Origin of the sequence: Chromobacterium haemolyticum (assembly GCF_002081825.1) — a bacterium.
GTDB lineage: Bacteria > Pseudomonadota > Gammaproteobacteria > Burkholderiales > Chromobacteriaceae > Chromobacterium > Chromobacterium fluminis.
Genome location: NZ_MUKU01000004.1, coordinates 57672 through 168708 on the forward strand (window position 1 = coordinate 57672; position 111037 = coordinate 168708).

Consider the following 111037-nt stretch of genomic DNA (forward strand, 5'->3'; position numbering starts at 1 on the left):
CAGCGGCACGGCGTGGCCGCCGAAACCTACCGCTACCCCGGCGGCGAACCGGACAGCGACACGGTGGAGGCGGCGGCGCGCCAGCTGGCCGCCGCGGCTTGCGACGCCATCATCGCCTTCGGCGGCGGCTCGGTGCTGGACACCGCCAAGGCCATCGCCGCGCTGGCCGCCCACCCCGGCATGCGGGTGGCTGATCTGGCCGCCGCCGCCGCGCTGCCCAATGGCCGGATGCCGCTGCTGCTGGCGCCCACCACCGCCGGCACCGGCTCGGAAGCCACCAACATCACGGTGATCACCGACAGCGCCAGCGGCGTCAAACAGGCCATCGCGCAAGCGGCGCTGCTCCCGGACCTGGCGGTGCTGGACGCCTGCCTGACCCTGGCCGTGCCCGCGCCGTTGACCGCGGCCACCGGCATAGACGCGCTGACCCACGCCATCGAGGCCTATCTGGCGCGCGGCGCCAACCCGCTGACCCAGGCGCTGGCGCACCGCGCCATCACCCTGATAGGCCGCGCGCTGCCCATCGCCGTCGGCCAGGGACACCAGCTCGCCGCCCGCCAGGACATGATGCTGGGCTCCTACCTCGCCGGCATGGCCTTTTCCAACGCCGGCCTGGGGCTGGTGCACGCGATGGCCCACCAGATAGGCGCGCGCTACCACATTCCGCACGGCGTCGCCAACGCGGTGCTGCTGCCCTCGGTGCTGCGCTTCAACCGCCTGGTGTGCGCGCCCCGCTACCGCGAACTGGCCCACGCGCTCTGCGGCGAAACCCTGGACGCCGACGGGCTGATCGCGGCGGTGGCGCGGCTGATCGTCGACATCGGCCTGCCCGGCAGCCTGCGCTTGCCGGGCGTCGAACCCGAACACTTCGCCGCGCTGGCCGACGCCGCGCTCGACGACGCCTGCCTCGCCGGCAATCCGCGCGACGCCGGCCGCGAGCAAATCATCGACATTTACCGCCACGCCTGGCAACGCCAGGCGCCGGCCTGCTGAATCCGCAATCGGGCACCGCCCACCGTCACAGGAGCAAGAGCAATGGGTATCAATGAAATCATCATGTGGATCATGATGACCTTCATGGTCGTCGCGGCGCTGGACAGAATGCTGGCGCAATTCGGCGGTTCGGAGGCCGTGCTGGCCAAAGTGGGACTGAGCCGCGTCGGCCGCCAGATCGAGGGTTCCGGCGCCCAGTTCGAAGAAGGCTTTCTGGCCATGGGCGCGCTGGGCCTGGCCATGGTCGGCGTGATCGCGCTGGCGCCGGTGCTGGCCCACTGGCTGGGGCCGGTGGTGATTCCGCTGTACGAGGCGGTGGGCGCCAATCCGGCGATGTTCGCCACCACCCTGCTGGCCAACGATATGGGCGGTTTCTTCCTCGCCAAGCAGCTGTCCGGCGGCGACACCGCCGCCTGGCTGTACGCCGGCCTGATCCTGGGCGCGATGATGGGCCCCACCATCGTGTTCAACATCCCGGTGGCGCTGGGCATCATCGCCAAGGAAGACCGCCGCTTCCTGGCGCTGGGGGTGATGGCCGGCATGGTCACCATCCCGCTGGGCTGCATCGCCGGCGGCGCGGTGGCCATGGTCAGCGGCGTCACCGTGGACGGCCAGCCGGTGGACTTCAGCCTGAGCATGATCCTGATCAATATGATTCCGGTGATCGCCGTGGCGGTGCTGCTGGCCATCGGCCTCAAGCTGTGCCCGGAGAAGATGATTTCCGGCTTCCAGATCTTCGCCAAGTGCCTGGTGGTGCTGATCACCGCCGGTCTGGCGCTGGCGGTGCTGCAAGCCACGCTGGGCCTCAGCCTGGTGCCGGGCATGGACCCCATCTTCATGGTCAAGGGCGACGTGCCGGGCGCGACGATGCGCGCCATCGAAGTGATAGGCTTCATCGCCTGCGTGCTGCTGGGCGCCTATCCGATGGTGTTCATGCTGACGCGCTGGTTTGAACGGCCGCTGATGAAGGTGGGCGGACTGCTGGGCATGAACAACAGCGCCGCCGCCGGCATGGTGGCCACGCTGGCCAACTCCATCCCGATGTTCGGCCTGATGAGCAAGATGGACGACCGCGGCAAGGTGATCAACGTGGCCTTCGCCGTGTCCGCCGCCTTCACCTTCGGCGACCACCTCGGCTTCACCGCCGCCAACGTCTCCAGCATGATTTTCCCGATGATAGTCGGCAAGCTGGTGGGCGGCTTCAGCGCGGTGCTGCTGGCGATGAAACTGGCGCCCAAGCCGGCCGACGCCCCCCTCCGCGCCGCGCTGTCGGCGCAGCAAGGCTGAGGCGCGCGATGAACCGCCGCCAGATACACAGCGTGGGCATAGACATCGGCACCACCACCACCCAGGTGATCTTCTCGCTGCTGGAGCTGGTCAACCGCGCCGGGGTGTCGCAAGTACCGCGCTATGAATTCTCGCGCCGCGACATCGTCTACCAGAGCCCGGTGGCCTTCACGCCGCTGGACGACGACGGCCGCGTGCGCGAAGACGAGCTGATGGCCTTCATCCGCGCGCAATACCAGGCGGCCGGACTCGCCCCGGCAGAGGTGGAGTCCGGGGCCATCATCGTCACCGGCGAAACCTCCAAGGCGCGCAACGCCCGCGACACGGTGCTGCGCCTGTCCGAATCCCTGGGCGACTTCGTGGTGGCCACCGCCGGCCCGCATCTGGAGTCGGCCATCGCCGGCTACGGCTCGGGCGCAGCCGAACTGTCCGAGCGCGAAACCAGCCGCGTCGCCAATATCGACATCGGCGGCGGCACCGCCAACTACGCGGTGTTCGAAGCCGGCCGGCTGCTGGACAGCGCCTGCCTGAACGTGGGCGGCCGCTTGCTGGAGGCCGGCGCCGACGGCCAGACCCGCCGCCTGCACGCGCCGGCCCGCGCCATCTGCGCCGAGCTGTTCGGCGCCGGCTTCGACGCCGCCGCGCTGGGCCCGGCCGAACACGCGCGCGTGGCCGAACGCATGGCCGAACTGCTGTGGGAGGTGCTGCTGGGCCGCCCTTCGGCGCTGGCGCGCCAATTGTTGATGACCGACGCGCTGCAAGCCGGCCGGCCGTTCGACGCGGTGCTGCTGTCCGGCGGCGTCGGCGAGTGCTACCGCAGCCCGCCGGCTGACCCCTACGCCTTCGGCGACATCGGCCCCCTGCTGGCGCGCGCCATCGCCGCCCACCCCGGCCTCGGCGCGCAGCCGCTGCGCGCCGCGGCGCAAACCGTGCGCGCCACGGTGATAGGCGCCGGCGCGTACACGCTGTCGCTGTCCGGCAGCACCATCTGGCTGCGCGGCCTGCGCCTGCCGCTGCGCAACATCCCGGTGGCTCATCCCGATCTCGGCTGGGCCGATTTCAGTCCCGGCGGCCTGACGGACAGCCTGGAGCGCGCGGTGCGCCGGCTGGACCTGGACCCGGCGCAAGACCTGTACGCGCTGGCGCTGCCGGACGACCTGCCGATCGCCTACCGGGCGATAGACGCCTGCGCCGGCGAACTGGCCGAATTCTCCCGCCGTTTTCCGCAACAGCGCCCCTTGCTGGCCTTGTCCCGCAGTGATCTGGGCAAGGCGCTGGGCATGCTGCTGCAGCCGGCGCTGGCCGGCCGCGAGCTGGCGGTCATCGACGAAGTGGCCACCCGCGCCGGCGACTACATCGACATCGGCGCGCCGCTGTTCGGCGGCGACATCGTGCCCGTCACCGTCAAATCGCTGGCCTTCCCAACATCCAAAGGGGTTTGATCATGAAACTGAAGACGCATTTATTCGGCAAGACCTATCAGTTCCGCGACGTCAAGGACGTGCTGGCCAAGGCCAACGAGCCGCGCTCCGGCGACATGCTGGCCGGCGTGGCCGCGCAAAGCGCGCAAGAGCGCGTGGCCGCCAAACAGGTGTTGTCCGAGCTGACGCTGGCCGACCTGCGCGAGAACCCGGTCATTCCCTACGAGGAGGACTGCGTCACCCGGGTGATCCAGGACGACCTCAACGAAGCCGCCTACGCCCGCATCCGCAACTGGAGCGTGGGCGAGCTGCGCGAGGCGGTGCTGGGCGACGACGCCGACGCCGAGGCGCTGGACTTCCTTCGCAAGGGCATGACCTCGGAAATGGTGGCGGCGGTGGCCAAGCTCTGCTCCAACGCCGACCTGATCTACGGCGCCAAGAAAATGCCGGTGATCAAGCGCGCCAACACCACCATAGGCCTGCCCGGCCGCTTCAGCGCGCGCCTGCAACCCAACGACACCCGCGACGACGTGAAAAGCATCGCCGCCCAGATGTTCGAAGGGCTGTCCTTCGGCATGGGCGACGCGGTGATAGGCGTCAACCCGGTGACCGACAACGTGGAAAACGTGCGTCGCATCCTGGACACCATCTACGACGCCATCGACAAATACCGGATTCCCACCCAGGGCTGCGTGCTGGCGCACATGTCCACCCAGATCGAGGCCATCCGCCAGGGCGCGCCCGGCGGGCTGATCTTCCAGAGCATCTGCGGCAGCGAGAAAGGGCTGAAGGAATTCGGCGTGACGCTGGAGCTGCTGGACGAGGCGCGCGAGGTGGGCCGCCAGCACAACCGCATCGCCGGCGACAATTATCTGTACTTCGAAACCGGCCAGGGCTCGGCGCTGTCCGCCGGCGCCCACAACGGCGCGGACCAGGTGACGATGGAGGCGCGCAACTACGGCCTGGCCCGCCACTACGACCCCTTCATCGTCAACACCGTGGTCGGCTTCATCGGCCCGGAATACCTGTACAACGACCGCCAGATCATCCGCGCCGGCCTGGAAGACCACTTCATGGGCAAGCTCTCCGGCATCTCGATGGGCTGCGACTGCTGCTACACCAATCACGCCGACGCCAATCAGAACTCCAACGAGAACCTGGCCATCCTGCTGGCCACGGCGGGCTGCAACTTCATCATCGCCATGCCGCTGGGCGACGACATCATGCTGAATTACCAGACCACGGCCTTCCATGACACCGCCACCATCCGCCAGCTGCTGGGCCTGCGCCCGGCGCCGGAATTCGAGGCCTGGCTGGAAAGCATGGGACTGATGGAAAACGGCAGGCTGACGCGCCGCGCGGGCGATGCGTCCTTCTTCTTCTGACTTGGAGCCCACAATCATGGACAAGCAGCAAATCGACGAAATCGTACGCGCGGTGATGACCCAGCTGGCGCAGCCCGCGCCGGCCACCGTCCCCGACGCCGCCAAAGCGGCCCCGGCCAGCGCCGAGGAAGCCCTGCCCGACCTGGGCGGCGAAGCCTTCCGGCTGTGGATGGGCGTGGCGGCGCCCCAGCGCGCCGAAGTGCTGGCCGAATTCCGCGCCAACACCGCCGCCCGCGTCTGCACCGGCCGCGCCGGCCCGCGCCCGCGCACCACCGCGCTGCTGCGCTTCCTGGCCGACCACTCGCGCTCCAAGGACACCGTGCTTAAGGAGGTGCCGCAGCCATGGGTGGAGGAAAAAGGCCTGCTGGAGCTGCAAAGCGAGATCGACAACAAAGACCAGTACCTGACCCGCCCCGACATGGGCCGCCGCCTGAACGAGGCCTCGCTGCAGCTGTTGAAAACGCGCTGCAAGCAACGGCCGCAAGTGCAGGTGGTGGTCTCCGACGGCCTGTCCACCGACGCCGTCACCGCCAACTTCGACGAAATCCTGCCGCCGCTGCTCAAGGGGCTGGAAAGCGCCGGCCTCGACGTCGGCACGCCCTTCTTCGTCCGCTACGGCCGGGTCAAGGTGGAAGACCAGGTGGGCGAAACGCTGGGCGCGCAGGTGGTGATCCTGCTGGTGGGCGAACGCCCTGGCCTCGGCCAGTCGGAAAGCCTGTCCTGCTACATGGTGTACGCGCCCAACGCCGCCACGGTGGAGGCGGACCGCACCTGCCTCTCCAATATCCACCGCGGCGGCACGCCGCCGGTGGAAGCCGCCGCCGTCATCGTGGACCTCGCCAAACGCATGCTGGAGAAGAAGGCTTCCGGCATGGCGCTGAACCGTTAAAGGAGACCGTCATGGCAGTTCTGGATCTGATCAAACCCAGCGTCAAGGCCGTGCGCCTGATCGCCTCGGCCCAATCCGACTTCAAGGCCGCGCTCAAGCTGCCCGCCCACATCAACAGCCTGGGCCTGCTGACCGCCGATTCCGACGACGTCGCCTACATCGCCGCCGACGAGGCCACCAAGCAGGCGCAGGTGGAGGTGGTGTTCGGCCGCTCGCTGTACGCCGGCGCGGCGCACAGCTCCTCGCCCACCGCCGGCGAAGTGCTGATCATCCTCGGCGGCGGCTCGCCGGCCGAAGTACGCGCCGGACTGGACTCGATGATGGCCACCATCGCGGACGGCCCCGCCTTCCGCTGGGCCAACGACGCCGAGGACACCGCCTTTCTCGCCCACGTGGTCTCGCGCAGCGGCTCCTATCTGTCGGCGCAGACCGGCGTGCGGCTGGGCGAGCCGCTGGCTTATCTGATCGCGCCGCCGCTGGAAGCCACCTTCGGCATCGACGCCGCGCTCAAGGCCGCCGACGTGCAACTGGCCAGCTATGTGCCGCCGCCGTCGGAAACCAACTACTCCGGCGCCTTCCTCACCGGCAGCCAGGCCGCCTGCAGCGCCGCCTGCCAGGCCTTCACCCAGGCGGTGCTGGACGTGGGCCGCCAGCCCGTCACCCTGATGTGAGCGGAGGCCGCAGATGATCAACGCCTTGGGCTTGCTGGAAGTCAGAGGGCTGGCCACCGCCATCGAGGCGGCGGACGCCATGCTCAAGTCCGCGAACGTGCGCCTGTTGCGGCAATGGCGCACCGACCCGGGCATGATTTCGCTGGTGGTGGAGGGCGACCTCGCCGCCTGCCGCGCGGCGCTGGACGCCGGCGCCGCCGCGGCGCTGCGGCTGGGCGAAGTGGTCAGCCGCTGCGAGATCGGCCGCCCCGATCCGGACACCGAAACGCTGGTGGACGCGATGCTGCGGCCGCCGGAGACGGCGGTCGCGCCGGCGGCCGGCCTGGACGAGGCGGCGGTGCTGGCCCGCATCGCCGCGGAGCCGGGCGGCATGAGCCTGGTCGACCTGCAAACCGTCTTCCCCTTTGTCGGCCTGAATCGCGGCTGGCTGCAGGCGCAATGCCGCGCCGGCACGCTGCTGCGCCGCCGCGGCCGTTATTTCCGCGCCGGAGGCAAGCCATGACGACCGCCGACCTGATCCGTCAGCGGGTGGCCGCCGCCGGCGTCGTCGGCGCCGGCGGCGCGGGCTTTCCCGCCGCGGTCAAGCTGGCGGCGCGGGCCGACACCTATCTCGTCAACGGCGCCGAGTGCGAACCGCTGCTCAAGGTGGACCAGCAACTGGCGGCGCGCGAGGCGGCGGCCCTGCTGCGCGGCCTGCGCCACGGCATGACCGCCACCGGCGCGACCCAGGGCGTGATCGCGCTCAAGGCCAAATATCGCGAGGCCATCGCCGCGCTGACGCCGCTGCTGCCCGCCGACGTGCGCCTGCACATTCTGGAAGACATCTATCCTGCCGGCGATGAAGTGATCACCATCTGGCTCGCCACCGGGCGGCGCGTGCCGCCGGCCGGCTTGCCGCTGGACGTGGGCGTGGTGGTCAGCAATGTGCAGACCCTGCTCAATGTGGCGGCGGCGGTGGACCAGGAACGGCCGGTCACGCACCGCACCCTGACCGTCAACGGCCTGGTCAAGCGGCCGCTGACGCTGACCCTGCCGCTGGGCACGCCCTTGCGCGAGGCGCTGGCGCTGGCCGGCGGCCCCAGCCGCGACGATGTCGCCTTCATCGACGGCGGGCCGATGATGGGCAAGCTGCTGCCCTCGCTGGACCTGCCGGTGACCAAGACCACCGGCGGCCTGCTGGCCTTGCCGCGCGACCACCTGCTGATCCGCCGCCGTCAACGCGGCGACGCGGCGCAACTGGCGATGGCGCGCACGGTGTGCGAGCAGTGCTGCCTGTGCACCGAGCTGTGTCCGCGCCACCTGATCGGCCACGAACTGCCGCCGCACCTGATCGTGCGCGCGGTCAACTACCGCCACGCCGGCCCGCGCCCGGACACCGTGCTGGCGGCGCTGACCTGCTCGGAATGCGGCGTCTGCGAGGCCTACGCCTGTCCGGTGGAGATCTCGCCGCTGCGCGTCAACCTTCTGCTCAAGGCCGAGTTGCGCGCCCAGGGATTGCGCTACCAGGGCGAACTGAGGCCGGCCGATCCGATGGCGCGCCATCGCCTGGTGCCGGTGTCCCGCCTGATTACCCGTCTCGACCTGGATTTGCTCAACCACAAGGCGCCATTCCAGGCCTTGGCGTACCGTCCCGAGAAGGTGGTGCTACCGCTGCGCCAGCACATCGGCGCGTCGGCGCAGCCCTGCGTCGCGATGGGAGAGCGGGTGCGCGAGGGCCAGTTGATCGCCGCCATGCCCCAGGGCGCACTGGGCGCGGCCTTGCATGCCAGCGTGGACGGCGTCGTCGTCGCGCTGAACGCGGAAACCATCGTCATCCAAACCTCGGAGCCCACATGCCCCATGCCATCGCCCTGATAGAACTGAGCAGCATCGCCAGGGGCATTGAAGCTGCCGACGCGATGCTCAAATCCGCCCATGTGGAGCTGCTGGCGGCCAAGACCATCTGCCCCGGCAAATTCATCGTGCTGGTGGGAGGCGACGCCGCCTCGGTCGAACAGGCCGCGGCGCAGGGCCGGCAAGCCGCCGGCCATCTGCTGGTCGATCATTTCTCCATCGCCAGGCTGCATCCGGACGTGCTGCCCGCCATCAGCGGCGTGACCCGGCTGGAACACGCGGCGGCGGTTGGGGTGGTGGAAAGCTATAGCGTCGCCGCCTGCATCGCGGCGGCGGATCTGGCCGCCAAAACCGCGGAGGTGACGCTGATCCGCATCCACCTGGCCTTCGGCATCGGCGGCAAATGCTATTTCGTCCTCAGCGGCGATGTGGCCGCGGTGAGCAGCGCCATCGACGTCGCCGCGCAGAGCGCCGGCGAGAAAGGATTGCTGGTGCAGCAGACCGTCATTCCCCGCCCCGCCCCCGCGCTATTGGCCAGCTTGCTGTAGGTGGCACGGGAGAGACCGCCACCAGCCACCGCATACGAAAGGGAAACACCATGTCAGACCCCAGTCCAGGATCAGGGCCCTTGCATCAACTGCGCGCGGCCAGCCCTCCGCCTCGGGAGCCGCTGGCGCCGCTGGGCGCCGAGGTCGGCGTCAAGCACCGCGAAACCAGCAACAGCTTTGAACAGGCATGCGCGATCACGGCCTGGCAGCAACTTTACGATCAGTTGCTACCAGGCCTTTTCTTCGGCCATGTGAAGGAGTTGTGGCTGGATCAGCTGCAATGCTTCGAGGAGTTCACCAGCCGTTCGCTGCGCCAGTCCTGCGTGGTCTGGCCGGACGCCTACTGGTTCGGCCTGCCCTGCCCCGACCAGCCCGGCGCGGCTCGCGACGGCGGCCAGATGGGCAATGGCGCCATCGCCATCAGCACCGGCGGCGAGGACTTTGAACTGACCACGCCGGACAATTTCCGCATCATGGGGCTGGTGTTGCCGCAAGAGGAACTGGACGAACACGCCAGGCTGACCCTGGACGGCGGATTGCCCTTGTCGCTGAAAGACCGGCCGCTGCTGCAGCTGGACCCGGAGCGCAAGCGCGACTTCATCCTGCGCCAGCGCCAGCTGTTGATCGAAGCCGAGCGCAGCCGGCTGGGGCCGGCCGACATCACCGCCTACCGCTTCATGCGCCACGAATTGCTGGACGGACTGACCGAGCTGCTGGCCAGCGCCTTGCCGGTGCCCGCGCAGCAACGCAGCCTGCGCAGCCACTGGCGCTTGGTGCGCAAGGCGCGTGATTTCGTGATGAGTCAGCCGGACGAGGCGCTGGTGGTGGCGGATCTGTGCCGGCACCTCAACCTCAGCCGGCGCACCTTGCAGAACATCTTTCAGAACACGCTGGGGCTGTGTCCGCTGGCCTATCTCAAGAGCATGCGCCTGAACGCGGTGCAACGCGAACTGCTCAGTCCGGACTCCCGCCACCACACCGTGCAAGACATCGCCGCAGCCTGGGGTTTCTGGCATATGAGCCAGTTCGCCACCGACTACAAGCGCTTATTTGGAGAAAGGCCGTCCGCCACGCTGTTGCGACGCGCCGGCGGCCCTGAAGAGCGGCTCAGCTCTTTTTCTGCGGACGCTTCCAGCCCGGCACCGTGACCTGACGCGCGCGCGCCACTGTCAGCTCGCCGGCCGGCGCGGTTCGGCTGATCACCGAGCCGGCGCCTATGGTGCTGTAGGATTCCAGCGTCACCGGCGCCACCATCAGGGTGCCGGAGCCGACGAAGACGTTGTCGCCGATCACGGTCTTGAACTTGTTGACGCCATCGTAATTGCAGGTCACCGAGCCGGCGCCCACATTCACCTTGCTGCCGATCTCGGCGTCGCCGACATAGCTCAGGTGGTTGACCTTGGAGCCTTCGCCGATCACGCTCTTCTTCACTTCGACGAAGTTGCCGATGTGCACATGGCCGGCCAGTTGCGCGCCGGGGCGTAAACGGGCGTAAGGCCCGATCCGACACGCTTCGCCCACCACCGCGTCTTCCAGATGCGAGAACGGCGCGATCTTGGTGCCGGCGGCCACTTTGACATTCTTCAACACGCAATGCGCGCCAATTTCCACCTGCTCGCCCAGTTCCACCTTGCCCTCAAACACGCAGCCAACGTCTATGCTGACGTCCATGCCATGGCTGAGTTCGCCGCGGATGTCGATGCGCGCCGGGTCCGCCAGTGTGACGCCGGCTTCCAACAAGGCCTGCGCCTGGTTTCGCTGCAGGATGCGCTCCAGCTCGGCCAGCTGCACCTTGTTGTTGACGCCGGCGGCCTCCCAGCTGGCGTCGACGCTGGCGCTGTCCACGCTCACGCCGTCCGCCACCGCCAGGGCCAGCACGTCGGTCAGATAGTATTCGCCCTGTGCGTTGCCGTTGTTGAGCGCGGCGAGCCAACCGGCCAGCCGCGCATTGGGCAGGGCCATCATGCCGGTGTTGATTTCACGGATCGCCAGTTGCGCCGGCGTACAGTCCTTGTGCTCGACGATGGCCTGGAGCTTGCCGTCCGCACCGCGCACCATGCGGCCGTAGCCGCTGGCGTCGTCCAGCACATCGGTCAGCACCGCCATGCCCGCGCCGGCGGCATCGGACAAACGGCGCAGCGTGTCCGCCTTGGTCAGCGGCACATCGCCGTACAGCACCATGGTCTTGCCATCCTTCGGAAGGTGCGGCAAAGCCATCTTCAGCGCGTGGCCGGTGCCCAGCTGCTCGGCCTGCTCCGCCCAGATCAGATCCGCGTCCGGTATCGCCGCCCGCACCTGTTCGCCGCCGTGGCCGTACACCACGATCAGGCGCGCCGGCTTCAGCGCGCGCGCGGTGCGGATCACCCGCGCCAGCATCGGCTCACCGCCTATCGGGTGCAATACCTTGGGTTTGGAGGAGTACATGCGCTTGCCTTTGCCGGCAGCGAGAATGACGATGCTGAGACTATCCATGGTTTTTCACGAGTCGAAAACGGAAAAAGGCTGCCACTTGCGTGGCAGCCTACTATACACGATTACATCTCTTATCAGTGGGCGCGCTTCTTGAGGAAATCCAGCGCCTTCAACTCCGCGATGGCCACTGCCAGAGCAGCGTGCGCCTTCGCGGTGGAGAGGTCGTCGGTGGCGCGCTTGAGGGAATCCTCCGCAGCGCGTTTTGCCTCATTGGCGCGGGCCTCGTCGAGATCCTCGCCGCGAATCGCCGTATCCGCCAGCACGGTGATCAGGCTGGGCTGCACTTCCATCATGCCGCCAGACACTGCCACCAGAACTTCTTCGCTGCTGCCCGGCACTTTCAGACGCAGCACGCCGGGCTTGATACGGGTCAGGAGCGGCACGTGTTGGGGATACACACCGATCTCGCCTTCGGTAGCCGGCGCAACCACGAATTCAGCTTCGCCGGAGAAGATCATTTGCTCGGTGCTGACCACTTCCACACGCATCTTGGACATCAGCCCTCTCCTTAGTTAAGGGTCTTGGCTTTCTCGGCAGCTTCTTCAATGGAGCCAACCATGTAGAACGCTTGTTCCGGCAGATGGTCGTACTCGCCAGCGAGAATGGCCTTGAAACCCTTGATGGTTTCGCGCAGCGGCACGTATTTGCCCGGCGAGCCGGTAAATACTTCAGCCACGTGGAACGGCTGGGACAGGAAGCGCTGGATCTTACGGGCGCGAGCCACGACCAGTTTGTCTTCCTCGGACAATTCGTCCATACCCAGAATCGCGATGATGTCGCGCAGTTCCTTGTAACGCTGCAGCGTGGACTGCACGCCACGGGCTACCGTGTAGTGCTCGTCGCCCACCACCAGCGGATCCAGCTGGCGCGAAGTGGAGTCGAGCGGATCCACCGCCGGGTAGATACCCAGCGAAGCGATGTCGCGCGACAGAACCACGGTGGCGTCCAAGTGGGCGAAGGTGGTCGCCGGAGACGGGTCGGTCAAGTCATCCGCAGGTACGTATACGGCCTGGATGGACGTAATCGAGCCATCGCGGGTAGAAGTAATACGCTCTTGCAGACGGCCCATTTCTTCCGCCAGCGTCGGCTGATAGCCCACCGCGGAAGGCATACGGCCCAGCAGCGCGGATACTTCGGTACCGGCCAGGGTGTAGCGGTAGATGTTGTCCACGAAGAACAGCACGTCGCGGCCTTTGCCGCTTTCGTCCTTCTCGTCGCGGAAGTGCTCGGCCATGGTCAGACCGGTCAGGGCCACGCGCAGACGGTTGCCCGGCGGCTCGTTCATCTGGCCGTACACCATCGCCACTTTGTCCAGTACGTTGGAGTCCTTCATCTCGTGATAGAAGTCGTTACCTTCACGAGTGCGCTCACCAACGCCGGCAAACACGGACAAACCGGAGTGTGCCTTGGCGATGTTGTTGATCAGTTCCATCATGTTGACGGTCTTGCCCACGCCGGCGCCGCCGAACAGGCCCACTTTGCCGCCCTTGGCGAACGGGCACAGCAGGTCAATCACCTTGATGCCGGTTTCCAGCAGGTCGGTGGCGGGGGACAGTTCGTCAAACTTCGGAGCGGGCTGGTGGATGGCGCGGCGAACATCGGTCGCTACCGCGCCGGCTTCGTCCACCGGGTTGCCCAAGACATCCATGATGCGGCCCAGGGTGGCGCTGCCCACCGGCACCGAAATCGGTGCGCCGGTGTTGACTACGCTCATGCCACGCTTCAGGCCGTCAGAGCTACCCATGGCGATGGTGCGCGCCACGCCGTCGCCCAGCTGCTGCTGGACTTCGAGCGTCAGGTCGGCATCAACCAGCTTCAGGGCATCATAAACCTTTGGCATGGCGTCGCGCGGGAATTCCACGTCGATCACCGCGCCAATGATTTGTACGATTTTACCTTGGCTCATTATCGGTTCCTAAACATTAAACTTTTTCAGTCTGCGACGGCTTACACCGCTGCGGCGCCTGCCACGATTTCAGACAACTCGGTAGTGATCGCAGCCTGACGAGCCTTGTTGTACACCAGGCGCAGTTGCTTGATCGTGTTACCGGCGTTATCCGTGGCGGATTTCATCGCCACCATGCGGGCAGCTTGCTCGGAGGCCATGTTCTCGGCCATCGCCTCGAACACCACGGACTCGATGTAGCGTTTGACCAGGAACTCCATCACGGAAAGCGCATTCGGCTCGTACAGGTAATCCCACGAGTGCGAGTGCTCCACCACCATGTGTTCCGAAGTCAGCGGCAGCAGCTGTTCAGTCGCCGGCTCCTGCTTCATCGTATTGATGAAACGGGAGTAAACGATGTAGAGCGCGTCCAGTTCGCCTTCGGCGTACTGCTTGAACAGCACCGTAAGCGGGCCAATCAGTTTTTCCATCTTCGGCACATCGCCGAGCTGGGTTGCGCTGGCCACGACGTTGAGGCGCGCGCGCTGGCATGCCGCCAGGCCTTTCTGGCCCAGGCAGCAGACATCGACTTCGATGCCCTGATCCTGCAGACCCTTGACTTGGGCGAAGAAGCGCTTGAGCGTATTCACGTTCAAGCCGCCGCACAGGCCCTTGTCGGAGGTCATCAGGATGATGCCGGCGCGTTTGACTACGTCGCGGCTTTGCAACAGCGGGTGCTCAAGATCCGTGTTCGCCTGAGCAAGGTGCGCCATGACTGTGCGCACCTTCTCGGCGTAAGGACGGGCAGCGCGCATACGCTCTTGCGTTTTGCGCATCTTGGAGGTCGCCACCATTTGCATTGCGCGAGTGATCTTCTGCGTGTTTTGCACGCTTCGGATCTTGGTGAGAATCTCTTTGCCGACTGCCATATCCTGAACCTTTCCTAGTAACTGTTTGCGTTAACCGAAAAGACTCAGTTGTAGCTGAAGCCAGCCTTGAACGATTCCATCGCCTTGGCCAGGATTTTCTCGTTGTCGCCGGACAAGTCGCCGGAAGCGTTCACCGCGGCCAACACATCGTGATGGTTCGCGCGCACATAGGCGAGGAACGCCGCTTCGAAAGCCAGGGCCTTCTTCACCGGAACGTCTTCGTAGCTGCCCTTGTTCACCGCCCACAGGGTCAACGCCATTTCGGCGGTGGCCAGCGGCAGGAACTGCTTCTGCTTCATCAGCTCGGTAACCACTTCGCCGTGTTGCAGTTGCTTGCGGGTAGCCTCGTCCAGGTCGGAAGCGAACTGCGAGAACGCAGCCAGTTCACGATACTGGGCCAGGGCCAGACGGATACCGCCGCCCAGCTTCTTGATCACCTTGGTCTGCGCGGCGCCGCCAACGCGGGATACCGAAATACCGGCGTTGATGGCCGGGCGGATGCCTGCGTTGAAGAGGTCGGTTTCCAGGAAGATCTGACCGTCGGTGATCGAGATCACGTTGGTCGGCACGAAGGCGGAAACGTCGCCGGCCTGGGTTTCGATGATGGGCAGCGCGGTCAGGGAACCGGTCTTGCCTTTCACTTCGCCATTGGTCAGCTTGGCCACTTCGTCTTCATTGATGCGGGAAGCGCGTTCCAGCAGACGGGAGTGCAGATAGAACACGTCGCCGGGGTAGGCTTCGCGGCCCGGCGGACGGCGCAGCAGCAGCGAAATCTGACGGTAGGCGACAGCCTGTTTGGACAGGTCGTCGTATACGATCAGCGCGTCTTCGCCGATGTCGCGGAAGTATTCGCCCATCGCGCAACCGGAGTACGGGGCGATGAACTGCAGCGCGGCGGCTTCGGAAGCGGTCGCGGCCACCACGATGGTGTGACCCAGCGCGCCGTGCTCTTCCAGCTTGCGCACCACGTTGGCGATGGAGGAGGCCTTTTGGCCGATCGCCACGTAGATGCACACCACGCCGGTGTCTTTTTGGTTGATGATCGCATCCAGCGCCACCGCGGTCTTGCCGGTCTGACGGTCGCCGATGATCAGCTCGCGCTGACCACGGCCAACCGGAACCATCGAGTCGATGGCTTTCAGGCCGGTTTGCATCGGCTGGGATACCGATTGACGCGCAATCACGCCCGGCGCGATCTTTTCGATCGGGCTGGACAGCTTGGCGTTAACCGGGCCCTTGCCGTCGATAGGCTGACCCAGGGCGTTGACCACGCGGCCAATCAGTTCCGGACCCACCGGAACTTCCAGAATGCGACCGGTACAAGTGACTTCGTCGCCTTCCGAGATGTGCTCGTACTCGCCCAGAACCACGGCGCCGACAGAGTCGCGCTCCAGGTTCATCGCGAGGCCGAAGGTGTTGCCCGGGAATTCGAGCATTTCACCCTGCATCACGTCTGCCAGGCCATGGATACGAACGATGCCGTCGGTCACGGAAATCACGGTACCTTTGGTACGGGTTTCTGCGCCTTCGGCCAGGTTCTGAATCTTCGCCTTGATCAGATCGCTGATTTCAGAGGGGTTCAACTGCATGATCTCTCCTAATTCTTGAGGCTTACTGCCATGGCTTGCAGTTTGCCGCGCACGGAAGCGTCGATGACATCGTCGCCCACCAACACACGAACCCCGCCGATCAGGTCAGGGTTGTCACGCACATCAATCCGTACGGATTTGCCGTACTTCTTGGAAAGCGTGTCGGTCAGTTCGGCTTGCTGTGCATCGTTCATTGCAAACGCCGTTTCCACCACGGCGTCCACTACGCCTTCCGCTTGCGCCTTGAACACTTCAAACTGCTCGGCGATTTGCGGCAGCAGCGTCAGACGGCTGTTCTCGATCAGCACGGCCAGAAGACGTTTGACGTCCTCGTTGCCGCGCGTGCCCAGAACGTCCAGCATCAGCGCCTCAAGCTCTTGTGCGGTATGTTTCGGATTGGTGATGACGGCTTCCAGATCCGGGTTCTTCACCATGGCAGCCAGCCACGACAGCGATTCCGACCATTGCTGGGTGGCTTGCTGCTCGGTGGCGAGGCTGTATACCGCTTCGGCATAGGGCCTAGCTACGGTAATGAGTTCTGCCATGAGTTAATTAAAACTCCGCTTTGATGGAGGCAAGCAGATCAGCGTGCTTGGCCGAGTCGATCTCTTTGCGCAGGATCTTCTCTGCACCCGCAACCGCCAGGTCGGCCACTTGCGCGCGCAGGGTTTCCTTGGCGCGCAGGACTTCCTGATCGATCTCAGACTTGGCGTCGGCCACAATGCGCGCGCCTTCAACGCGAGCAACATCCTTGGCCTCGTCCACGATCTGGCTGGCGCGCTTTTCAGCGGCCATCACGATTTCGGTCGCTTGCTGTTTAGCCTTGCGGAGTTCATCCGCAACGCGCTTCTCAGCGGCTTCCAGATCTTGCTTGCCACGCTCGCCGGCGGCCAGGCCGTCTGCGATGCGCTTGGCGCGCTCATCCATCATGTTGGTAAGCGGAGGCCAAACAAACTTCATGGTGAACCATACCAGGATGGCGAACGTGATCGCCTGACCCAGTAGTGTTACGTTAAATTCCACGCTTGTTTTCCTCCAGTAGTATTACTGCAACAACCAATTCCGCTTAAAAATTAAGCGCCGGCTTTCAGAGCGGCCAGGGCGGCGGACAGGAACGGGTTATTGAAGGTGTACAGCATGGCGATACCAACACCGATCATGGAGATGGCGTCCAGCAGACCGGCCAGAATGAACAGTTTGGTTTGCAGAACCGGAATCATTTCCGGTTGACGGGCGGAGGACTCGAGGAATTTGCCACCCAGGATGGCAAAACCCAGAGCAGTACCGATGGCGCCCAGGCCAATGATCAGGGCAGCGGCCAGTACGGTCATGGACTGGATCTGAGAAACGAGTGCTTCCATTGTGTATCTCCTAAGACTTAATCAAGGATGGTTGGTAAAAAAGCTAAAGAAACAAAGGTAAAACAAAGAAACCGGTATTAGTGCGCTTCCACCGCCAGGCTCAGGTACACGATGGTCAGCATCATGAACACGAAGGCCTGCAGGGTGATGATCAGGATGTGGAAGATCGCCCACGGCGCGCCCAACAGCCACTGCAGGCCCCAAGGCAGCAGCGCGATCAGGATGAAGATCATTTCGCCGGCGTACATATTGCCGAACAAACGCAGGGACAGCGAAATCGGCTTGGCCAGGAGTTCCACCATCTGCAGCAGGAAGTTGGCCGGAGCCAGCAGAATCTTGCCCACGGTGCCTTCCGCATGGAAGGGCGCGGTGAACAATTCCTTGGTGTAGCCGCCAACGCCCTTGGCGCTGATGGAGAAGCCGATGATGCAGAACATCACGGACAAGGACATCGCAAAAGTGGCGTTCACGTCGGCGGACGGCACGACGCGGAAGTAAACATGATGCGGCTCGGCGCCGAAGAAGGTGTAACCCACCCACTGGGCCAGCGACGGCAGCAGATCCACCGGCAGCAGGTCCATGAAGTTCATCAGGAAGATCCAGCAGAAAATGGTCAGCGCCAGCGGAGCGATCACCTTGCTCTGGCCGTGGAATACGTCGCGCACCTGCTTGTCCACCATCTCGACGATGCTTTCCACGCACAACTGCAGCCGGCCCGGATTCTCCAGCTTGGCCTTGCGCGCCACGACGGCGAACACGCCGGCGAAGATGAAGGCGAGAACCAGCGAAATGGAGAAGGTATCAAGGTGCAGGCTCCAGAAGCCGGCGGAAGGATCCGAATTCCAGAAGGTGAGGTGGTGCTTGATGTAGTCAGTTGCGTTGCTTGCCATCGCTCATTTTCTCAATTTTTGATTAAAAGCCCGAACCAGTAGCCGGATACGGCGGCAAAAAACCCGCCAAAAAGACCGACTATCGATAAATCCTTGAAAAATACCAAAGTCGCGCCAAATAACAGGATGGTGAGGACGTATTTGACCGCCTCGGCCCTGAAATGCGCTTTCATCAGTTCCGCGGGGGCGACATGGCGCTTGGCGTAGGCGATCCTGGCGTACACCAGGGCCGGCACCAAGGCCGACAATCCGCCAAGCAAGACAGAAACCGGAATGGCCAGGTTTCCTCCCCCTGTAACCACTCCAATCAACAGTGCGACACCCACCAGAGTGCACTGCAGGCGCAGTATACGCTTAACTTCCCGGTTAACCATGTTGACCCAGCAAAAAAACCGCCGAATTATAGGCTTCCTGCTTGATTTGAGTCAACTTGCGTGTCATTGGGATGCTGCGGTGCAACACACTCATTTTCCTGAACTTTTCTGCAGCTTTTCCAGCAAGCCTTCCAGCTCGTCCAGCGTCGCATACTCTATAACCAGCCTGCCATTGCCGCGGTTTGCATGACGAATGCTAACCCGGGCGCCTATGCGTTCCGACACCTGTTCAGCCAGCCTGTCCACATCCGGGTCTGTACGTTTTTGCTGCGGTGCGACTGTGGTTTTTTCCACAGCTTTCTGCTGTACCCTGCGCTCCACCTCGCGCACGGACAGGCCTTTGTCGCCCACCTCTTGCGCCAGGCCCAGCTGCTCCACCACCGGCAACCCCAGCAAAGCGCGAGCATGGCCCATCTCCAGCCGCCCCTGATGCAACAGGGTCTGCACCGGTTCCGGCAGGGCCAGCAGGCGCAATAGATTGCTGACCGCGCTGCGCGATCGGCCCACCGCGTCGGCCGCGGCCTCGTGGGTCAGGCCGAACTCGTCGATCAGGCGCTTGATGCCCTGGGCCTCTTCTATCGGGTCCAATTCCTGACGCTGGATATTCTCGATCAGCGCCATCGCCAGCGCCGCTTCGTCGGGCACGCTCTTGATTACCGCCGGCACTTCGGTCAAACCGGCTTTGCGCGAAGCGCGCCAGCGCCGTTCGCCGGCGATCAATTCGTAATCGCCGAAGCCGACTTCACGCACCACCAGCGGCTGAATCACGCCCTGGGCTCGAATCGACGCGGCCAGTTCGTCCAGTGCGGCTTCGTCCATGAAGCTGCGCGGCTGGTATTTGCCGGGACGGATGCTGTCTATGGGCAGGGAGGTGAGTCTGTCGTCCACTGTCTCGGCAGTGGACAAGAGCGCGTCCAAGCCGCGCCCCAATCCTTTTAATTTGGCCATATTGCTTAGACGGAGGGAGTTGTGGTTGCGGGCTCGAGCCGGTCCGCCAGCTCTTGCGCCAGCGCGAGATAAGCCTGAGCGCCGCGCGAGGCCCGATCGTAGACCAGGCCGGGCAGGCCGTGGCTGGGCGCTTCCGCCAGCCGCACATTGCGCGGAATCACGGTATCGAACACCTTGGCGCCGAAATGGCGGGCTAGTTGCTCGGACACCTGCTGCGACAAATTATTGCGCGCATCGAACATGGTTCGCAGCAGGCCCATGATCTCGATCTTGGGATTCACCGCCACCCTCACCTTGCGCAAGGTCGCCACCAGATCGGACAAACCTTCCAGCGCATAGTATTCGCACACCATCGGGATCAGCACGCTGTGCGCCGCCACCAGTCCGTTCAATGTCAGCAGGTTCAGCGAGGGCGGGCAGTCTATTAGCACATAGTCGTACGGCTCCTCCACCGCCTGCAGCGCGTTTTTCAGCCGCGCTTCGCGCGCCAGTTCATTGACCAATTCCAGTTCCGCGCCGCCCAGATCGCGGTTGGCGGGCAGCACGTCGTAGCCGCCCTCCTTCGCCGGCTGGCGCGCCTCTTCAACCGAGGCCTCGCCCAGCAGCACGTCGTAGCCGGACAGTTTCAGGGATTGCTTGGCGATGCCGCTACCCATGGTGGCATTGCCCTGCGGGTCGAGATCGACAATCAGCACGCGCCGGCCCAAGTCGGCCAGGCCCGCCGCCAGATTCACCACAGTCGTGGTCTTACCGACCCCGCCCTTCTGGTTGGCGACCGCGATCACCCTTGAATTCATTGCGCACCCACCCCTTCCAGGCGCATTCTCACCAGGTGCCGTTCGGCATCCAGGCCCGGCACTGTCACCGGCAATACTTCGGAAACCACCGTACCCTGCGGCAACAAGGCGATTTCCTCGTAAGGATAGACACCCTTCATTGCTACATATTGACCGTGATCCGCCAGCAGATGGCGGGTCAGCTTGACGAACTCGGCCAGCTCGGAAAACGCCCGGCTGGTGATGCGGTCGAACTTCTGCTCCGGCTGGTAAGCCTCCACTCGCTCGGTCATCACCTGCACATTGGGCAAGCCCAGCTCCACCACCACCTGACGCAGAAAGGTGGTTTTCTTATGGTTGGAATCCAACAGCACCACCTGCAAGTCCGGGCGGGCGATCGCCGCCGGAATGCCGGGCATGCCGCCGCCGGAGCCCACATCCAGTAGACGGCTGCCGCCGTCCAGATGCGGTACCAGGCTCAGGCTGTCCAGCAGATGGTAGCTGACCATGCGCTTTTCCTCGCGCACAGCGGTCAGGTTGTAAGTCTGGTTCCACTTGGCCAGCAGCGCCAGATAGCGGTCCAGCAAATCGGTTTGCGCGTCGCTCAGTTCCAGTTTCAGCTGCGACAGGCCTTGTTGTAGTTCTGTGGTATGTGTCATGCGGTTTTCGTTGCGTCGGCAAAGCCGCGTTTCAAGTGGACCATCAAAAGAGCAACCGCCGCCGGGGTAATGCCCTGGATGCGCGAAGCCTGCCCCAAGGTCTCCGGGCGTTGCTGGTTCAGTTTCTGCTGCACTTCCTTGGACAGACCCTTGACCAGACCATAGTCGATATCGACCGGCAGGCGCACGTCCTCAAGGTTGTCGCGGCGCGCCAGTTCTTCGTTCTGGCGGTTGATATAGCCTTGGTATTTGACCTGAATTTCCACCTGCTCGGCAACCGCCTCGTCAGCCACCGCGCCGCCGGCCTCCGGCAAGGCCATCAAATCGGCATAGGCGACGTTGGGGCGTTTCAGCAAATCGTACAGGCTGTACTCGCGCTCAATCGCCTTGCCCAGCAGCGCTTGCAGCGCGGCGGCGTCGCTCAGCCTCGCCGGGTGCAGCCAGGTGGCTTTCAACCGCGCCTTCTCCGCCTCCACCGCGTCGCGCTTGCGGCAGAAGCTGTCCCATTGGGCGTCGCCGATCAGGCCGTGTTGGCGAGCGATCTCGGTCAGGCGCAGGTCGGCGTTGTCTTCGCGCAACTGCAGGCGGAATTCGGCGCGGCTGGTGAACATGCGGTAGGGCTCGGCCACGCCCTTGGTGATCAGGTCGTCCACCAGCACGCCCAGATAGGCCTCGTCGCGGCGCGGGCACCAGCTAGCCTGGTCCCGGGCGAACAAGGCGGCGTTCATGCCGGCCAGCAGGCCCTGAGCGGCAGCCTCTTCATAGCCGGTGGTGCCGTTGATCTGACCGGCGAAGAACAGGCCCTGGATCGCCTTGGTTTCCAGCGAAGCCTTCAGACCACGCGGATCGAAATAATCGTATTCGATCGCATAGCCAGGCCGCAGGATGTGGGCATTTTCCATGCCGCGGATCGAACGCACCGCCGCCAGCTGGATGTCGAAGGGCAGGCTGGTGGAAATCCCGTTGGGGTAGAACTCGTGCGTGGTCAGGCCTTCCGGCTCCAGGAAGACCTGGTGACTGTCCTTGTCGGCGAAGCGGTTGATCTTGTCTTCAATAGACGGGCAGTAACGCGGGCCCACGCCTTCTATCACCCCGGTGAACATCGGGCTGCGGTCGAAACCGGAGCGGATGATCTCGTGGGTGCGTTCATTGGTGTGGGTGATCCAGCACGGCAGCTGCTTGGGGTGCAGCGCGCGGCTGCCGCGGTAGGAGAACACCGGCTCCGGCGTGTCGCCCGGCTGCTCTTCCATTACGGAGAAGTCGACGCTGCGGCCGTCGATGCGCGGCGGCGTGCCGGTTTTCAGCCGTCCCACCGGCAGGGCCAGTTCGCGCAAGCGCGCGCCCAGCGTGGACGCTGCCTGATCGCCGGCGCGGCCGCCGGTGTAGTTTTCCATGCCCACATGGATCTTGCCGGACAGGAAGGTGCCGGCGGTCAACACCACGGTTTTGGCGCGGAAGGTGATGCCGATGGCGGTGATGGCCCCGGCGACGCGGTCGCCCTCTATCAGCAGATCGTCCACCGGCTGCTGGAACAAGGTCAGATTGGGCTGGTTCTCCAGCATCTCGCGGATCGCCGCCTTGTACAGGATGCGGTCGGCCTGCGCGCGGGTGGCGCGCACCGCCGGGCCCTTGGAGGCGTTCAGCGTGCGGAACTGGATGCCGCCGATATCGGTGGCCAGCGCCATCGCGCCGCCCAGGGCATCCACTTCCTTGACCAGATGGCCCTTGCCGATGCCGCCGATCGACGGATTGCACGACATCTGACCCAGCGTCTCGATGTTGTGCGTCAAAAGAAGGGTGTTGCAGCCCATGCGCGCGGCCGCCAAAGCGGCCTCGGTGCCGGCATGGCCGCCGCCCACCACTATCACGTCGAAGTTTGTCGGATAAATCATGGCTTTGTCGGAAAGAGCAAATCGAACGGAAAAACGGCCTATTCTACGCCAAATCCTGAACCAGCGTAAGTCGTTGATTTCAATAAATCCAGCTGGTAACCGCGACGTCAAGCGCCGGTCACCCGATAGTCATATTAAAGACATCGCCGCGTCAAACAAGCTGCCTAGCATGGGGCTCACCACAAAAGGGAGCAAAACATGCTGCTAAATGAACAGCTTGCCGTGAGCGCCAAACCGCGCCTGAGCGTGCGCGTGGCCAGTGAAGCGCAGGATATCCGCCGCGCGCAGAAGCTGCGCTTCGATGTGTTTGCCGGAGAAATGGGCGCGGAGCTCGCCTCGCACGATCTAGGCATCGATTGCGACGAGTACGACGAGTTGTGCGACCACCTGATCGTGGAAGACGCCGCCAGCGGCCTGGTGGTGGGCACTTACCGCATGCTGTCCCCGGCCATGGCGCGCCGCGCGCCCAGCCTGTATTCCGAGCACGAGTTCGACCTGACCCGGCTGGCCCACCTGCGCGCCGGCCTGATCGAAGTGGGCCGCTCCTGCGTGCACCGCGATTTCCGCTCCGGAGCGGTGATCGCCCTGCTCTGGTCCGGCCTGGCCGACTACGTTCAACTGCACGGCGGTCAATACCTGGCCGGCTGCGCCAGCGTGTCGCTGAGCGACGGCGGCCACCAGGCGGTCAGTCTGTACCGTCAACTGGAAGCCAAGCACCTGTCGCCGGCGGAATGGCGGGTGTTCCCCCACCTGCCGCTGCCTCTGGACCGAGTCTGCGACGACGCTCCCTCCGCGCCGCTGCCGGCGCTGATCAAGGGCTATCTGCGCGCCGGCGCCTATATCTGCGGCGAGCCGGCCTGGGACCCGGACTTCAACTGCGCGGACTTCTTCATGCTGCTGCCCATGGGCCGGCTGAGCAGTCGCTACAACAAGCACTTCGTCGGCTGATCTGTACCAAGCTGCCAATAATGTAGATGCGCCGTCAGGCGCATCTTTCATTTTGCAGCCACAAGCCGCATGATGGACGAATTCACTGTCCGCCCAGCACCATCATGCCCAGGCCTCCCTCGGTCACCCGCGCCATTGCACCCATCCTGCTCTTGCTCCTAATCCTCGCCAGCCTGCTCCAGAGCGCTTACCCGATGCTACGCGGCTGCGCCCTCATCGCCTTGCTGCTTTTTCTTGCTTGTGCCTCCCTGAGCCATACCCGCACAGCCATCCATACCGGTGTATTCCATGATTACAGATCACGGACAAACATCTTGAGACAAGACCGGTCCTTCCGTTTCTGGCTCCACGTTTCGATCTCTCTGATATTGGGCATAGGCGCATTGGCGGCTGCCGTTGCTTTACTTGCGCGGCTGTTCTCTTCGGCATAGCAGGAATAAAGCTGTGGGGCAGCAATGCTACAATCCGGCCATGAGCCACACCTTTGAAACGGTAGGCGTGATCCATTCGCCCTACCGCGAAAAATTTGGCATCCCCCGCCAGCCCTCGCTGGTCAACGCCGCCCGCATCACGCTGGAACTGCTGCCGCCCTACGACCACCCCGACATGGTGCGCGGTCTGGACGCGTTTTCCCACGTCTGGATCAGCTTCGTGTTCCATCAAACCGCCGAGCGCGGTTGGCAGCCGCTGGTGCGCCCGCCGCGGCTGGGCGGCAACGCCAAGGTCGGCGTATTCGCCAGCCGCGCCACCCATCGCCCCAACCCGCTGGGGCTGTCGCTGGTGCGCCTGCTGCGGATCGACACCCAGCCCAAGGTGGTGCTGACGCTGGAGGGCGCCGACCTGCTGGACGGCACCCCGGTGCTGGACATCAAACCCTATATACCCTTCGTCGAAGCCAGGCCCGACGCCCGCGGCGGCTTCGTCGATGGCCCGCCGCCGCAATTGAGCGTGGGCTGGGACGCCGCAGCTCACGCGCAACTGGCCACCGAAGCCAGCCTGCCGGACGATTTCGCCGCGCTGGTGGAACAGGTGCTGGCCCAGGATCCGCGCCCGGCCTACCAGGATGACCCGGAACGGATTTACGGCGTGGCGCTGCACCAGTGGAACGTGCGCTTCCGCGTGGAAAAAAACCATGCGCAAGTCATTGAAATTCAGCCATTGACCCCGAACTAATTTTTTGCGCTCCAGTCATACCGGGGCGATACCAACCACTCAGGAAAAAAGCAAATATGACCACCCGCGCGAAGACGATCATGCTCGCCTTCACCATGGTTTCCATGTTGGCCGCCCCGTTCGCGGAAGCGGCCCGCCTAGGTAAAGGCAAGAGCGCCGGCATGCAGCGCTCGGCCCCCACCCGTTCTTACCAACAACAAGCGCCGGCACGCCCGGTGGCTCCGCCCGCGCAAGCGCCTGCGCCTGCTCAAGCTCAACCCAAGTCCGGCCCCGGCATCGGCACCGCCGTAGCCGCAGGCGCGGCCGGCGCGGCAGCCGGTTATATGCTGGGCTCCGCCATGAGCGACAAAGGCGGACAACAGCAAGCTCCCGCCACGGCTAACGGCAACGCAGATCCGGCCCTCGCGGCGCAAGCCCAAGGCCAGCAGCCGCAGAAGAGCGGCGGCATGCCCTGGGGCACGCTGGCCCTGCTGGGCCTGGTGCTGGTAGGCGGCTATATGTTCTTCCGCCGCAAAGCCGGAGCGGCGCGTCCGGCCATGGCTGCACCGCAAGCAGCGGGCATGCCGCAGAATATGGGCGGCTATCAAGAACCGGCCCGTTTCGACTCCATCCCGAAAATCGGCTCCGGCCTGGGCGGCGCGCAAGCCGGCTTTGGCGGCGGCGTGATCAGCGAGGCGCCCGCGCGCCTGCCGGACGGCACCGAGACCCCGCACTTCCTGCGTCAGGCCAAGGCCACCTTCCTGCACCTGCAAAGCTTGAACAGCACGGAAAGCCTGGAAGAAGTGCGCAAGTACATGACGCCGGACCTGTTCAACGCCTTGCGCGAGGACATCGCCGGCAATACCGACGTGGCCGACTTCCCGCAGCTGGACTGCCAGCTGTCCGAAGCCAGCACCGAAGGCAACCGCTATATCGCCAGCGTGCGCTTCTCCGGCATGGTCAGCGAAGCCGTAAACGCGCCGGCCGAGCCGTTCACCGAATACTGGCACTACATCAAGGACGACAGCACCAACGGCAAGTGGTTGGTGGCGGGCATCCAACAGTAATAAGGTTTTTAACATCTTTATCCAAACGGGCCTCTTGGCCCGTTTTTTATTTTTAATAGCGATGCACTAAACTGGAATGCCAATTGCTTCAGGCAAAAAAACAATACTGGCCATAGAGTCCGCGCCACGGAGGGCAGCTATTCCATGAAAGAATTCGAGCATGCCGGCTTGAAACTCGGCAGTCACTTCCAGCCTATCTACAGCCTGGCTCATCGCCGCACGATAGGAATGGAAGCCTTGCTGCGCGCCAGACAGGATACCTCCCCGCTGACGCCGGCGGAGGCCTTTTACTCCGTCGTCTCTCCCGAACGCCGCCACCAGTTGGATCTGGCTGCGAGCGAAGCCCATGCCGTCCGTTTCAGCCAGATGCAGAGCGACCACCCTTGCTGGCTGTTTCTCAATATCGACGCCGCGTCCTTATCGCGGCCAGAGCGCGCGATGGCCTTGGCCAACAGCATCAAGGCCGCCGGGCTAGACCCCAGCCAAGTGGTGCTGGAAGTGCTGGAACATGTTCTGGAAGTGGACGAGGCGCTGATTGAAGGGGTGAATGTACTGAAAGGCAGCGGGTTTCTGATCGCCATCGACGACTTTGGCGTCGGCCACTCCAACCTGGACCGCGTCTGCCAGCTAGAACCGGACTTGGTCAAATTCGACCGGCACCTGCTGCGCGCCGCCGTCCATCAGCCGCGCACCCGCAACCTGCTGGCCAAGCTGGTGCGGTTGATGCACGAAATTGGTGCTTTGGTGGTGGAGGAAGGGATAGAAACCGATCAGGACGTGCTGATCGCGCTGGAGTCGGGCTGCGATTTGGTGCAAGGCTATTTCGTCGCTCACCCCAGCGATCAGCCGGATCAGGACCACATCATCACCCCTCGCATCGATGAACGCTGGGATGAGCTGATGGCGCGCGAACTGCTGAAACGCAAACTGACCCGGCGCCAGATCGAGCTGGCGCGACAATCTTTTGTTCAAAGCGCCATCTCGCTCATGCAAGGCACGCCGTTCGACTTGGCCGCCAAGCCGATGCTGGCACTGCCGGACGTGGTGCGCTGCTTCCTGCTGGACAGCGCCGGACGCCAGATCGGCCGCAACCTGAACAGCCGCCAGCCGCGGGCCGCCGCCAATCCCAAGTTCGCGCCGCTGGTGGACACCACCGGCGCCGTCTGGTCGCGGCGCAGCTACTTTCAACATGCGGTGGACCAACCCGGCGTGCTGTATATGAGCGAGCCTTATCTGTCCATGACCGACACCCGCTCCTGCGTAACTATCTCGATGGCGATAGAAATCGACGAGATCATGCACGTGCTATGCGCCGACGTGCTGATTCCCCAGCACTGACGGCGGCCGCGCTACGCATCAACGAAACTTCAGAATATCCTCGGCGGCCGGTTGCGGCGTGTAGGCGGCCGTCAAGGAAGGTTCCTCGTCGCCGGGCTCCGGCGCGGCCATCGGTTTGGGAGGCGTTTTGATCCGAGCCACTTCCGCCTTCATCGCGGCGCTGGCGCCCGCTTGCAGCAATTCGCCACGCAACTTGGCTAGCGCGTTTTCCGCCGCTTGGCCGTCCGCGGCACTCAGGCGCAATTCGCTCTGGGCTCGCAGCAACTGGCTTTTCGCCTCGGATAGCTCCCGCTCCAGTTCGCCGACTCGGGCCTCGGCCTTGTCCATACGCTCGCGGAATGCTTCCGCCTGCGGCTGCGCCACCGCCAGGTCCTGCGCCTGCTGCGCGGCTAAGGCTAGAGAGGAGGACAGTTGGCGGCGCGTGGCGTCCAGCTCCGCCGCCTGACGTTCGAAAGCGCCGGCAAGCTCGGCACGCAGTTGATCCAACTCGGATCGCTCGCGCTCCCAGGCCGCCTGGGCGGCGCTCAAGCTGTCGTTGGCCAGCGCCTTGGCTTGCGTCCAGATGGCTTCCAGCGCGGCCAGCCCCGCCTGGCTGACGCCTTCCGGCACCTCCCCGTCCAAGGCCGCCGCCGTCGCCGGCTGCACTCGTCGCCAGTCTTTGAGCACCACACTGGCGGAGTCCATGTCCACGCCCGCCAGTTGGCGGACCTGGTCCACGGCGGGGAGCCGCTTGCGACCGGACTTCTCGTATAGTTCCGTAGCCGCCGCGATAATGCGCTCCCGTGTCTCCGCCGATATCTTGCCCGCCTGGTTCATAAAGCCGCGTCCTCGCCCATCTTTCCAACTGCGTTGCCGGTACGCCTGGCCGATGCCAGGCGTCAGAAATACGCCGAAACCCAAGGATTCGGCAGCAAGGCAAATTCCAGCAGAACCGCTGGCAAGCGGACATAGGATTTTTCCTAAAAAAATAGGCGATTCCTCGTCCCCGCTCCGACTGACAATGAAAAAACCCGGCGTAAGCCGGGCTGGTCATCGCGGGACATCCGCGTCACTGCGCGATGTCGTTGATGTATTCGAACAGGGTCACCACCTTTTGCACGCCGGAAGTCTCGCTGACCACCTTCGCCGCCGCCGCGCCTTCGGCCTGGGTCACCATGCCCAGCATGTAGACCACGCCGCGCTCGGTCACTACCTTGACGTTGTTGGGGTTGTAGCCTTTGCCGTCCAGCAGGCGCGTGCGCGCCTTGCTGGTCACCCAGGTATCGCTGCTGCGCTCGGAAAAGCCGGACGACGGCGCCACTACCGTGTAGTTGAACACGCGGCGCACATTGGGGATGCCGCGCGCGGTCAGTTCCGCTTGCTGGCGCGCCTGCTCGCTGGGCACTTCGCCGGTCAGCAACACCGCGCGGTTGAAGCTGGTGGTGTTGACGTGGGCGGACGGCAACAGTTTGCCGATCTGGTCGGCGGCTTTCAGTTCGATGCCCTGATCGTCCACATAAGCGCCGCTAGTGCGACGGTCGGTGGCCACCAGCGCGCCGCCGGCGGCGCCCGCCGCCACTACGCCGAAACAACCGCTCAAGGCGCTGCTGAAACCAGCAGCCAGCAATACCGCGAATACGCGACGCTTCATCATTCACCTCCCAACAGCATGTAATCAATGGTGTCGCACAAGGCGTGGACCACCAGGGTGTGCACTTCCTGAATCCGGCAACGGCGCAACGCCGGCACGATCAACTGAATGTCTTCCGGCGACAGGATCTCGGCCACTTTGCCGCCGTCCATGCCGGTCAAGGCGATCACGCTCATGCCGCGCTCGTGCGCCGCGTAGATGGCTTCGATCACATTGGCGGAATTGCCGGACGCCGAAATCGCCAGCAGCAAATCGTTGGTATGCCCCAGCGCGCGCACTTGCTTGGAAAACACCATGTCGAAATCGTAATCGTTGCCGATAGCGGTCAAGGCGGAACTGTCTGTGGCTAGCGAAATCGCCGCCAATCCCGGCCGCTCCTTCTCGAAGCGCCCCACCATTTCCGCGGCGAAGTTTTGCGCGTCCGCCGCCGAACCGCCATTGCCGCAAGCCAGAATCTTGCCTTCGTTCATCAGGCAAGCCACCATCTGTTCCGCCGCCGCGGCTATCGCCGGCGCCAACAGCTCCATCGCCTCTTGCTTGATGGCGATGCTTTCCAGGAAATGCCCGCTGACGCGGTCAATCAAATCCATGGGACATCCTTATCTCTCTAGGGCCTGTCGGCCCATAGCACTACATGAAAATATTCTGCAACCATTGCGGCTCCGCCTCGCCCACGGTCAACACCGCGTCAAAACGGCATGGCGCGTCTATTCCCTTTTGGGACAGATAGACCTCGGCGGCCAGCATGAGTTTCCTTTGCTTGGCCGCGCCTATGCTCGCGGCCGCGCCGCCAAAGGCCGCGCTGGCGCGATGGCGCACCTCGATGAACACCCAGTAGCGCCCATCGCGCATGATCAGATCGATTTCGCCGCCGCGACAGGACCAGTTGCGCTCCACCAGCGTCAGACCCCGCCTCAGCAGCCAGGCCAGCGCCCTATCCTCGGCGAGCCGGCCCTGGAGATTCACTACGGCTGCTCCAGGCTTAGCACCGCCATCGGCAGTTGGCGCTCGAACAGACGGTCGCGCCCCAGCCTCAGGTCGCCGGTGACGCCGTCCAGCCTCAGCCCCGCCGGCTGCCTGGCGCCCGCCAGCAGCACCGCCAGCCGCCAGGCGTCCACGCCCAGCGCGTACAAACGCTCGGTCTGCACCGTCAACGCCGCCGCAGGCCGCGGATAGCGCTTCACCGCCGGGTGCTCCGGCATCAGGAACCAGGGCATGTCTATCACCCTCACTCCGGCCAAGGCCGCCGCGCTGCCCCGGCCGTTAAGCTGGGAGGTGCCGTACACTGGCAACTCCGGCGCCAGCGCGGTCTTGACGATGCCCGCCTCGTGAGCGTCCAGCGCCATGAACACCGCGTCCGAGCCGACCGCCGCCTGCAGTATCGCAGGCAAGCTGTCCTGCTTGGCCTCCAAGGCCATGGGCGACTTGCCTCGGCTCAGGACCCGCCACTCGTCGATGAAAGCCTGACGCAACCGCTGGGACAGGTTGTCCGCGCCGAACAGCAGCAAGGGGTTGGCCCGGCCGTCTTCATGCATCAGGCGCGCCACTTGGCGCGCCTCGCCTTCGACGATCAGCGACAAGGAGAACAGTTTGGGATTGGCCGGCACTTCGCGGCCTATCGAATTCAAGGCCAGCGTGGGCACAGACACCAGCGGCGCCACCGCGGCGATGGCGCCGCGCGACAACGGGCCTATCACCACATTGACCCCGCCGGCCAGCGCCTGGCGGTAGCTGGCCACCGCGGTGTCCTCGGACGCGTCGATGGGCACCAGCTCGGCGTTCTGATCCACGCTCGCCGCCGCCTCCACCCCGCTGCGCACCACCGCGGCGGCTTCGCCCAGAGTGGCTGAGCCGGTGGGCAGCAGCAGGCCGACGCGCAGGCGGCCGTTGGCCGGCTGCGGTTTCGCCGCCGTCGCGCTGGCGTCGCGCGGCGCGGCCGCCGGAACAAGCGGCTTAGGCGCCGGCTGGCCCAGCAACTTGAGCGGCGCGGTGTTGCTTTGGATGATATAGTCCGGGGTTTGCGCCATTGTCGGCGTCAACCAAGTCATCAAGACGCCAACCAACAGCGGAGTCAGTCTTTGCATACTTCGTTCGCTCATCTGCTTGAATCAGCCAGGGAAAGTTTCTGTCGCGGCACATTATATGTGGTGGCCACGCCCATTGGAAATCTGGCGGACATCAGCGCCCGCGCCTTGGCGGCTTTCAGCGCCGCCGATGTGGTCTGCGCCGAGGACACGCGCGTCACCGGACAACTGCTGTCCGCCTACGGCATCCACGCTAAACGCCTGGTCAGCCTGCGCGAGCACAATGAGCGCGGCATGGCCGAACAAGTGGTGCGCTGGCTGTCCGAAGACCAAATCGTGGTGCAGGTGTCGGATGCCGGCACTCCGGCGGTGTCGGACCCCGGCGCGCGGCTGGCGGAAGCGGTGCGCGCCGCCGGCTTGCCGGTGCGGCCGGTGCCCGGCTCCAGCGCGGTGATCGCCGCCTTGTCCGCCAGCGGCCTGACCGCGTCCTCCTTCTTGTTCCACGGCTTCTTGCCGCCCAAGAGCGGCGAGCGCCGCAAAACGCTGCGCCAATGGCTGTCCGCGCCATATCTGACCGTGTGCTACGAAGCGCCTCACCGCATCGTCGACGCCCTGCGAGACATCGTGGCGGAGCTGGGCCCGGAGCGCCGCGTGCTGCTGGCGCGCGAACTGACCAAGACCTTCGAGACCTTCCGGAACCTGCCGGCCCAGGAAATGCTGGAGTGGGTGGAATCCGATTCCAACCAGCAGCGCGGCGAGATTGTATTGATTCTGGACGCGGCCCCGGCACGCGACGAGGCCGACGACGCGGTGCCGGAAAACACCGTGCGCGTGCTCAAGCTGCTGGCGGCAGAGTTGCCCACCAAGCAGGCGGCCTCCCTGACCGCGCAAATCTGCGACGGCAACCGCAAACAGCTCTACGACCTCGCGCTCAAACTGAAGCAGGATTGAGCCGCCGTCCAGCGCCAGGGGAAAAAAGGATTTACAAAGCGATTTGCTATCGCTATTATTCGTTCTCTCGGAATGCCGAAGACGCCCGGATGGCGAAATTGGTAGACGCAGGGGATTCAAAATCCCCCGCCGCAAGGTGTGTCGGTTCGAGTCCGACTCTGGGCACCAGCGATTTGGCAAGCCGAAACCCAAAAAAACCCCGCACAGCGCAAGCTATGCGGGTTTTTTGTTGTCTCAAGAAGCCGTCCTTATTCCGGCAGGCGCACCGCCGACAGTTTCCAGCCCAACCAGCCGTCGCGCTTGAACACTAGACCGAGCGACTGTTCGGGTTTCTCCTTCTGCTTGACCGTCACCACGAAACGATCGATGTCTTCATAGCCCATGGCCGTGTCGACGCCGGCGCGCGGCTCCGTCGACGCTGCGCCGCCTCCGCCGGCCGCCGGCTCATCCGTGCCGCCTTGCGGCAGGCCCGGCTTGGGCTTGACCCCTCGCATCATCAAGGCCAGGCTTTCCGGCGTCACCATGGCGTCCACCACCGGGGCGATCACCGCGTCGGCAATGGCCGCGCCCATCGCCGCCAAAGGATTCTTGTCTTTGGATTGGTTCAACTCCAGCACCGACTTGGGCGCAACAGCCTCTTTCAGACTATTGCGCAAGGCGGGGTAGTCCACATAGCCGGACAACTTGGCCGCGTCGCGCGCGTCCAGCGCCTGCTGCATGCCGCGCACCGCCAGATACGGCGTCGCATAGAACCACGCCCCCAAGGCCAATACCGCCGCGCCCAGCGTCAACTTCATTTTCATGCTCATGTTTATCCCCCTGAATCAAGCGGCCGCCTCATGCGGCTCATAAAGTCTACAGACCGCCGGCCGTCGCGCAGATTCCCGCCTACCACGGCAAAAAAACGCGCGGCCGGCTTCTCCGAGCCTGTTCAAAGTCTCGCAAGCAAGGGCAAGACAAGGTAAAAACGAGCGAAAAAGCGGAATGTACTCGTGGTACATAAGCATTTTGAGCTTGTACTCACCGTGCAACGCTCCACGAAGCACAGCAGATCGTAAACAGGTTCTCAGAAGCGCGCTTCCATCCCCATCCGTATGGTCCGCCCCGGTATCGGCATGCTGATCACGGAGCCGGGATCCACCGCATAGCGGTTGGTCAGGTTGTCCACATTGAAATTCACGTTGACTTGCTTGTTCAGGCGGTACTCGATGAATAGGTCAAGCAGCCGCTCGGACGCCAGTTCCAGCACCGGTTGCGCGCCGGTGCCCTTCAGCCAGCCCGCCGGATTGGTCTTGCCCGAATGGTAGCGCCAGCGTCCGCCCACGGTCAGATCGCCGTTCAGCCAATGCTTGCCGGCGGAAATGACGTACACGCTCTTAGGCGGGATGCGGGTCGGGATCAAGCTCCAGGCAAAGCCGTTCTGATTGCACACCGCAGCGTCGCGCCGGCTCGCCTGGTTCACCGAGCACACTTCCGGGTCCAGGTAACGGGTGGCGGCGGCTTCCACAAAGAAAGACGGGCTGTGGTAGTCCACGCCGAATTCATAGCCGCGCAGCTCCACCTTGTCGTAGTTGAGGAAGGTCAGATTGCCCTGCCACGACGGCATGCCCGGCGTCCGGTCCAGCCAGGCGCTGGAAATATAATCCGCCACCTTGTTGTTGAAATAGGCGGTCTTGAAGCCGATGCGTTCCTGATCGCGGAACACGTCCTGGAAGCTCGCCTTCAAGCCCAGTTCCAGGTTCAGCGAACGTTCCGGCCGCAAGGGGTTGTACGGGTTGTAGCTGAACACCTCGGAGGAGGTGGTGGTTTCATACAGACTGGGAGTGCGATAGGCGCGGCCGCCCTTGGCGTAGACATCCAGCCACTTGGCCAGATGAACGTCGACCTGGCCGATCAAATCCAGCTTGGGCGCGTAATCCGCTTCCAGATTGGTTGAATAGTCGCGCGTGGTCGAACCATGCAGATTCGCGCCTAGGGAGAAGCTGGCCCAGCGATAGGACAGCACGGCGTTGCCAAACAGGCTGCGCTCGTTGCGCACGCCGTTGCGCGACGCTACCAGCGGCCTCGGCTGCTCGGTGTAGCGGCTGGTGGGCTGGGTGCGCTCCTGCTGAACAGCCAGGCCGTAGCTCAGGCTCAAGGGCAGGACATCCAGTTCCGAACGGTTGAGCAAATTGAAGCCATGGCGCTTGTTGTTGTAGGCATGCATGTACTGGTCGCCGTAGGAGGCGCCGGGTCGGCCGGCCCATAAGCCGTTGTGCTGATCCAGATCCGCCTCGGTGGCCCACAGGCCCAGGTTCAGGTCGATCAGCTTGTTGTCGCTGGGCGTATAGCTGTAGTTGGCGCTGTAGGCGTGCACGACGGCGCTGCCCAGCGCCCATTGCGGCATGGACTCCACGCCCGGCGGCAGTTCCTGGAAGTTCTTGTCGTTGGAGTTCTTGTACCAGTAGGCGGCCAGCAATTCGCCAGCCTGCTGGCGGTGGCGGCGGAAGATCAGCTTCAGTCGCTGCGCATCGTTCAGCGCAAAGCCCAGCTTGGCCAGCAGCGAATCGCTTTCGTAACTGGTGTTCACCACCTCCTGGCCCCGCGACACCACCGCCTCCGGGTAGCCGTCGAAACCGTGGCTGCCGGCGAAGTAATTGCCGGTGCGCCGCTTGCTGTAGGCCAGCAAGGCGTCCAGGCCGGACTGCCGATAGGCCAGCGCCAGCGTGGCCGAGCCGTTGTTGAACACTCGCGGGCTGAGGCCGTTATTCAATTGGTAATAAACCTGGTCGCGCTCGTCTCCCGGCACCGTGGGCGTCTTGTTATTGTTGTACACGCTGCCCTTCAACAGCACGCCGAAATCCTTGCCGGGGCGCAGCACGTCCTCGACGCCCAAGGTGCGCATCTGCACAAGGCCGCCGATCGCGCCGCTGGAGAAGGCGCCGTTGCTGGCTCCCTCCTCCACGCTGACTTTGCTGATCAGGTCCGAATCGATATAGGTGCGGTCGCTGGTGCCCTGATAGCCGCGGGCGGTGTGGGTGGATTGCAGGCTGCCGTCTATCAACACCGGCACCCGGCCTTCGCCCTGCAGGCCGCGGATGCCCAGATCGATGGCGCCGGCTTCGTTGCGGATATTATTGACCTGCACGCTGGGCAGGGCGGAAAAGATATCGGCGTTGCCGGTGCCGCGCGCGCGGCGCAATTGCTCCGCGTCCAGCACCTCGCCATGCAAGAGCGCGGGTTTGCGCTCGGCGCTGACGTGGACGGTTTCCAGTTGCGGCGCGGACTCGGCGGCCAGCAGGGTTTGCGGATGGGCTGCCGACAATAACAGGCAGGCGGAAAGGCTCCGGTATTTCATGGCGTGGATGGGGGTGCTTTGGGTAGGAGCGCCGAAATTAATGTTAATGATTCTCATTAGCAACATTAATATTCACGCTTGCCTCCACGCGACACCCCATCCTCGCCGCGGAACGGCCGCCTCCGCTACTTGCCGTCCAACGGCACTTCCCAGCGCTGATCCTTGAGCGTGCGCATCACGATGTAGGAACAGATGTCGCGCATGCCGGGAATGCGGTTCAGCCGCTCCACGATGAAACCGCTGAAAGCCGCCAGATTGCGGCAACGGACGTGCAGTACGTAGTTGCTGGGCCCGGCGACGATGTAAGCGGCGGCGATTTCCTCGAACTGCTGGATGCGGTTCATGAAATCTTCGTGCCAATCCTCGCGCGCCCGGTCCAAGGTCACGTGCACGATGGCCTCCAGCTCGTAGCCGAGCAGGGCCGGGTCCAACTGCGCGTGATAACCGCGTATCAGACCCTGGCTTTCCAGCGCGCGCACCCGCCGCAGGCAGGCGGACGGAGACAGGGCCACCTGATCGGCCAGGTCCTGATTGCTGAGCCTGGCGTTGTGTTGCAATGCGGAAAGAATCCGGCAATCTATCGCATCAAGCTGCATTTGCAATTTCCCATCGTTATCTGTCCATTCCGCTGCAGTTCCTGCGAAAAGCATGCCATTAGCAAGACCAACTTGCAATTTCTGGCGGATGCCTTGGTGCTAGCATGATTCCAGGCTTTTTATCGCTCAGGAACCGTTCCATGCTGCTTGATATCAGTCCCCCGCTGCGCGCCGGCCTGCCGGTCTGGCCCGGCGACACCGCTTTCGACGCCAGCCCCGCCTGGCAGCTGGACGCCCACTGTCCGGTCAACGTGGCGCGGCTGACCCTGTCGCCGCACAGCGGCGCGCACGCCGATGCGCCCTCCCACTTCCAGGCCGCCGGCCAAGGCATAGGCCAAGTCGCGCTGGACGCCTACCTGGGGCCGTGCCGGGTGATTCACTGCCTGTCCCCCGGCCCGTTGATCCGGCTGGAGCAGATCCAGTCCCGGCTCGCAACCCTGCCCGGCCCGCCGCCGCCGCGCCTGTTGATCCGCAGCTACGCGCGCTACCCGCTGGAGGCCTGGGACGCGGACTTCCCCGGCGTGGAGGCCGCTGCCATAGATTGGTTGGGCGCCCAGGGTGTGCGCTTGATAGGCGTCGACACCGCTTCGCTGGACCCTATGGACAGCAAAACCATGGACGCCCACCACGCCACCGCGCGTCAGCGCATGGCCATCCTGGAGCAACTGCTGCTGGACCACGCGCCGGAGGGCGATTACGAGTTGATCGCGCTGCCTCTGAAGTTGATGAACCTGGACGCCAGCCCGGTGCGCGCCGTGCTGCGGCCCTTGCCCGTTTCCACTCCTCTCGTGTAGGACCCGCCATGAAACACACTCGCGAAGCTTGTCTCATCGCCGATCAGCAAGACCCGCTGGCCGGCTTCCGCCAACGGTTCGACCTTCCGGCCAACACCATCTATCTGGACGGCAACTCGCTGGGCGTGCTGCCCAAGGGCGCGCTGGAGCGCAGCCAACAGGTAATCACCCGCGAATGGGGCCATGACCTGATCCGCAGCTGGAACACCGCCGGCTGGTTCGACATGCCGACGCGGCTGGGCGACAAGCTAGCGCCGCTCTTGGGCGCCGGCCCCGGCGAAACCGTGGTCACCGACACCACCTCGCTCAATCTGTTCAAGGCGCTGGCGGCGGCCTTGCGCATCCAGCGGCAAGCCCACCCAGAACGCAAGGTGATTCTGTCCGAGCGCGACAACTTCCCCACCGATCTCTACATGATCCAGGGCATGATCGAATTCCTGCAGCAGGGCTATGAACTGCGCTTGATCGACGAGGCGCTGCCGCTGGAACAGGCGCTGGACGAGGACGTGGCGGTGCTGCTGCTGTCCCACGTCAATTACCGCACCGGCTATCTCTACGATATGACCGCAGTGACCCGCAGCGCCCATCAACGCGGCGCGCTGGCGATCTGGGACCTGGCCCACGCGGCCGGCGCGCTGCAGGTTGACCTGAACGGCGCGGACGCCGACTTCGCCGTGGGCTGCACTTACAAATACCTGAACGGCGGCCCGGGCTCGCCGGCCTTCATCTGGGTCGCCCCTCGCCATCAAAACACTTTCTGGCAGCCCTTGTCCGGCTGGTGGGGCCATGCCAAACCCTTCGAGATGGCCACCGACTACGCGCCGGCCCAGGGCATCCGCCGCTTCCTGTGCGGCACCCAGCCCATCGTGTCGCTGGCCTTGCTGGAGTCCGGTCTGGACGTGGCGCGAGAGGTGGATAGCCAACAGCTGCGCGCCAAATCGCTGGCCCTGACCGATCTGTTCATCGAGTTGGTGGAACAACGTTGCGGCAGCCACCCGCTGACTCTGATCACTCCTCGCGAGCACGCGCGCCGCGGCAGCCACGTCAGCTTCCGCCATCCGCAAGGCTTCGCGGTGATGCAGGCGCTGATCGCCAACGGCGTCATCGGCGACTACCGCGAGCCGGAAGTGCTTCGCTTCGGCGTCACACCGCTTTACCTGAGCCATGCCGACATCTGGGACGCGGTGGAAATCCTGCGCGAGATTCTGGACAGCGGCAGTTGGGACCGGCCGGAGTTTCATCGCCGCGGCGCGGTGACCTGAGCCCGGAACGGCGCGACGGCCCCTGCCGCCGCGCTTCCACAGAGCCGCCGCCCGCGATAGCTACGCGGCCGGCGGCTCTACAGCGCAAGGGACGATAGATCCCGCAACAGCGCCATCTACAGAGGAGAAACATCATGAGCAGCTTCCAGGACATCAAAGACAGGGAACAAGGCCTGCAACGCCGGCTCACCGCCGGACAAATGAGCATGATCGCCATCGGCGGCGCCATCGGCACCGGCCTGTTCCTCGGCAGCAAGTTCGCCATCGGCTTCGCCGGACCCAGCGTGGTGCTCAGCTACGCCATTGGCGGCCTGATCACCCTGTTGCTGATGGGCTGTCTGGCGGAGATGACGGTGGCGCACGCCACCTCCGGCTCCTTCGGCGCCTACGCCGAGCACTACGTCAGCCCTCTGGCCGGCTTCCTGGTGCGCTACAGCTATTGGGCCTGCGTGGTGCTGGCGGTAGGCACCGAAATCACCGCGGTGGCCGAATACATGCGCTACTGGTTTCCAGACGCCCCGCCCTGGATCTGGATCCTGCTATTCTCCAGCGCGCTGATCGGCGTCAACGCCGCCAGCGTCAAGGCCTTCGGCACTGTGGAATACTGGTTCTCCTCCATCAAGATCTTCGCCATCATCGCCTTCATCCTGATGGGCTGCTACGTGGTGTGGGGCAGCGGCGATCCGGCTTACGGCGCGCGCAACTTCAGCGCCGATGGAGGCTTTTTCCCCAACGGGGTCTGGGGCATGTGGGTGGCGGTGGTCATTTCCATCTTCAGCTATCTGAGCGTGGAGATGATCGCGGTGGCCGCCGGCGAGGCGGAAAATCCGGAGCAGGCGGTGCGCCAGGCTTTCCGCGCCACCATCGCGCGGCTCGTGGTGTTCTACCTGCTGTCGCTGAGCCTGATCATCGCCATCGTGCCTTGGGGCCGCATCGGCGCCGGCAACAGCCCCTTCGTCACCGTGATGCAAGTACTGAACATTCCCTACGCAGCCGGCATCCTCAACTTCGTGGTGGTGGTGGCCGCTCTGTCTGCGATGAACAGCCAGCTCTACATCACCACCCGCATGATGTTCAGCCTGTCGCGCGCCGGCGACGCGCCTATAGGGCTGGGCAAACTGAACCCGCGCGGCATTCCGGTCAACGCGCTTCTACTGTCCACCAGCGGCATCGCGCTGGCGGCGGTGCTGTACGTGCTGTTTCCGCAACAGGCGTTCACGCTGATGATTTCCTTGTCGATGTTCGGCGCCATGTTCACCTGGCTGATGATCTTCTACACGCATCTTCGCTTCCGCCGTCATCACGATCAGGCCGGCGGGCTGGATCTGCCATTCAAGATGCGCCTGTTTCCCTACAGCACGCTGACCGGACTGGTGCTGATGCTGGCGATCATGGTCACCACTATCTTTACCGAGGTCTTCCGGCTGACCCTGGTCTTCGGCCTGCCCTTCCTGCTGTTGCTGATCGTCCTCTATCACAAAGTGCGCAGACCGCGGCTGACGCCCGCGGCGCAAGCGAATTAAACCCTGTTGCGCAATCGCCAGGCCGGGTCCGCCCGGCCTGAGCCTGTACAAAGAATTGCGCGCATGAGCGGAACAAGGCGAAAGCAACCGGAAAAGCGGAATGTACCCGTGGTACATGAGCATTTCGAAACCCTTTGCAATACCGTATCGCCGCAGCGCGGCAGACCTTGAACCGGTTCTGACACCGCGATCGGATTCGGCATAGAATGTTCGACTCTATACCCAATCCGGATAGCCCGCCTCCGCCATGCCACGCCCGTCCGATCTCGCCCCCGGCACCAGCCTGTCCGCGCTGCTGCGCGGCTTCGTTCTCCGCCATTGGCCCTACTACCTACGCGCGGCGTTAATGCTGGCCGCCGTGGCGGTGCTCACTGTGCTGATTCCGCGCCAGATCGGCCAAATCGTCGACCTGCTGGCCAAGGGCGAGCTTGGCGGCCCGCAGCTGCTGCGCGAGTTGAGCTGGCTGCTGCTGTTCGGCGTGGTGATCTACTTGCTGCGCGCCGGCTGGCGGCTGCAATTGTTCGCCGCCGCCTACCAATTGGGCGTGGAATTGCGCACCCGGCTGTATCAGCGGCTAAGCCGCCAGGGGCCTGGCTTCTACCATCACCAACGCACCGGCGACCTGATGGCGCGCGCCACCAACGACATCGACGCGGTGGAGATGGCCGCCGGAGAAGCGATGCTGGCCGGCTTCGACGGCAGCCTGACCCTGGTGATGGTGCTGGCGATGATGACCTTGGGCATAGACTGGCGGCTGGCCGCCGCCGCGCTGCTGCCCTTCCCGCTAATGGCCTTCGCCTTCTGGCGCATCACCCGCCGCGTGCACCAGGCCTGGGCCGGCTCGCTGCAAAGCTTCAGCCGGCTCAACGACCACGTTCAAGAGACGCTGAGCGGGGTCCGCACCCTACGCACCCTGGGCCTGGAGGAACGCAATAGCCGCGAACTGGCCGGCCTGGCCGCTTCCGCCTCAGACAACAGCCTGGAGGCGCAGCGTTGGGAGGCGGCGTTCGAACCGGTGGTGGGGCTGACCCTGAGCACTGCCGCGGCCACCACGCTAGGCGTGGGCGGCTATCTGGTATGGCAGCAGCAGTTGACCATAGGCGCGCTGACCAGCTTCAGCATGTATCTGGGCCAGTTGATCTGGCCGATGTTCGCCGCCGGCTGGGTGTTGTCGCTGCTGGAGCGTGGCCGCGCCGGCTGGAACCGGCTGGAGCCGGTGCTGAGCGCGCCCGAGTCCGTGGACGACAGCGGCGTCAACGCGGCGGAGCCGGCCGGCGAGCTGCGCTGGCACGGCCTGGACTTCACTTATCCGGGGCAAGCGACGCCGGCGCTGCGCGCGATCGAGCTGCGCCTGGGCCGCAGCCAGACCCTGGGCATCGTCGGCCCCACCGGCAGCGGAAAATCCACACTGCTGCGCTTGCTGCTGCGCCAATATCCGCTACCGGCCGGCAGCGTCAGTTGGAACGGGACGCCGCTGGAAGAATACAAGATGGACGCCTTGCGCGCGGCGATCAGCTGGGTGCCGCAGGAATCCTTTCTGTTTTCCGCTTCGGTGGCCGACAATATCGCGCTGACGCGCCCTGACGCCTCCGAGCGCGACATCGAACGCGTAGCGCGGCTGGCCGCGGTTCACGACGATATCCTGCGCCTGGCCCAGGGCTACGCCACCCCGGTGGGTGAAAAAGGCGTGGCCTTGTCCGGCGGCCAGCGCCAGCGCCTGGCCATCGCCCGCGCCTTGCTGGCCGACGCGCCGCTGCTGCTGCTGGACGACGCCTTGTCCGCGGTGGACACCCAGACCGAGACCCAGATTCTGCAACATCTGCGCGAGGCGCGCCGCGGCCGCAGCGTGATCATCGCCAGCCACCGGCTGTCCGCGGTGGCCGACGCCGACCACATCGTCGTGCTGCAACACGGCGGCATCGCCGAAGCCGGCAGCCACGAGGCGCTGCTGCAACTGAACGGCTGGTACGCCAGCCAGTGGCGCTATCAACAACTGGAGGCCAGCCTGGATGAAATCTGATCAATCCGCGATCAACCGCAGCCGGGCGGTGGCCCTGCTGCGCCAATCCGCCGCGCCGGAAAAACGCCATGTGCTGTGGGGCACGCTGTGGCTGATCGCCGCCGCGCTGATGGAAGCGTTATCGCCGCTGCTGGGCAAGGTGTTCATCGACCGCTACCTGCTGCCGCGCACGCCGCAGTGGCTGGAAATGGGCCTGCTGCTGCTCGCCTGTCTGATGGCCGGCTACGCCGCCTCCAGCCTGCGCTATCTACAACTGGTGCGCCTGTCCGGCGTGGCGATGCGCTCGGTGCAAAGACTGCGCGAGCAGGTTTACCGCCACGTGATCCGGCTGCCGATGGCCTTTTTCGACAAGGCGATCACCGGCCAACTGGTCAGCCGCGTCACCAACGACACCGAGTCGGTGAAGGCGCTGTATGTGCAGGTGCTGTTCGTGATGCTGGACAGCAGCATCGTGGTGATCGGCGTGATGGCGGCGATGGCCTGGCTGGACTGGCGGCTGATGCTGCTGGCGGCGCTGCTGCTGCCGGCGATGCTGGCCATCGTCTGGCTGTACCAGCGATGGAGCGCGCCGTCGGTGACGCGCGCCCGCGCGCTGCGCAGCGACATCAACGCCCAGATGGCAGAATCCATCTCCGGCATGAGCGTGCTGCAAGCCGCCAACGCCACCGGCCGCTTCGCCGAGCGCTTCGATCAGGCCAACCACAATTACTACCGGGCGCGGATCGCGGAACTGAGCGCCAACGCCTGGCTGCTGCGTCCGGCGCTGGACCTGCTGAAAGTGCTGTTGCTGGCCGGGGTGATCTACAGCTTCAGCCAGCGTCCGCTGGGCGCGCTGCAGATCGGCGTGCTCTACGCCTTCATCAGCTATATCGGCCGCATGGTGGACCCGTTGATCCAGATCACCATGCAGTTCAGCCAGCTGCAGCAAGCGGTGGTGGCGGCCGCGCGGGTGGACGCGCTGCTGCAGGAGCCGACGGCGACCGCCGGCCACGGACAGGGCCGCATTGGCCGGGGAGCGGTCAGCTTCCGCCGGGTGAGTTTCGGCTATCAGCCGGAGCGGCCGGTGCTGCCCGATCTTTCGCTGGAGATTCCAGCCGGCGGCTTCATCGGCATCGTCGGCCACACCGGCAGCGGCAAGTCCACGCTGTTGTCGCTGCTGCTGCGCTTCTACGCGCCGCAAAGCGGCGAGATCCTGATCGACGACCAAGCGCTGGCCGCCTTCGACGACGCGGCCTTCCGCGACGGCGTCGGCCTGGTGCCGCAGGAGCCTTTCCTGTTGGCCGCCAGCGCGCGCGACAACATCGCCATGGGCCGGCCGCTGTCCCAGCAGCAAATTGAGGACGCCGCGCGCGCCGCCGGCGCGCACGATCTGATCCTGGCCCTGGAGCAGGGCTACGACACCGATATGGGCGAGAGCGGCTCGCGGCTGTCCAGCGGTCAGAAGCAGTTGATCGCCATCGCCCGCGCGTTGGCGGGCAAGCCGCGCATCCTGCTACTGGACGAGGCCACCTCCCACATCGACAGCGAAACCGAGCAGCTGGTGCAAAGAGCGCTGGAACAGCTGCGCGGCCAGATCACGCTGATCTCCATCGCCCACCGCTTATCCACCATCCGCGACGCCGACCGCATCATCGTGCTCAACCACGGCCAGATCGCCGAAACCGGAAGCCACGAGGAATTGATGACCACGGGCGGCATCTACCAACGGCTATACTTGCTGCAGCAATTGCAGCCCGAAGCCGGCTGAGCCGGCCGCGAATCCGCCATGCACCGTTTCCTCTCCCCGCCCTCGTCCGACGCGCTGATCGACACCCACTGCCATCTGGACGCGCCGGAGCTGGCTCCAATGCTGTCCGCCGTGCTGGAACGCGCGCGCGCCGCCAATGTCGGCCAGATCCTGGTGCCGGCGGTACGCGCGGACACCTTCGACGCGGCCGCCGCCCTACGCCGCGATCATGGCTGCTGGATAGGCTTCGGCCTGCACCCCATCTATCTGGAGCGGCATCTGGACGAGCACCTGGGAGAGCTGGAACGCGCGCTGCGCGAACAGCGACCGGAAGCGGTGGGGGAGATCGGTCTGGATTTCTATCTGCCGGAATTGGACCCGGCGCGGCAGGAGGCCTTGTTCGTCGAACAGCTGAAGCTGGCGCGCAAATACGCGCTGCCCGTGGTGCTGCATGTACGCCGCTCGGTGGACCGCGTGCTCAAGCATCTGCGCGAGCAGCGCATCGAGCTGGGCATCGCCCACGCTTTCAACGGCAGCCCGCAACAGGCGGAAGCGATGCTGCGCCAGGGCATGAAGCTGGGCTTCGGCGGCGCGATGACTTACTCCGGCTCGCAGCGCATTCGCCGGCTGGCGGCCACCCTGCCGCTGTCGGGCCTGGTGCTGGAAACCGACGCGCCGGACATCCGCCCCGAGTTCGCCCAGGGTCAGCCCAACGAGCCGGCCAATCTGGCCGCCTTCAGCGCCTTGCTGGCCGAACTGCGCGGCCTGCCGGAGCCAGAGCTGCGCCAGGCCTTGCGCCGCAACAGTCTGGACGCACTGGGCATCGCCGGCTGACATGCCCCCGTTCTCAGCACCTGTTTACGATCTCGCGAGCAAGGGCGAGGCAAGGCGTTGCGGCTGAAAAAGCGGAGTGTACATACGGTACATGAGCATTTTGAAGACGCACTCACCGTGTAACGCTCCACGACGCGCAGCAGATCGTAACAGGTTCTCAGGTACGAAAGCGCCTGAGATTGGAGTCCAGATCCACCGACAACTGCTGCAGCTCCTGCGATAGCTGGCTGGCCTGGCCGGAGGCCTTGGCGGTGCTCTCGTTCATCTGCGCCATCTGCTCCACATTGCCCGCCACCAGCTGGCTGGCGTGGCTTTGCTCCTTGATCGCGTTGGCGATGTCGGTGATGCGTTCCACCGAGTGCTGGGACAGCTGATGGATTTCACGCAGCGACTCGGCCACGCTGGAGGTGCTGCTGACGCCGCTCTCAATGCGGGCATTTGCCTGCTGCATGCTCTGGTAAGCGCGCTGGGTATCGGTCTGCACCCCTTCGATATGGGTGGAAATCTCGGTGGTGGCCTGGCTGGTGCGTTCAGCCAGCTTGCGCACTTCATCGGCCACCACGGCGAAGCCGCGGCCCATCTCGCCGGCTCGCGCCGCCTCGATCGCCGCGTTCAGCGCCAAGAGATTGGTCTGTTCGGCGATGTCGCGGATCACCCGCACAATGTCGCCGATATCGCTGGAGCGCTGATTGAGCTGCCCCATCACCGTGGAGGTTTCGGTAATGCCGCTGGCGATCAGCTGGATCTCGCTAGCGGCTTTTTCCGCCAAGCCGTTGCCGCGATCCGCCTGCGCCATGGTCTGGCGCGCCTGGCCTTCGACATCGCGGGTGTTGTCCGCCACCAGATTGATGCTGACCGACATCTGCTCGATCGCCGCCGCGCCGCTGGCGGCGGACTCCGCCTGATTGGCCGCGGCGCCGGACACCTGGGAACTGACGTCCGCCATCTGACCCGAGGCGCTGGCCAATTGGGTGGCGTGGCCCTGGGCCTCCTGTACCAAGCGGCGCACGGTGCCGACCAAGGAAGCGAGCGATTCGCCGACGCTGCCCAACTCATTGCGGCCGAAGTCCGGCAGCTCCAGATTCAGATCGCAGGTTTGGGCCAACTGCTGCGCGGAATCCCGCATCTGCAGCAAGGGCACGCGGATGGAACGGATGATGTACCAGGACACCACCAGGCTCGCCAGCAGGCCGATCGCCACCGTGGCCAGCAACTGGCTACGCACCGCGTCCGCGGAAGCGTCGATCTGACTGCGCAGCCGCGCCACCGCGTCGGAACCGCCCTTGGCCAGCTTGGCCGAGACTTCTTCCATCTGGTGGATGCTACTCTTGTATTGGCCAAACGCTTTGTTGGCGTCGCTGGTGCCGGCAAGCTCCTGCTTGTCCACCTTGGCCCCCACTGTCTTGAAACCATCCGCGTAACTGTTGAGCAGTCCGTCCAGCGCCGTCAGTTGCTGAGTGGCGTCGCCGTTCAGCGGGTGAGTGCCGGCGTTCTTGATCGCCGCATGCGCGCCCTCCAGCGTTTTGCTCCATTTCTCGCTGTACTCGGCGCGCTTGGACGCGTCGCCCATATTAATGAAATAGTCTTTCTCAAAACGCCGCAGATTGCCCATATGCTGCTGCAACTCCACCACGTCGCGGTAAAAGGCCAGCTCATGAGTGCTCACATCCTCCACCCGGCTGGAAATGCTGCCCAGCCCCATGAAGGCCAGCAGGCTGGTCACCGCCAGCGCCACCAACAACAAGGCGAAACCCAGCGTAATCCGGGCCGCAATCGACATATTCCGCATTTACACACTCCCCAACAAAACTATATTTTTTGGATTTCCGCCGATCAAGTCCGCGGTTTCGCCGCGATTGTAAACCAAGCCGTTTGCGGTTTTACCCGCATGACCCCGGCAAGTTTCACAGTCCGCGCCTCGCATGAGCGGCGAGCGCAAAAAAAGCCGTCAGCATGAGCTGACGGCTTCCTTTTCGCTTCGCGCGGGGTCTACTGCGGCTGACGCGACAACTTGAAGGTTCTGGCAAAGCCCAATACACAGACGAAGAATAGTCCGCTTAAGAAGATTTCGCCCCATGCAAGTTGCTGCGACAGGCCGCGATCGGCCCAACCGCGCATTACGCCCTCGGTGAAATAAGCCAGGATGAACATGCAGGCCCATTGATAGGTGTACAGGCGCTGACCCAGGATGCCGCGCAGCGGCAGCAGCAACACCGCCGCCTTGAGCGCCAGCAGCGAGCCGCCCGGGCGCAACGGCGCCAGCCACAGCTCCCAGGCCAGGCACAACAGGATCAGCGCGATCAGCGACGCCGACGCGCCGTAATGCCAGGCGTTTCGATTCATGAACCATCCTCCAGCAAAGGACGCTCTTTCTTGCGGCCCAGGAACACCGCCATCAGAATGCCCGCTTCGTACAATAGCCACAGCGGCACCGCCAGCAGGGTTTGCGACAACACGTCCGGCGGCGTGACGACGGCGGCCACCACGAAGGCGCCGACGATCACGTAAGGCCGGCCCTGGCGCAGTTTTTCCACCGACACCACGCCCATGCGCACCAGCAGAATCACCACCACCGGCACCTCGAAGGTGACGCCGAAGGCCATGAACATGCCCAGCACGAAGGACAGGTATTTGTCGATGTCGGTCATCATGCTGACCCCGACCGGCGTCACCGCCGACATGAAGCCGAACACCACGGGGAAGACCAGGAAGTAAGCGAAAGCCATGCCGGTGAGGAAGAGCAGCAGGCTGGCCACCACCAGGGGCAGCACCAGCCGCTTTTCGTGATGGTAGAGCCCGGGCGCGACAAAAGCCCAAATCTGGTACAGGGTATTGGGCAGCGAGATCAGGAAGGCCACCAACATGGTCACCTTGACCGGAACGAAGAACGGCGCGGTGACATCGGTGGCAATCATGTTAGCCCCCGCCGGCAGCGCGTCCAGCAATGGTTTGGCCAACAGGTGGTAGATATCCCCGGACCAATGGAACAGGCCGAGAAACACCAGCGCGACGCCGAGCAGCGCCCGCACCAGGCGGGTGCGCAACTCAAGCAGATGCGCGAGCAAGGGTTGTTCATTCATGCGCGGGATTTCCAATGGATTCAGGAACAGCCGAAGCGGGAGCCAGCCCCGCCCGGCCGGGTGCGGCCGGCCTCAACGTAGCGATGGCGTATCCGCCGGCTGGAGCGCCGGCGCCGCCGGCGGCAAGTCGTCGAATAGTTCCAGCTGGTTCTCGTCCTTGACCGGCGCCGCCTCGGCCTGCGCCGCAGCCTCGATCGGAAGAGAATCCAGCAGATCCGGCTGCAAGCCGCCGTGGATGACGTTGGCCGCCTCCTCCACCGGCGCGCGCAGTTCGGCGCCGTTCTGCTCCATCGCCTCGCGCACGCCCCTAACTTCGGAATCGAGCTGGCCTTTGAACGACTGCGCGGCATCCTCGATGTCCTGCCGCAATTCGCTCAGGCCAGTCAAGTTGGCCTGCTGCTGGATATCGGCCTTCACCGTAGCCACAAAGCGCTGGGCGCGACCCACCAACGCGCCCAGGGTGCGCGCCACCGTGGGCAGGCGCTCCGGCCCCAGCACAACCAGGGCCACCACGCCGATCAACAGGATTTCGCCAAAGCTGATTTCAAACACGCTTGGACCGCGCCTTATTTCTTGTCGGCGTCGCCGTCAATGATACGGCCGGTTTCGGCCGGCTTATCCTTGGCGGCCTTGTCGCCCTCGCTGTTCATGCCTTCCTTGAAACCTTTGACCGCGCCGCCCAGATCCTCGCCGATATTGCGCAGTTTCTTGGTGCCGAACACCAGCACCACGATCAGCAATACCACCAACCAGTGCCAGATGCTGAAAGAACCCATGATTCACTTCCTTATCAAATCGAATTAATCCGCGGAGACCGCCCGGCCGCCGCTCCAGCTCTATCGGCCAATCAGTTACTCTTATGGCCGAACACATGCACATGCAGATGGAACACTTCCTGCCCGCCGCCGCGGCCGGTATTGATGCCGGTCTTGAAACCGCCCTCCAGGCCCTGCTCGCGCGCCAATTTGGGCGCCAGGGTCAGCATCTTGCCCAGCACCGCCTCGTGCTCCGCGCCGCAATGGGCCAGCGAATCCACGTGTTGCTTGGGAATCAGCATGAAATGCACGGGAGCGATTGGACGAATGTCGTGGAAGGCCAGCACATCGTCGTCTTCGTAGATTTTATTGGCCGGAATCTGCCCGGCCACGATTTTGCAGAAGATGCAATCTGTCATTATTGTCGGCTCTCGCTAAATCTTAAGGGGTGGGAGCGCGGGAGGCCTTTTCATCCAGGCCGGAAATACCCTCGCGCCGCTTCAACTCCATCAGCACGTCCTCGGGCCGCAGGCCATGATAGGTCAGCAACACCATGCTGTGGAACCACAGATCGGCCACTTCGCGCACCAGGTGCAGCTTGTCTTTGTCCTTGGAGGCCATCAGCGTCTCCGCCGCCTCCTCCGCCACTTTTTTCAAAATGGCGTCCTCGCCCTTATGAAACAGGGACGCCACATAGGAAGACTGGGAGCTGGCTTCGCGCCGCGCTTCCAACGTGTCCGCGATGGTTTTCAGCACATCCTGGCTCATGTCGCTATTCCTTTACGCCGCAACCCCGGCAAGTATATGTCGTTCCGATGGCAAAACGATAACAATCGGCTTGCCGGCTGCCATTCTAACGGCCAGCCGCCGCGCGGCGTTGACCGCGCGCAAGTCAGGCCTTGCCGTAGATCGCATCCGGGTCCTTCAAGACCGCGTCCACCACTTCCCAATCTTGCCGCGCCGGATCAAAGCGGCGGTAGAAGCAGCTCTCGCGGCCGGTATGGCAGGCGATGCCGCCGGCCTGCTCGATCTGCATCACCACCACGTCGCCGTCGCAATCCAGTCGCAACTCCTTGACGTTTTGCAGATGACCGGAATCCTCGCCCTTCTTCCACAGCTTGCCGCGCGATCGGCTCCAGTAATGGGCTATGCCGGTTTCGGCGGTCAGGGCCAGGCTGTCGCGGTTCATCCACGCCACCATCAGCACCCGGCCGCTGGCGGCGTCCTGGGCGATGGCGGCGACCAGGCCCTTGTCGTCCCATTTGACTTCATCCAACCAATTCATGGCTCACCTTTATAACGCCGCGCGCCTTGGCTATGAGTAGCGGCGCGGCAAATGATTCAGCCCGGCGTCCGCTTCGCCTCAAATTAAGACGTCGGCAAGAATGTCGATCGGAAGGCGCTCACAGCCGCACTTCGATGCCGGCGTCCCGCATTGCCTGCTTGGCCTCCGCCACCGTGTGCTCGCCAAAATGGAAAATACTGGCGGCCAACACCGCGTCGGCCTTGCCCAGTTTGACCCCGTCCACCAAGTGCTGCAGCGTGCCCACGCCGCCGGAGGCGATCACCGGGATGTCCACCGCCTCCGATACCGCGCGCGTCAGCTCCAGATTAAAGCCTATCTTGGTGCCGTCGCGATCCATGCTGGTCAGCAGGATTTCACCCGCCCCTAGTTGCTGCATCTGACACGCCCACGCCACCGCGTCGATGCCGGTACGCGTGCGGCCGCCATGGGTGAACACCTCCCAGCGGTCGTTCTCCGGCGTCACCGCCTTGGCGTCCACCGCCACCACCACGCACTGACTGCCGAAACGGTCGGCCGCCTCGCTGACCAACTGCGGGCGGGTTACCGCCGCGGTGTTGATGCTGACCTTGTCCGCGCCGGCGCTGAGCAGACGGCGGATGTCCGCCACCTCCCTCACGCCGCCGCCCACGGTCAAGGGAATGAACACCTGCTCCGCCACCGATTCGATCACGTGCAGAATGATATCGCGCTGGTCCGAGCTGGCGGTGATGTCCAGAAAGGTCAGTTCGTCCGCGCCCTGTTCGTTGTAACGGCGGGCGATTTCCACCGGATCGCCGGCGTCGCGCAGGCCCAGGAAGTTGACGCCTTTGACAACGCGGCCTGCGGTCACGTCCAGGCAGGGGATGATGCGTTTAGCAAGCATATGAGGTCCGGCAAACAGCCAACCGGCCCGGACAATGCGTACGGGCCGGCATGGCTTGATGAGTCGAGAAACAGGTTATCGGAATCTGCTCATAGTCTGCTGCGCTTCAGCGATACGGCGTTGAAAACGTCTGGCCTCGCTCTTGCTCGCGAAACTTTGAACAGGCTCTCAGTCCGACAATTCGTCGGCCAGCGTCTGCGCGGCGGCGAAATCGATGCCGCCTTCGTAGATCGCGCGGCCGGTGATCGCGCCTTCGACGCCCTCGTCCGCCACCGCGCACAAGGCGCGGATGTCGTCGAGATTGCTCAGGCCGCCGGAAGCGATGACCGGGATGGTCAGCGCCTGCGCCAGCTTGACGGTGGCGTCGATATTGACGCCGTTCATCATGCCGTCGCGGCCGATGTCGGTGTAGATCACAGAATTGACGCCGTAATCCTGGAAGCGCTTGGCCAGATCGATCACCTTGTGGTTGGTGATCTTGGCCCAGCCGTCTATCGCCACCATGCCGTCCTTGGCGTCCAGGCCGACGATGACCTGGCCGGGGAAGGCGTCGCAGGCATCGTGCAGGAAGCCGGGGGTCTTGACCGCGGCTGTGCCTATGATCACGTAGGACAAGCCCATGTCCAGATACTTCTCTATGGTGTCCAGGTCGCGGATGCCTCCGCCCAACTGCACCGGCAATTCATCGCCGACCTCGCCCAGAATGTCGCGGATCACCGCCAGGTTCTTGGGCTTGCCGGCGAAGGCGCCGTTGAGGTCGACCAGATGCAGGCGGCGAGCGCCCTGATCGCGCCAATGGGCGGCGACTTGCACGGGGTCGTCGGAGAAAACGGTGGCGTCGTCCATCACGCCCTGTTTCAGGCGTACGCATTGACCGTCTTTCAGGTCTATCGCGGGTATGAGCAGCATGGTGCTAAATCAAACGTGAGTTAAACACTGCCATCCCAGGCCAGGAAGTTCTTCATCATCTGAAGACCGGCCCGGTGGCTCTTTTCGGTGTGGAACTGGCTTGCGAAAATGTTCCCACGACCGACAATACAGGAAAACCGTTCGGGATATTCACTTTCCGCCAGCGTCAGGGCCGCATCGGCCGGCGCAAAGTGGTAACTATGCACAAAATAGAAACGCTCGCCGTCGGCGATGCCGGCGAACAAGGGATGGACCGTTTTCTGGAACACCTGGTTCCATCCCATATGCGGCACTTTCAAACGCTCGCCCTCGGCGTCGCGCAGCCCGGCGGCAAAGCGCGCCACCTTGCCGGGAAACAGGCCCAGGCCTTGGGTCGGCCCCTCCTCGCTTTCCTCGAACAATAGCTGCGCGCCGACGCAGATGCCAAAAAACGGCTTGCTCTTGGTGCTTTCCCTTATCGCATCGGCCAAACCGTGTTGATTCAGTTCCCGCATGCAGTCCGGCATCGCGCCCTGCCCGGGAAAGATCACTTTGTCAGCCCTGAGCACGGCCTCCGGCTCGCTGGAGAGAAAGATGTCCGCGCCGATGTCGTTGACCGCCTGCGCCGACTTGAGCACCGAATGCAGATTGCCCATGCCGTAATCCACTACTGCAACTTTAATCGCCATCCTACAAGCTCGCTTCGGGGTGTGGCGGCGCTCCGGCCAAATGCGGCCGGAACCCTGAAAAAAACGGCGCGCCCGACTTATGCGGTCAGCGTGCCCTTGGTGGACGGCGTCTGCCCGGCCATGCGCTCGTCCGTCTCACAGGCCATGCGCAGCGCGCGGCCAAAGGCCTTGAAGATGGTCTCGGCCTGGTGATGGCTGTTGACGCCGCGCAGATTGTCTATGTGCAGCGTGACCATGCTGTGGTTGACGAAGCCATGAAAGAATTCGGAAAACAGGTCGACGTCGAACTGGCCGATGCTGGCGCGGGTGTAATCGACGTTGTACACCAAGCCCGGTCGGCCGGACAGATCGATCACCACCCGGCTCAGCGCCTCGTCCAAGGGCACGTAGGCGTGACCGTAGCGGCGAATGCCCTTTTTGTCGCCTATCGCCTTGGCGAAAGCCTGGCCCAGAGTGATGCCGATGTCTTCCACCGTGTGGTGGGCGTCGATGTGCAGATCGCCGTGGGCGACCACGTCCAGATCGATCAAGCCGTGGCGGGCGATCTGGTCCATCATGTGGTCGAGAAAGGGCACGCCGGTTTCAAAGCGGCCAGCCCCGGCGCCGTCCAGATTCAGGCTGACGGTGATCTGGGTTTCCAGGGTATTGCGGGTAACGGTTGCGGTTCTCATGACTCAGGCGAAGTAAGCGTCCAGGGCCGCCAACATGGCGTCGTTCTCCTGCGGCGCGCCCACGGTCAGCCGCAGGCATCGCTCCAGCAGCGGATGGCTGCCGTGCAGTTGTTTGATCAGGATGCCGCTGGCCTTGAAATGCTGGTACAAGGCCGGCGCGTCCGGCACCCGGATGGTGATGAAATTGGCTTCCGACGGAAAGGCTTCGACGGCGGCGTGGCGCGCCAGCCCGGCCGCCAGCCGGCCGCGCTCCTCGCACAGCTCCGCGGCCTGGCGGTTAAACACCTCGATATGGCGCAGCGAGAAGCGTGCGGCGGCCTGGGTCAGCACATTGATGTTGTAGGGAGGGCGCACCTTGTCCAGCTCGCAGATCCAGGCGGCGGGGCCGGCGGCGTAGCCCAGGCGGATGCCGGCCAGGCCCAGCTTGGACAGCGTGCGCATCACGATCAGATTGTCGCGCAGGCCGGCCAGGTTCATGAAGCTGTCGCTGGCGAAAGCCTGGTAAGCTTCGTCCACCACCACCAGGCCGGGCGCGGCCTCGCAGATCGCTTCCACCTCGGCGCGGGCGAAGCGCGGGCCGGTCGGGTTGTTGGGGTAGGACACGAACACCACCGCCGGCTGATGCTCGGCGATGGCCGCCAGCGTCGCCGGCAGGTCCAGGCTGAAATCGGAACGCAGCGGCACGCCTACGTAGTCGAGGCCGGAGAACAGCGCGTTCATCTTGTACATCACGAACGAGGGCTCCAGCGCCAGCAACTTGGCGCCGGGACGGGCCAACGTCTGCGCCACCAGGGTGATCAGCTCGTCGGAACCGTTGCCCAGCAACACATCGGCCGGCTCGGGTATCGAAAACGCCTGCTTCAGCTGGGCTTTCAGGGTGCCGCCGGACGGGTCCGGATAACGGTTGACGGCGACGTCGGCCAGCGTCCGCGCCAGTTCTTGGCGCAACTCGGCCGGCAGCGGCCACGGATTTTCCATGGCGTCCAGTTTGATGTAGCCGTCGGCGGAGGCTACCGGGTAGGCGCTGATGGCGGCGATCTCATCGCGCACCAGTTGTCGGACGGACTTTTTCATGACTTCGCAATCGGCCTCGCGGCCAACAAGAGCCCCGCGGACGGAGCCGTGTTATCGGAAACAGCGAAAAGCTATAGTAGCGTGTTCATTCGCTTTCAGCTACTCGACCCAGTTGGCCCGTTCCCGCAGCCGCACCGGCAGCTCGACGCGGTCGCGCGCCAGCCCTTCGCGGCTGAAAACATAACGGCCTTCCGACGGCGTCACCGGAAACAAACTGGCCACCGACTGGCCTTGGAACAGCACCTGTTCGGCCAACTTGGCCGCCTCTCGGCCCTGCTCGTAGCCGGACAGCACCAAGCCGCCCGCCGCCTTGTCCTTGCCCACGGCGAAGTCCCAAAACGCAAACAGCGGCAGCTTGGCGTGGGCGGCGGTCCAACGCAGCGCTTCATCGCCGGGCACTACCTTGCCTCCGGCGTCGCGCAGAGTGAAGTAGAGGCCCACCCAGATCGCCTGGTAGCGGCCGGCTGCGCTCAGCACTCGCCGCTGCCACTCGGCGTAGGAGCCGGTCAAGACCAGGTCGACGTGGATATTGGCCAACAACATGGTGTCGCGGCCAACGAAGGTCTCGTCGCGAATGATGCGCGAGGTCAGATCGTCGTCGAACAGCACCAGAGCATTGCGCAAGCCTTTGACGGTTTTGCCCAATTCGAAGACGCTGCGCAGGATCAAGGGCCGCTCCAGCACGCCGCTGACGCCCGTCGCCGCGCCCGGGAAGTAATTGCGCGGATTGTTGTTGATGCCTAGATAGATCACCGGCACGCCTTGCTGAGCCAGTTTGCTGCCCACTCTCTGTAACGCGGCGTCGTCGCCGACGATGACAAGGTCCGGCTTTATTTTAGCCGCCATGGCCAGCGCCTCGTCGGCGCGCGCCTGATGCTGGGCCCGCGGCAGGCGCTTGGTGTCCATCGCGTAGTAGCTCAATTGCGCGCGCTTGCCCAAGCGCTCCTGCAGTGCGCGGCGATAATCCTGATCCCAGGGGTAGTCGCTGTGATAGCTCTCCACCACCAGCACCCGCGGCTGCGCCCAAGCCGCCGCGGACAAGAAAAAGGCCAGACAGAGTCCGGCCATGATGCGTAGCAGCCCAGCCATCGCCTTCTCCGGTTACTTATCCAGATTAAGCGATGACGCGGCGTTTTGCTCTAAACGCTATGCGTCCAAGCGCAGTTCCGCGGCGCGCGCATGCGCGCTCAGGCCTTCGCCGTGAGCCAGCAGGCTGGCGACCTGGCCCAGCGTCCGCGCGCCGGCCTGGGACACCCGGATCAGACTGCTACGCTTCTGGAAATCGTACACGCCCAGCGGGCTGGCGAAACGCGCGGTGCGGCTGGTAGGCAACACGTGATTGGGGCCGGCGCAATAATCGCCCAGGCTTTCCGAGGTGAAGCGGCCCATGAAGATGGCGCCAGCGTGGCGAATCCGCGGCAACAACTCGTCCGGATTGGCCACCGACAGCTCCAGATGCTCGGGCGCGATGTAGTTGGCGATCTCGCAGGCTTGCGCCAAGTCGCTGACCTGAATCAGCGCGCCGCGGTTGCCCAGACTGGCCTCAATAATGGCGCGGCGCGACATCTGCGGCAGCAGCCTGGCGACGCTGGCCTTGACCTGGGCGATGTATTCCGCCGACGGGCACAGCAGGATGGCCTGGGCGATTTCATCGTGCTCGGCCTGGCTGAACAAGTCCATCGCCACCCAATCCGGCGGGGTGTCGCCGTCACAGATCACCAGAATCTCGGACGGGCCGGCCACCATGTCGATGCCCACCACGCCGAATACCCGGCGCTTGGCCGCGGCGACGTAAGCGTTGCCCGGGCCGGTGATCTTGTCGACCTGAGGCACGGTTTCGGTGCCGTAGGCCAGCGCGGCCACCGCCTGCGCGCCGCCACAGGTGAACACCTTGTCGACGCCGGCGATATAGGCTGCCGCCAACACCAGATCGTTGCGCTCGCCGTCCGGCGTCGGCACCACCATGATGATCTCGCCCACGCCAGCCACCTTGGCCGGCAGCGCGTTCATCAGCACCGAACTGGGATAGGCGGCCTTGCCGCCCGGCACGTAGATGCCGACGCGGTCCAGCGGCGTCACTTGCTGCCCCAACAGGGTGCCGTCTTCGTCCTGGTAGCTCCAGGAATGCGCCAGCTGCTTCTCGTGGTAGCGGCGCACTCGCTCCGCGGCGGTGCTCAGCGCATGGCGCACCGGGTCGCCCAGCCGGTGGAAGGCGGCTTCCAGTTGCTCGCGCGACAGCGTCAGATCGGCCATGGAGACGGCGCGCATGCGGTCGAAACGGTTGGTGTATTCGATCACCGCGGCGTCGCCGCGCGCTTTGACGTCGTCGCAGATGGCGGCGACGGCAGCGTCGACGGCAGGGTCTTGCGCGGTTTCAAAGGCCAGCAGCGCCTGCAGGCGCTCGGTGAAATCGGCTTGGGAAGAAGACAGTTTCAGCATGGGGCAAACCTCAGGCCGGCACGGCGCCGGCGAATGCGTCCAGCACAGGCTGGATCACGTCGTGTTTGAGCTTGAGCGCGGCCTGGTTGACCACCAGCCGCGAACTGATGTCGACGATGTGCTCGACCGCGATCAGGTTGTTGGCGCGCAGCGTGCCGCCGGTGGACACCAGATCGACGATGGCGTCGGCCAAACCAACCAGCGGCGCCAGCTCCATCGAGCCGTAGAGCTTGATGATGTCCACGTGCACGCCTTTGCGGGCGAAGTGCTCGCGCGCGATCTGCGGATATTTGGTGGCAATCTTCAGCCGCGCCCCGCGACGCACCGCGGCCTCGTAATCGAAGCCGTTTTGCACCGCCACCATCATATTGCACTTGGCGATATTGAGATCCAGCGGCTGGTACAGGCCGGCGCCGCCGTGCTCGATCAGCACGTCGCGGCCGGCGATGCCCAGATCGGCGGCGCCGTACTGGACATAGGTCGGCACGTCGGACGCGCGCACGATCACCAGCCTCACGCCAGGATGGTTGGTGCCGATGATCAGTTTGCGCGAGGCTTCAGGGTCCTCCGCCGGCAAAATCCCGGCGGCGGCCAGCAAAGGCAGAGTTTCTTCAAAGATGCGCCCTTTGGACAGGGCAATAGTCAGCTTCATGATGTCTTGCGGCAAGGATGACGAAATCGAAGTTAAGGCGGAGCGGAGCGGACTCAGCCAACCAGAGCGCGGCGTTCGCGCTCCAGCAGGCCGACATAGCGCTGGATCAACGTCTCCATCGCCGGCGTCAGCCCCAGATAGGAGCAGCCTATGCGTACGGCTTCGTTGCCGTTGCGCAATTTAGCGGCCAGCCGGTGGCGAACTTCCAAGCCGATATGCAGCGCGCCCAGCGGTTTCAGATCCAGCGTGCAGCGCTGGTATTGCTGGCCGATGTCGAAGCCGGGCGTTCCCGGCTGCGGCAACCACATGCTGACGCCGCCCAGGCTGACGTCGAACAAGGCCAGATCGACGGGCTTGTGCGGATAATCGGCCACATGGCACATCACCGGGCTGGCCGCCGGGGTCTGGATGCGGAAGAACTCGCGGCGCTGCAGCTTGATCACCTGCTCGGGCAAGTCGGCCTGGAAGGCCGGCTGGCCCTCCCAATCGACGCGCCGCACCTGGCCGGTGACGAACTGGGTCTTGACGCCCTCCGGCGAGCAGACGAAGACATTGCGCTCGCTGGCCAGCAAATGCTCATTGGTCTCCGGGTCCGCGCCCCAGTCGAACACCAGCGTGCCCGCCTTATGGTCCACTTCCAGGAAGCGGGTCAGGATGAAGGTTTTACCCTTGTTGGAAAACACCGTCACCATATGGCCGTTCTTGGCGATGCCGGCCAGATGATGGGCGATCTCCACCGACGTGGACAGCGTGTATTTGGCGAGATCCAACGATGGCTGCGAGCCGGATGTTGCGCCAGCGTTATGGTCGTTGCTCACTTTGATCCGACTTTCATGTCTGCGTCAGTTTCCGATACGCCAAGTTTAGCGTAACAACTGGTCAATATCATGAGCCAAGCTCGCCGACGGCGTGCCGTAGGCCTCAAACACACGCAAACGGCCCTGTTTATCCAACAGATAGGAGCCGGCGCTGTGGTCCACGCTATAGCCACCGCCCGGCTGGCTCACCCGTTGGGCGACGATTTTGTACTGATTCTTTATCTGTTCGACCTCGCCGGCCGTGCCGGTCAGGCCGACGAAGCCGCGGTTGAAGTGCGGCACGTACCCGGCCAGCACCTGCGGCGTGTCGCGCTCCGGATCGATGCTGACGAACAGCACTTGCACCTGTCCGGCCTTATCGCCCAGTTGCTTCACCGCTGCCGCGTATTCCAGCATGGTGGTCGGACAAACATCCGGGCAATGGGTGTAGCCGAAGAACAGCGCCACCACTTTGCCCTGGTATTGAGACAGGCTGCGGCGCTGGCCTTGATGGTCGGTCAACGTGAAATCGCCGCCTATCGACGCTCCGGCGACGTCGGTGCCTTTCAAATCCAGCTTGGGTTCATTCGGCGAGCACGCGGCCAGCCACAGCGGCAGCAACAGCAAGCCGGCGAGTTTTATCAATTTGCGCATCAGGAAACGGGTATCAGCCAGTAGTGGTCTATCAGCAGGGCCGCGAACAACCAGGTCAGATACCAAATCGACCAGGCAAAGGCGCGGCGGGCCAGAGCGTCAGCATACTGGCGATGCAGGCGCACGGCAAGGAAGAGCAAACGCGCGTCCAACGCCAGCGCCGCCAGCAGATAGAGCCAGCCGGCCGCGCCCATCGCCACCGGCAGCAGGGTGATGGCCGACAACAGCGAGGAGTACAGCAAGATGGACAGCGTAGTGAAACGCTGGCCATGAGTCACCGGCAGCATCGGCAGCCCGGCGCGGGCGTAATCGTCTCGGCGATACAAGGCCAACGCCCAGAAATGCGGCGGCGTCCAAGCGTAGATGATCAGGAACAACACTAAGGCGAACGCGTGCACCTCCCCAGTCATCGCCGCCCAGCCCAGCACCGGCGGCATCGCGCCGCTGGCGCCGCCTATCACGATGTTCTGCGGCGTGTTGGGCTTGAGCAGCAAAGTGTAGACGATGGCGTAGCCAACGAAAGTGGCCAGCGTCAGCCAGGCGGTCAAGGCGTTGACCAGGCCGGCCAGCAAGGCCATGCCGATGCCGCCTGCGGTCAGAGCGATGATCAGGGTCTCGCCCGCGCCGGCCTCGCCGCGCGCGGTGGCGCGCCAGGCGGTGCGACGCATATTGGCGTCCACTGTGCGCTCCACCAGGCAATTGATCATCGCCGCCGCGCCGGCCACCAGCGCGATGCCGGCGGTGGCCGGCAACAAACGCGCCGGGTCCGGCCAGCCCGGCCCCGCCAGGAACATGCCGATCACCGCGCAGAACACAATCAGCCCCACTACTCGGGGCTTGGCCAGTTGCATCAAGGCGACCGCGTGCTGGCGCGCCTGTTGAAGCTCCGCTGCGTTCATGTTTTTTCCCCTTCAGGATGCGGCGCTCAAACCCACTCGCGATGATTTTTCGAAAGACTCGGCAAAGACCCGGCCACGGCCCGCGCTTGAGCGGCTCGCGCCGGGCGCACACGCAACGCCAGCAAGCTGGCCGCCAGCAGCAGACCGGCGGCGCCGGCGTTGTGCGACACCGCCGCCGGCAAGGGCAACGCCAGCAGCACATTGGCGACGCCCAAGGCTAGCTGACAGCCCAGCAGCGCCAGCAAACAAGCCAGATGGCCGCGCAGCGCCGGCAGCCGCCAGCCGGCACGCGCCGTCGCCAGGCATAAGACGGTCACCAACGCGGCCCCGAGCCGGTGCAGCCAATGCACCGCCACCAGGTTGCCCACCGCCAGCGGGCTGCCGTCCGGCGCCTCGCCCAATGCCCGGAACAGATGGAAAGCGTGCTCAAAACGCATCTGCGGCCACCATTCGCCATTGCAGGCGGGGAAGCCCTGACAGGCCAGAGCAGCATAGTTGGTGGACACCCATCCGCCCAGCGCCACTTGCAGCGCCACGGCCAGGACCAGGCCGCGCGCCAGCCAGTTCAGCACTGCCGGCGCCTCCACCGGCCGCAGCCGCGGGGACAGCGCCAGCCAGGCCAACAGCAACAGCACCGACATGCCGCCAAGTAGATGCAGGGTGACGATGGCCGGTTTGAGCAGCAAGGTCACCGTCCACATGCCCAACAAGCCCTGCGCCGCCACCACCGCCAGCAACGCGCCGGCCGCGCGGCGATGCCGCCGCGCACGCCAGGCGTGCCAGGCGACGGCGACAATCAACGCGCCAAGCGCGCCGGCCAGATAGCGATGGCTCATTTCCTTCCAGGCTTTGCCCAGACTGACCGGCCCCTCCGGGCTCTGGGCATATTGCCGCTGGATGCTCTCCGCCGCGTGGTGCGGGGATATCTGGCCGTAACAACCCGGCCAATCCGGACAGCCGAGCCCGGCATCGGACAAGCGCACATAGGCGCCGAAAGGCACGACCACGCATGCCAGGATGAATGCCAGCCAGATCAGTCGCCTCATGCTGCGCTCCCCTTGTCGAGCGGCCAACAAACTGCGAAAGCCACGGGCCGTACGGGCCAGCGGCCAAATGGACTTAACCGATGCCGTTATTGGTTTTCAGCACGCGACCTATTTCCTGGATCACTTTCTTGGGGTCCGCGGCGTCGGGATAAAACAGCACTTGGTTGCCCAGCGGGTCCACCAGATAGTAGCCGCTGTCGTCAACGCCGGCCTGCGCGGACTGCACGATGTGAGTGGCGTCCACCTCCTCATGCGCGGCCTCCTCTTGCCAGCCCAGCCGGGTCAGACGACCGGCGGCCTCGCCCTGAGCCCGCTGAATCTGGCGCATCGCGAAAAAGCGCTGCTGGCAGCGCGTCTGGCAGCCGGGCTCTATCCTGGCAGCCAGCACCCACTTGCCGCGCGGCCATCCTTGCGCGCCGACCAAAGCAAACGGACGCGTCGGCAGCAGTTGGCCGTAGCTCTTGCCGCCCTCAGGCGGCATCAGCCGATAAGCGGCCCATGAGGCGAGCACCGGCGCCAGGCAGATGGCCGCCATCAGCAGCAGCTTGAACCGGCCGCGGCGGCGGGACGGCTTGGCGGGCGACGCCTGCTGGGACAGCTCATCGATGCGGCTCATGGGAACGTCTCCTCAACGTATGCAAGGACAGCAGCAAGAGCAGGCCCAATAGCAGCCATTGCGCCGCATAGGCGTAATGGCGCTCCGGCATGAATTCCGGCAGTACCGGCCAATGCCGCAACGGATCCGGCGAGTGCTCCAGCACCACCGCGCCTTGATGCCAATGGCCGGGATAACGCTGACGCAACGCGGCCATGTCGATGGCGTCGACGCGCCCCTCGACGCCGGCCACCGCGCCGGGCAGCACAAAGTGACGCGGCAAGGGCATCCAGTGCCCGCGCAAGGTCAGCGCTTGCGGATCGACGGCGGGCAGCGCCACGCCGTCGGCCAACCAGCCCAGGTCCACCAGGGCCATCGCGCCATCCTCCAGCCGCCACGGCTGCAGCATGCGCCGACCCTTGACCTCTCCCAGGTAGCTGTTTTCCAGTTGCAAAACAGGCCCGGCGGGGTTCGCGCCCGGCAAAGCCACCCGGCTGAACTCCGGCTGAGGGCGGGCTTCCCGATAAATCAGGCTGACCGGCGGCACGCCGATGGCGCTGGTCAACGAGCGCAACAGTTCGGTTTTTTCCTGCGCGCGCTGCCACTGCCAGGCCGCCAGAAAGAAAGGCAACACCGCCATAGCCAATAAACACAGCCAAACCAGCCGTTTGCCGCTAGACTTGAAAGCTGAAGATCGACGGCCCAATCGACCGGGGGATTCCGCAATGAAACTTGTCATTCTGTTCTTGCTCGCCTGCATCGTGCTTGCCCTGTTCTGGGGCCTGACCGGCCTGCTGAAGTCCGATCAAGGCTCTCAACGTCTGGTTCGCTCCCTCACTTTGCGCATCGGCCTGTCCATCGGCCTGTTTCTGCTGCTGCTACTGGGCGCGCTGTTCGGCTGGTGGCGCCCACATCAAGCTTAGCCGAGCCGCCCGTCCACGTCCCCACGCGGCCCCTGGCCTTTGGTCTGGCCGCGCCGCTCACAGCCAGTAGACGAAGACGAACAGCAGCAACCACACCACGTCGACGAAGTGCCAGTACCAGGCCGCCGCTTCGAAGGCGAAGTGGTGCTGGCCATCGAAATGTCCACGCATCACCCTCAGCCACACCACCGCCAGAATAATAGTGCCCAGCAGAACGTGCATGCCGTGAAAGCCGGTCAGCATGAAGAAGGTCATGCCGTAAGCGCCGGATGCCAGGCTCAGGTTCAACTCGCTCATCGCGTGGCCGTATTCATACATCTGCAGACACAGGAACAAAGTCCCCAGCAGTACGGTCAGCAGCAGGCCCAGCTTCAATTGGGCGCGCCGGCCTTGCAGCAGCGCCCAATGCGCCCAAGTCACCATCGCGCCGGAGCTGAGCAGAATTAAGGTATTCAGCGCCGGCAGCCCCCAGGCGCCCATCGCCTGGTAGGGCTTGGTGATGCCCGGCCCGGTGAGCAAGGGCCAGGACGGTTCGAAATCCGGGTACAAGATCTTGTAGTCCATCTCGCCCAAGGTCGGCACCGACACCACCCGCACCCAGTACAAGGCGCCGAAGAAAGCCCCGAAGAACATCACCTCGGAGAAGATGAACCAGCCCATGCCCCAGCGGAAGGACATATCCTCCTTGCCCTGGTAGTCGCCGCGCCGGTTTTCTCGAATCACGTCGCCGAACCAGCCGAACAACATATAAATCAGGATCAACGCGCCCACGCCCAGCGACAGCTTGCCCAAGGGTTGGCCGTTGACGGCGAAGGCCGCTCCCAGTCCCAAGCAGAACAGCGCCACCGCGCCCACCGCCGGCCAGCGCGATGGCTGCGGCACGAAGTAATGCGTCTGTTCCTGTTCGTTCGCTGTCGTCATTGCATACTCCCTGCACACTGATTAGGACGTGGCCAGCCGCACCACCAAGAGCAACACTCCAATAAACGTGGCCGCCAGCAACAACGCGGTCAGTATCAACTGCAACGGCGACAGCTTGCTGTCCTCTCGCGCGTCCGCCTTGCGGCGCACGCCGAAAAAGGCGGACAACACCGCCAGTACTCCTTGCCACGCTCTCATGAGCCCGCTCCCGCATTGCCCGGCACGTCAAACACGGTATAGGCCAGCGTGATGCTGTCTATTGAGGCCGGCAAACGCTTGTCGACGACGAACACCACTGGAAAGCGCCTGGTTTCGCCGGGCGCGAAGGCCTGCTGGCGGAAACAGAAGCACTCCAGCTTCTTGACGTACTCGCCGGCGGCGGCGGGCAGATAGCGCGGAATCGCCTGCCCCACCACCCGCTGGCCGCTGGCGTTGGTGATTTCATACTCCACCTGCACAAACTGGCCGGGCTTCACCTTGAGCCGAGTTTGCAGCGGCCGCACCTGCCACGGCAGGCCGGCCTGGACCGTGGCGTCGAAAGTCATGTCCACCTCGTGCGCCGCCGCGCCGCCACTCGCCACATCGTCCAGGCTGTCCGCCTTGACCACGTCGTTGAGACCGGTGACTTCGCACACAACCTTGTACAGCGGGATCAAGCCCCAGGCGAAAACGAACATCAACAAGGCCACCACCGCCAGCTTCTTCATCAGTTGGCGATTGCTGCGTCCCTGCTTGGCGGCGGCTTCCATGGCATCGTTCTCAGTGGTGCTGGCCGCCGGTGCTGGACACCACAACGCCGTTCTCGATCACTTCCAACTGCGGCGCCTCCACGAAGCTGTGGTAGGGGGCCGGGGTCGGAATCACCCACTCCAGCGTATTGGCGCCTTCCCATGGATGCTGCGGCGCGGGCTTGCCGTGGCGCAGCGAACGCAAAATATTGAACAGGAAGATCAATTGCCCGAAACCGAACATGAAGGCGCCGATGCTGGCCAGCTGGTTGAATTCGGTGAACTGCAGCGCGTAGTCGGGAATCCGCCGCGGCATGCCGGCGAGACCGAGGAAATGCATGGGAAAGAAGGTGACGTTGAACCACAACAAGGACCACCAGAAGTGCAGCTTGCCCAGGCCCTCGTGGTACATCTTGCCCGTCATCTTGGGGAACCAGTAATAGATGGCGGAGAACAGGCTGAACAGCGCCCCGGCCACCAGCACGTAATGGAAATGGGCAACCACGTAGTAGCTGGCGTGCAGTTGGATATCCACCGCCGCCACGCTGAGAGTGACGCCGGACAGGCCGCCGATGGTGAACAGCAGAATGAAGCCGATGGCGAACAGCATGGGGGTTTCAAAGCTCATGCTGCCCTCCCACATGGTGGCCACCCAGTTGAAGACTTTGACCCCTGTGGGCACCGCGATCAGCATGGTCGCGTACATGAAGAACAGTTGAGCGGTGGCCGGCATGCCGGTGGCGAACATATGGTGCGCCCACACCATGAAGGACAGGATGCCGATGCTGGAGGTGGCGTAGACCATGGAGGCGTAGCCGAACAAGGGCTTGCGGGCGAAAGTGGGTATCACCTGGCTGACGATGCCGAAAGCCGGCAACGCCATGATGTAGACCTCGGGGTGGCCGAAGAACCAGAACACGTGCTGATAGAGTATGGGGTCGCCGCCGCCGGCGGCGTTGAAGAAATGGGTGCCGAAGTGACGGTCGGTCAACACCATGGTGACCACGCCGGCCAGCACCGGCATCACCGCGATGATCAGGTAGGCGGTGATCAGCGAGGCCCAGGCGAACATGGGCATCCTCATCATGGTCATGCCCGGCGCGCGCAGGTTGAGAATGGTGACGATGATGTTGATCGAGCCCATGATGGAGCTAACGCCCATGATGTGGATGGCGAAGATGGTCATGTCCATGCCCATGCCCATCTGGGTGGACAGCGGCGCGTACAGCGTCCAGCCGGCCGCCGCCGCGCCGCCGGGCACGATGAAGGACAACAAGAGCAGCAGCGCCGCCGGCGGCAGCAGCCAAAAGCTCCAGTTGTTCATCCGGGCGAAGGCCATGTCCGGTGCGCCTATCATCAGCGGCAGCATCCAGTTGGCCAGGCCGGTGAAGGCCGGCATGATGGCGCCAAACACCATGATCAGGCCGTGTAAGGTGGTGAACTGATTGAACAGCTCAGGCTGGAAGAACTGCAGGCCAGGCTGAAACAGCTCGGCGCGAATGCACAACGCCATCACTCCACCCGACAGAAACATGATGAAGGAGAACCACAGATACATCGAGCCGATGTCCTTGTGGTTGGTGGCCGCCAGCCAGCGCATGATCCCGCGCGGGCGCTCATGGTGCCCCGGCGCGTGCCCGGCATGGCCGGCGTCATCGACAATTGCCATATCGCTCTCCTTGCATGGGTTCGCCGCCGGTCCCGGGCTCAGCCGGTGGCGCCGCGGGCCGTCTTGATCTCTTTGGGCTGCACCAACTCGCCGGTGTGGTTGCCCCAGGCGTTGCGCTCATAGGTGATCACGGCGGCGATGTCGGTATCGGACAGCTGCTTGCCCCAGGCTTGCATCGCCGGGTTCTTCTGGCTGCCAAACAAGACGATGTGGATGTGCGCCGGCTTGTCCGCAGTGGCTATCTTGGAGCCATCCAGCGCCGGGAAAGCGCCGGGCAGGCCCTTACCGTTGGCCTGGTGACAGGCGACGCAGTTCTGGGCGTAGACTTTTTCACCGCGGGCTTTCAAATCGGCCAGCGTCCACACTTTGTTGGGATCATCCGCCGCCGCCGCCATCTGCTTTTTCTTGGCTTCCAGCCACTTGGCGTAGTCGTCCGGCGTCTTGGCTTCCACCACGATGGGCATGTAGCCGTGGTCCTTGCCGCACAACTCGGAACACTGACCGCGATACGTGCCGGGCTTGTCTATGCGGAACCAGCTGTCGCGCAGAAAACCGGGAATCGCATCCTGCTTGACGCCCAATTGCGGCACCCACCAAGAGTGGATCACGTCGTTGGCGGTCAACAGCAGCCGCACTTTCTTGCCGGTGGGCACCACCAGCGGCTCGTCCACTTCCAGCAGATAGTTGACCGGCTTGGCCGCGGTGTTGGCGATGGCCTCGCGCGGCGTGGACAAGTGGCTCATGAAGCCGAAATTATCGTCCAAGTAGTCGTAGCGCCACTTCCATTGATAGCCGGTGACCTTGACCGTCATGTCCTCGCCGCGCGTGCCCTTCTGCGCCAACACCGCCTTGGTGGCCGGCCAGGCCATGCCGATCAGGATCAGCAGCGGGATCACCGTCCAGATGATTTCCACCGTGGTGTTTTCATGGAAGTGCTTGGCCTGGTGGCCGGCGGCTTTGCGATGGCGGACGATGGCGTACATCATCACCAGAAACACCAGCGCGAAAATAACGCAGGTGATCAGCAGCAGCATGGTATGCAGATCGTATTGCTGGCGGGCAATGGGAGTGACAGGGGCTTGCAGATTCAACTCGGCCGCTGACGCGCAGGATATCGGCAGCCAACAGCAAAGGACGCGCATACAGGACATGGAGCCCCCCTAGAAATCCTCAACTGACATGAAATGGTGCTGACTGGTCCGGTCTATTTTCATGACCGGTTAATGGCATGCTAGAAAAAAAGGTCAAGGAAAACAAGAAAATGTCTTGCGGCAACGCAATAAAATATTACGTATGCAAATCCCGGCTCGCTCCGCCCCGCGCGCGGCGGCTCAGTTGGATTCGCCCGCCAGATAGGGCACTTCCAGCAATAACGGCGCCGGCATGTGCCTTTGCAGGGTTTCCAGGTTCTGCTCGTAAGCCTGTTGTTGCGGCACCACTCGATTGGCCACCCAGCCGGCCAAGGGCAGGCCGGCGTCCAGTACCGCGCGCGCGGTCAGCAAGGCGTGGTTGATGCAGCCCAGCCGCATCCCCACCACCAGAATCACCGGCAATTGGAGGGCTTTGGCCATATCGGCCATGAACAGTTGGTCGGACAGCGGGGCCAACCAGCCCCCCGCCGCCTCCACCACCACCACGTCGGCGCAGGCGGCCAATTGCTGGTAATGGTCGACGATCACGTCCAGCCGGATGTCCACGCCGGCCTCGCTCGCGGCGATATGCGGCGACACCGGCGGTAGGAATCGATAAGGATTCATCAGATCCAGATCAGATTGCCCGGTGGCTGCGGTCAACCGCGCCACGTCGTCGTTCCACCAGCTGCCGTCGGCCAGCAGTTCGCAGCCGGAAGCCACCGGTTTCATCGCCAGCACGCGCTTGCCTTCGGCCTGCCATTGGCGGATCAATTGCACGGCGACGTGGGTCTTGCCGATTTCGGTATCGGTGCCGGTGATGAAGAAGGCTGCGGACATGGACGCTTTCCGTAATGGATAGTAGAGAGCTGGCAGTCTAGCGCCGGCCCGTCCGCGCGTAAAACGCAAAAAACCCCGGCTCTGCCGCGCAACGACGCCGACCTCATGGGTCGGCAGTCCGCCACGCGGCCTTGTGAGCCGGGGCCAAATGGGGCGGCCTTGTGGGCCTTATGGACTTCACACTCGATAAAGTGAACTCCCTGGGCCGGGCGGTCTAGCGCTGACTGCGCGCCGACAAGGACGGGATGGAAAACCTTGTCGACGACGCGTCGCGCTGACCGCCTCGGCCGGAAAACCTCATACCAGCGCTTGCGCGTTCAGCTTTTGCTCCTGGTTCATCAATTTGTTCAATGCGGACAGGTAGGCCTTGGCCGAAGACACGATAATGTCGGTGTCCGCGCCCTGGCCGCTGACGATGCGGCCATCGCGCGCCAGGCGTACCGTCACCTCGCCCTGGGATTCAGTGCCCTTGGTGATGGCGTTCACCGAGTACAGCTCCAACTCCGCGCCGCTGGCGGCCACGCTTTCAATCGCCTTGAAGGCGGCATCCACCGGGCCGGAACCGCTGGACTGGGCGCGACGCTCTTCGCCGTGGGCCAGAAACACGATGGAGGCCACCGGCGCTTCGCCGGTTTCGGTGGCGATTTTCAAGGACACCAGCTTGTAATCCTCTTCGCGGCCGGTGCTGAATTCATCCGACACCAGCGCGTGCAGGTCTTCGTCGAAAATCTCGCGCTTGCGGTCCGCCAGCTCTTTAAAACGCGCGAAGGCGGCGTTCAGCGCTTCCTCGCTGTCCAGCACAATGCCCAGTTCGATCAACTTGGTCTTGAAGGCGTTGCGGCCGGACAACTTGCCCAGAGTCAGACGGTTGGTGCTCCAGCCCACCGATTCGGCAGACATGATCTCGTAAGTTTCGCGATGTTTGAGCACGCCGTCCTGATGGATGCCGGACTCGTGGGCGAAGGCGTTGGCGCCGACAATGGCCTTGTTGGGCTGTACAGGGTAGCCGGTCACCGTGGACACCAGCTTGGATGCCGGCACGATCTGGGTGGCGTCGATGCCGGTTTCCAGCGCGAAGATATCCTTGCGTGTGCGCACCGCCATCACCACCTCTTCCAGGCTGGCATTGCCGGCGCGCTCGCCCAGGCCGTTGATGGTGCATTCCACCTGACGCGCGCCGCCCAGCACCGCCGCCAGGCTATTGGCCACCGCCATGCCCAGATCGTTATGGCAATGGGCGGACCAGATCACCGTGTCGCCGCCCGGCGTTTTAGCGATCAGTTCGCGGAAGAAGGCTTCGGTGATGAAGGGCACCGCATAGCCGACGGTGTCCGGCACGTTCAAGGTGGTGGCGCCGGCCTTGATCACTTCGCCGAAGATGCGCGCCAGGAAATTGATGTCCGAGCGCAGCGCGTCTTCGGCGGAAAATTCCACGTCGTCGGTGTATTCGCGGGCGATCTTCACCGCCGCCACCGCCGCCGCCACCACTTCGTCCGGACTCATGCGCAGCTTCTTCTCCATATGGATGGGGCTGGTGGCGATGAAGGTGTGGATGCGGCCGCGCGCCGCCGGCTTGATCGCTTCGCCCGCGGCGCGGACATCGCGCTCGTTGGCGCGGGCCAGGCTACAGACGGTGGAATCCTTGATCACTTCCGCGATGGCGTGGATGGCGTCGGCGTCGCCCGGGCTGGCGGCGGCGAAACCCGCTTCGATGATATCCACGCCCAGACGTTCCAGCTGGCGGGCAATCCGGATCTTTTCTTCCTTGGTCATCGATGCGCCCGGCGATTGCTCGCCGTCGCGCAAGGTGGTGTCGAATATATACAGACGATTGCCCATCTGGCTGTTTCTCCCTGGTCCCTGCATTGCCATTTCCGCGCCTGTCCCGACGCCGATCAGATAATCGTTGAAATCGAAGCGTTTACCCTGGCTGGCCGCCATCACCGCCAGCTTGTTGAGCTGGGCCAATGGCAGGCTGCCGCGTTCTCTCCATTTGTATATCGCCGCCCGAGTCACCGGCTCATCGGCGAACAAGCGATTCAGATCTTCGGCCAGCTGTCCCGGCCCGCCGAAATCCGCAATCAAGCGTTCAATGTCCAATTGCATCATGTGCTCCCGCAGCAAATTTTGATTCAGCCTACCGGCAACCAAGACACAAAGTCAAATCTGCATGTTCAAATCTGTGATTAAAACGTCACACACCATGTCCAAGCGCCATAAATCGGACATTATGTCCATTTTCATTCGAAAACTGATTATTATTTAAGCGACGCACAGACGATCAGACACCGATAGATCGGTTATAATCTTGGGTTTAGTCTGATTGATCGAGGACAAACCAGTGTCCGAACGCCTGTTCGTGCTGTTGCAACATCTGATGCCCAAGCTGGCCATGACCCGGTTCGCGGGCTGCATCGCCAACTGGGAAGGCGGCAGCCTGACGCAATGGATCATCCGTCGCTTCATTGCCCGCTATAAAGTGGACATGAGCGAAGCCGCCGCCAGCGACCCCGCGGCCTACGCCAGTTTCAACGCCTTCTTCACTCGCGCCTTGCGCGCCGACGCCCGCCCGCTGGCGAGCGAACGGCTGGTCTGCCCGGTGGACGGCGCGATCAGCCAGTTCGGCCGCGTAGAACAGGGACAGATCTTCCAGGCCAAGGGCCGCAGCTACTCGGCCCAAGCGCTGCTGGCCGGCGACGCCGAGTGGGCGCGCCGTTTCGACGACGGCCATTTCGCCACCATCTACCTGAGCCCGCGCGATTACCATCGCATCCATATGCCTTGCGCCGGACGCCTGCTGCGGATGAGCTATGTGCCGGGCGAGCTGTATTCGGTCAACCCGGCCACCGCCCGCGGCGTGGACCGCTTGTTCGCTCGCAATGAGCGCGTGGTCTGCCTGTTCGAGGGACAAGACGGCCAGCCCTTCGCTCTGGTGCTGGTGGGCGCCACCATCGTCGGCAGCATGGCCACCGTCTGGCACGGCGTGATCAACCCTCCTCGGCCGGGGCAAATCCGCCACTGGGATTACAGCGATCAAGACATCCGCCTGGCCAAGGGGGAGGAGATGGGTCGCTTCCTGCTGGGTTCCACCGTGGTCTTGCTGTTCCCTCAAGGCCCGCTGAGCTTCAACTCCGCCTGGCAAGCCGCTGGCGCGGTGCGCATGGGCGAGGCAATGGCGGACTGAACCGAGCTCGCCCTCCCCATAAAAAACGCGGCTCGACGCCGCGTTTTATTTTTGTCCGCCCAAACCCTTTCCTACGTAAAAATAACTATCGCGTAGGAATCATCGATTGCCTATCCAAAAATGAAAAGATGCCCTCGGCATTCAGCGCCGAACCGGCATTCATCCTACGGAGAAGGCAACGATGCATATCACCGATGTTTTGCGCAAAACCATCCACAATCCAGCAAGCTGGAGCAAGCAAGAGCTTTACGACAACCTGCAGGCCGCAGTGGATGTGGAGCTGTGGACCATTCCGCTCTACCTGACCACCCTGTATTCGATTCAGGGCTTGAACTCCGGCAATCAGCAGGCTTATCCCACCACCGCCAAACTGATCGAAAGCGTGGTAATCCAGGAAATGCTGCACTTGGAACTGATTTCCAATCTGTGCAATGCGCTGGGCTATTCGCCCCAATACCCCTTCCCCACCTATGAAGCGGCTGAGGGCATCCCCTTCCTCAAACCCGATGTGCCGCCGAAATACGCGGGCTACCAAGTCAAACTAGGGCCGCTGGACATCAACCAGCTGAAGCTGTTCTGTGTGATCGAGCTACCCGAGCCCCCCGGCAAACCGGACTGGCACAAACAAACACGATACAACTCGATAGGCGAGCTGTATCAGGCGCTGGAAATTGCCGTACCCTTGCAGTGGAAAGACCTCTATGTCGGCGCCGCCGCCAATACCAAACAGCAGGCCAATTTCACAGACTACACGCAGAAAAACCAACAAGGCCACGGCTTCAGCCAGACCATCAACACCCTGGACCAAGCACTGGCGGCGATGCAGGCCATCGTCAAGCAAGGTGAAGGCAATCGCTCCACCGAGGAAATCCCTCCATGCGATCAAGCGCCGGCGGAGAGTCCAACAGCTTACGATCCCAGCGACTTCGACCCGTCGCAAAGCCACTTTTTGAAATTCAACCTGATCCTCGACCTGCTGCGCCTGGGGTCCAACCCCTGGATTCCCGCTACCTATCCGCTGATTCCCCACCCCGACAAACAGCAGTTGGCTGAGCAGGCAATGGCACAGCGCCAGCTTCAGGACGGCTTTCGCGCCTTCATGTCCGAGTTGCAAACCGGCTTCAACACCGCACAAGCCAATCAGCAGATGCCGGGCAGCTTCTACAGCAGCATGTTCAACTTGCAGAGCCTGATCACCGCCGTTTGGCAAGCCGGCGCAACGCCGGCGTTTCCCAGCCACTGAGCCGGATGTGGAGACAGCATGAGAAAAGCCGGGCGCGACGCCCGGCTTTTCCATGCCGCCAGATCAAACCGACAGATCAGTTCTTGGACTGGTCCACCAGCTTGTTCTTGGCGATCCACGGCATCATCGCGCGCAGTTCGGCGCCGACTTTCTCGATCGGGTGATCGGCGGTCAAACGGCGACGCGCGGTCATGCTCGGATAGTTGGTCTTCCCTTCCAAGATGAACATCTTGGCGTATTCGCCGGACTGGATGCGGTACAGCGCCTTCTTCATCGCGTCCTTGGTGGCGGAAGTCACCACTTCCGGGCCGGTCACATACTCGCCGTACTCCGCATTATTGGAGATCGAGTAGTTCATATTGGCGATGCCGCCCTCGTACATCAGGTCGACAATCAGCTTCAGCTCGTGCAAGCACTCGAAGTAGGCCATTTCCGGCGCGTAGCCGGCTTCCACCAGCGTTTCGAAACCGGCCTTGACCAGTTCCACCGCGCCACCACACAGCACGGCCTGCTCGCCGAACAGATCGGTCTCGGTTTCCTCGCGGAAATTGGTCTCGATCACGCCGCCCTTGGTGCCGCCGTTGGCCGCCGCATAGGACAACGCCACATCGCGGGCCTTGCCGGATTTGTCCTGATAAACCGCGATCAGGGTCGGCACGCCGCCGCCCTTCAGGTATTCGGAGCGCACGGTGTGGCCCGGGCCTTTCGGCGCCACCATGATCACGTCGACGTCAGCCGGCGGCACGATCTGGTTGTAATGGATATTGAAACCGTGAGCGAAGGCCAGCGCCGCGCCCTTCTTCAGGTTGGGCGCGATGTCCTTGCTGTAGACGTCCGGCTGCGACTCGTCCGGCAGCAGAATCATCACCACGTCGGCTTTCTTCACCGCCTCGGCCACTTCCTTGACCTTGTGGCCGGCCGCTTCCGCCTTCTTCCAGGAAGCGCCGTCCTTGCGCAGGCCCACCACGACGTCCACGCCGGAGTCTTTCAGGTTCTGCGCATGGGCGTGGCCCTGGGAACCGTAGCCGATGATGGCGACTTTCTTGCCCTTGATGATGGAGAGGTCAGCGTCTTTGTCGTAGAAAACTTTCATTTGCAATCCTTGATATCGTTTGTTTGGGCGGTCCGGCCTCCGGCCGGCGCCCGCCTGCTTCAGATTTTCAGAACCCGCTCACCCCGACCAATGCCGGATGCGCCGGTACGGACCGTTTCCAGGATCACTGTGCGGTCCACCGCCTCGATGAAGGCGCCGAGCTTTTCGCTCGTACCGGTCAGCTCGATGGTGTAAGTCTTTTCCGTCACGTCGATGATGCGTCCGCGGAAGATGTCGGCCATGCGCTTCATCTCCTCGCGGTCCTTGCCAGTGGCGCGGACCTTGATCAGCATCAGCTCGCGCTCGATGTGTTCGGATTCATTGAGGTCTATCACCTTGACCACCTCGATCAGCTTGTTGAGCTGCTTGGTGATCTGCTCGATGACTTCGTCGGAACCGTGAGTGACGATAGTCATGCGCGACAGCGTCGGGTCCTCGGTCGTGGACACTGTCAGCGAATCAATGTTGTAGGCACGGGCCGAAAACAGGCCCACCACGCGGGACAATGCGCCCGCTTCGTTTTCCAGAAGAATGGATAGGATATGTCGCATACCGGCTGGCCTCAACACATATTGCCGTAGTCACGGTTGTTCTCGAAAGGCACGCTCTGCACCTCGCTCATGTGCGCGGGCAGGTCCATCTGGTCCAGACCCTTGCCGTTCTGCACCATCGGGAACACGTTCTCGGACTGGTCGGTACGGAAATCCAGGAATACCAGGCGCTCCTTCAGCTTCTGGCTGAACGCCTCCTTCAATACCGGCTCCACGTCGGCGGGGTCTTCCACCTTGAAGCCGATATGACCGTAAGCCTCGGCGATTTTGACGAAGTCCGGCAGCGCGTCCATATAGGATTCGGAATAGCGCGTGCCGTAGAAGAACTGCTGCCACTGGCGCACCATGCCCAGGTAGCGGTTGTTCAGCGCCACTACCTTCACCGGGGTATGGTATTGCTTGCAGGTGGACAGTTCCTGAATATTCATCTGGATCGAGCCTTCGCCGGTGATGCAGGCGACGGTGGCGTCCGGATTGGCCATCTGCGCGCCCATCGCGGCCGGCAGGCCGAAGCCCATGGTGCCGAGGCCGCCGGAGTTCAGCCACTGTTTGGGGCTGTCGAACTTGTAATACTGCGCCGCCCACATCTGATGCTGGCCCACGTCGGAAGTGACGATAGCCTTGCCGCCGGTGATTTCGTACAGTTTCTCCACCACGAACTGCGGCTTGATCAGCTCGCTGGACGGTGTGTACAGCAAACTGTTGTGGCTGCGCCATTCTCCGATCTGCTTCCACCAGCCGGCCAGGGCTTGAGCGTCCGGCTTCTGGCCGGATTGCTTAAGGAGGTCCAGCATGTCTTTCAGCACATGCTTGACGTCGCCGACGATGGGGATGTCCGCCTTCACCCGTTTGGAGATGGAGGACGGATCCACGTCGATGTGGATAATCTTCTTGGGCTGGCTGAGGAAATGCGACGGCACGCTGATCACGCGGTCGTCAAAACGCGCGCCTATGGCCACCAACACGTCGCAGTACTGCATCGCCATATTGGCTTCATAGGTGCCGTGCATGCCCAGCATGCCGAGGAACTGCGGATCTGACCCCGGATAGGCGCCCAGGCCCATCAGGGTGTTGGTACACGGCAGACCCAGCGATTTGACCAGTTCGGTGACTTCGCCCGCGGCATTGCCCTGCACCGCGCCGCCGCCCACGTAAACAAAGGGGCGTTTGGCTTCCAACAGCAGGTTCACCGCTTTCTTGATCTGCCCCGGGTGGCCGCGAGTAGCCGGCACATAGGAACGGATATGCACGCTTTCCGGGTATTGGAAATCCGTGCGGTGCTGAGTGATGTCCTTGGGGATGTCCACCACCACCGGGCCGGGACGGCCGCTCTTGGCGATGTAGAACGCCTTCTTGATGGTGGCGGCGATCTCGTTCACATCCTTGACCAAGAAGTTGTGCTTCACGCACGGGCGGGTAATGCCCACCATGTCCACTTCCTGAAATGCGTCCAGGCCGATGGCCGGGGACGGCACCTGGCCGGACAGCACCACCATGGGGATGGAGTCCATATAGGCGGTGGCAATGCCGGTCACGGCATTGGTCGCGCCGGGACCGGAAGTGACCAGGGCCACGCCCACCTTGTCGCTGGAACGGGAGTAGGCGTCGGCGGCATGCACCGCCGCCTGCTCATGCCTCACCAGCACATGTTTGAATTTGTCCTGCCGGAAAATGGCATCGTAAATTTCCAGCACCGCGCCGCCGGGGTAGCCGAAAACAAACTCGACACCTTCTTCCTGCAGGCAGCGGACAACCGCTTCCGCGCCCGATATCTGCATATCGCCTCTTTGTCTTTGCGTTAGTTTCATCCCGTATCGGACGACCTTATCGTATTGCTTTGAAACCGGTCAAGTGCTTTTGTGCAGGTGCAATATCCCCCTAAGCCTCGGTAAATTCAGGAAAAAAATCAGGCTTGGCCGAATCGGCGGCGCTCTGCTACCATCTTCTGTTGGCATCTACTCAAACTCTCATCCGATGGCTAGCCGCGAGGAAATGGCCGACTTTCTGGAGTCGGCGGAGAAACGCGCTTTCAAGCAGGCGTGGTATGCGGTCCAGAATGAAGACAGCGCATTGGATATCGTGCAGGACTCGATGATGAAACTGGCGGATCGCTATCCGCACGCCCCGGCGGCGGAACTGCCGCTGATCTTCCAGCGCATCCTGCAAAACACCATCCGCGACTTCTACCGCCGCAGCAAGGCTCGCCGTTTCGTCAGCACGCTGCTGTCCTCGTTGATCCCCACCCGGGAGGAAGACGATAGCCTCGATCCGCTTGAAACGCTGGACGTCGCCGCGGACGAGGCGCACAGCAATCCCGAACAATGGTGCGCGCGCAAGGAAACCGCCGTGCTGATCGAGTCCTCGCTGCAACTGTTGCCGGCCCGTCAACGCGAGGCGTTTCTGCTGCGTTATTGGGAAGGTCTGGATGTTGCCGCTACCGCGCGCGTGATGGGCTGCTCGGAAGGCAGCGTGAAAACCCATTGCTCGCGCGCCAATCACACGCTGGCGGCCATCCTCGCGCAAAAGGGAGTGACGCTATGAAACCTTCCAATCCCCTGCCCGGCCATGTATCGCGCGTGCTGGACCACGCCAGCGCCGATCTCGACCCCGCGCTGGAACGCAGGCTGCGCCAGGCGCGCGAGCGCGCGCTGGTCCGCTTCGAGACCAGTTCTCCAGGAGCCGTTACGCAACGCGAGCGGCTGGGCCTATGGGGGCAGCGTCACGTGCTGGCGCTCCGCCGCGGCGGCTTGGCTTTGGGCTTCGCGCTGTTGACCGGCGCCGGCATGATGCTGGCGGAAGATTTGCAGCTGGAAGAAGAAGCGGTGGACGCCGCGGTGCTGGCGCAGGATCTGCCGTTCGAAGCCCTGCTGGAGCCCCACTTCAGCCGAGGCTTGCATGAATAGCGGCCGCCGCCTCTTGCTCGCCCTGTGCCTAAGCGGACTGCTGGCGCCGGCGACCAAGGCCAGCCCGCCTGCCAACCCCCGCTGGGCGCAATTGAGCGCGGAACAGCAGCAGGTTCTGGCGCCGCTGGCCACGGAGTGGGACCGCTACGCTCCATATAAAAAACAAAACCTGCTGGCCATCGTGCCGCAATTCCAACAGTTGCCGGAGGCACAGCGCCAACGCGTGCAGCAAAAGCTGAAAGCCTGGTCCGAACTGAGCCAGCAGCAGCGGGACGAGATCCGCGCCAACTGGAAGGCGTTGCAACAGATGCCGCCCGAACAACGCCGGCAGGCCATCCAGCGCCTGCGGCAACAACATGAAGCCCAAGATGCCTCCCGCTGACGCCACCGCCCTGACCCCGCCCACACTGAAACGCAGCCTGGCCAGCTTGTTCTATGAATTGCTCCTGGTCGCCGCGCTCTTGCTCACCGTTACCGCGGTGCTGACGCCGCTGCAGATGCTGATAGGCCAAGGCACGCTGTTCAAGACTCTGCTCAAAACGGTCCTGGTCCTTGCCCTGTTTGCTTATTTCGGCTACTGCTGGGTGCGCGGCGGTCAAACCGTGGCAATGAAAACCTGGCGCATCAAACTGGTCAACGCTCATGGCGGCGGCATCGTCTGGAAACAGGCGGCGGCGCGCTACGTGATCGGCCTGGTCTTGTTCGTCGGCATGCCGGCGGTATCCTATCTCGGCTGGGCCAAGGCCTACGGCCACCAGCCGCAGGCTCTGTGGCTGGCGCTGAGCTGGTGCCTGATTCCCTTCCTGGCGAAGTTCTACGACCGCGACAAGCTATTCCTGCACGACAGGCTGGCGGGCACCCGCCAGGTCGTGCTGCCCAAGCCGCCCCACCCAGGCAAGAAGCGGCGCGGCGAACCCACGCCGAGCTGATCCCTAAATCCCGGCGGGCCGGGACAGCAAGGGCTCTGTCTCGGCAAACTCCGCCAAAACATCCAGCAAGACGCGCACCCGCGCCGGAGGATAGCGCCGTTGCGACCACACCGCGTAAACCGGTTTAGCCGGCATTTCCCAGCCGGCCAAAACCTGCCGCAAACCGCCTTCCGCCAGCTGGCGATGACACAGGCTATGAGGGCAGACGGCAATGCCCATTCCCGCCTCCGCCAAGCGACGCGGCAGCAGCATATCGTTGACCCGCAGCCGCGGCGGCGGCAACTCCCAGGCCGCGCCATCGTCCCGCCGCTGCAAATGCCAGCGCTCAAACGGCTCAGCCACCAGCAAAGCGTGACGCGCCAGATCCTCCGGCGTCCGCGGTTCGCCTTGCGTCGCCAGATAGGCCGGCGCGGCCACCAGCAGGGTGCGCACCCAACCTAGTCTCCGCTGGTTCAAACTGGAGTCCGGCTGCTCCCCCACCCTCAAAGCCACATCCGCCATGCCGCTGAGCAAATCGTCGATAGCGTTGTTCAGATGCAGTTCCAGGCGCAAGTCCGGGTAATCCTTCAGCATCCGCCGCCATACCGGCACCAGGACATCGTTGCCCAGGCTCAGCGGCGACAGCACCCGCAGCACACCCTTAACCTGATGCAGCGAGTCCGCCAGCGACGCGGCGGCCTGGCTCAGGGATTGCAGTAAGGGCCGGCATTGTTCGTAGTACTGCCCGCCTTCCGCCGTCAGCTCCATCCTCCGCGCGCTGCGGTGCAATAGACGACAGCCCAGCTCACGCTCCAGCGCCTGCAAGCGACGCGAGAGGGTGGCGGTGGGCACGCCCAGCCGCCGAGCGGAGGCATTCAAGCTGCCGGCATCGACAATGCTCACGAATAACTGCAGATCATCCAGCATGATTTCATTTTTGGAATTTGAATTCGATATTTTAAGTCTATTTACATAAATGATTCTTGCCTAGACTGGCCTTGCAGCTCTCCGCTGTGATGATCTCCCTCTTGAAAGGAATTGCCATGTCTCTGCGCCTGCCCTACACCCAACTGTCTCCCGCCGCCTACCAGGGGCTGGCCAGCGTCAAGTCCAGCTTGCAACACAGCAGCCTGGGCCTGCCTTTGATTGAGCTGGTTTATCTGCGCGTCTCCCAGATCAACGGCTGCGCCTTTTGCCTGAAAATGCATGCGTCGGCCCTGCGCGCCAAGGGGGAAAGCGATGAGCGCATCGACTCCCTGGCCGGCTGGCGCGTCAGCGAGTTGTACAGCGCCCGCGAGCGTGCGGCGCTGGAATGGGCGGAATCGTTGACCGACATCGCCGCCACTCAGGCTCCGGACCAGCATTACCTGCCCTTGCAGGAACACTTCAGTCCGGAGCAAGTGGCGGATCTGAGCTTCGCCATCGCCCTGATGAACGCCTTCAACCGGCTGGCGGTCAGCATGCGTCAGTAAGCGCGATTCCCGCTGGTGCGAGTGATGACTGAGGACTATTCTTTCACATGAAGATAAACTAACTTCAAGCCGTGCTAATCTCTGCGCCCGGTAGTCATCCAGTTGTCACCCACACATCAGGAACCGTCAGTGATGCAACAAGCACCAGACCAGATTGACCGTATCGTCGCCCTGTGGCGCGAGGTTCGCCCGGACTTGGACCCGTCCTCCACCGAAGTGGTCGGCCGCATTGTGCGGATGGAGTACTTCGTCACCCGCCGCGTGCTGCACGATTTGGCGCGCCACAATCTGAATGTCGGCGAGTTCGACGTGCTCGCCGCGCTGCGCCGCGGCGGCGAACCGTTCCAGCTGTCTCCCAACCAACTGCAGGGCATGGTGCTGATCTCCTCCGGCGCGCTGACCAACCGCATCAACCGGCTGGAAGAAGCCGGCTTGGTGACCCGTTCGCCGGATCCGGCCGACCGCCGCGGCGTGATCGTGACGCTAACGCCCAAGGGCTTCGAGGTGATCGAGGACGCCGTCGGCAATCATCTGTCGGCCGAGGCCGAACTGATCGAGATGCTGGACGCGGAAGAACGCGCCACGCTGGCGCGCTTGCTGAAGAAAATGCTGCAGACCCAGGAGGATTGAGATGCACGCGCCCTCCTGTAGCTTGCCGCGCTGAGCGGACAAAAAAAACCGGCCTGGATTCCAAGCCGGTTTTTTTACAACCGCGCTTCAGCGCACCAGTGGCGGTGCCGCGCCCGCTGCCGCCGTTTTCACCGGCAGCGGCACCACCCAATGCCAGCGGCCTTTCCAGGCCCCCATCACCAGGTTGGGATATTCAGCCCGGCCCAGACTGCCGTTGTAACGGCCCAGCGCGCGAAACAGATTGCCGCGCTCGATATCCAGGTAGTAACGCAGAATGGTGCAGCCGTAGCGCAGATTGGTGGTGAGATCGAACAGGTTGTGCTGCGCGTTTCCTATGCTGCGCACCCAGAACGGCATCACCTGCATCAGCCCGCGCGCGCCGGCGCCGGAGATCGCGTACTTGTTGAAGCCGCTTTCCACCTGGATCAGGCCCAGCACCAGTTGCGGGTCCAGGCCGGCCCGGGTGGCCTCGTAATGGATGGCGGTGAGCAGGCGCTCCCGCGTCCATTTATCCGGAATCCGCTTGGCCAGCCGGCTGGACATTTCACCCAGCCAGGCGTCGGCTTCGCGCTGGTCGTCGAACACCAGCCGCGGCGCGTTGGCGTCGGACACCGAACGGCGCATGGTGGAAGCGACGTTGGCGGCCAATGCCTCTTCCTTCTGCGCGCCGGCCCACGCCGGCATCGCTGCCAGCGCGGCCAACAATACGACGATGCCGGATCGGATCATAAGACGGTCACAGCCCCAGTTTGGCTAGCACTTGTTCCAGCATAGCATCCGCGGCCAGCGCGCTGGCTTCCGTGTCGCGACGGTGCTGGTACTCGACCTTGCCTTCCTTCAGGCCGCGGTCGCCAATGGTGACGCGATGCGGCGCGCCGATCAGCTCCCAATCGGCGAACATCGCGCCCGGACGTTCGCCGCGGTCGTCCAGAATCACGTCCACGCCCTTGGCCAGCAGGCCTTGGTACAAAGCGTCGGCGGCGGCCTTCACCTCGGCGGAGCGGTCATAGCCCACCGGGCAGATCACCACGGTGAACGGCGCGATGGCGTCCGGCCAGATCATGCCCTTGTCGTCGAAGTTCTGCTCGATGGCCGCGCCCAGGATGCGGGTGACGCCGATGCCGTAGCAGCCCATTTCGAACGGTTTGGGTTTGCCGTCCTCGTCCAGGAAGGTGGCGTTCATCGCTTCCGAATACTTGGTGCCCAAATAGAAGACATGACCCACTTCGATGCCGCGCTGGATCGCCAGCTCGCCCTTGCCGTCCGGCGAGGCGTCGCCGGCCACCACATTGCGGATATCCATCACTTCCGGCTCCGCGCAATCGCGGCCGAAGTTGACGCCGATATAGTGCTGATCGTCCTCGTTGGCGCCGGTAATCATGTCGGCCATCTTGGCGACGGTGCGGTCGGCGATGACGCGGCCCTTGAAGCCCACCGGACCCAGCGAACCCGGATTGGCGCCGAAGGCGGCCTTGATCGCGCCGGGGGCGGCGAAGGTCAGCGGCGCCTTGATGCCGGCGATTTTCTCGGCCTTGACCTCGTTCAGCTCATGATCGCCGCGCACCAGCAGCAGCACAGGCTGATCGTCGTCGCCGTCCACCACAACCGCTTTGACGGTTTGCTTGATGTCGACCTTCAGGAAGTCCACCAAGTCGGCGATGGTCTTGACCTTGGGCGTATGCACCTTGGTCATGGCCGCGCCGGCGGCCGCGCGCTCGCCGGCCGGCGCCACGGCTTCGGCCAGTTCGATGTTGGCGGCGTAGTCGGAGTCCGGACAATAGACGATGGCGTCCTCGCCGGTGTCGGCGATCACCTGGAATTCATGCGAACGGTCGCCGCCGATCGCGCCGGTGTCGGCGGCAACGGCGCGGTAGCTCAGGCCCAGGCGGTCGAAGATGCGGCAGTAAGCGGCATACATATTGTCGTAGCTGACGCCGGCGGCTTCCGCGCTGCGATCGAAGGAGTAAGCGTCCTTCATGGTGAACTCGCGGCCGCGCATCACGCCGAAGCGCGGGCGGCGCTCGTCGCGGAACTTGGTTTGGATCTGGAAGAAATTCTTGGGCAGCGCGCGGTAGCTGCGCAGCTCGTTGCGGGCGATGTCGGTGATCAACTCCTCCGCGGTGGGCTGCAAGGCGAAGTCGCGCTCGTGACGGTCCTTGAAGCGCAGCAGCTCCTCGCCCATTTTGTCCCAGCGGCCGGTTTCCTGCCACAAGCCGGCCGGCTGCACCACCGGCAGGCTGACTTCGATCGCGCCCGCGCGGTTCATCTCTTCGCGCACGATGTTTTCCACCTTGCGCACGCTGCGCAGGCCCATCGGCATCCAGGAGTAAATGCCGGCGGCCACTTTGCGGATGAAGCCGGCGCGCATCATCAGCTTCTGGCTGGCGATGTCCGCGTCGGCGGGGGCTTCCTTCAGGGTGGAAATGAAAAACTGCGATGCGCGCATGATGCGTCCTTGGTAATACGGTGTAATGAGGGCTTGATTGTAGCGTTTGCCGCGCCTCGCGGCCAAGCCTTGCGCCGGCATCGCCGTTTTGCGCTATAAAGATGCGTGCCCCGCCACCCGTCGGCTACTCCAGATGCGGCCGCCGCGCAAGCGGACAGCCCGGATTCTGTCGTTTTACGAGAACACATCTCGGCTCTTGCGCGGCCTTTGCTTGGCTTACCCTGACCTCTGGAGTAATCTGCGCGCTCAAGAACCATCGATATTGCTGTGCAGCAATATACGGTGACGAACAATTCCATTGGATGCATATGCAGGATCACAACAAACAGGCCATGGCAGGCCTGACCCTGGCCGCCTTGGGCGTGGTATACGGCGACATCGGCACCAGCCCGCTGTATACCCTGCGCGAATGCTTCACCGGCCAGGGCATCCCCACCACGCCTGAAAACATCTTCGGCATTTTGTCGCTGATCTTCTGGTCGCTGATTTTCGTGGTTTCCATCAAATACGTGGCTTTCGTGCTTCGCGCCGACAACCGCGGCGAAGGCGGCATCATGGCGCTGATGGCGCTGGCCCGCCATTACACCACCCACGCCGCGCGTTGGAAGATCGTTCTGCTGGGCTTGTTCGGCGCGGCTCTGTTCTACGGCGACGCCATCATCACTCCGGCGGTGTCGGTCTTGTCCGCGGCGGAAGGCATGGAGCTGATTTCGCCGGCGATGGAAAGCTATGTGCTGCCGATGGCCATCGGCGTGCTGACCGGCCTCTTCCTGCTTCAGCGCTTCGGCACCGCCAGCGTCGGCCTGCTGTTCGGCCCCATCATGCTGATCTGGTTTTCCGTTCTGGGCCTGCTGGGCCTGCATCAGATCGTGCAAGCTCCGCAGGTGCTGCAGGCGCTCAATCCCTATCACGCGCTGCACTTCATCGGCCACAACGGCTGGGGCTCCTTCCTGACCCTGGGCTCGGTGGTGCTGGCGCTGACCGGCGCCGAGGCGCTATACGCCGACATGGGCCATTTCGGCAGCTCGCCGATCCGCCGCGCCTGGTTCAGCCTGGTGCTGCCTGGCCTGGCGCTGAATTATTTCGGCCAGGGCGCGCTGCTGATGCAAAACCCGGCCGCCATCAAAAACCCCTTCTTCCTGCTGGCGCCGGACTGGGCGCTGCTGCCCTTGATCGTCATGGCGACGCTGGCGACGGTGATCGCGTCGCAAGCGGTGATTTCGGGCGCCTACTCGCTGACCCGCCAAGCCATCCAGCTGGGCTACTGCCCGCGGCTGGAGGTGCAACATACCTCGGAAAAAGAGATCGGCCAGATCTACATGCCCTTCATCAACTGGGCTTTGCTGATCGCGGTGATGGTGGTGGTGCTGACCTTCAAGACCTCGTCCAGCCTGGCCGCCGCCTACGGCATCGCCGTCACCGGCACCATGCTGATCACCACTTGCCTGTTCTTCGTGGTGGCCAGGGTCAACTGGCGCTGGCCCCTGCCGCTGGCGCTGGGTGTTACCCTGATGTTCGCCACCATAGATCTGGGCTTCTTTAGCGCCAACATCCACAAAGTGGCCGACGGCGGCTGGTTGCCGCTGGTGCTGGGCATGGTGATCTTCACGCTGATGAGCACATGGAAGCAGGGCCGCGAGCTGCTGTTCACCCGCCTGCGCGACCAGGCGCTGCCGCTGGACAGCTTCATCGAAAACCTGGAAGCCTACCCGCCGACGCGGGTGCAGGGCACCGCGGTGTTCCTGACCAGCACCCTGCATGGCGTGCCGCACGCGCTGCTGCACAACCTCAAGCACAACAAGGTGCTGCATGAGCGAGTGGTGTTGATGACGGTGCGCACCGAGGACGTGCCCTATGTAGCGGCGGAGGAACGGCTGGAAATCGTGCAGATGTCGGCCTCGTTCTGGCGCGTGGTGGCTCGCTACGGCTTCAAGGAAGATCCGAACGTACTGCAGGTGCTGGAAGATTGCACTGCCCAGGGTCTGGCTTTCGAGCTGATGGACACCTCCTTCTTCCTGTCGCGCGAGACCATCGTGTCCACCGAGCGTCCGGGCATGTCGCGCCTGCGCGAAAAGCTGTTTGTGTGGATGAGCAAGAACGCGATGCGCGCCACCGACTTCTTCCAGGTGCCCACCAACCGGGTGGTGGAGCTGGGCGCGCAAGTCGAGCTGTAACCCCTCCCGCCCCGCTCCCAAGCCGGACCGGCCTTGCCTGTCCGGCTTTTTCGCGGCTAGGCTTACGCTAACGCGACAGACCGCTGTCCGCCTCCGCCCTCGCCCAATCGAAAAATGGCCCCGGATCCGTCTTGCGCCCCGGCGCGATGTGCTCGTGACCTATGATGGCGCTAAGCGGCAGCCTCCGCCGCAATGCCAGCACCAAGGCTTGCAGCGTCCGGTATTGCGCCTCGCTGAACGGCTCGAAATCACAGCCTTCCAGCTCCACGCCTATGGAAAAATCGTTGCAGCGTTCACGCCCTCGCCAGGTGGACACGCCGGCATGCCAAGCACGCCGCGTCACAGGCACAAACTGCTGCAGCTCACCGGAACGGCGGATGAAGAAATGGGAAGACACGCGCAAATGCTGGATTTCGGCGTAGAACGGGTGCTCGTCCGGGTTCAACCGGTTCTGGAACAACTGCTCCACGCCCAGTCCGCCGTAGCGATACGGCGGCAGGCTGATGTTGTGGATCACCAGCAGTTCCGGCGCCATGCCCTCGCCGCGTTCGTCGTGATTGGGCGACGGCAGCCGGCGCGCGCCGTCCAGCCAGCCGTCTTCCAGTAGCTGGAAAGCCGGCGGCGGGGCCGGCTGATAATTCAGACGCCACAGCATCAAGCCGTCCGGCGTGGACCAGCGCTGTTCGGCGACGAAGCCGGCCTTGCGGTACAAGGACAGCGCGGCGATATTGACCTCGGCGGTATCGACGCTGACCTCGCTCTCGCCCACCAACGCCCGGTTAAGCAAACGATAGCCCCAGCCGGCGCGCAACTGTTGCGGATCCACCACCACTCTTTCGATATGCAGACCGCCGTCCTCGCGACGCGAGGCCACCAGCACCCCGCGCAGGCTCTCGCCCTCGAACGCGCCCCAAACCGCGTCGGCGCAAGCCTGGGCGGCGGCAAGGTCGGTCCACAGCACCGGCAAATGCGGATAGGACAGCCACTCCGCCTCCAGGCGGTGGGCCGCCAACTGCAGGCTCAAGACGCGAGCGGCCAACGCCGCGTCGCTCAAATCCAGGCGTTTCACTTCAAACGGGGCTTGCATCCAACCTCCTGCGGCGCTGCGCTTGCGCGCGCAACATTCTAGTCATCGGAACAGTCCAATATCTCACTTGTTTTCTGCCCGACAGCGGGGTATCAAGAACAACCGGGGCAGCCAAACCTCGGCATTCTACCGCTCCCGCGGAGCCTCCGGCGCGCGTTGGCTTGAGCCGGATCATGGCCGCCGCCCGCGCCATGCCGCAGAATGCAGCCCGTCACCCACTACAGGAGAACGCCGATGCTGACCCTGGACACCTTGAGCAGCGCCGCCGCGCCCAGCTTCGAACAGCCGCTGGAAATGCTGCAAGCCTGCCACGACAAGATTCGCCGCTTCTGCGAGCAATTGGATCAACTGCCTTCCTATATCGAACAGCACGGCGTCAACGAGGCCGCACGCAATACGATAGACGGCGTGGTCCGCTACTTCGATCTGGCCGGCCCCGCCCATCACAGCGACGAGGAAGACGAGTTGTTCCCGCTGATTCTGGAGCGGGTGCCCACCGCCGCCTCGCGGCTGGAGCAACTGAGCGCCGAACACGGGTATCTGCACTCCTGCTGGAACGCCATTCGCGACGATCTGCTGGCGCTGCGCGACGGCAAGATCCACAGCATCAACCGAAACGAGCTGGAGGAGTTCGCGCGCCAGTACCGCGAACACGCCGCCGCCGAGGAAAGCTGGCTATTCCCCACCGCCGCCTCCGCCATCAGCGCCGAGGAGATGAGCGCCGCCGGGCAGCGCATGGCGGCGCGCCGGATGCAGCAAGCCGCCTGAACGGCTGCCGCCGCCCGGCCGCAAACGCAAAAAAGGCTGACCGCGCTGGTCAGCCTTTTTGTTTCTCCACACTCAGGCGGTCAGCTTCAGCAACTGCTCGAACGCGTCTTCGAACAGCTTCAAGCCGTCCTGCTGCAGCTTTTCGCCGGCGGCGGCCAGATCCACGCCCGACGCGCCCACCGCGTGCAGCAGGGTCTGCGCCTCGTCCATGCCTTGCGGCAGCGTCAACGCGGCCTGACCGTGGTCGCGGAAGGCCGCCAGCGTGCCGTCCGGCACGGTGTTGACGGTTTCATCGCCGATCAGGCTTTCCACGTAAAGCACGTCGGAGTAGGCGGCGTTCTTGGTGCCGGTGGAGGCCCACAGCAGGTATTGCGGGCGGGCGCCGGCGGCTTTCAAGGCGGCGAACTCGGCGCCGTGGAAGCGCTCGAGATAGCGAGAGTAAGCGGCCTTGGACAGCGCGATGGCCACTTTGCCCTTATGGGCCTCCGCCACTTGCGGGTCCAGCAGGCTGTCGACGCGGGACAGGAAGAAGCTGGCCACCGCCTTGACGCCGGACACGTTCTTGCCGTCGGCGTGACGGGCGGACAAGCCGGCGATGTAGGCGTCCCACACCGCTTCCACTTGCGGCAGCGAGAACAGCAGGGTGATGTTGACGTTGACGCCTTCGCGGGTCAGCGTCTGGAAGGCTCGGATGCCGGCGGCGGTGGCCGGGATCTTGATCATGGCGTTGGGCCGGGCGATTTCCGCCCACAAGCGCCGCGCCGCGGCCAGGGTCCCGGCCTCGTCGTTGGACAGTTCCGGCGACACTTCCAGGCTGACATAGCCGTCTTTGCCCTGGCTGGCGTCGTATTGGCCGCGCAGCAGGTCGCAGGCGGCCTGGATGTCTGGCACCACCAGGGCTTCGTAGCGCGCCTCGGCGGATAGGCCGGCGTCCGCCTTCAAGCGGGCCAAATCGGCCTGATAGCTGGCGTCGCCGCTGATCGCCTTGTAGAAGATCGCCGGGTTGGACGTCACGCCGGCGATGCCGTCGTCGGCCAGCAGGCGCGCCAGTTCGCCGGAGGCGATCAGTTCGCGGGACAGATTGTCCAGCCAGACGCGCTGGCCGAACGGGCGGATGGATTGCAGTCGATTCATGGTGGAACGATCCAGAATAAAGTCGGGACGGGCCCGGCGTCGCCGAGCCGGCCGGGGGCTGCCGCGCCATAGAACCTGTTCAGAGTCTCGCGAGCAAGGGCGAGACAAGGCGAAATCAGCCGAGGAAGCGGAATGCACATACGGTACATAAGCATTTCGAAGCGGGTTTCAACGCCGTATCGCCGAAGCGCAGCAGACTTTGAACAGGTTCTAAAATCGGCGGGCTAAAACGGACATCCTAACCCGCTTGGAGCGGCGCGCCAAGAGCGCCGACCCAAGCTTGCAAGAATACGCCGCATGCGGCCCCGCGGCGCGGCGCTCAGGCCGCTTTCGAGCCGCTGCGGCGGTCGCGCGGGAACACCGCGGAGAACACGCTGCCCTTGTCCGGCTCGCTTCTGATCTCCAGCCGGGCGTGATGTCGCGCCAGCACGTGCTTGACGATGGCGAGGCCGAGACCGGTGCCTCCGCTGCCGCGCGAACGACCACGGTCCACCCGGTAGAAGCGCTCAGTCAGCCTCGGAATATGCTCGCGCGGAATACCGATGCCGGTGTCCGCCACAGAGAAGCGCAGTTGCTCGCCCTCCTCCTTCCAGCTCAGCGTGATGCAGCCGCCCTCAGGCGTGTAGCGCACCGCATTGGACACCAGGTTGCCGAAAGCCGAATGAAGCTCCTGAGGACTGCCCCACAACCACGCGTCGCTGCGCTGATCCAGTTGGACCTGATGGCGGCCATGGGATAGACCCTCTGCCTCCACCATCAGCGTGTCCAGCATGTCCTGCATGTCCACGCGCTCCGACACCGCCGCCTTGGGGCTGTTCTCCAGCTTGGACAGGGTCAGCAGGTCTTCAACCAGGCTTTGCATTCGCCGCGATTGCTCCAGCATCATTGGCAGAAACTGGCGGAAGGTGGCGTCGTCCACCTGCGGCAGATCGCCCAGCGTCTCCAGAAAGCCGCCCACCACGGTCAGCGGCGTGCGCAGCTCGTGCGAGACGTTGGCGACAAAATCCTTGTGCACGGTCTGCACCCGTTCCAGCTGGGTGATGTCGCGGGTCAGCAGCAGCTTGCGGGTGGAATCAAAAGGCACCATCTGCAGCGAGATCACCAGTTCGCGCGGCTGCACGAAATTGAGCACCAGCGGCTGGCTGAAGCGCGCCTCGTTCATATAGGCGTGAAAGGCCGGCTGGCGGATCAGGTTGAGGATCTGGTTGCCGACGTCGCGCTTACGGTCCAGGCCCAGGTGCTCCACCGCCATCGGGTTGATCCATTCGATGCGATCGTGCTCGTCCAGCACCACCACCCCGTCCGGCATCGCCTCGCCGGCGTTGATGAAACGCTCCAGCGCGTGGGTAAGCTTTTTCTGGCTCTGGCTCTGGGTGCGGGTGGTGCGGTACAGCGTCATGAAAATGGTGTGCCAGACGCCGAAACCATCCGGCACCCGCTCCGGGGTGGGCCGCTGCAGCCAACGCAGCAGCAGCGCCACATGATAGAGATTGAAGGCCAGCCAGCCGCCCAGGCAGATGGCCACCGCGATCAGTCCGTCTTCCGCCGACGATCCCAGCCAGAAGCCGAGGCCGATGACGGCGGTCGCCAGCAGCGAGGCCAGTGTGCGTTTCAGAAATTCAGGCATCAGGCCTCACTGCTGGGTGGAGAAGCGATAACCGGTGCCGCGCACGGTCTGGATCAGCGCGTCGTGGCCGGTGCCCTCCAATGCGCTGCGCAGCCGGCGGATGTGCACGTCCACGGTGCGTTCTTCCACGAAGACATGGTCGCCCCACACTTGGTCCAACAACTGGGAGCGCGAATGCACGCGCTCGGGGTGGGTCATGAAGAAATGCAGCAGGCGGAATTCGGTGGGGCCCAGATCAATGACGCCGCCGTTGCCAGTGACGCGATGGGTAACCGGATCCAGCCGCAGGCCTTGCACGTCCACCGCGTCGTCGGTCATCTGCGGCGCGCGGCGGCGCAACACCGCCTTGATGCGCGCCAGCAACTCGCGCGGCGAGAAGGGCTTGGTGATGTAGTCGTCGGCGCCGGTTTCCAGGCCGGTGATCTTGTCCTGTTCGTCCGAGCGAGCGGTCAGCATGATGATGGGCACGTGGCGGGTGCGCTCGTCCGCGCGCAAGCGCTTGGCGATGTCCACGCCGCTGGCGCCCGGCAGCATCCAGTCCAGCAGCACCAGATCCGGCAGCGCGTTGCGCACCAGCGTCAGCGCCGCTTCGGCGGTGCTGGCTCGCAGCACATGGTGGCCGGCCTGCGCCAGGTTGAAGGCAATCAGCTCCTGGATTGCCGGTTCGTCTTCAACAAGCAAGATATTGGCTGGCATGGTTGATCCATTCCCGTTTGAGTGTGTGGCAAGGATAAAAACGGGTGATTACAAAAATATGACATTTCGTCAAACTTTCCCACTTTGGCGCAGATTATTTTAACGCGCCAGCCGTAGACGCCGCTGAAACCAAAAAAAAAACGGGCCTGTTGCTGTGAACAGGCCCGGAATGGTCGTCGTCAATACAGATTTGATCTGACTAGAGACCAGGGACAAAGAGATCACCAGGACAGTTTCAAATGAGAGCGTTTTGGGACAATTCTCATCCGCAACGGATCTGGACAGGTAGGCCACGGGACAGTGCGGCCAACCCTGATACGGCCAGAATTTTACGTAGCAAACAGGCGTTTTTATCAGATGGTTGATTGGATTTTCTGCCATTTCACCTTCTTTTATATGTTTGTTTTGTCATATTTCCTTATAATTAAAACATGGATAAATTTGATAGAAAAATCATCTCCGCACTGCACGAAAACGCTCGCATCAGCTTCGCGGAACTGGCCAGAAGGGTGAATCTGTCGCCGCCGGCGGTGGCGGACCGGGTGAGCAAATTGGAGCGCGGCGGCGTGATCACCGGCTACCGCGCCACCATCGATCCCAACAAGGTGGGCATGCCCATCTGCTGCATGATAGAGCTGACGGTCAAACACCTGGAGTACTTCGCGGTGATAGAAGAAATCCGCACCATGCCGGAGATCATCGAATGCATGTCGGTGACCGGCACCAGCGGACTGATGATGAAGGTGGTGGTGGACAATATGCCCACCCTGCAGGCGCTGATCGCGCGGCTGATGCAGTTTGGCGACACCAAGACTTCTATCGTGATCGAGGTGCCGGTGCCGCCGCGGCTGCCGGATTTGCAACAGGACGAATAATCCGGCCCGGTTTTGGACCACGCAATGAAAAACGGACAGGCGAGCCTGTCCGTTTAAAAGAGCGGAACGCCTGTCGGCGCTTACTTGGCGGCCTGCCAGGCCACTGCCGTATCGATCATGCGGTTGGAGAAGCCCCACTCATTGTCGTACCAGGCCAGCACTTTGACTTCGCGGCCGCCGATGACGCGGGTCAGCGTGGCGTCGAAGGTGCTGGACGCCGGGTTGTGCAGGAAGTCGCAGGACACCAGCGGCAGGGTGTTGACGCCCAGCACGCCCTTGAGCGGGCCCTTGGCGGCGTCGCTGATCAGCTGGTTCACTTCTTCCTTGCTGGTATCGCGGCCGGCGGTGAAGGTCAGGTCCACCAGCGAGACATTGCTCACCGGCACGCGCACGGCGAAGCCGTCCAGCTTGCCTTTCAGCTGCGGCAGCACCAGACCCACCGCGGCGGCGGCGCCGGTTTTGGTCGGGATCATGGACACGGCGGCGGAACGGGCGCGACGCAGATCCTTGTGATCGGTGTCCAGCAACACTTGGTCATTGGTGTAGGCGTGCACCGTGGTCATCAGGCCGCGTTCGATGCCGATGGTGTCGATCAAGGGCTGCACCATCGGAGCCAGGCAGTTGGTGGTGCAGGAGGCGTTGGACACGATGGTCATCGCGCTGTTCAATTGCTGATGGTTGACGCCGTAGACCACGGTGGCGTCCACGCCTTCGCCGCCAGGAGCGGAGATCAGCACTTTTTTGGCGCCCGCCTGCAGATGAGCGCCGGCTTTTTCGCGGTTGGTGAACAAACCGGTGCATTCCATCACCACATCCACGTTCAATTCTTTCCACGGCAGCTCGGCCGGGTTGCGGATGGCCAGCAGCTTGATCTTCTTGCCGTTGACCACCAGGTGGTCGCCGTCCAACGCCACGGACGCGGCGAACGGGCCGTGCACGCTGTCGTAGCGGGTCAGGTGTTCATGCAGCTCCGGCGAGGCCAGATCGTTGATGGCGACAATCTCGATGTCCTGATCGGCATAGCGCTCTTGCCATGCACGCACAATCATGCGGCCGATGCGGCCGTAACCATTGATAGCAACTCGCAACGTCATGATGCATCCTCCAAGTTGAAATGGCGCAAGGTCATCTTCCCGTGCCCTGCGCCACCACTGTCCGCCTGATTCGGCTTGTAATCAACTCGCTACATAAGTAGTGGGCGAATTACCAACATCGCCAGTGCGGAAATTCCGTCCAAGCTTGCCGTGCGTCAAATTCCGCCGGCCGCCGCCCGGCATCGAACAGCGCCTCAGCCCTGCAACACGGCGGCGTAATCGCCGGCGTCGCTATTCAATACTATATGCAATAGCGTGCCGGAGAAGGCGGTAACGCCACTGGCGCCCAGCTGCTGCAAAGCGGCCTGATCAACCAGGGCCGCGTCGGCCACTTCCACCCGCAACCGGCTGCCGGCCACGGCTTCCACCTTGTGCACATTGTCCGCCCCGCCCAGCGCCGTCAGCCAGCGTTCGCGATCAATGCCCACCACTTCGCCCAAGGCCCGCGCCGGCGCCGCCTCGCTCGTTTGAACGGCGGCCGCGGTTTCAGCGGCGCCCAGCGCAACGCGGATTTCGTCGGCAATCAGATCCGCCTCCGGCCCCAGCACGACTTGCACGCTGCCGGCGGCCGGCTTGATCAGGCCGCGCGAGCCCAACGCCTTCAGCGCGGCCTCGCTCACTTTGTCGTTGCTGGCCACTTGCAAGCGCAAACGGGTGGTGCAGGCATCCACCGATTTCAGGTTGGCGCCGCCGCCCAGCGCGGCGATAAAGGCGCGCGCGCGTTCACTGCCGGCCGCCACCGCAGCAACAGTCACCATCGCGTCTTCGCGGCCAGGGGTCTTCAGATCGAATTTCTTGATGAAGAACACGAACAACACGTAGTAGAGCGCGAAGTAGCCGATGCCCACCGGGACCAACAGCAAGGGGTTGGTGGACAAGCCGAAGTTCAGCATGTAGTCGAACAGACCTGCGGAGAAGCCGAAACCCAGCTTGATGTTGAGCGCGTGCATCAAGGCCATGGCCAAGCCCGTCAGCACCGCGTGGATGGCGTACAGCGCCGGCGCCAGGAACATGAAGGCGAACTCCACCGGCTCGGTGACGCCGGTCAGCATCGCGGTCAGCGCCATCGAGAACAGCAGACCGCCGACGGCTTGCTTGTTCTCCGGCTTGGCGGTGCGGTACATCGCCAGGCAGGCGGCCGGCAGGCCGAACATCATCACCGGGAAGAAGCCGGACATGAACATGCCGGCCGTCTTGTCGCCGGCGAAGAAGCGGGTCAGATCCCCGTGCACCACCTTGCCGGCGGCGGCGGCGAAATCGCCCACCTGGAACCAGACGATGGTGTTGAGAATGTGGTGCAGGCCGGTGACGATGAGCACGCGGTTGAGCACGCCGTAGACGAAGACGCCGATCTCACCGGCGCCGATCAGCCAGCGGCCAACGCTATCGATGCCGACCTGCACCGGCATCCAGACATAGCCCAGCACCGCGCCCAGCAGCAGCATGGAGAAGCCGGTGACAATGGGCACAAAACGCTTGCCGCCAAAGAAGGCCAGGTAGCTGGGCAGCTTGATGTCCTTGTAACGGTTGTACAGCGCGCCGGCCACCAGGCCGGACAGAATGCCGGACAGGACGCCCATATTGAGCTTCTCGTCTATCACCTTGAGTACCGCGGTGATCACCAGATAGCCAATGGCACCGGCCAGGCCGGAGGTGCCGTTGTTGTCTTTGGCGAAGCCCACGGCCACGCCGATGGCGAAGATCAACGCCAGATTGCCGAAGATGGCGTCGCCTGCCTGAGCCATCATCTTGATGTTGAGCAGGTCCGGCTGGCCCAGGCGCAGCAGCAGGCCGGCCACGGGCAAAACGGCGATCGGCAGCATCAGGGCTCGGCCCAGCTGCTGAATGCCAGCGAATTTATTGTCAGAGGTACTCACGTCTCGTCTCCCAGTGTATGGACGCCGATGGGGGCATGGCGCTCCAGGCTGCTACCTTCTTGTGTGTCTGTGCCGCTCGCTGCCGCGTGTCCCCGCGGCATGCGATTACTTCAAAATCACCTCAAAAACCTTGAACGGCCTTGCGCGCCGGACCGGTCAGGCCTCCGGCCACCATTCGGCGGCTTGCGCGCGCACTTCGGCGGCGGAATCCAGCCTCAACAGCTGCTCGACGCGCTTGAGGCAAGCCTGCTGATCCAGCGCCCTCACCCTGGCCTTGATCTCCGGCACCAGGCCAGGGCTGACCGATAGTTCGGCCACGCCGAGGCCGATCAGCACCGGCGTGGCCAGCGGGTCCGACGCCAAGGCGCCGCACACGCCCACCCATTTTCCGTGCAGGCTGGCGCCGGCCACCGTGCGTTCTATCAGCCGCAGCAGCGCCGGATGCATTGCGTCCAGGCTGGCCGCCAGCGAGGCGTTGCAACGGTCCATCGCCAGCGTGTATTGAGTCAGATCATTGGTGCCGATGGACAAGAAGTCCGCCTCGGCGGCGAGTTGGTCGGCCAGCAGGGCGGCGGACGGCACTTCCACCATCACGCCCAGCTGCGGCCGTTCGCTCAGCCCCATTTCCTCGGCCAGCGAGTCGATGCGCCGACGCAAACGCCGCAGTTCGCCAACGTCGGCGATCATCGGCACCAAGATGCGCAGCAGGGATAGCGGGCGCAACATCAGCAGCGCGCGCAGTTGTTCATCCAGCATCTCCGGATGGGCGAAGCCGGTACGGATGCCGCGCAAGCCCAGCGCCGGGTTAGGTTCCGGCGGCAAGGTCAGATAGGGCACTTCCTTGTCTCCGCCCACATCCAGCGTACGGATGATGGCGACGCGGCCCTGCAATTCGTCCAGCACAGCCTGATAGGCGTTGGCCTGCTCGTAGCGGTCCGGCGCGTCCCGACGATCAATGAACAGGAACTCGGTGCGCAACAGACCGACGCTGTCGGCGCCGTGGCGCACCGCTTCGCGCGCGTCCTCTTCGTTGGCGATATTGGCGGCGACTTCAACGCGCACGCCATCCAGTGTCACCGCGGCGCCGTCGGCGTCGGCCCGCATATCGGCGCGGCGGCGCTCTCGCTCCGCCATCGCCTGCCTGGCGGCGGCCAGCGAGGCGGCGGCCGGCGCCGGATCACAGCCGCCTTGGCTCGCATTCAGCAGCACTTCGCTGCCGGCGTCCAGACGCAACACCTGCGGCCCGCAAGCCACCAGGGCCGGAATGCCTAGCGCGCGCGCCAGAATGGCCACATGACCGGTGGCGCCGCCGGCGGCGGACAGTATGCCGGCCACCCGCTCGCGCGGCAGCCGGGTCAGTTCGGAGGGCGCCAGATCTTCGGCCACCAGGATGGAGGCCGGATACAATTCAGGCTCGCTCTGCGCATCGCCCAACAAGGCTTTCAGCACCTGACGTTCAATGTCTTTGAGATCGGCCACCCGTTCGGCCAGCAAGGGGCTGCCCAGGCTGGACAACACCCGGCACTGCGCCCGCACCGCTTGGCGGAAGGCGTAGCCGGCGCTGTGGCCGGCGGCGATGTCTCGTTCCGCCGCGCCCCGTAATTCCGGATCGTCCACCAGCGCCAGATGGGCGGAGAATATGTCGCTCTGCGAGGTTTGGCCGCGCCGCAGCGCGTCGTCGATGGCGGCGGCGATGCCGGTGCTGACCTCGGTCAGCGCGCGGTTCAGCTGATCGCGCTCGCTGTCCGCATTGACCGCGAACTCCGCCACTTGCGGCTCGAAGGCGTCGAGGCGCACCACCTGGCCGATGGCCAGGCCCGGCGCCGCGCAAACGCCGCCTATCCAGCCGGCCGGCAGCGAACGCGCCGAGGCGCTGGCCAAGGGCGCGGGCGCGCCATGGCCGGACTCTGTGCGGGTTTGCAGCGCGGCGATCACCGCCGCGGCGGCCGCAGCGGCGTCCTCGCCCTGCGCCAACACCGCCACATCGTCGTCCTCGGCCACCCCCAGCCCCATCAGCGCCACTACGCTGCGGGCATTGGCGGCCTGACCGTTGAATTCCACCCGTACGCTGGCGCGGTATTGACGCGCCGCGTTCTGCACCAGCGCCGCCGGCCGCGCGTGCAGGCCGCCGGCGTGGCGCACCGTGGCCTGACCGCGGCTTTCCGCGCCACTGGCGCTGGGAAGATCGTCTACGGCCGCGCCGCCGGACAGTGTCAGAAACACGCTTTGCCCGGCCTGCTGCCAGCCCTCGGCCCGGCTTTCCAATGCGTAAGCCTCGCCGTTGGCGATCACCACCATGGTCAGCAAGGACGGCGCGCGCCGCGCCACTGCGTCCAGGTCCACTTCGATCAGGGGCTGGCCCTGACTGACTGCGTCGCCGGCCTTGATCAAGGGCTTGAAGCCCTCGCCCTCCAGCTTGACGGTATCGATGCCGATGTGGATCAGCACTTCAGCGCCGTTGGCCGCGCGCAAGGTCAAGGCGTGGCCGGTGCGCGCCAATTGCGCCACCACGCCGTCACAGGGCGCCAGCAGGGTGCCGGACATCGGCTCGATCGCCAGGCCGTCGCCCATCATCAAACCGGCGAATACCGGATCGGGCGCACGGCTCAGCGGCACGGACGGCCCGTCAAACGGGGCCAGGAGTTCGAGCGTAGCGGACATGGGGGGCGTCTCCATTCTTACTTATGTATCGTCTCCGCGGCCGGCGCCGGTTCCGCTGGGCGCCGTTCGCGACGCGCCCCGATTCGATGGCCGATCAGGGCGCGGTTTCAAGCGTTGCCGGACTCAGCGCGTGCAAGTCACCTTGGACAGATGACGCGGCACGTCCGGATTCAGGCCGCGCGCCTCGGACAAGCGCGCCGCCATCAGATAGAAGCTCTGAATCGCCAGCAAAGGATCCAACGCTTCGTCGTCGGCCAACGCCAGGGTCAGATCCCGGCTGACGATATTTTCCGGCGCGGCCAGCAACACCTTGGCGCCGCGGCCGCGCATTTCCTCGGCCAGATCGATCAAGCCTTGTTGCTCCGGCCCGCGCGGCGCGAAGATCAGCAAGGGATAGCCGTCGTCGATCAAAGCCATCGGACCGTGCTTGATCTCGGCCCCGGAGAAGGCCTCGGCCTGAATCGCGCAGGTTTCCTTGAATTTGAGCGCGGCTTCCAACGCCACGGCGAAGCCCAACCCGCGGCCCACCACCATGATGCGTTCGGCGTCGCGCAAAGCATCCACCGCCGGCGTCCAGTCCTGGCGCGTGGCTTCGGTCAAACGCTGCGGCAGGTTGGCCAGCGCGGCCAACAGGGCGTCGTCCGCCTGCCAGTGGGCCACCAGGCGCGCCACCGCGGACAAGGAGGTGATGTAACTCTTGGTGGCGGCCACGCTTTTTTCGTCGCCGGCGCACAAGGGCACCACCCATTCGCAGGCGGCGGCCAGCGGCGATTGATGCTTGTTGACCAAGGCCACGGTGCGCGCCCCGGCGGCGCCCAGCGCCTTCATGGTGTCGATCAGGTCCGGGCTCTGGCCGGACTGGGACAAAGCCACCGCCAGTTGGCCTTTCACCGCCAGCGGCGCGCGGTGCAGCGTCACCAGCGACATCGGCAGGGACACCACCGGCACGCCCAGCCGTTGCATCGCCAGATAGGCGAAGTAATTGGCGGCGTGATCGGAACTGCCGCGTGCGACGGTCAGCGCCAGGCTGGGGCGTTCCACCGCCAGCGCGCGTCCCAGCGCGGCCAGCGCTTCATCGGCGTACATGTGTTGCGCTGCCACCGCCTCAGCGGCGTACAGCGCTTCTTCAAGCATCAACGAGGCCAATTTGTTCTCCCTCTACGTAGACTTGCTGCAAATTCAAATCCGCATCCATCGCCACAATGTCGGCCCAGGCGCCGGCGGCGAGCCGGCCGCGGTCGGCCAGGCCCAGGTAGTCGGCCGGGTAGAGCGACAGCCGGTGCGAGGCGTCCGCCAGCGGCAGGCCGATGGACACCAGGTTGCGCAGCGCTTGGTCCATGGTCAGCGTGCTGCCGGCCAGGGTGCCGTCGGCTAGGCGCACGCCGCCCATGCATTTGGTCACCGAGTGCGAACCCAACTTGTATTCGCCGTCCGGCATGCCGGCGGCGGCGGTGGAATCCGTGACGCAATACAAGCGCGGAATCGAACGCAGAGCGGCTCGAATCGCGCCCGGGTGGACGTGTAGCAAATCCGGGATCAGTTCCGCGTATTCGGCGTGGGCCAGGGCCGCGCCCACCATGCCGGGCTCGCGGTGGTGCAGCCCGCTCATCGCGTTGAACAGATGGGTGAAGCCGGATGCGCCCTGCTCCAGGGCCTGCACGCCGTCTTCGTAGCTGCCCAGAGTGTGCCCCAGTTGCACCTTGACGCCCTGCTCCGCCAGTTGGCGGATGATGTCCATGTGGCCGGCGATTTCCGGCGCCAGCGTGATCAACGACACCGGCGCCAGCGAACGGTACCAGTCCACTTGCTCCATCACCGCGCGGCAGGCGTCGTCGGGCTGGGCGCCCAACTTGCCGGGATTAATGTAGGGGCCTTCCAGGTGCACGCCCAGGATGCGGGCGCCGCCGGGCTGGCGTTCGCGACAGGAGGAACCGAGCGCGCGCAGCACCTGCTCGATGTCGATCGGCGGCGCGGTCATGGTGGTGGCCAGCAAGGAGGTGGTGCCGAAGCGAGCGTGCAGCCTGGCCACGCGCTCGGCGGCGCGGCCGCCCTCCATGATGTCTACGCCGCCGCCGCCGTGGACGTGAAGATCGATGAAGCCCGGCAGCAGATAGCGCTCCACCGCGCGTCCGGAGGCCAAGCGCGCGTCTATAGACTCAATGCGGCCGTCGGCAGCCAGTTTCAATTCGCCGTCCATCCAGCCGGCTTCGGTCAGGATGCGTCCTTGCAGCACTCGGTGTTGGGTCATCGTCTCAGTTCGGCAACAAAATCGTAGTAGTCGTTACGGCAATAGGTATCGGTCAATTCAATCGCGATGTTCTCGGCGTTGAAACCGATGCGGGTAATCAGCAACATCGCCTCGCCGGGGCGGATGCCGGCCAGCGTGGCGATGTCGCCGGAAGCGTTCACCGCGCGAATATGCTGCAGCGCGCGCACCACCGAGTGGCCGCAGGCGTCCAGATGGGCGTACAGCGAGGTGCCCACTTGTTGCGGCTCCGGCAAATACGCCACTGGCAGCGTCGTCATCTCGATCGCCATCACCACCCCGTCGGCCAGGCGCTGGCGCTTCAGCCGCGACACCTGCGAAGTGGGCGACAGCCCCAGCTTGATCACTTCTTCATTGCTGGGCGCGAACACGCCGCGCTCCAGCCACACCGACGACGGCACGAAACCGCGTTGGCGCAATTGTTCGGTAAAGCCGGTCAAGCGCGACAGCGGCTGCTCCAGCCGCGGCGTGATGAAGGTGCCCGAACCCTGCCGCCGGCGTATCAGGCCCTGCTCCAGCAGCACATCCATCGCCTTGCGCGCGGTGACGCGCGAAATGCCCAGTTCTTCGGAAAACGTGCGCTCCGACGGCAGCGCCTCGTCCGCCTGCCACCAACCGGCGTTGATGGCGTCGGCCAGTTTCCGCGACAGCTGCAGATACAGCGGCGTGGTCAGGGTTTCATCCGGTTTCAATGCAAGCCAGCGATTTTCCATGGTTGTCTGCAAGTGGTCTGAAAACCCCAGTGTATAACCTGGCTCCCCGGCTGGCATCTTCCGCGCTGGCGCGTGTCGATTCCGGCCTTCCGGCTTACCGCGAACGTTAATACCACATTAATACCACGTCAATACCATTTTATTGAGGCGCATTATTGTCGGCTTGCTGCATGGCAGCAAAACGACAAACGAATGATTTGGCAGGGAAAAAAGTGAAATCGATGTGTCGTGACCGGCGGGACAGGTCTGGGAATGAGCGTTTTTTGCAAGAATCAAGCAGATGCAAGACCACACAGTAAGCATGGCAATAGTACCTATCGCCAAACTTAAATTAAAAATAGTCGTCCCATTTTAAATCATATGGCATTTCATATGATGATTGGACTGCTCGGCAAACTGCTGGGCGCTTGCATACCACTCGTAGCTCAAAGGAGTCAGAATGAAACCACAACTGCGCCTTCCCGCCGCCCTCGCCCTGGCCTGCCTCAGCGCACCGCTCTGGGCCCACGGCACCATGGAAGTGCCGATCAACCGCACCTACAACTGCTTCAAGGAGGGCGCGGAATCGCCGAAGTCCGCCGCTTGCCAGCAAGCCAAACTCGTAGGCGGCACCCAGGCCATGTACGACTGGAACGGCATCAACCAGACCCCGCGCGGCGATGACCACGCGTCTCTGGTGCCGGACGGCAAGTTGTGCGCCGGCGGCCAGGACAAGTTCAAGGGCTTCAACCTGGGCCGCACCGACTGGCCGAAAACCAAGCTGGTGCCGGACGCCAGCGGCAACTACGAGTTCGTCTACCACGCCACCGCGCCGCACTCGACCAAGTACTTCAAGTTCTACGTCACCAAGAACGGCTGGGATCAAACCAAGCCGCTGAAGTGGTCTGACCTGGATCCGCAGCCCTTCCACACCGTGAACGGCAATCCGCCGCTGGACGCCAACAAGCGCTACCACATGGTCGCCAAGCTGCCGGCCGGCAAGAGCGGCCCGCACATCATTTTTAATGTCTGGAAGCGCGCGGACAGCGAGGAAGCGTTCTACTAGTGCTCCGACGTGATCTTCGGCGACGGCACCAACCCGCCGGAGCCGCCGCCGGTGACCAATCCGTGGAAGGAAATCGGCAAGGTAACCGCTTATGAGAACCTGCCGAACAACAGCACCGCCACCCTGCGCGTGTTCGACGCCAGCGGCCGAGACGCCGAAACCATCCCGGTCAAGCTGGACGCCGTCAGCGGCCAGATGGCCAACTGGCCGTACGAGCTGGGCGTGAAAGTGAACGCAACTTCCAAGGCGATTCGCATCGGCGTGATGAATCAGAAGCAACGCACGGTAAGCATCACCCCGGAACGCAGCGCCACCGCCAACCGCGTGTACCTGAACGACAGCTACAAGGGCTACACCTACCAAATCGACCTGAAAAAGGGCGACGGCGGCATCAACCCGCCGCCGGTGGGCGATACCTGGAAAGAAGGCCTGTCCTACACCGCAGGGCAGATCGTCAGCTATCAAGGCAAAAAGTACCGCTGCCTGCAGCCGCACACCGCCTGGGCCGGCGCGGGTTGGACTCCGTCCACCCAACCCGCTTTGTGGGCGCCGGCTTAAGCCGTCCCGCTCGGCGCGCGGGCTGAGCTCCTGACGCGCTGAACCGCCGGCCTTCCCCTTCTCCGGGAGGCCGGCTTCCCCCACCCCTCCTGCCGCAGGCCATTCCTTGAACGGCGGCCACGCCATGCCCCAACGCAGGCAGGACGGCTGCCGCGCGTCGCCTGCCGGGATTCGCAAGAAAGCCGGTTCCGATGGAAACCTCGATCCAGACCTATCCGCCCCTCGCCGCCTGGCTGCATTGGATTTGCGCCGTCGTGATCCTGTGGGCGATGATCAGCGGCTTCGCCCTCGCCTCCGGCGCGCTGCCGCCCGCCGTCGCCGCGGCGATTCCGCCGTTCAACGTTGCGCTGACCACCCTGCTCATGCCTGTCTTCCTGTTGCGCGTCGTCTACCGCGTCAGCTTCCGCATGCCGCCGCCCGCCGGCATCCCCCCGGCCAAGCACCGGCTGGCGCGCCGCGCCCACGCACTGCTCTATCTGCTGAGCTGTCTATCGCTGGCCAGCGGCTGGCTGATGATGGAGCGGCCGGTCGATCTGTTCGGCCTGATCACGTTGCCGCCCAGCCTGGACCCGGGCACAGGCACGCGCGCGCTGGCCAAGCTGCATTTCGCCAGCAACGTTATGCTGGCCCTGCTGCTGAGCGCGCATATCGGCGCGGTGATCCAGCATCAGCGCCGGGGGCGTCGTCTGTTGCGGCGCATGGCGCTGCTAACAAACTAAAACCTCGCCGGCAAGAGTAAGAACAGACGCAAACCGCCGAGAAAGCGCAATATACCGTCGGTATATGAGCATGTCGAAGCGGTGCTCGCTACGCCACGTCTCACGAAGCGCAGCGGACATGGAAGCGCTGCTAGCGCCGCCAGCTAATCAGCACCACTGCCGCCACGATCACGCTCATCGCCAACATCTCGTGCAAGCCGATATGCTCGCCGAGGAAGACCACGCCCAGCAGAACCGCGATCACCGGGTTGACGTAGGCGTAGCTGGTGGCGGCGGCCGGAGACACCGTCTTCAGCAGATGCAAATAGGCGCTGTAAGCGATGATGGAACCGAATACCGCCAGATAGAGCAAAGCCAGCCAGCCGGACAGCGGCGGCATCGCCAGCAATTTCTCGCCGTAGATCTGGCTGGCCAGCAGCAAAGCCGCGCCGCCGAAGATCATCATCCAGGCGCTGCCCATCGGCCCCTTGGGCTGAGTCAGATGGCGGCTCCAGGCCGAGCCCAGCGCCCAGCCGGCAGAGGCCAACAGCAGCAGCGCAGCGCCGCTGGGGCTGGCCTTCAGATTGGCACCCATATTCAACAACACCATGCCGCACACCCCCAGGCCGATGCCGGCCCACTCCACCTTGCGCGCCTTTTGACCGAACATGCGAGCGAACAACAGGGTGAACAGCGGCACGGTGGCGATCACCAAGGCGGCCACGCCGGAGGACACGTCTTTCTCCGCCACCGTGACCAAGCCGTTGCCCACCGCCGGCATCAGCACGCCCAGCAAGGCTGCGCCGCCCAGTTCGCGCGCGTTCGGCATCGGGTATTTGCGCAAGCATAGATAGGCCAGCATCAGCCAGCCGGCCAGGGAAAAACGCAAGCCGGCCATCATCATCGGCGGCCAGGACTCCACCCCTATGCGTATGCCCAGATAAGTGGAGCCCCAGATCACGTACAGGGCGAAGAAAGCGGCTAAGGTCAGCGGGGGAATGCGCGAAAACGGCATGGTGCGGCTCAAGAAAGTGGAACCGAATACCATGCCGTATGGGAATGTCCGTGGCAAGTCCAATTTTGCCGCGGACGCGGCCAAACTTAACGCGTGGCCAGGCGCTGCAAGATGTTGGAAAACTCTTCCATATAACTGTCGAAGCGGGTGGCCAAACGGTCGACGTCGGTGGCGAAGCGGTTGTAGGCCACCACCGCCGGAATCGCGGCGAACAGGCCGATGGCGGTGGCTACCAGCGCCTCGGCGATGCCCGGCGCCACCGTGGACAAGGTGGCCTGACCGGCGTTGCCCAGGCCGATGAAGGCATGCATGATGCCCCACACCGTGCCAAACAGGCCGATATAGGGGCTGACCGAACCCACTGTGGCGAGGAAGGACGTATGACTGTCCAAGGCGTCCAGTTCGCGCTGCGCCGCCGCCTTCATCGCCCGGCGTGAACCGGCCATGATGTCGGACAGCTCGGTGCCGTTGCGTCCGCGCAGTTTCAGAAACTCGGCGAAGCCGGACTGAAAGATGCGCTCCATGCCCACGGTGTCGCTGCGGCGGCTGGCGTCTTCATACAAGCGGTTCAAGTCAGCGCCGCTCCAGAAATTGCGCTCGAACTCGTCGCTATTGCGCCGGGCCGCGCGCAGCACCGCGATCTTGTTGAAGATCAGGGCCCAGGACAGCACCGACATCAAGGCCAGGCCGGCCATCACCAATTGCACCATCAGGCTGGCGTCCAGGATCAGGCTCAGGAAGGAAATCTGTTGCACGGCAACTCCTCTTGTAATCGCCAGGCTCAGCGCAATACGCGGCCTGTTTCCAAATCAATGATGGTGGACGGTTTGCGCCGCTTGCCGATACGCCCCGGCAGGGTCAACACCCGCCGGCGGAACGCCTCGCGGCAGGCGCGCGCGGTCTTCAGCGATTGCTGGCCGGCGCGGTTGGCCGAAGTGGACACCAGCGCCGTGCCCAAGGTGCGGCACAAGGCCGCCGCCTCGCCATGCGCGGTGACGCGCACGGCGATCTTGTCGTGTTTGCCGCGCAAGGCCGGCGGCACGCGACGCGAAGCCGGCAGCAAAAAAGTATATGGACCGGGCCAGTAGCGCGCCAGTTCCGCGTATTGGCCGGCGGTCAAAGGACGGATCAGGTGGCGGATCTGGGAAACGTCGGCCGCGATCACGATCAGCCCTTTGTGATTGGGCCTGGCCTTGATCGCCAGAATTTTGCGGATGGCGCGCGCATCCAGCGGATTGCAGCCTAAGCCGTAGCAGGACTCGGTGGCATAGGCGATAACCTCGCCTTGCTTCAAGGCCGCGCGGGCCTGCTGTTGCAGGGCGCGGCCGGGCAGACGGGGCAAGGGCCGCACCCGGCCTGGCGTGAACTTCATGATGGACGGCGATGCGAAAGTAAAGCCGCATTGTACCGCTGTCCGCGGCGGCGACCTAGCGCTTCGACGCCTCGTCGTCGACATCCTCCGGCGCCGGCCGCCAAGCGTAGCAGCGTGGCGGCGGACGGTCGCTGTGGAATTGCTTCAACCAATACGCCAGCCGGCGCCAGCAGCGACGTTCATGGCGTAGAAACTGCGCCAGTTGGCGGCGCCAGCTCCCAGGCTCCGCGTCCTCTCCCTCGTCCACTCCAACCATGATCCCTCCCTAGCATATATGCGCCGCGCTCCAGGCAAGAATCACGGCCCAAACGCTGCAATCAGACTTGATAGGAAAAGCCTACAAAATCGCATGTAAATATAAGATTTAAATACCTTGTTTTTTCATTAAATCCTAGAAAACAAACACAAATAAATAAATAAGTTAATTAATTTTAAACTGCAGTGAAAATACCAATAAAAACAGGGAAGAAACCCCGTTTTTTTTAGGACTTTTCCTAATGAGGATATTTCATGCTGATGCTAGCATCATGACAAAACACTAACCCTGCGTCAGCCGACTGGACTTTTACAGCGAACTCGTCTGAACCCTAACGCCGCTGCGCCGCACACCCTATTGGATAAACGCATGAATGCCATTCAAACCGGAATACGCGTCTTGCGCACGCAAGGACAGGCGTTGATTCGACAAGCCGACGCGCTGTCGACGTCCTTCTCCCGCGCCATCGACCTCATGTACGCCACCACTGGCAAAGTCATCGTTTCCGGCATGGGTAAATCCGGCATCATCGGGCGCAAGATCGCCGCGACGCAGGCCTCAACAGGCACCCCCAGCTTCTTTGTCCATCCCGGCGAAGCCTTTCACGGCGACCTTGGAATGATCATGTCCAATGATTGCCCGGTGCTGATATCCAACAGCGGGGAAACCGAGGAAGTGCTGCGTCTGCTGCCCTACCTTCGCCATATCCAGGCCAAAGTCATCGCCATCACCGGCAAGCCAGGCTCCACGCTGGCTCGGCAGGCCGACTTGTCGCTGCCCATCCCGGTGGAGCGTGAAAGCTGCCCCAATAATCTGGCACCCACCACCTCCACTACGCTTGCCCTGGCCATGGGCGACGCCTTGGCCATGGCGCTGATGGAAAGACGCCAGTTTCAGGCTGAGGATTTCGCCCGTTTCCATCCCGGCGGTTCGCTGGGCCGCAAACTGCTGACCAAGACGAAAGACGCGATGCACGCTCGGGTGCCCTCCAACCGCCCCGACGACACCTTCAAAACCATCGTCAGCACCATTACCGAGGGCTGTCTGGGCTTGACCGTGGTGGGCGCGCCCGACGCCCCCGCCGACGGCATCATCACCGACGGCGATTTGCGCCGCGCCATCGAACAGCACGAAGACCTCAAATCGCTGCGCGCGAGCGACATCATGAGCCCATCGCCATTCTGCATTGCCGCCGACGCCCTGCTGTCGGAAGCGGAAGCGCTGATGAGCCAGCGCAAGATCACCGCGCTGCTGGTCACCGATGAGCGCCAACGAACGGTCGGCGTCATCAAATCATTCGATATCTGATATGCGCAGCAGCTTCGACATCATGCGCGCCGCCGTGCACGCGCTACTGCTGAGAGAGTTGAAAACCCGCTTCGGCGAGTATCGGCTGGGCTATCTATGGGCGCCGCTGGAACCGGCGGCGCATATGGCCATTCTTCTGCTGGTGCTTGGCTTCATCGTGCAACGCGCGATGCCCGGCATGTCGTTTCCGGTCTTCCTGGCCAATGGCATCGTGCCTTATATGCTGTTTCGCAACATCTCCCTGCGCTCCTTGAACGCCATCGAGGCCAATCGCGGCCTGTTCAACTACCGCCCGGTGCGGCCGCTGGACGCGGTGTTGGCCCGGACCTTGCTGGAGAGTCTGACCTACGCGCTGGTTTACGCCATATTGATGAGCTGCCTTTGGCTTGCCGGCGAAACCATCCAGCTAAACAAGCTCTCGCTGTTGATCGTGGCCTGGCTGCTGCTGTGCTTGCTCTCCCTGGCCTGGGGCCTGATCTGCATGGTTCTGGGCCATGCGTTCAAGGCAGTCGACAAGCTGCTGCCCATCCTGATGAAGCTGCTCTATTTCCTCAGCGGAATCTTGTTCCCCCTCAGCCTGATCCCCGCCGAATACCGCTGGCTGGTGGAGTGGAACCCTCTGCTGCATGCCTTCGAACTGATGCGGCACGCGGTCATGCCCGCCTACCCAATCAACGACGACAGCCTGGCCTACCTCTCCGCCTGGACGCTGGCCCTGCTGTTTTCCGCCCTATCACTCTATAAAGGCCGGGAACCGGCCATGTTGCGCTCATGATCCAGATACACAAACTCAGCAAGTCCTATAAGACGCCCAATGGACGGTTCCATGTCTTCAAAGACCTCAACCTCGAGATCCCGTCCAATGTCAGCGTAGGCTTGATCGGCCGCAACGGCGCGGGCAAATCAACCTTGCTGCGCATCATCGGCGGCATAGACCGGCCGGACTGCGGCAGCATCGTCACCCGACACAGCATCTCCTGGCCGGTGGGCTTGGCCACCGGTTTTCAGGGCAGCATGACCGGACGCGATAACGTCAAATTCGTCGCGCGGCTCTATGCCCGCAAACACGAACTGAACGACAAAGTCGCCTTTGTCGAGGACTTCGCCGAATTGGGCGGCTATTTCGACATGCCCATCAAAACCTATTCCTCCGGCATGCGTTCCCGGCTCGGCTTTGGGCTGTCGATGGCTTTCCCCTTCGACTACTACCTGGTCGATGAGATCACCGCCGTGGGCGACGCCGCCTTCAAACGAAAAAGCGCGGAGCTGATGCTGGAGCGCCGACGGCACAGCCAGTTCCTGATGGTGTCGCACTCCATGTCCGAACTGAAGAAGTTCTGCGACGCCGGGCTGTTGATCGGCCGTTGCCAAGTCCGCTATTTCCAGCGCATTGATGATGCCATCCAGGCCTACCGGGAAGAAGAAAATGTCGACATGGTTTGATGGTTTCCTGCCTCAGGCCCTGCTCGCCCGCCTTCTCTCGCCATGGGTCTGCATCGGCCTGCCGCTAGCCTTGTGCGGCGGATATTTCGTCCTGATCGCCCAAGACCGCTACGTCAGCGAATCCAAAGTCATCGTCAAACGCGCTGGCGACGGCGGTGACGACCTTAAGCTGAGCACACTGCTAGGCGCCGGCGCCCCCACCGTTCGGGAGGACGCAATGCTGTTGCAGCAGTACATCCATTCGCCGGACATGCTGCAACGGCTGGAGCGGCGCCTGGAGTTCAAACAGGCCTACCGCGCCGCAGGACTGGACTGGCCGCACCGGCTATCGGCATCGGCCAGCAAAGAGGAAACGCTGGCCTTCTATCGCAACAAGGTGGGCGTGCTGTTCGACGATAAAACCTCCTTGCTGACAATACGCAGCCAAGGCTTCACCCCGCAGTTCGCCCAGGGGCTGAATCTCGCCATCCTGCAAGAATGCGAACGCTTCATCAACGGACTTTCGCAAACCATCAGCCGCAACGAGCTTGCCTTCGCCCAACAAGAGACAGAGCGCGCCTACCAAGCCCTGAACGCCGCCAAGGAAGCCTTGCTGAGGTATCAGAACAGCCATGGCCAGCTCGACCCCGTCGCCCAGGCTCAGGCCGCCGGCCAGCTGCTGGCGGAGCTGCAGGCCAAGCAGGCGCAGCTGGAGACGGAGCTGCGCAATTTGCAAAGCTATCTGCAAAGCGACGCGCCCCAGATTACCGCCCTGACCGGCGCGCTCGCGGCGCTGAAAGCGCAGATCCTCCATGAAAAAAGCAAGCTGGCCGCCCCTGAAGACGGACGGCTGAATCGCCAAGCCGCCCAGTACCAGGAACTGAAGGCAAAAGCCGACTTTCAAGCCGACCTGTACAAACTGGCGCTAACCGCGCTGGAGAAAAGCCGCGTTGAAGCCAGCCACAAGCGCAAAAGCCTAGCCGTCGTGAGCTCGCCTCAATTGGCCGAAGACGCGGAATACCCACGCCAGTTTCACACCCTGGCCACGCTGTTGATCGTTTGCAGCCTGCTTTACGGCTGCGCGCGCCTGGCCCTGTCCATCATCGAAGACCACAAGATTTAGCCTCACTATGCAACGCGCCAAGCTCTTTCCGCTTCTCTGCCTGGTCTTGGGCCAGGCCCACGCGCTTTCCCTGCTGCCCGGCACGCAAGCGGAGCCGGAGCCGCCCCCGCGGCACCCCCCCTCCATGCAGGCAACGCCGCAGGAAACCCCGTTCGCCGTCCCTCCTCAAGCACCCGGCCGCATGTTCGGCTCGCAACTCTTTGGCGGCGCCTTTCGCAATAGCGCGGGCCAAGGCTTCAACCCCAACTATCAACTGAGCATCGGCGACCGCATCGCGCTGCGCCTGTGGGGAGCCTTCAACTTCGACGCACAACTGCTCGTCGACCCCCAGGGCAATATCTTCATTCCGAATATCGGTCCAGTGTCGGTCGCCGGCATTCGCAACGGCGAACTGAACACGACGGTGTCCAACCAAGTTCGCCGGGTCTACAAGGCCAATGTCAGCGTATACGCGGCGCTGGACGTCACCCAACCCGTCAAAGTCTTCGTCACCGGCTTCGTCAAACAGCCCGGTCTCTACGGCGGCATCGCCGCCGACAGCGTGCTCAGCTATCTGGACAAGGCCGGCGGCGTCGACGCCGAGCGCGGCAGCTATGTCGACATTCAGATCAAGCGCGGCGACTTCATCCGTCAACGCGTCAACCTCTACGACTTCCTGCTCCATGGCCGGATGGAGATGGCGCAGTTTGCGGATGGCGACGTCATCGTGGTGGGCCCACGCCGGCATACCTTCACGGTCAGCGGAGAGGTGTTCAACGCCTACGACTTCGAGTTCGGGCAAAACAGCATCAGCCTGCAACAAGCCTTGCAGGTGTCACGCCCCAAACCCGGAGCCACCCACGCCAGCATCATCCGCCGCCAAGGCACGGAGAAGCGCAGCGAATACTACCCGCTGGAACAGGCTGGCGACGTGGTTCTACAGGACGGGGACCAGTTGCTGATCAGCGCCGACCGCTACGCCGGCACCATCCAGGTTCGAGTAGAAGGCGCCCATTCCGGCCAACACGCCATCGTGCTGCCCTACGGCGCCAAGATGGCCGACGTGCTGGCCAAGGTACAAGCCAACAGCATGTCCCGAGTAGACGCGCTACAACTGTTCCGCAAATCGGTGGCTGATCGGCAAAAAGCCATGCTGGAACAAGCGCTGCAAAAATTACAGGAAGCCGCGCTCTCCGCTCGCTCCGCCACCAAGGAAGAGGCCGATTTACGGATCAAGGAAGCGGAGCTTATTGAACGCTTCGTGGCCAAGGCCAGCAAGATCGCGCCGCGCGGGCAAGTCGTGCTGAATCAGGAAAACCTGCACGCCACCTTGCTGGAAGACGGCGACGTCATCCGCATCCCGGAAAAGACCAGCGTAGTGATGGTGCATGGCGAAGTGATGTTTCCCAATGCGGTCGGTTGGCAGCAGAGCCTGAAAGTGGGCGATTACATTGAGCGCGTTGGCGGTTACGTTCAGGGCGCGAAAAACGCTCGCCTGATTCTATTGAAGCTGAACGGCGAAACACAAACCGCGACCTCGCGCACGCAGATCGCTGCCGGAGATGAAATTATGGTGTTGCCCAAAATCGAGAGCAAAAACATAGAAATCACCCGTGGAATCTCCCAAATTCTTTATCAGATCGCAGTAGCCGCAAAAGTGGTTTTCAATCTTTAAGCGGCAATCAAAACAAGAAGACACAAATACTACAGTTATTAAAAAATTGCACATCCAACAAACACTCCAACAACTTCAAAGGATAAAGCATGGGAAAGCTGAGAAAGCTCATCACCAATCCGGGGTTATTTTTTTACGACATGGCAAAAAAAAGAGGACGACCAGGAAGCCATGTCCCATCGCTTCCTGAACAAAAAAAACCTATTCAAGCCCAGCCTGCAAACACAACGACAAGCAAAACACCGGCAAAACAGATGCCTAAACCCCCAATGGAAACCATAGACACCTCAGCGATTAACTTCTTCATGCCCGCCTTTTTAATGATTCACACAGGAGAAGGAGAGGCATCCGGCGAATTACACCTAAACTCCTGGATCCCCTATTTTGCGGCATCCGGCTGTCCATTTGTAATTCTCGTCAGGAATATAGCGCTCTACAAATCAATAAGAGCAAAATATCCACTGATCCCTGTTGTTTTCGCAAAAAATCCAATTGATGTTGAGTCCGTAGTAAACCGGCTCCCCGCGCTGAAAGCTTGCTTCTACCCTTCAAATACAGGCAACAACATCCATCTTCTAAGGTTCAATCACTTTGATCATATCTTCATCGGGCACGGGGATAGCGACAAGTCTGCAAGCGCGCATAAGTTCTTCCGCGTCTATGACGCCATATGGGTGGCGGGTCAGGCTCATATTGATCGATTTAAAAATGCCGGTTTTGAACCAAGGCATTTGAATTTCGTTAAAGTCGGCCGCCCTAATCTCAGAGAGATATTGCTTCGTTCTGAAAAGCCATGGAAAGATAGAGTCTTTATTCACAACATACTATATCTTCCGACTTGGGAAGGAACGTTTGAAGAGCAGAATTATTCGTCAACCTTGCTATCCGGCGAGCTGATTCGCTGTGTAAAAAATCGATTCGATGTAGACATGAGTATCAAATTTCACCCAATGACAGGAAATCGCAAGAAAACGCTGTCCAATATCCATAAAGAGCTTGGGGATGCCTTGGCACAACAAGGGATAAATATCGCCATAGAATCAAAAACCACTCCAATCAATCATCTACTAAAAACAGCCAATGTATTTATCTGCGATATATCAGCAGCAGTTTCAGAATGCTTGTCAGCCAATGGCCCTATCTTCGTATTCATTCCACAGGATCGGGAAATAAAGCTCTCCAATAGCGATATGCCTTATGACTATTACTCCTACACATTCCAGAACATAGAGGAGCTCATTGCAAAAATGAGCCAGGTATTGAATGGCGATGACTATTTAGCCGAAAAAAGAATGGAGGCCATAGACTACTTGATTGGCAAACAACAGACATTTAATTCAGAATTCATACAACAGCTTAAATCATTTGAAATGAGCACAATTACGTAAATAGGATTAATCGCTATGAAAAACATTGGAATTATTCTATCAGGCGGTAATGGATCCAGATTTGGCGGGCCCGTGCCAAAACAGTTTGCAAAACTGGCAGGCCGCTGTGTGATTGAATACACCATTGACGCTTTCGAAAACTCTAACGATATCGATGAGATCATTGTTGTATCCAAATCGGATTACATTGAATTTGTATGGAGCTTGGTCAATAAGAATCACTGGGGGAAAGTGATCAAGGTGATTGCAGGAGGAGATGACAGGTTCACCTCTACCTACTCGGCAATTCAAAGCCTTATGAACTATCACAGCCAAACCAAAGTCTTGTTTCACGACTCCGTTCGTCCATTGGTCAATGATCAGATAATCAGGGAGTGCATCAAAAAGTTGGACGTGTTTTCCGCTGTCGACGTCGTCATTCCTTCCAGCGACACCCTAATACAAATTGGCGACGACGGCTGCATCAAAGATATACCGCCTAGAGAATTGATGCGTCGAGGTCAAACCCCACAAGGCTTTTTATTGGAAACCATCCGTGATGCTTATAAATTGGCGATAGAGAAGAATCGTCGAAATTTCACTTGCGACTGCGGCGTTGTGAGGGCGATGTCGCCCCATATCAAAATTGCTACCGCGGACGGCGCCGAAAGCAATCAAAAAGTCACCCACATAATGGACTTGTTCACCATAGAAAAAATGTTGCAAGCCCGTAGCAACTCTTTACGCGTCGACCCTGCTTTGCTGAAAAACTTAAAAAATAAAAATATCGTCATATTTGGAGGGTCTAGCGGTATTGGCAAAGCCATTCATGACTTGGCTACCTTAAACGGCGCCAAGTCATTCTCTGCAAGCCGCAGCCAAAATAGCGTTGACATTTCAAATAGAGAAACTATCAAAGCCTTTTTAAATAGCGTGATAGAGAGCGACGGGAAAATTGATATTGTAATAAACACCGCGGCTCTTCTTATAAAAAAACCACTGGAAAAAATGTCAACGGAAGAAATCAGCGCTATCATTAATACTAACTACTTAGGCATGATCAATATTGCATTGAGCGCTCATAAATACCTGAAAGAGTCCAAGGGAACTCTATTGAATTTCACATCCAGTTCCTACACTAGAGGCCGAGCTTATTATTCACTTTACTCATCCACAAAAAGTGCTGTCGTCAACT

At 63.2% G+C, this 111037-nt stretch carries 114 protein-coding genes, 1 tRNA gene and 1 pseudogene (2 of these 116 only partly in view); 44 read left to right on the forward strand and 72 right to left on the reverse strand.

The genetic code is table 11. From position 1 onward, the window contains the following. The 10 genes from B0T39_RS03660 to B0T39_RS03705 all read left to right on the forward strand — a co-directional run. Positions 1 to 993 carry the 3' portion of an iron-containing alcohol dehydrogenase family protein gene (locus B0T39_RS03660; RefSeq protein ID WP_081544863.1) on the forward strand. Its footprint begins 222 nt before the window's first position, so the window shows 993 of its 1215 coding nt (coding positions 223–1215); the start codon falls outside the window, past its left edge; the stop codon is at positions 991 to 993. A gap of 42 nt (positions 994 to 1035) precedes the next feature. Further along, complete coding sequence (gene eutH / locus B0T39_RS03665) at positions 1036 to 2280, forward strand: ethanolamine utilization protein EutH (RefSeq protein ID WP_081544864.1); 1245 nt, start codon at positions 1036 to 1038, stop codon at positions 2278 to 2280. Between the two features lie 8 nt (positions 2281 to 2288). After that, positions 2289 to 3722 carry an ethanolamine ammonia-lyase reactivating factor EutA gene (locus B0T39_RS03670; protein WP_081544865.1) on the forward strand — a complete coding sequence of 478 codons (1434 nt, stop codon included), beginning with the start codon at positions 2289 to 2291 and terminating at the stop codon, positions 3720 to 3722. A gap of 2 nt (positions 3723 to 3724) precedes the next feature. Further along, the gene (locus B0T39_RS03675) at positions 3725 to 5086 is read left to right on the forward strand and encodes an ethanolamine ammonia-lyase subunit EutB (RefSeq protein ID WP_081544866.1); all 1362 of its coding nucleotides are present in this window, start codon (positions 3725 to 3727) and stop codon (positions 5084 to 5086) included. 16 nt (positions 5087 to 5102) lie between these two features. Then, on the forward strand, positions 5103 to 5975 hold the full coding sequence (gene eutC, locus B0T39_RS03680) for an ethanolamine ammonia-lyase subunit EutC (protein ID WP_081544867.1): 873 nt from the start codon (positions 5103 to 5105) through the stop codon (positions 5973 to 5975). A gap of 11 nt (positions 5976 to 5986) precedes the next feature. Next, positions 5987 to 6646: an ethanolamine utilization microcompartment protein EutL gene (eutL, locus tag B0T39_RS03685; RefSeq protein ID WP_048413025.1), complete on the forward strand. Its 660-nt coding sequence runs from the start codon at positions 5987 to 5989 to the stop codon at positions 6644 to 6646. 13 nt (positions 6647 to 6659) lie between these two features. Then, entirely contained in the window at positions 6660 to 7148 is a 489-nt protein-coding gene (locus B0T39_RS03690) for a BMC domain-containing protein (RefSeq protein ID WP_081544868.1), read from the forward strand. Beyond that, entirely contained in the window at positions 7145 to 8500 is a 1356-nt protein-coding gene (locus B0T39_RS03695; RefSeq protein WP_141111071.1) for a 4Fe-4S dicluster domain-containing protein, read from the forward strand. The genes B0T39_RS03690 and B0T39_RS03695 overlap by 4 nt, the downstream gene beginning before the upstream one ends. Then, positions 8479 to 9027 (forward strand): BMC domain-containing protein, encoded by a 549-nt coding sequence (locus B0T39_RS03700; protein WP_048413022.1) that lies wholly within the window; start codon positions 8479 to 8481, stop codon positions 9025 to 9027. Before B0T39_RS03695 ends, B0T39_RS03700 begins: the two co-directional genes overlap by 22 nt. An 80-nt stretch (positions 9028 to 9107) precedes the next feature. Continuing rightward, positions 9108 to 10175, forward strand: a complete 1068-nt coding sequence (locus B0T39_RS03705) for a helix-turn-helix domain-containing protein (RefSeq protein WP_176218445.1) — start codon at positions 9108 to 9110, stop codon at positions 10173 to 10175. Here B0T39_RS03705 and glmU read toward each other — a convergent pair. From glmU to mnmG, 14 genes are all read right to left on the reverse strand, one after another. Beyond that, a complete protein-coding gene (gene glmU / locus B0T39_RS03710; protein ID WP_081544871.1) occupies positions 10135 to 11499 on the reverse strand; it encodes a bifunctional UDP-N-acetylglucosamine diphosphorylase/glucosamine-1-phosphate N-acetyltransferase GlmU in 1365 nt (454 codons plus the stop codon). The genes B0T39_RS03705 and glmU overlap by 41 nt on opposite strands. 74 nt (positions 11500 to 11573) lie before the next feature. Beyond that, on the reverse strand, positions 11574 to 11996 hold the full coding sequence (locus B0T39_RS03715) for a F0F1 ATP synthase subunit epsilon (protein WP_019103740.1): 423 nt from the start codon (positions 11994 to 11996) through the stop codon (positions 11574 to 11576). Positions 11997 to 12007: 11 nt separating this feature from the next. Then, on the reverse strand, positions 12008 to 13405 hold the full coding sequence (gene atpD / locus B0T39_RS03720; RefSeq protein ID WP_019103741.1) for a F0F1 ATP synthase subunit beta: 1398 nt from the start codon (positions 13403 to 13405) through the stop codon (positions 12008 to 12010). Positions 13406 to 13446: 41 nt separating this feature from the next. Next, complete coding sequence (gene atpG / locus B0T39_RS03725) at positions 13447 to 14313, reverse strand: F0F1 ATP synthase subunit gamma (RefSeq protein ID WP_081544872.1); 867 nt, start codon at positions 14311 to 14313, stop codon at positions 13447 to 13449. A gap of 44 nt (positions 14314 to 14357) precedes the next feature. Next, on the reverse strand, positions 14358 to 15902 hold the full coding sequence (atpA, locus tag B0T39_RS03730; RefSeq protein WP_081544873.1) for a F0F1 ATP synthase subunit alpha: 1545 nt from the start codon (positions 15900 to 15902) through the stop codon (positions 14358 to 14360). Positions 15903 to 15910: 8 nt separating this feature from the next. Continuing rightward, entirely contained in the window at positions 15911 to 16447 is a 537-nt protein-coding gene (locus B0T39_RS03735; protein WP_081544874.1) for a F0F1 ATP synthase subunit delta, read from the reverse strand. Between the two features lie 7 nt (positions 16448 to 16454). After that, positions 16455 to 16925 (reverse strand): F0F1 ATP synthase subunit B, encoded by a 471-nt coding sequence (locus B0T39_RS03740; RefSeq protein WP_048413017.1) that lies wholly within the window; start codon positions 16923 to 16925, stop codon positions 16455 to 16457. A gap of 50 nt (positions 16926 to 16975) precedes the next feature. Continuing rightward, the gene (atpE, locus tag B0T39_RS03745; RefSeq protein ID WP_019101091.1) at positions 16976 to 17263 is read right to left on the reverse strand and encodes a F0F1 ATP synthase subunit C; all 288 of its coding nucleotides are present in this window, start codon (positions 17261 to 17263) and stop codon (positions 16976 to 16978) included. A 77-nt stretch (positions 17264 to 17340) separates the two neighbouring features. Continuing rightward, entirely contained in the window at positions 17341 to 18153 is an 813-nt protein-coding gene (gene atpB / locus B0T39_RS03750; RefSeq protein WP_081544875.1) for a F0F1 ATP synthase subunit A, read from the reverse strand. Between the two features lie 11 nt (positions 18154 to 18164). Further along, positions 18165 to 18527, reverse strand: coding sequence for an ATP synthase subunit I (locus B0T39_RS03755; protein ID WP_081544876.1), 363 nt, complete (start codon positions 18525 to 18527; stop codon positions 18165 to 18167). A gap of 90 nt (positions 18528 to 18617) precedes the next feature. Continuing rightward, on the reverse strand, positions 18618 to 19475 hold the full coding sequence (locus tag B0T39_RS03760; protein ID WP_081544877.1) for a ParB/RepB/Spo0J family partition protein: 858 nt from the start codon (positions 19473 to 19475) through the stop codon (positions 18618 to 18620). A gap of 5 nt (positions 19476 to 19480) precedes the next feature. Further along, a complete protein-coding gene (locus tag B0T39_RS03765; protein ID WP_081544878.1) occupies positions 19481 to 20272 on the reverse strand; it encodes a ParA family protein in 792 nt (263 codons plus the stop codon). Beyond that, positions 20269 to 20910 carry a 16S rRNA (guanine(527)-N(7))-methyltransferase RsmG gene (rsmG, locus tag B0T39_RS03770; protein WP_081544879.1) on the reverse strand — a complete coding sequence of 214 codons (642 nt, stop codon included), beginning with the start codon at positions 20908 to 20910 and terminating at the stop codon, positions 20269 to 20271. The genes B0T39_RS03765 and rsmG overlap by 4 nt, the downstream gene beginning before the upstream one ends. Then, entirely contained in the window at positions 20907 to 22802 is a 1896-nt protein-coding gene (gene mnmG, locus B0T39_RS03775; protein WP_081544880.1) for a tRNA uridine-5-carboxymethylaminomethyl(34) synthesis enzyme MnmG, read from the reverse strand. Before mnmG ends, rsmG begins: the two co-directional genes overlap by 4 nt. 198 nt (positions 22803 to 23000) lie before the next feature. On the opposite strand from mnmG, the gene B0T39_RS03780 reads away from it, so the two are divergent. The 4 genes from B0T39_RS03780 (at position 23001) to B0T39_RS03800 (ending at position 27307) form a co-directional block, all read left to right on the forward strand. Further along, on the forward strand, positions 23001 to 23750 hold the full coding sequence (locus tag B0T39_RS03780) for a GNAT family N-acetyltransferase (RefSeq protein ID WP_043589572.1): 750 nt from the start codon (positions 23001 to 23003) through the stop codon (positions 23748 to 23750). A 471-nt stretch (positions 23751 to 24221) separates the two neighbouring features. After that, entirely contained in the window at positions 24222 to 24923 is a 702-nt protein-coding gene (gene tsaA, locus B0T39_RS03790) for a tRNA (N6-threonylcarbamoyladenosine(37)-N6)-methyltransferase TrmO (RefSeq protein ID WP_081544984.1), read from the forward strand. 56 nt (positions 24924 to 24979) lie between these two features. Continuing rightward, on the forward strand, positions 24980 to 25969 hold the full coding sequence (locus B0T39_RS03795; RefSeq protein WP_081544882.1) for a Tim44 domain-containing protein: 990 nt from the start codon (positions 24980 to 24982) through the stop codon (positions 25967 to 25969). A gap of 144 nt (positions 25970 to 26113) precedes the next feature. Further along, positions 26114 to 27307 (forward strand): sensor domain-containing phosphodiesterase, encoded by a 1194-nt coding sequence (locus tag B0T39_RS03800; RefSeq protein ID WP_019102458.1) that lies wholly within the window; start codon positions 26114 to 26116, stop codon positions 27305 to 27307. Positions 27308 to 27325: 18 nt separating this feature from the next. On the opposite strand, the gene B0T39_RS03805 is transcribed toward B0T39_RS03800, so the two are convergent. The 5 genes from B0T39_RS03805 to B0T39_RS03825 all read right to left on the reverse strand — a co-directional run bounded on the left by B0T39_RS03805 (position 27326) and on the right by B0T39_RS03825 (position 31021). After that, positions 27326 to 28123, reverse strand: a complete 798-nt coding sequence (locus tag B0T39_RS03805; RefSeq protein ID WP_019102459.1) for a DNA-binding protein — start codon at positions 28121 to 28123, stop codon at positions 27326 to 27328. 232 nt (positions 28124 to 28355) lie between these two features. Further along, positions 28356 to 28940 carry a BON domain-containing protein gene (locus B0T39_RS03810; RefSeq protein ID WP_231138275.1) on the reverse strand — a complete coding sequence of 195 codons (585 nt, stop codon included), beginning with the start codon at positions 28938 to 28940 and terminating at the stop codon, positions 28356 to 28358. Continuing rightward, positions 28937 to 29527 (reverse strand): phosphoheptose isomerase, encoded by a 591-nt coding sequence (locus B0T39_RS03815; RefSeq protein ID WP_081544883.1) that lies wholly within the window; start codon positions 29525 to 29527, stop codon positions 28937 to 28939. Before B0T39_RS03815 ends, B0T39_RS03810 begins: the two co-directional genes overlap by 4 nt. A gap of 40 nt (positions 29528 to 29567) precedes the next feature. Continuing rightward, complete coding sequence (locus B0T39_RS03820) at positions 29568 to 29903, reverse strand: YraN family protein (RefSeq protein ID WP_019102462.1); 336 nt, start codon at positions 29901 to 29903, stop codon at positions 29568 to 29570. Beyond that, positions 29903 to 31021 (reverse strand): penicillin-binding protein activator, encoded by a 1119-nt coding sequence (locus tag B0T39_RS03825; protein ID WP_081544884.1) that lies wholly within the window; start codon positions 31019 to 31021, stop codon positions 29903 to 29905. Before B0T39_RS03825 ends, B0T39_RS03820 begins: the two co-directional genes overlap by 1 nt. On the opposite strand from B0T39_RS03825, the gene rsmI reads away from it, so the two are divergent. Continuing rightward, positions 31016 to 31912, forward strand: a complete 897-nt coding sequence (gene rsmI, locus B0T39_RS03830; RefSeq protein ID WP_176219475.1) for a 16S rRNA (cytidine(1402)-2'-O)-methyltransferase — start codon at positions 31016 to 31018, stop codon at positions 31910 to 31912. The two genes, B0T39_RS03825 and rsmI, sit on opposite strands and share 6 nt — an antisense overlap. 83 nt (positions 31913 to 31995) lie before the next feature. Beyond that, a tRNA-Leu gene (locus B0T39_RS03835) sits at positions 31996 to 32080 on the forward strand. An 80-nt stretch (positions 32081 to 32160) separates the two neighbouring features. Here B0T39_RS03835 and B0T39_RS03840 read toward each other — a convergent pair. From B0T39_RS03840 to B0T39_RS03850, 3 genes are all read right to left on the reverse strand, one after another. Beyond that, entirely contained in the window at positions 32161 to 32721 is a 561-nt protein-coding gene (locus tag B0T39_RS03840; protein WP_081544886.1) for a DUF2939 domain-containing protein, read from the reverse strand. A gap of 257 nt (positions 32722 to 32978) precedes the next feature. Beyond that, positions 32979 to 35249, reverse strand: a complete 2271-nt coding sequence (locus B0T39_RS03845; RefSeq protein ID WP_176219476.1) for a TonB-dependent receptor domain-containing protein — start codon at positions 35247 to 35249, stop codon at positions 32979 to 32981. Between the two features lie 125 nt (positions 35250 to 35374). Next, entirely contained in the window at positions 35375 to 35845 is a 471-nt protein-coding gene (locus B0T39_RS03850) for an Lrp/AsnC family transcriptional regulator (protein WP_043589560.1), read from the reverse strand. A gap of 140 nt (positions 35846 to 35985) precedes the next feature. Between B0T39_RS03850 and kynB the strand changes: the two genes are divergently transcribed. From kynB to B0T39_RS03880, 6 genes are all read left to right on the forward strand, one after another. Continuing rightward, complete coding sequence (gene kynB, locus B0T39_RS03855) at positions 35986 to 36639, forward strand: arylformamidase (RefSeq protein ID WP_081544888.1); 654 nt, start codon at positions 35986 to 35988, stop codon at positions 36637 to 36639. A gap of 8 nt (positions 36640 to 36647) precedes the next feature. Beyond that, positions 36648 to 37901 carry a kynureninase gene (kynU, locus tag B0T39_RS03860; RefSeq protein WP_081544889.1) on the forward strand — a complete coding sequence of 418 codons (1254 nt, stop codon included), beginning with the start codon at positions 36648 to 36650 and terminating at the stop codon, positions 37899 to 37901. A 134-nt stretch (positions 37902 to 38035) separates the two neighbouring features. Further along, the gene (locus tag B0T39_RS03865; RefSeq protein ID WP_141111072.1) at positions 38036 to 39424 is read left to right on the forward strand and encodes an amino acid permease; all 1389 of its coding nucleotides are present in this window, start codon (positions 38036 to 38038) and stop codon (positions 39422 to 39424) included. Between the two features lie 247 nt (positions 39425 to 39671). Next, positions 39672 to 41444: an ABC transporter transmembrane domain-containing protein gene (locus B0T39_RS03870; protein ID WP_081544891.1), complete on the forward strand. Its 1773-nt coding sequence runs from the start codon at positions 39672 to 39674 to the stop codon at positions 41442 to 41444. After that, positions 41434 to 43191 carry an ABC transporter ATP-binding protein gene (locus B0T39_RS03875; protein ID WP_081544892.1) on the forward strand — a complete coding sequence of 586 codons (1758 nt, stop codon included), beginning with the start codon at positions 41434 to 41436 and terminating at the stop codon, positions 43189 to 43191. The genes B0T39_RS03870 and B0T39_RS03875 overlap by 11 nt, the downstream gene beginning before the upstream one ends. 18 nt (positions 43192 to 43209) lie before the next feature. Next, positions 43210 to 44004 (forward strand): TatD family hydrolase, encoded by a 795-nt coding sequence (locus B0T39_RS03880; protein ID WP_081544893.1) that lies wholly within the window; start codon positions 43210 to 43212, stop codon positions 44002 to 44004. A 157-nt stretch (positions 44005 to 44161) separates the two neighbouring features. Here B0T39_RS03880 and B0T39_RS03885 read toward each other — a convergent pair whose 3' ends face one another. From B0T39_RS03885 to B0T39_RS03990, 22 genes are all read right to left on the reverse strand, one after another. Continuing rightward, positions 44162 to 45784, reverse strand: coding sequence for a methyl-accepting chemotaxis protein (locus B0T39_RS03885; protein ID WP_176219477.1), 1623 nt, complete (start codon positions 45782 to 45784; stop codon positions 44162 to 44164). Positions 45785 to 45993: 209 nt separating this feature from the next. Continuing rightward, complete coding sequence (locus tag B0T39_RS03890) at positions 45994 to 46347, reverse strand: DUF2069 domain-containing protein (protein WP_081544895.1); 354 nt, start codon at positions 46345 to 46347, stop codon at positions 45994 to 45996. After that, a complete protein-coding gene (tatC, locus tag B0T39_RS03895; RefSeq protein WP_081544896.1) occupies positions 46344 to 47084 on the reverse strand; it encodes a twin-arginine translocase subunit TatC in 741 nt (246 codons plus the stop codon). Before tatC ends, B0T39_RS03890 begins: the two co-directional genes overlap by 4 nt. Positions 47085 to 47156: 72 nt before the next feature. Beyond that, entirely contained in the window at positions 47157 to 47636 is a 480-nt protein-coding gene (tatB, locus tag B0T39_RS03900; RefSeq protein WP_081544897.1) for a Sec-independent protein translocase protein TatB, read from the reverse strand. Between the two features lie 14 nt (positions 47637 to 47650). Then, positions 47651 to 47860, reverse strand: coding sequence for a Sec-independent protein translocase subunit TatA (tatA, locus tag B0T39_RS03905; RefSeq protein ID WP_081544898.1), 210 nt, complete (start codon positions 47858 to 47860; stop codon positions 47651 to 47653). Between the two features lie 71 nt (positions 47861 to 47931). Further along, positions 47932 to 48258: a histidine triad nucleotide-binding protein gene (locus tag B0T39_RS03910; protein ID WP_081544899.1), complete on the reverse strand. Its 327-nt coding sequence runs from the start codon at positions 48256 to 48258 to the stop codon at positions 47932 to 47934. Between the two features lie 22 nt (positions 48259 to 48280). Further along, positions 48281 to 48607, reverse strand: a complete 327-nt coding sequence (locus tag B0T39_RS03915; protein WP_043589545.1) for a phosphoribosyl-ATP diphosphatase — start codon at positions 48605 to 48607, stop codon at positions 48281 to 48283. Between the two features lie 124 nt (positions 48608 to 48731). Next, the gene (hisI, locus tag B0T39_RS03920; RefSeq protein ID WP_081544900.1) at positions 48732 to 49124 is read right to left on the reverse strand and encodes a phosphoribosyl-AMP cyclohydrolase; all 393 of its coding nucleotides are present in this window, start codon (positions 49122 to 49124) and stop codon (positions 48732 to 48734) included. A 118-nt stretch (positions 49125 to 49242) separates the two neighbouring features. After that, positions 49243 to 50007 carry an imidazole glycerol phosphate synthase subunit HisF gene (gene hisF, locus B0T39_RS03925; RefSeq protein ID WP_081544901.1) on the reverse strand — a complete coding sequence of 255 codons (765 nt, stop codon included), beginning with the start codon at positions 50005 to 50007 and terminating at the stop codon, positions 49243 to 49245. A 168-nt stretch (positions 50008 to 50175) separates the two neighbouring features. Further along, positions 50176 to 50916 carry a 1-(5-phosphoribosyl)-5-[(5-phosphoribosylamino)methylideneamino]imidazole-4-carboxamide isomerase gene (gene hisA, locus B0T39_RS03930; protein WP_081544902.1) on the reverse strand — a complete coding sequence of 247 codons (741 nt, stop codon included), beginning with the start codon at positions 50914 to 50916 and terminating at the stop codon, positions 50176 to 50178. A 20-nt stretch (positions 50917 to 50936) separates the two neighbouring features. Then, the gene (gene hisH, locus B0T39_RS03935) at positions 50937 to 51578 is read right to left on the reverse strand and encodes an imidazole glycerol phosphate synthase subunit HisH (protein WP_081544985.1); all 642 of its coding nucleotides are present in this window, start codon (positions 51576 to 51578) and stop codon (positions 50937 to 50939) included. An 83-nt stretch (positions 51579 to 51661) separates the two neighbouring features. Continuing rightward, entirely contained in the window at positions 51662 to 52255 is a 594-nt protein-coding gene (gene hisB / locus B0T39_RS03940) for an imidazoleglycerol-phosphate dehydratase HisB (protein ID WP_081544903.1), read from the reverse strand. Positions 52256 to 52258: 3 nt separating this feature from the next. Next, entirely contained in the window at positions 52259 to 53329 is a 1071-nt protein-coding gene (gene hisC / locus B0T39_RS03945; protein ID WP_081544904.1) for a histidinol-phosphate transaminase, read from the reverse strand. A gap of 99 nt (positions 53330 to 53428) precedes the next feature. Next, complete coding sequence (locus B0T39_RS03950; protein ID WP_081544905.1) at positions 53429 to 54418, reverse strand: ABC transporter substrate-binding protein; 990 nt, start codon at positions 54416 to 54418, stop codon at positions 53429 to 53431. A 57-nt stretch (positions 54419 to 54475) separates the two neighbouring features. Beyond that, positions 54476 to 55768 carry a histidinol dehydrogenase gene (gene hisD, locus B0T39_RS03955; protein WP_081544906.1) on the reverse strand — a complete coding sequence of 431 codons (1293 nt, stop codon included), beginning with the start codon at positions 55766 to 55768 and terminating at the stop codon, positions 54476 to 54478. A 10-nt stretch (positions 55769 to 55778) separates the two neighbouring features. After that, a complete protein-coding gene (gene hisG / locus B0T39_RS03960) occupies positions 55779 to 56420 on the reverse strand; it encodes an ATP phosphoribosyltransferase (RefSeq protein ID WP_043589540.1) in 642 nt (213 codons plus the stop codon). A 53-nt stretch (positions 56421 to 56473) separates the two neighbouring features. Then, positions 56474 to 57190 carry a flagellar brake protein gene (locus tag B0T39_RS03965; protein WP_240937193.1) on the reverse strand — a complete coding sequence of 239 codons (717 nt, stop codon included), beginning with the start codon at positions 57188 to 57190 and terminating at the stop codon, positions 56474 to 56476. A 93-nt stretch (positions 57191 to 57283) separates the two neighbouring features. After that, positions 57284 to 57871 (reverse strand): SCO family protein, encoded by a 588-nt coding sequence (locus tag B0T39_RS03970; RefSeq protein ID WP_081544908.1) that lies wholly within the window; start codon positions 57869 to 57871, stop codon positions 57284 to 57286. After that, positions 57871 to 58770 (reverse strand): heme o synthase, encoded by a 900-nt coding sequence (locus B0T39_RS03975; protein ID WP_081544909.1) that lies wholly within the window; start codon positions 58768 to 58770, stop codon positions 57871 to 57873. The genes B0T39_RS03970 and B0T39_RS03975 overlap by 1 nt, the downstream gene beginning before the upstream one ends. Positions 58771 to 58796: 26 nt before the next feature. Then, entirely contained in the window at positions 58797 to 59816 is a 1020-nt protein-coding gene (locus tag B0T39_RS03980; RefSeq protein ID WP_081544910.1) for a COX15/CtaA family protein, read from the reverse strand. A gap of 73 nt (positions 59817 to 59889) precedes the next feature. Continuing rightward, positions 59890 to 60432, reverse strand: coding sequence for a hypothetical protein (locus B0T39_RS03985; protein WP_081544911.1), 543 nt, complete (start codon positions 60430 to 60432; stop codon positions 59890 to 59892). Beyond that, a complete protein-coding gene (locus tag B0T39_RS03990; RefSeq protein ID WP_254894483.1) occupies positions 60416 to 61045 on the reverse strand; it encodes an SURF1 family protein in 630 nt (209 codons plus the stop codon). The genes B0T39_RS03985 and B0T39_RS03990 overlap by 17 nt, the downstream gene beginning before the upstream one ends. 91 nt (positions 61046 to 61136) lie before the next feature. Between B0T39_RS03990 and B0T39_RS03995 the strand changes: the two genes are divergently transcribed. Continuing rightward, complete coding sequence (locus tag B0T39_RS03995) at positions 61137 to 61334, forward strand: DUF2909 family protein (RefSeq protein ID WP_019102806.1); 198 nt, start codon at positions 61137 to 61139, stop codon at positions 61332 to 61334. A 57-nt stretch (positions 61335 to 61391) separates the two neighbouring features. On the opposite strand, the gene B0T39_RS04000 is transcribed toward B0T39_RS03995, so the two are convergent. The 7 genes from B0T39_RS04000 to B0T39_RS04030 form a co-directional block, all read right to left on the reverse strand. Next, complete coding sequence (locus B0T39_RS04000) at positions 61392 to 62255, reverse strand: cytochrome c oxidase subunit 3 (RefSeq protein WP_081544913.1); 864 nt, start codon at positions 62253 to 62255, stop codon at positions 61392 to 61394. Positions 62256 to 62276: 21 nt separating this feature from the next. Further along, complete coding sequence (locus B0T39_RS04005) at positions 62277 to 62453, reverse strand: DUF2970 domain-containing protein (RefSeq protein ID WP_081544914.1); 177 nt, start codon at positions 62451 to 62453, stop codon at positions 62277 to 62279. Further along, on the reverse strand, positions 62450 to 63004 hold the full coding sequence (locus B0T39_RS04010) for a cytochrome c oxidase assembly protein (RefSeq protein WP_081544915.1): 555 nt from the start codon (positions 63002 to 63004) through the stop codon (positions 62450 to 62452). The genes B0T39_RS04005 and B0T39_RS04010 overlap by 4 nt, the downstream gene beginning before the upstream one ends. 10 nt (positions 63005 to 63014) lie before the next feature. After that, positions 63015 to 64652 carry a cytochrome c oxidase subunit I gene (gene ctaD / locus B0T39_RS04015; RefSeq protein ID WP_081544916.1) on the reverse strand — a complete coding sequence of 546 codons (1638 nt, stop codon included), beginning with the start codon at positions 64650 to 64652 and terminating at the stop codon, positions 63015 to 63017. Between the two features lie 38 nt (positions 64653 to 64690). Then, positions 64691 to 65743 carry a cytochrome c oxidase subunit II gene (coxB, locus tag B0T39_RS04020; protein WP_254894484.1) on the reverse strand — a complete coding sequence of 351 codons (1053 nt, stop codon included), beginning with the start codon at positions 65741 to 65743 and terminating at the stop codon, positions 64691 to 64693. Positions 65744 to 65983: 240 nt separating this feature from the next. Beyond that, entirely contained in the window at positions 65984 to 66622 is a 639-nt protein-coding gene (bioD, locus tag B0T39_RS04025; RefSeq protein WP_081544918.1) for a dethiobiotin synthase, read from the reverse strand. Positions 66623 to 66919: 297 nt separating this feature from the next. Continuing rightward, entirely contained in the window at positions 66920 to 68728 is a 1809-nt protein-coding gene (locus tag B0T39_RS04030; protein ID WP_081544986.1) for a 2-isopropylmalate synthase, read from the reverse strand. 235 nt (positions 68729 to 68963) lie between these two features. Between B0T39_RS04030 and asd the strand changes: the two genes are divergently transcribed. Both asd and B0T39_RS04040 read left to right on the forward strand, forming a co-directional pair. Next, a complete protein-coding gene (gene asd / locus B0T39_RS04035) occupies positions 68964 to 69806 on the forward strand; it encodes an archaetidylserine decarboxylase (protein WP_043636836.1) in 843 nt (280 codons plus the stop codon). Between the two features lie 181 nt (positions 69807 to 69987). Next, on the forward strand, positions 69988 to 71049 hold the full coding sequence (locus B0T39_RS04040; RefSeq protein WP_081544919.1) for a ferritin-like domain-containing protein: 1062 nt from the start codon (positions 69988 to 69990) through the stop codon (positions 71047 to 71049). A 76-nt stretch (positions 71050 to 71125) separates the two neighbouring features. On the opposite strand, the gene ilvC is transcribed toward B0T39_RS04040, so the two are convergent. Genes ilvC through ilvB form a run of 3 tightly spaced genes read right to left on the reverse strand, consistent with a single transcriptional unit; the run spans position 71126 to position 74471 of the window. Beyond that, the gene (ilvC, locus tag B0T39_RS04045) at positions 71126 to 72142 is read right to left on the reverse strand and encodes a ketol-acid reductoisomerase (RefSeq protein WP_043589528.1); all 1017 of its coding nucleotides are present in this window, start codon (positions 72140 to 72142) and stop codon (positions 71126 to 71128) included. A gap of 59 nt (positions 72143 to 72201) precedes the next feature. Next, positions 72202 to 72693: an acetolactate synthase small subunit gene (ilvN, locus tag B0T39_RS04050; protein ID WP_019101853.1), complete on the reverse strand. Its 492-nt coding sequence runs from the start codon at positions 72691 to 72693 to the stop codon at positions 72202 to 72204. 11 nt (positions 72694 to 72704) lie between these two features. Continuing rightward, entirely contained in the window at positions 72705 to 74471 is a 1767-nt protein-coding gene (gene ilvB, locus B0T39_RS04055) for a biosynthetic-type acetolactate synthase large subunit (RefSeq protein WP_081544920.1), read from the reverse strand. Between the two features lie 196 nt (positions 74472 to 74667). Between ilvB and B0T39_RS04060 the strand changes: the two genes are divergently transcribed. Genes B0T39_RS04060 through B0T39_RS04075 form a run of 4 tightly spaced genes read left to right on the forward strand, consistent with a single transcriptional unit; the run spans position 74668 to position 76525 of the window. After that, positions 74668 to 75234, forward strand: coding sequence for an RNA polymerase sigma factor (locus B0T39_RS04060; protein ID WP_019102164.1), 567 nt, complete (start codon positions 74668 to 74670; stop codon positions 75232 to 75234). Further along, positions 75231 to 75596 carry a DUF3619 family protein gene (locus tag B0T39_RS04065; RefSeq protein ID WP_081544921.1) on the forward strand — a complete coding sequence of 122 codons (366 nt, stop codon included), beginning with the start codon at positions 75231 to 75233 and terminating at the stop codon, positions 75594 to 75596. The genes B0T39_RS04060 and B0T39_RS04065 overlap by 4 nt, the downstream gene beginning before the upstream one ends. Beyond that, entirely contained in the window at positions 75589 to 75978 is a 390-nt protein-coding gene (locus B0T39_RS04070; protein WP_043589520.1) for a DUF3106 domain-containing protein, read from the forward strand. The genes B0T39_RS04065 and B0T39_RS04070 overlap by 8 nt, the downstream gene beginning before the upstream one ends. Continuing rightward, a complete protein-coding gene (locus B0T39_RS04075; protein WP_081544922.1) occupies positions 75965 to 76525 on the forward strand; it encodes an RDD family protein in 561 nt (186 codons plus the stop codon). Before B0T39_RS04070 ends, B0T39_RS04075 begins: the two co-directional genes overlap by 14 nt. 3 nt (positions 76526 to 76528) lie before the next feature. Here the strand turns inward: B0T39_RS04075 and B0T39_RS04080 are convergent, their stop codons facing one another. Beyond that, positions 76529 to 77431 carry a LysR family transcriptional regulator gene (locus tag B0T39_RS04080; RefSeq protein ID WP_081544923.1) on the reverse strand — a complete coding sequence of 301 codons (903 nt, stop codon included), beginning with the start codon at positions 77429 to 77431 and terminating at the stop codon, positions 76529 to 76531. A 116-nt stretch (positions 77432 to 77547) separates the two neighbouring features. Between B0T39_RS04080 and B0T39_RS04085 the strand changes: the two genes are divergently transcribed. Together B0T39_RS04085 and B0T39_RS04090 are read left to right on the forward strand one after the other, a co-directional pair. Next, complete coding sequence (locus B0T39_RS04085) at positions 77548 to 77976, forward strand: carboxymuconolactone decarboxylase family protein (RefSeq protein ID WP_081544924.1); 429 nt, start codon at positions 77548 to 77550, stop codon at positions 77974 to 77976. A gap of 132 nt (positions 77977 to 78108) precedes the next feature. Further along, complete coding sequence (locus B0T39_RS04090; RefSeq protein ID WP_043589515.1) at positions 78109 to 78606, forward strand: MarR family winged helix-turn-helix transcriptional regulator; 498 nt, start codon at positions 78109 to 78111, stop codon at positions 78604 to 78606. An 87-nt stretch (positions 78607 to 78693) separates the two neighbouring features. Here the strand turns inward: B0T39_RS04090 and B0T39_RS04095 are convergent, their stop codons facing one another. Together B0T39_RS04095 and B0T39_RS04100 are read right to left on the reverse strand one after the other, a co-directional pair. Next, entirely contained in the window at positions 78694 to 79335 is a 642-nt protein-coding gene (locus B0T39_RS04095) for a lytic transglycosylase domain-containing protein (RefSeq protein ID WP_081544925.1), read from the reverse strand. A 7-nt stretch (positions 79336 to 79342) separates the two neighbouring features. Further along, entirely contained in the window at positions 79343 to 81052 is a 1710-nt protein-coding gene (locus tag B0T39_RS04100) for a proline--tRNA ligase (RefSeq protein WP_081544987.1), read from the reverse strand. 308 nt (positions 81053 to 81360) lie between these two features. Here B0T39_RS04100 and kup point away from each other — a divergent pair, with 308 nt between their 5' ends. Continuing rightward, positions 81361 to 83226: a low affinity potassium transporter Kup gene (kup, locus tag B0T39_RS04105; protein ID WP_043589962.1), complete on the forward strand. Its 1866-nt coding sequence runs from the start codon at positions 81361 to 81363 to the stop codon at positions 83224 to 83226. Between the two features lie 67 nt (positions 83227 to 83293). Here kup and ampD read toward each other — a convergent pair whose 3' ends face one another. Together ampD and B0T39_RS26105 are read right to left on the reverse strand one after the other, a co-directional pair. Next, the gene (ampD, locus tag B0T39_RS26100) at positions 83294 to 83881 is read right to left on the reverse strand and encodes a 1,6-anhydro-N-acetylmuramyl-L-alanine amidase AmpD (protein WP_254894488.1); all 588 of its coding nucleotides are present in this window, start codon (positions 83879 to 83881) and stop codon (positions 83294 to 83296) included. A 15-nt stretch (positions 83882 to 83896) separates the two neighbouring features. Beyond that, positions 83897 to 84313 (reverse strand): annotated as a pseudogene (locus B0T39_RS26105) (GNAT family N-acetyltransferase); the annotation flags it as partial. A gap of 234 nt (positions 84314 to 84547) precedes the next feature. Between B0T39_RS26105 and B0T39_RS04115 the strand changes: the two are divergent. After that, positions 84548 to 85081, forward strand: coding sequence for a hemerythrin domain-containing protein (locus B0T39_RS04115; RefSeq protein ID WP_081544927.1), 534 nt, complete (start codon positions 84548 to 84550; stop codon positions 85079 to 85081). 72 nt (positions 85082 to 85153) lie between these two features. Here B0T39_RS04115 and tal read toward each other — a convergent pair whose 3' ends face one another. From tal to phoB, 3 genes are all read right to left on the reverse strand, one after another. Then, positions 85154 to 86215, reverse strand: a complete 1062-nt coding sequence (gene tal, locus B0T39_RS04120; protein WP_081544928.1) for a transaldolase — start codon at positions 86213 to 86215, stop codon at positions 85154 to 85156. Positions 86216 to 86534: 319 nt separating this feature from the next. Beyond that, a complete protein-coding gene (gene phoR, locus B0T39_RS04125; protein ID WP_081544929.1) occupies positions 86535 to 87842 on the reverse strand; it encodes a phosphate regulon sensor histidine kinase PhoR in 1308 nt (435 codons plus the stop codon). A gap of 6 nt (positions 87843 to 87848) precedes the next feature. Beyond that, positions 87849 to 88538 (reverse strand): phosphate regulon transcriptional regulator PhoB, encoded by a 690-nt coding sequence (phoB, locus tag B0T39_RS04130; protein ID WP_019101332.1) that lies wholly within the window; start codon positions 88536 to 88538, stop codon positions 87849 to 87851. Between the two features lie 431 nt (positions 88539 to 88969). On the opposite strand from phoB, the gene B0T39_RS04135 reads away from it, so the two are divergent. Continuing rightward, positions 88970 to 89413 carry an Lrp/AsnC family transcriptional regulator gene (locus B0T39_RS04135; protein WP_081544930.1) on the forward strand — a complete coding sequence of 148 codons (444 nt, stop codon included), beginning with the start codon at positions 88970 to 88972 and terminating at the stop codon, positions 89411 to 89413. A gap of 80 nt (positions 89414 to 89493) precedes the next feature. On the opposite strand, the gene gap is transcribed toward B0T39_RS04135, so the two are convergent. The 6 genes from gap to B0T39_RS04165 all read right to left on the reverse strand — a co-directional run bounded on the left by gap (position 89494) and on the right by B0T39_RS04165 (position 98024). After that, positions 89494 to 90507 (reverse strand): type I glyceraldehyde-3-phosphate dehydrogenase, encoded by a 1014-nt coding sequence (gap, locus tag B0T39_RS04140; protein ID WP_081544931.1) that lies wholly within the window; start codon positions 90505 to 90507, stop codon positions 89494 to 89496. 194 nt (positions 90508 to 90701) lie between these two features. Continuing rightward, positions 90702 to 92384: an N-acetylglucosamine-specific PTS transporter subunit IIBC gene (gene nagE / locus B0T39_RS04145; RefSeq protein WP_081544932.1), complete on the reverse strand. Its 1683-nt coding sequence runs from the start codon at positions 92382 to 92384 to the stop codon at positions 90702 to 90704. Between the two features lie 156 nt (positions 92385 to 92540). Beyond that, a complete protein-coding gene (gene ptsP / locus B0T39_RS04150) occupies positions 92541 to 95045 on the reverse strand; it encodes a phosphoenolpyruvate--protein phosphotransferase (RefSeq protein WP_081544933.1) in 2505 nt (834 codons plus the stop codon). Positions 95046 to 95168: 123 nt separating this feature from the next. Then, complete coding sequence (locus tag B0T39_RS04155) at positions 95169 to 96179, reverse strand: SIS domain-containing protein (protein ID WP_141111075.1); 1011 nt, start codon at positions 96177 to 96179, stop codon at positions 95169 to 95171. Then, a complete protein-coding gene (nagA, locus tag B0T39_RS04160) occupies positions 96172 to 97293 on the reverse strand; it encodes an N-acetylglucosamine-6-phosphate deacetylase (RefSeq protein WP_141111076.1) in 1122 nt (373 codons plus the stop codon). Before nagA ends, B0T39_RS04155 begins: the two co-directional genes overlap by 8 nt. Further along, a complete protein-coding gene (locus B0T39_RS04165) occupies positions 97290 to 98024 on the reverse strand; it encodes a GntR family transcriptional regulator (RefSeq protein WP_081544935.1) in 735 nt (244 codons plus the stop codon). Before B0T39_RS04165 ends, nagA begins: the two co-directional genes overlap by 4 nt. A 439-nt stretch (positions 98025 to 98463) precedes the next feature. Here B0T39_RS04165 and B0T39_RS26110 point away from each other — a divergent pair, with 439 nt between their 5' ends. The 3 genes from B0T39_RS26110 to B0T39_RS04175 all read left to right on the forward strand — a co-directional run bounded on the left by B0T39_RS26110 (position 98464) and on the right by B0T39_RS04175 (position 100346). Beyond that, positions 98464 to 99069, forward strand: coding sequence for a lytic polysaccharide monooxygenase auxiliary activity family 9 protein (locus B0T39_RS26110; RefSeq protein WP_254894485.1), 606 nt, complete (start codon positions 98464 to 98466; stop codon positions 99067 to 99069). A 9-nt stretch (positions 99070 to 99078) separates the two neighbouring features. Next, positions 99079 to 99627, forward strand: coding sequence for a carbohydrate-binding protein (locus tag B0T39_RS26115; protein WP_254894486.1), 549 nt, complete (start codon positions 99079 to 99081; stop codon positions 99625 to 99627). A gap of 191 nt (positions 99628 to 99818) precedes the next feature. After that, the gene (locus tag B0T39_RS04175; protein WP_081544936.1) at positions 99819 to 100346 is read left to right on the forward strand and encodes a cytochrome b; all 528 of its coding nucleotides are present in this window, start codon (positions 99819 to 99821) and stop codon (positions 100344 to 100346) included. 130 nt (positions 100347 to 100476) lie between these two features. On the opposite strand, the gene yedA is transcribed toward B0T39_RS04175, so the two are convergent. The 4 genes from yedA to B0T39_RS04195 all read right to left on the reverse strand — a co-directional run bounded on the left by yedA (position 100477) and on the right by B0T39_RS04195 (position 102968). Next, positions 100477 to 101340 carry a drug/metabolite exporter YedA gene (gene yedA, locus B0T39_RS04180; protein WP_081544989.1) on the reverse strand — a complete coding sequence of 288 codons (864 nt, stop codon included), beginning with the start codon at positions 101338 to 101340 and terminating at the stop codon, positions 100477 to 100479. Between the two features lie 86 nt (positions 101341 to 101426). Beyond that, positions 101427 to 102095: a protein TolQ gene (gene tolQ / locus B0T39_RS04185; RefSeq protein WP_019101077.1), complete on the reverse strand. Its 669-nt coding sequence runs from the start codon at positions 102093 to 102095 to the stop codon at positions 101427 to 101429. 26 nt (positions 102096 to 102121) lie between these two features. Next, positions 102122 to 102712, reverse strand: a complete 591-nt coding sequence (locus B0T39_RS04190; RefSeq protein ID WP_081544937.1) for an L-threonylcarbamoyladenylate synthase — start codon at positions 102710 to 102712, stop codon at positions 102122 to 102124. A gap of 55 nt (positions 102713 to 102767) precedes the next feature. Then, entirely contained in the window at positions 102768 to 102968 is a 201-nt protein-coding gene (locus B0T39_RS04195; RefSeq protein ID WP_081544938.1) for a hypothetical protein, read from the reverse strand. Between the two features lie 369 nt (positions 102969 to 103337). Between B0T39_RS04195 and B0T39_RS04200 the strand changes: the two genes are divergently transcribed. The 7 genes from B0T39_RS04200 to B0T39_RS04235 all read left to right on the forward strand — a co-directional run. Further along, positions 103338 to 104276, forward strand: a complete 939-nt coding sequence (locus tag B0T39_RS04200; RefSeq protein WP_081544939.1) for a KpsF/GutQ family sugar-phosphate isomerase — start codon at positions 103338 to 103340, stop codon at positions 104274 to 104276. 1 nt (position 104277) lies between these two features. Continuing rightward, positions 104278 to 105051, forward strand: coding sequence for an ABC transporter permease (locus B0T39_RS04205; protein ID WP_081544940.1), 774 nt, complete (start codon positions 104278 to 104280; stop codon positions 105049 to 105051). Beyond that, positions 105048 to 105719 (forward strand): ABC transporter ATP-binding protein, encoded by a 672-nt coding sequence (locus B0T39_RS04210; protein ID WP_081544941.1) that lies wholly within the window; start codon positions 105048 to 105050, stop codon positions 105717 to 105719. The genes B0T39_RS04205 and B0T39_RS04210 overlap by 4 nt, the downstream gene beginning before the upstream one ends. Next, positions 105703 to 106821, forward strand: coding sequence for a lipopolysaccharide biosynthesis protein (locus tag B0T39_RS04215; protein WP_141111077.1), 1119 nt, complete (start codon positions 105703 to 105705; stop codon positions 106819 to 106821). The genes B0T39_RS04210 and B0T39_RS04215 overlap by 17 nt, the downstream gene beginning before the upstream one ends. A 7-nt stretch (positions 106822 to 106828) precedes the next feature. After that, positions 106829 to 108475: a polysaccharide biosynthesis/export family protein gene (locus B0T39_RS04220; protein WP_081544943.1), complete on the forward strand. Its 1647-nt coding sequence runs from the start codon at positions 106829 to 106831 to the stop codon at positions 108473 to 108475. A gap of 89 nt (positions 108476 to 108564) precedes the next feature. Beyond that, positions 108565 to 109863, forward strand: coding sequence for a CDP-glycerol glycerophosphotransferase family protein (locus B0T39_RS24805; protein ID WP_141111078.1), 1299 nt, complete (start codon positions 108565 to 108567; stop codon positions 109861 to 109863). A 15-nt stretch (positions 109864 to 109878) separates the two neighbouring features. Continuing rightward, a protein-coding gene (locus tag B0T39_RS04235) for a bifunctional cytidylyltransferase/SDR family oxidoreductase (protein WP_081544946.1) crosses the window boundary here: on the forward strand, positions 109879 to 111037 show its 5' portion. Its footprint extends 224 nt past the window's final position; only the first 1159 of its 1383 coding nucleotides appear in the window; the start codon lies at positions 109879 to 109881; its stop codon lies off the right edge, out of view.

What these genes read in the sequence shown, in the direction of transcription:
- eutH (WP_081544864.1), top strand. Translation starts at nt 1,036, where the DNA reads ATGGGTATCAATGAAATCATCATGTGGATCATGATGACCTTCATGGTC.
- B0T39_RS03670 (WP_081544865.1), top strand. Translation starts at nt 2,289, where the DNA reads ATGAACCGCCGCCAGATACACAGCGTGGGCATAGACATCGGCACCACC.
- B0T39_RS03675 (WP_081544866.1), top strand. Translation starts at nt 3,725, where the DNA reads ATGAAACTGAAGACGCATTTATTCGGCAAGACCTATCAGTTCCGCGAC.
- eutC (WP_081544867.1), top strand. Translation starts at nt 5,103, where the DNA reads ATGGACAAGCAGCAAATCGACGAAATCGTACGCGCGGTGATGACCCAG.
- eutL (WP_048413025.1), top strand. Translation starts at nt 5,987, where the DNA reads ATGGCAGTTCTGGATCTGATCAAACCCAGCGTCAAGGCCGTGCGCCTG.
- B0T39_RS03690 (WP_081544868.1), top strand. Translation starts at nt 6,660, where the DNA reads ATGATCAACGCCTTGGGCTTGCTGGAAGTCAGAGGGCTGGCCACCGCC.
- B0T39_RS03695 (WP_141111071.1), top strand. Translation starts at nt 7,145, where the DNA reads ATGACGACCGCCGACCTGATCCGTCAGCGGGTGGCCGCCGCCGGCGTC.
- B0T39_RS03700 (WP_048413022.1), top strand. Translation starts at nt 8,479, where the DNA reads ATGCCCCATGCCATCGCCCTGATAGAACTGAGCAGCATCGCCAGGGGC.
- glmU (WP_081544871.1), bottom strand. Translation starts at nt 11,499, where the DNA reads ATGGATAGTCTCAGCATCGTCATTCTCGCTGCCGGCAAAGGCAAGCGC.
- B0T39_RS03715 (WP_019103740.1), bottom strand. Translation starts at nt 11,996, where the DNA reads ATGTCCAAGATGCGTGTGGAAGTGGTCAGCACCGAGCAAATGATCTTC.
- atpD (WP_019103741.1), bottom strand. Translation starts at nt 13,405, where the DNA reads ATGAGCCAAGGTAAAATCGTACAAATCATTGGCGCGGTGATCGACGTG.
- atpG (WP_081544872.1), bottom strand. Translation starts at nt 14,313, where the DNA reads ATGGCAGTCGGCAAAGAGATTCTCACCAAGATCCGAAGCGTGCAAAAC.
- atpA (WP_081544873.1), bottom strand. Translation starts at nt 15,902, where the DNA reads ATGCAGTTGAACCCCTCTGAAATCAGCGATCTGATCAAGGCGAAGATT.
- B0T39_RS03735 (WP_081544874.1), bottom strand. Translation starts at nt 16,447, where the DNA reads ATGGCAGAACTCATTACCGTAGCTAGGCCCTATGCCGAAGCGGTATAC.
- atpE (WP_019101091.1), bottom strand. Translation starts at nt 17,263, where the DNA reads ATGGAAGCACTCGTTTCTCAGATCCAGTCCATGACCGTACTGGCCGCT.
- atpB (WP_081544875.1), bottom strand. Translation starts at nt 18,153, where the DNA reads ATGGCAAGCAACGCAACTGACTACATCAAGCACCACCTCACCTTCTGG.
- B0T39_RS03755 (WP_081544876.1), bottom strand. Translation starts at nt 18,527, where the DNA reads ATGGTTAACCGGGAAGTTAAGCGTATACTGCGCCTGCAGTGCACTCTG.
- B0T39_RS03760 (WP_081544877.1), bottom strand. Translation starts at nt 19,475, where the DNA reads ATGGCCAAATTAAAAGGATTGGGGCGCGGCTTGGACGCGCTCTTGTCC.
- B0T39_RS03765 (WP_081544878.1), bottom strand. Translation starts at nt 20,272, where the DNA reads ATGAATTCAAGGGTGATCGCGGTCGCCAACCAGAAGGGCGGGGTCGGT.
- rsmG (WP_081544879.1), bottom strand. Translation starts at nt 20,910, where the DNA reads ATGACACATACCACAGAACTACAACAAGGCCTGTCGCAGCTGAAACTG.
- mnmG (WP_081544880.1), bottom strand. Translation starts at nt 22,802, where the DNA reads ATGATTTATCCGACAAACTTCGACGTGATAGTGGTGGGCGGCGGCCAT.
- B0T39_RS03780 (WP_043589572.1), top strand. Translation starts at nt 23,001, where the DNA reads ATGCTGCTAAATGAACAGCTTGCCGTGAGCGCCAAACCGCGCCTGAGC.
- tsaA (WP_081544984.1), top strand. Translation starts at nt 24,222, where the DNA reads ATGAGCCACACCTTTGAAACGGTAGGCGTGATCCATTCGCCCTACCGC.
- B0T39_RS03795 (WP_081544882.1), top strand. Translation starts at nt 24,980, where the DNA reads ATGACCACCCGCGCGAAGACGATCATGCTCGCCTTCACCATGGTTTCC.
- B0T39_RS03800 (WP_019102458.1), top strand. Translation starts at nt 26,114, where the DNA reads ATGAAAGAATTCGAGCATGCCGGCTTGAAACTCGGCAGTCACTTCCAG.
- B0T39_RS03805 (WP_019102459.1), bottom strand. Translation starts at nt 28,123, where the DNA reads ATGAACCAGGCGGGCAAGATATCGGCGGAGACACGGGAGCGCATTATC.
- B0T39_RS03810 (WP_231138275.1), bottom strand. Translation starts at nt 28,940, where the DNA reads ATGATGAAGCGTCGCGTATTCGCGGTATTGCTGGCTGCTGGTTTCAGC.
- B0T39_RS03815 (WP_081544883.1), bottom strand. Translation starts at nt 29,527, where the DNA reads ATGGATTTGATTGACCGCGTCAGCGGGCATTTCCTGGAAAGCATCGCC.
- B0T39_RS03825 (WP_081544884.1), bottom strand. Translation starts at nt 31,021, where the DNA reads ATGCAAAGACTGACTCCGCTGTTGGTTGGCGTCTTGATGACTTGGTTG.
- B0T39_RS03840 (WP_081544886.1), bottom strand. Translation starts at nt 32,721, where the DNA reads ATGAGCATGAAAATGAAGTTGACGCTGGGCGCGGCGGTATTGGCCTTG.
- B0T39_RS03845 (WP_176219476.1), bottom strand. Translation starts at nt 35,249, where the DNA reads ATGAAATACCGGAGCCTTTCCGCCTGCCTGTTATTGTCGGCAGCCCAT.
- B0T39_RS03850 (WP_043589560.1), bottom strand. Translation starts at nt 35,845, where the DNA reads ATGCAGCTTGATGCGATAGATTGCCGGATTCTTTCCGCATTGCAACAC.
- kynB (WP_081544888.1), top strand. Translation starts at nt 35,986, where the DNA reads ATGCTGCTTGATATCAGTCCCCCGCTGCGCGCCGGCCTGCCGGTCTGG.
- kynU (WP_081544889.1), top strand. Translation starts at nt 36,648, where the DNA reads ATGAAACACACTCGCGAAGCTTGTCTCATCGCCGATCAGCAAGACCCG.
- B0T39_RS03865 (WP_141111072.1), top strand. Translation starts at nt 38,036, where the DNA reads ATGAGCAGCTTCCAGGACATCAAAGACAGGGAACAAGGCCTGCAACGC.
- B0T39_RS03870 (WP_081544891.1), top strand. Translation starts at nt 39,672, where the DNA reads ATGCCACGCCCGTCCGATCTCGCCCCCGGCACCAGCCTGTCCGCGCTG.
- B0T39_RS03875 (WP_081544892.1), top strand. Translation starts at nt 41,434, where the DNA reads ATGAAATCTGATCAATCCGCGATCAACCGCAGCCGGGCGGTGGCCCTG.
- B0T39_RS03880 (WP_081544893.1), top strand. Translation starts at nt 43,210, where the DNA reads ATGCACCGTTTCCTCTCCCCGCCCTCGTCCGACGCGCTGATCGACACC.
- B0T39_RS03885 (WP_176219477.1), bottom strand. Translation starts at nt 45,784, where the DNA reads ATGTCGATTGCGGCCCGGATTACGCTGGGTTTCGCCTTGTTGTTGGTG.
- B0T39_RS03890 (WP_081544895.1), bottom strand. Translation starts at nt 46,347, where the DNA reads ATGAATCGAAACGCCTGGCATTACGGCGCGTCGGCGTCGCTGATCGCG.
- tatC (WP_081544896.1), bottom strand. Translation starts at nt 47,084, where the DNA reads ATGAATGAACAACCCTTGCTCGCGCATCTGCTTGAGTTGCGCACCCGC.
- tatA (WP_081544898.1), bottom strand. Translation starts at nt 47,860, where the DNA reads ATGGGTTCTTTCAGCATCTGGCACTGGTTGGTGGTATTGCTGATCGTG.
- B0T39_RS03910 (WP_081544899.1), bottom strand. Translation starts at nt 48,258, where the DNA reads ATGACAGATTGCATCTTCTGCAAAATCGTGGCCGGGCAGATTCCGGCC.
- B0T39_RS03915 (WP_043589545.1), bottom strand. Translation starts at nt 48,607, where the DNA reads ATGAGCCAGGATGTGCTGAAAACCATCGCGGACACGTTGGAAGCGCGG.
- hisI (WP_081544900.1), bottom strand. Translation starts at nt 49,124, where the DNA reads ATGAATTGGTTGGATGAAGTCAAATGGGACGACAAGGGCCTGGTCGCC.
- hisF (WP_081544901.1), bottom strand. Translation starts at nt 50,007, where the DNA reads ATGCTTGCTAAACGCATCATCCCCTGCCTGGACGTGACCGCAGGCCGC.
- hisA (WP_081544902.1), bottom strand. Translation starts at nt 50,916, where the DNA reads ATGCTGCTCATACCCGCGATAGACCTGAAAGACGGTCAATGCGTACGC.
- hisB (WP_081544903.1), bottom strand. Translation starts at nt 52,255, where the DNA reads ATGAGAACCGCAACCGTTACCCGCAATACCCTGGAAACCCAGATCACC.
- hisC (WP_081544904.1), bottom strand. Translation starts at nt 53,329, where the DNA reads ATGAAAAAGTCCGTCCGACAACTGGTGCGCGATGAGATCGCCGCCATC.
- B0T39_RS03950 (WP_081544905.1), bottom strand. Translation starts at nt 54,418, where the DNA reads ATGGCTGGGCTGCTACGCATCATGGCCGGACTCTGTCTGGCCTTTTTC.
- hisD (WP_081544906.1), bottom strand. Translation starts at nt 55,768, where the DNA reads ATGCTGAAACTGTCTTCTTCCCAAGCCGATTTCACCGAGCGCCTGCAG.
- hisG (WP_043589540.1), bottom strand. Translation starts at nt 56,420, where the DNA reads ATGAAGCTGACTATTGCCCTGTCCAAAGGGCGCATCTTTGAAGAAACT.
- B0T39_RS03970 (WP_081544908.1), bottom strand. Translation starts at nt 57,871, where the DNA reads ATGCGCAAATTGATAAAACTCGCCGGCTTGCTGTTGCTGCCGCTGTGG.
- B0T39_RS03975 (WP_081544909.1), bottom strand. Translation starts at nt 58,770, where the DNA reads ATGAACGCAGCGGAGCTTCAACAGGCGCGCCAGCACGCGGTCGCCTTG.
- B0T39_RS03980 (WP_081544910.1), bottom strand. Translation starts at nt 59,816, where the DNA reads ATGAGGCGACTGATCTGGCTGGCATTCATCCTGGCATGCGTGGTCGTG.
- B0T39_RS03985 (WP_081544911.1), bottom strand. Translation starts at nt 60,432, where the DNA reads ATGAGCCGCATCGATGAGCTGTCCCAGCAGGCGTCGCCCGCCAAGCCG.
- B0T39_RS03995 (WP_019102806.1), top strand. Translation starts at nt 61,137, where the DNA reads ATGAAACTTGTCATTCTGTTCTTGCTCGCCTGCATCGTGCTTGCCCTG.
- B0T39_RS04000 (WP_081544913.1), bottom strand. Translation starts at nt 62,255, where the DNA reads ATGACGACAGCGAACGAACAGGAACAGACGCATTACTTCGTGCCGCAG.
- B0T39_RS04005 (WP_081544914.1), bottom strand. Translation starts at nt 62,453, where the DNA reads ATGAGAGCGTGGCAAGGAGTACTGGCGGTGTTGTCCGCCTTTTTCGGC.
- B0T39_RS04010 (WP_081544915.1), bottom strand. Translation starts at nt 63,004, where the DNA reads ATGGAAGCCGCCGCCAAGCAGGGACGCAGCAATCGCCAACTGATGAAG.
- ctaD (WP_081544916.1), bottom strand. Translation starts at nt 64,652, where the DNA reads ATGGCAATTGTCGATGACGCCGGCCATGCCGGGCACGCGCCGGGGCAC.
- bioD (WP_081544918.1), bottom strand. Translation starts at nt 66,622, where the DNA reads ATGTCCGCAGCCTTCTTCATCACCGGCACCGATACCGAAATCGGCAAG.
- B0T39_RS04030 (WP_081544986.1), bottom strand. Translation starts at nt 68,728, where the DNA reads ATGCAATTGGACATTGAACGCTTGATTGCGGATTTCGGCGGGCCGGGA.
- B0T39_RS04040 (WP_081544919.1), top strand. Translation starts at nt 69,988, where the DNA reads ATGCATATCACCGATGTTTTGCGCAAAACCATCCACAATCCAGCAAGC.
- ilvC (WP_043589528.1), bottom strand. Translation starts at nt 72,142, where the DNA reads ATGAAAGTTTTCTACGACAAAGACGCTGACCTCTCCATCATCAAGGGC.
- ilvN (WP_019101853.1), bottom strand. Translation starts at nt 72,693, where the DNA reads ATGCGACATATCCTATCCATTCTTCTGGAAAACGAAGCGGGCGCATTG.
- ilvB (WP_081544920.1), bottom strand. Translation starts at nt 74,471, where the DNA reads ATGCAGATATCGGGCGCGGAAGCGGTTGTCCGCTGCCTGCAGGAAGAA.
- B0T39_RS04060 (WP_019102164.1), top strand. Translation starts at nt 74,668, where the DNA reads ATGGCTAGCCGCGAGGAAATGGCCGACTTTCTGGAGTCGGCGGAGAAA.
- B0T39_RS04065 (WP_081544921.1), top strand. Translation starts at nt 75,231, where the DNA reads ATGAAACCTTCCAATCCCCTGCCCGGCCATGTATCGCGCGTGCTGGAC.
- B0T39_RS04070 (WP_043589520.1), top strand. Translation starts at nt 75,589, where the DNA reads ATGAATAGCGGCCGCCGCCTCTTGCTCGCCCTGTGCCTAAGCGGACTG.
- B0T39_RS04075 (WP_081544922.1), top strand. Translation starts at nt 75,965, where the DNA reads ATGCCTCCCGCTGACGCCACCGCCCTGACCCCGCCCACACTGAAACGC.
- B0T39_RS04080 (WP_081544923.1), bottom strand. Translation starts at nt 77,431, where the DNA reads ATGCTGGATGATCTGCAGTTATTCGTGAGCATTGTCGATGCCGGCAGC.
- B0T39_RS04085 (WP_081544924.1), top strand. Translation starts at nt 77,548, where the DNA reads ATGTCTCTGCGCCTGCCCTACACCCAACTGTCTCCCGCCGCCTACCAG.
- B0T39_RS04090 (WP_043589515.1), top strand. Translation starts at nt 78,109, where the DNA reads ATGCAACAAGCACCAGACCAGATTGACCGTATCGTCGCCCTGTGGCGC.
- B0T39_RS04095 (WP_081544925.1), bottom strand. Translation starts at nt 79,335, where the DNA reads ATGATCCGATCCGGCATCGTCGTATTGTTGGCCGCGCTGGCAGCGATG.
- B0T39_RS04100 (WP_081544987.1), bottom strand. Translation starts at nt 81,052, where the DNA reads ATGCGCGCATCGCAGTTTTTCATTTCCACCCTGAAGGAAGCCCCCGCC.
- kup (WP_043589962.1), top strand. Translation starts at nt 81,361, where the DNA reads ATGCAGGATCACAACAAACAGGCCATGGCAGGCCTGACCCTGGCCGCC.
- ampD (WP_254894488.1), bottom strand. Translation starts at nt 83,881, where the DNA reads ATGCTGTGGCGTCTGAATTATCAGCCGGCCCCGCCGCCGGCTTTCCAG.
- B0T39_RS04115 (WP_081544927.1), top strand. Translation starts at nt 84,548, where the DNA reads ATGCTGACCCTGGACACCTTGAGCAGCGCCGCCGCGCCCAGCTTCGAA.
- tal (WP_081544928.1), bottom strand. Translation starts at nt 86,215, where the DNA reads ATGAATCGACTGCAATCCATCCGCCCGTTCGGCCAGCGCGTCTGGCTG.
- phoR (WP_081544929.1), bottom strand. Translation starts at nt 87,842, where the DNA reads ATGCCTGAATTTCTGAAACGCACACTGGCCTCGCTGCTGGCGACCGCC.
- phoB (WP_019101332.1), bottom strand. Translation starts at nt 88,538, where the DNA reads ATGCCAGCCAATATCTTGCTTGTTGAAGACGAACCGGCAATCCAGGAG.
- B0T39_RS04135 (WP_081544930.1), top strand. Translation starts at nt 88,970, where the DNA reads ATGGATAAATTTGATAGAAAAATCATCTCCGCACTGCACGAAAACGCT.
- gap (WP_081544931.1), bottom strand. Translation starts at nt 90,507, where the DNA reads ATGACGTTGCGAGTTGCTATCAATGGTTACGGCCGCATCGGCCGCATG.
- ptsP (WP_081544933.1), bottom strand. Translation starts at nt 95,045, where the DNA reads ATGTCCGCTACGCTCGAACTCCTGGCCCCGTTTGACGGGCCGTCCGTG.
- B0T39_RS04155 (WP_141111075.1), bottom strand. Translation starts at nt 96,179, where the DNA reads ATGCTTGAAGAAGCGCTGTACGCCGCTGAGGCGGTGGCAGCGCAACAC.
- nagA (WP_141111076.1), bottom strand. Translation starts at nt 97,293, where the DNA reads ATGACCCAACACCGAGTGCTGCAAGGACGCATCCTGACCGAAGCCGGC.
- B0T39_RS04165 (WP_081544935.1), bottom strand. Translation starts at nt 98,024, where the DNA reads ATGGAAAATCGCTGGCTTGCATTGAAACCGGATGAAACCCTGACCACG.
- B0T39_RS26110 (WP_254894485.1), top strand. Translation starts at nt 98,464, where the DNA reads ATGAAACCACAACTGCGCCTTCCCGCCGCCCTCGCCCTGGCCTGCCTC.
- B0T39_RS04175 (WP_081544936.1), top strand. Translation starts at nt 99,819, where the DNA reads ATGGAAACCTCGATCCAGACCTATCCGCCCCTCGCCGCCTGGCTGCAT.
- yedA (WP_081544989.1), bottom strand. Translation starts at nt 101,340, where the DNA reads ATGCCGTTTTCGCGCATTCCCCCGCTGACCTTAGCCGCTTTCTTCGCC.
- B0T39_RS04190 (WP_081544937.1), bottom strand. Translation starts at nt 102,712, where the DNA reads ATGAAGTTCACGCCAGGCCGGGTGCGGCCCTTGCCCCGTCTGCCCGGC.
- B0T39_RS04195 (WP_081544938.1), bottom strand. Translation starts at nt 102,968, where the DNA reads ATGGTTGGAGTGGACGAGGGAGAGGACGCGGAGCCTGGGAGCTGGCGC.
- B0T39_RS04200 (WP_081544939.1), top strand. Translation starts at nt 103,338, where the DNA reads ATGAATGCCATTCAAACCGGAATACGCGTCTTGCGCACGCAAGGACAG.
- B0T39_RS04205 (WP_081544940.1), top strand. Translation starts at nt 104,278, where the DNA reads ATGCGCAGCAGCTTCGACATCATGCGCGCCGCCGTGCACGCGCTACTG.
- B0T39_RS04210 (WP_081544941.1), top strand. Translation starts at nt 105,048, where the DNA reads ATGATCCAGATACACAAACTCAGCAAGTCCTATAAGACGCCCAATGGA.
- B0T39_RS04215 (WP_141111077.1), top strand. Translation starts at nt 105,703, where the DNA reads ATGTCGACATGGTTTGATGGTTTCCTGCCTCAGGCCCTGCTCGCCCGC.
- B0T39_RS04220 (WP_081544943.1), top strand. Translation starts at nt 106,829, where the DNA reads ATGCAACGCGCCAAGCTCTTTCCGCTTCTCTGCCTGGTCTTGGGCCAG.
- B0T39_RS24805 (WP_141111078.1), top strand. Translation starts at nt 108,565, where the DNA reads ATGGGAAAGCTGAGAAAGCTCATCACCAATCCGGGGTTATTTTTTTAC.